Below are 115,343 nucleotides of genomic sequence, written 5' to 3' on the forward strand. Positions count from 1 at the left end.
ATGTGCAGATGCCGGTCATGGACGGCTACACCGCCACCCAGCGCATTCGTGCGCTGAAGGACTCGGCGCGCGCCGCAGTCCCGATCGTTGCCATGACGGCCAACGTGTTTGAGGAGGAGCGAAAGCAGGCGTTCGACTGCGGCATGAACGGCTTTTTGTCCAAGCCGATCGTGGTTGAGGAGCTGATCGACGCGCTGAAGGGCATTATGCACTGACCGCGCCATGCGGATATATCAAAACCCGGAGTACCGGCCGAAAACGGCTGACGGTACTTCGGGTTTTTCGGATATGCAGAGGAAAATAAATGCCGCTGCGCCGCAATCTTCGCTTTCTTTTTGGGTCGGGAAATAGTATAATTATGGCATGGGAAAAGGAATGAATACATTTTACCGAAGGAGGGGCAGAACATGAAAAAGCGATCAAGAATTGCTCTGCTGACCGCACTTCTCACCATAGTGTTCGCGGCAGGCATTAGCGTTTACAGCAACTACATCGGAATGCAGATTTATCAGGAAAGCTCGAATCATCTGCTCGAAAGCTATGCGCAAATCTCTAAGACCTTCACGCTGTTCGTGCAGCGAAACTGGACCGTGCTGAGCCAGTGGGACAGTCTGATGAAGAATGAGAAGGAGGATGCGGATGTTGACAGCATCTGGTCGGATGCGCAGAGCAACAAGCTGTCGTGGCATTACAGCGACTTCTATCTGTTCAACGAGAGCACGCAGTATCTAACAGCAGATGGGCGAAAGGGCAGCGCCGACAGCATCGACGGCGTTTTTCAGGAGATGTACAGCAAGGGCGAGCCAATCGTCTCCACCTATACGGCAACCTACGGCGTGCCCAAGATCGCGTTTGCGATGCCGATGAGCCGCAATCTGACGCTGGACGGCGTGACCTACACCGGTATCGCGGTCAGCTATGACACGGATATGGTCGATGATCTGGTTGACGGCAGCATGTACGGCGGACAGAGCGACTGCTATGTGGTGCGCTCGAACGGCGACATCGTGCTGAAGCTTGAGCCGCAGACCGAGCTGTGCGCGGGAATGACCAACCTGTACGACCTGTCCAACCACGCTGACTGGAAATATGGCAGCATGGACGATATCAAGGACTGCATTCAGCTTGGCAAGAGCGGAAGCGCGCAGTTCACCTGCGATGGGACGAGAAACTATCTGGTCGCGATGCCGACCGCGTTTCCGGACTGGTCACTCGTTGGCATCATCCAGGCGGATGAGGTGGACGGTGCACTGTATGACGTGCAGAATTCCTCGCTCATCCTGCTCGGCGCACTCTGTTTTTTCACCGTCATCATCGTGGTGCTGGCGCTGGGGATGGAGAGCCGGCTGCGCCTTAAGAACGAGGAAATGGAGCGGCTGAACCTCGAGCGCGAAAAGATGAAAAGCGACCGTTTCCTGCAAAGCATGAGCCGCATCGTCGATCGCTATGCGGTCGTCAATCTGGATACCGGACGCTACCGCTATCATGAGCTGCGGTTCGATCAGCCGATCTATCCGACCTCCGGGCAGTATTCGGAAATGGTCGAAATTATCTCTAAACGCTATGCCGCGCTGACCGATACGGAAAACGCCAAGCTCTCGCGGCTGCTTACGCCGGACTATCTGCGCAGCGTGCTCCGCAAACCGGATGACAATCTCAAAATCGAGTATTGCAGCCGGACGGAGAACGCCTATATGGTGATGACCGTCCTCCCGGTCGAGTGGCACGCGGACGGCACGGTCTCCGTGATCATGCAGGTTGTGCAGGATATCGGGCAGAAGGTCGAGCTGGAAAACATGGCAAACACGGACAGCCTGACCGGCCTGTTCAACGAGCGCTATTTCAGCCGGGTCCTGAACATCTGTGAGGCGAAAAAGCTGCCGTTTGTGCTGTATTACCTCGATCTCGACCGTTTTAAGCCGATAAACGACACCTACGGTCACGCCATGGGAGACCGGCTGCTCAAGGAGATCAGCGCGCGGCTGCTGCGCTGCATCCGCAGCCGGGACTACGCCTTCCGCATCGGCGGCGATGAGTTCGCGCTTATCGTCAGCGCCGATATGGACGAGGAGCAGCGCAGCCGCATGGCCGAGCGCATCCAGACTATGCTCTCTGCGCCCATCGTTATCGAAGGAAAACTGCTTTCTGTCGGCGTCAGATGCGGCTGCGCCTGCTATCCGGAGGACGGTGACGCTTCGCAGGTGCGCATCACGGCGGACAGTCGCATGTACGCGGAAAAGCAGCACCATCACGAAGACGACCGGACGGAGGAACAGTCATGAAACACAAAACCCTGCGGTGCACCGCAGAGACAGCCGCCCTGCTGCTGACCGTGGCAATGCTGGCGTTCCTCATTGCCGGACTGCATCAGCACGAGCCGGACAGGGAGCTTTCCACCCTTGATACCGGCTGGTATCAGCTGACGGACGGCGTGCGGCACGAGGTTGCGCTCCCGGTCACGCTTCCGGCCGCGCCGGAACAGACGCTTACCTTATATAACGACACGCTGACCGACAGCGATGCCGGAAAGCTGCTGTCCGCGCGCGGCGTGGAATACGGCATCGAGATCCGTGCAGGCGAAACGCTGCTCTATCGCTACGAGGACAACGCTTTTCCGAAAAACACGCAGATGAAGGGTCGCCTGTGGGCGGATGCGGAGCTTCCGGACAACATCGGCGGACAGACACTCAGCCTGACCTTTACGCAGCTTTCCGACCGGACCGGCAGGTTTGACGCGCCTCTGCTCGGCTCGGTGCGGAGCATCACCGGTCACCATATCCAGACCTCGCTGTTTTCCCTGGTCATGATGCTCGCCATGGTCATCCTTGCCGTGCTGGCGCTGCTGATCTTCTGCTACATGAGCAGTCGCGGCATCCACGAGCGCCGCTTCCTCGATGTGGCGGTCTTTCTGCTGCTGTGCAGCCTGTGGTGCCTGACCGATTCCGCTCTGTATCAGATTTATGGACGGGACACTGCCGCCGGAAGCGTCGTTTCCTTTTACGCCTTTATGCTGATGTCTATCCCGATGGTGCATTTTGTCCGCAACACGGTAAGCGGCAGACAGCAGCTTGTTCCCGATATATGCATTGCGCTGTTCTGCGCCAACGTGCTCGCACAGGGCGCGGCGTACCGGCTTTTCGGCATCCGGTTTATTGATATGCTGCCGCTGACGCACCTGATTCTGGCGGCAGGTGTTGCAGCGATGCTGATCGTGCTGCTCCGGTCGTACCGCGAGCAGCCCTCGCAGCAGCTTCGGCTGCATATTGCGGCGTTTGCCGCACTGGGTGTGTTCGGCGTGGCCGCGCTCGTCCTGTACGGCCTGCTGCACATCTACTGGTACGATGCGATATTCCAGTTTGGCGTGCTGCTGTTCATCATCCTGATCTTCCGTGAACTGATCGGACAGGCGACCGAGGATATGTGCTTTCACATGGAGCACCGTATCAGCCATCAGATGCAGCGCGAGGACCGTATGACCGGTCTGCCGAATCGCCGTGCATTCGAGGAATACATGGAGCGCATCCGCACCGGCGAGGTCGGATGCCGCGACGCGGTGCTGACCTATATCCGGCTGGAGGGCCTGAACGAGCGCAATGACTGCTTCGGCCTTCAGGCAGGAGATGAGGCGGTCATCGCCGCCGCGCGATGCGTTGCAGACTTTTGCCGCGCGTGCGAGGACGGAGGCGAAAGCGTATCGTGCTTCCGCACCGGCGGAAACGAGTTCGCCCTTATCCGCCCCGAGCCAAGTGCAAATTCGGGGCAGCTGCACCGGCAGTTCAGCGCGATCGTTGCGCGGTACAACCGCACCTGTGTGCCGCGCGCCCGCATCACGATGACCTACGGCTTCAGCCGCCTGTGCGACGAGGACGGAAAATCACGCAGTATCAGCGCATGGAAGGCGGAGGCGGACGCCTATTTGAAGAGAAATGAAACCAGACTGGGAGGGGACACGGAATGACAACCAATCTACATTATCTGATCGCCGGGATGGCGGTGCTGCTGGTTGTTCTGTGGCAGTATTCTCATCAGCGGCAGATGGATGACCGGAACAGCCTCATGTTCCGCCGTCTGCTGACCGTCGTCAGTCTGGACGTTTTCACCGAGCTGGTGAGTACATGCTTCATTCTGTACGCTCCGTACAGTTTCGGCATCGGCCGCATGGTCTCGAACACCGTGTTCTATCTGTTTCAAGCGATTCTGCCGCTCATGCTGCTGTACTATGTCTGTACACTGTGCTCGAGCCGCGTGATCTCCACCGGAACCGTACTGCGCATGGGCATTCCGACTATCGCTCTGATCTTTATCATTCTGACCAACCCCTTCACCGAAAAGCTGTTCTATTTCGACAGCACCGGCTACTGCTACGGTCCGTGGTATCTGCTGCTGTACATCAGCGCCCTGCTGCACATCGCGGCGGTAGCGATTTTTGTCGCGGTGCACCGGGATGCGGTCAGCCGCCGCAATCTGACGGCGCTGCTTACGGTCTTTTTGCTCGCCGCCTTCGGCATCGCCGCGCAGGCCGTCAATCCCGCGGTGCTGACGACCGGCTTCGGCCTTTCGCTCAGCATCCTCGCAATGTATCTGACCATCAACAATCCCTGCGCGTGCATGGACAGCCTGACCGGACTGAATGACAAGCAGTATCTGCTGCGCCGCATGAACGAGTTGACCGACGCGCACAAGGCCTTTCACATTATCACGGTCTACGCCTACCAGCTTGACCACATGAACAAAGTCTCCGGCGTGCAGAGCGGCGACGAATTTCTGCGCCGCGCGGCAGAGCACATGCAGGAGATCGCGGGCAGGAACGTGTTCCGCGTGACAGGCAAGCGGTTTCTACTGCTGACGTTCTCGCTGCGCGAGTACGAAGCCTGCCTGACGAGTCTGCGGCAGGTGTTCCGCACGCAGCCGGATGACGAGCAGGCCGCTCCCTCGCCGGTCATCCTGTGCGGCGTGGTGGGCGCGGAAAAGCTGGGAACGGGCGGCCTTGTGCTGGATTATGCGGAATATCTCGAATCTCTCGCAGCACGCAGCGGCGGGACTGAGGTCATCCAGAACGACCGCAAGAACAGGGACAGCTTTTACTACAACAAGCAGGTCGAGCAGTTCCTGCACCGCGCGATCGACGAGGATCTGTTCGAGGTCTATTATCAGCCGGTCTATTCGCTGCATCAGCAGCGCTTTGTCACCCTTGAGGCGCTCAGCCGCCTGCGGCATCCCACACTCGGCTGGATTTCGCCGGATATTTTTATCCGCCTTGCGGAGAAGAATCACCTTATCAGTCAGATCACCGAGCTTCAGCTGCGGCGCGTCTGCCGTTTTCTACGCGAAAACCCGGCGCTCCGCGCGAGCATTGCGAACGTCAAGATCAATCTTTCGCCGCTCGATCTCATTCACAGCGATGGCGGAAGCCACCTGATCCGCATTCTGGACGAATACGGCCTGCCGTACTCCTGCTTCCAGTTTGAGATTACCGAGACGGTTGCGACCGAGTATTCCGCGAGCCTGACCCGGGTGGCGGAGAGCTTTCAGGCGGCCGGCATCGGCCTGTGCCTGGACGATTTCGGCTCGGGTTACGCCAACCTGAACACGGTCATGCAGCTGCCGTTCTCGGTCATCAAGCTCGACCGTTCGCTGCTGTTCCACATCTGCACGGACAAAAACGCCGCGATCTTCTACCAGAGCATCGTATCCGCCTTCTGCCGTCTCGGCTACCGCATCATTGCGGAGGGCGTAGAGACGCAGGAGGAGATGGAGCTGCTGCGGAGCTGGAACGTGGATATGATTCAGGGCTATTATTTCTCTCGTCCTCTGCCGCCGGGAGACCTGCTGCGGCTGCTGACCGAGGAAGACGTCGAACAGATGTGACCGGGTGCGGCGGACCGCCTCAAAAATCCGTGAAAAAAATTTTTTAGAAGCTGGAACCTTTTTAGACGTGCTTCGTCTAATAGAGAGAAAGAGAGCAGATACTGCTCTCTTAGAAAGAAGGCTTTTTACATGAAAAAAACACTGATGGTATTTGCATGCACGGCTCTGCTGGCTGCATCGCTTTCGGCCTGCGGCAGCAAGCCCGCCGAAAATACGGATACCGGTACAGCATCGTCTGCGGCGGCCTCGTCCTCGAGCAGCGAACAGCAGCAGGAAAATACGCTCACCGGCTCGCTCGATGAGAAGAAGAACGGCATGTTCGTTGTAACGGATGCTGAGGGTGCCGCCTATGAATTTACCTACGATCCCTCCAATACGCCGAAGGGTCTGGACGATGCCGCAGAGGGCGATTCGGTCACTGTGACTTATACGGGCACGGTATCCGAGGTCGATTCGTTTGACGGTACGGTCGTTTCGGTCGAGAAAGCTGAGGCAGCACAAAATTAAAGACGCGGCTTCTTGCGCAGGCTCCGGTCGCGCTGCCGCGGCTCCTTGCGCAGACTCCGTCGCGCTGCCGCTTGGAAAGAACGCAAAAAAAATCCCCTGCCGGGGACAGATTTTCTGTCTCCCCGGCAGGGGATTTCGCTTTTCAGGACTTCTGCTCTGCCTTGTCCAGATACATCAGATAATCCGCCTTGCGGATAGCCTCTGTGATCGGATGCACGCCGCAGATGCCGCCGATGCTGACCGAAAGCTGAACATCTGCAAACTCCGACATGCGGATGCCGCGCACGGCCTGCTGAATCTGCTTTTTCTTGTCGAGGAAGACCTCCTCGGTCATACGCGGAAACAGCAGCAGGAACTCGTCACCGCCGTAACGGATCAGAATATCGGTCTTGCGGATGCAGGAGCGCACCGCGTCCGCAATGTCGCGCAGCGCCGCGTCGCCTGCGGCGTGGCCGTAGCGATCGTTGATAAGCTTGAAGCTGTTCACGTCGATCAGCGCCACGCCCTCCATGCCCTCAAGGTGGGTGCGGTAGGTTTCAAAATAACGGCGCGAATAGACGTTGGTCAGCGGGTCGAGGAACAGCTGCATATCCTCGCCGCGCGTGCGGTCAAGCAGAAAACGTGAGCCGTTTGCGTCGATCCAGCGGCCCTCGTTGAGCCGCGAGACCAGCTCGAGCACGCAGGGCGTGCCGTTGATCGTAATATACTTGGAGATGACGAAATACATCTCATTTCGTGTAAATTCGAGCTTATTGAGCGTAGTATGCTCAGCATACGCCCGTGCAGAGATGCAGTTGGCGCAGCCCACGTCGGTATCCCAGAATGCGGCGCAGCGCTCACCCGTGCGGTGCAGAACGCCGTCCGCATCGAGATCGAGCACGGCGTATTTCGTCGGGTCAACCAGACGGACGACATCAAAGAACGCGCTCAGACGCTGTATATCATTGGTGATCGACGGCTCGTCCGTTGCGCTTTTGTCTGTGCAGCGGAAGGGCGCACAGCTGTCCTGCACTTTCTGCGTGTCGGTCAGACAGCCGATTACGCCGACATAGTGACCGGGGGAGAACGGCGACCAGAGCGTACGCATCCGGATGTTGTGCCAGTGCTGCTCGTGCCCGACCGGCAGGAGCAGGCTGAGCGAAAGCTCATTGTTCTCGGGCGTTGTGGCCTTGAGGGCGGCTCTTAGCCGCGCAATATCGGCCGGCCGCAGCAGTCGGAGACTGTCCGGTTCATGCACGTTCAGTATCGTGCGCTGCTGCTGCCGCGGACGGCTTTGGTCGGCTATTATGACGATATCGGCGGGAACGTCATACTCAAACTGCACATCGCCGCAGCAGGAGACAAAGAAATCCAGCTTTTCCTTGACATAATCCAGCTCGCGCTGGGCGCGGTCGCTGAGCGGTACATCGCTCTTTTGCAGCAGCTCGGCAGACAGGCGCTTTGCGTCGCGGTGGAGCACCTGATCGGCGGCGAGCGTCGGCAGTGCGCTTCGGAGGCGCATGCTGATCTCATGAAGGCAGTCGAGCAGCATCGGGTTGAACGCGCCGCACTCTCCGTTGAGGATCATGGTGATGGCGGTGTCGTGGCTGTACGCCTTTTTGTAGCAGCGGTCACTGGTCAGCGCGTCAAATACGTCCGCCAGTGCGACCACCTGCGCCGAGATCGGGATCTGTTCACCGAGCAGACCATCCGGATAGCCGCCGCCGTCCCAGCGCTCGTGGTGCCAGCGGCAGATCTCGATAGCGACCTTGACCAGCGGCTCGTCGCGGTATTGCGTCAACTCCTCGAGCATGGATGCGCCGACGGCGGGATGGGTGCGGATGATGTTGAATTCCTCGGGCGTCAGTGCGCCCGTCTTGTTCAGAATGCTCTCGGGGATGCTGATCTTGCCGATGTCGTGCAGGGCGGACGCGGTGGTGATGAGGCGGATCTTTTCCTCGGTCAGACCGTATACATCGGTCTTTTCGGTCAGCTTGCGCAGCAGCATTTCGGTCACGGTCTGCACCTGAAGCACATGCTGTGCGCTCTCACTGTTGCGGAACTCGACAATATGACTGAGGATGCCGATCATGACATGGCTGTTTTTCTCGTTCCGATAGATTTGGTCGGAGACCATGTCCATCAGCCGCTTCTGGTTGGCGTAGAGCGTGAGCGTGTTTTTGACGCGGCGCTGCACAATGAAGGAGTCGAACGGACGGCGGATATAGTCGGTAATGCCAAGGCTGTAACAGCGTTCGATAACCGCACGGTCCTCGGCGGCGGAGATCATGATGACTGGCAGCTCCTCGATCCAGCGGAACTGATTCATGCGCTCGAGCACGCCGAAGCCGTCAATTTTCGGCATATTGATATCCAGCAGCAGCAGGTCGATGTGCATATCCTGCTGGATCATGAGGAGGGCCTGCGCGCCGTCCTCTGCCTCTGCGTAGTCATATTCCTCGCCGAGAATCGCCTTGAGCATTTCTCGGTTGAGCTCCGAGTCATCAACAATCAGAATTTTCTGTCGGTTCATAGTCGTTCGACCGCAGCCGGGTCGCTCTCCCTCCCTTTGTTTACCGGAATTTGACCGGTTGCACAATTATATTATACTACCAATGCGATGCGGAATAAAGGAAAACTTCCGTCAGCGCCAACGGCGGAAATTTCTGTTGTGCAGGAGCGCGGCAGCATGTTATAATAAAAGATAAATTATGCCGACCTGCGGCACAGACAACGAACAAGAGAGAGGACACCATCATCGGTATGAACAGACACAAACGGGTAAAATGCGCTCTGGCGCTTTTGACCATGCTGACGGCGGGGCTGTTGTCCGGCTGCGCCTCGGAGGCGGCATCCGACAGCACACTTCCGACGATTACCGTCGGCAGCGACACCTATCCGCCTTATGTTTATATGGATAATAACGGCGACATTACCGGTCTGGACGTGGATATTGCGGAGGAGGCATTCCGCCGCATGGGATACCGCGCGGAATTCACCACGATCGACTGGGAACAAAAGACCGAGCTGGTCGATAACGGAGAAATCGACTGCATATGGGGCTGCTTTTCCATGGACGGCCGCGAGAACGACTATCAGTGGGCGGGACCGTATCTGGTGAGCCGTCAGGTCATCGCCGTCGGCGCGCAGAGCGGCATCGAGCAAATGAGCGATCTTGCCGGAAAGACCATCGCGGTGCAGGCTACCGGCAAGCCGGAGGCGATCTTTCTGAGCGGAGGCGAAAACGTCCCGGCCTTCCGAAATGTCATCAGCCTCGCTGACCGCGGGGTGCAGTATGCCATGCTGGACTGCGGCTATGTGGACGCAGTAGCAGGACACGAGGAGGCTATCCGGCAGTATATGAAGGACTACGGCGCGAACTTCCGCATTCTGGATGAACCGCTGCTGACGACCGGCATCGGCGTGGCATTTTCCAGGCACGACACACGCGGTCTTGCGGCGCAGCTGACCGAGGTTGTCGCGCAGATGCGAGAGGACGGCAGCATGGAACAGCTGGTCGGAAAATATCTCGAGGTACCCGCACACAGTCTGGAGGTGGAGCAGCTTGAACAATAATTCCCGACGCATTGTCTTACGAAGGACGTTCTGGTGCCTGTGCTTCGCAGCGGGGCTTTTGTTCCTCAGCGCGGTATTCCTGCTGTCCCGGCACGCGGATATGCGGGACTGCGAGCAGCGCATGACCGAACTGATCGACTTTGTAAAGGAGCAGTCCTCCTCCTATGTGCAGTATAACGAGACTGCCGTGGCCAAGGCGCTCGTGCGCGGAACGACCGCCGTTCAGGAGCTGGAGGGCGTGACGCTTGACTGCGGCGAGGATGAGCTGCGGCAGTATGCGGAGCGGCTGGGGCTGACCGGCATTTCGGTGCTGGACACGAACGGCAGGCTGATCTGCGAGTACAGCACGGACGGCATCGGCTATACCCGCCTGCAAACCGATTTGGAAGCCGAGCGCGTGCTCGCCGTGATCGGTCATCCGCAGAGCACCTATGTTCGGCGCGTGCAGCTGACCGACGGCTCGTTTGCCGACGTTGCCGTGCGCAGCTGTTCGGACGACCGCGGCGCGGTGCTTGGCTGGCGGCACACCGGGGCGGCGTTCGCAAAGAAATCCGTGCTCTCCGTGCAGAATCTGCTCGACGGCTACGACGCCGAGACCACGGGAACCGTGCTCCTGTCGGACGGCAACCGCGTAACCGCGTCGGACGATCTGTCCCTCATCGGTACGGATACCACGGAAAATGATCTGCTCCGCCGCATCCGCTCGAGCGGCCATGCCGACCGGCTGGTCTATGCCGGACGCAGGGGACTGACCCAATATTACGGCATGTACAGCCACGGGCGCAACTTCTACTACTATATATATGTCCCGGGCAGATTGCTCTACACGAAGACGCCGGTCAATTTGGCTGTGTCGTTCCTCGCCTGTGCGGTCGTTCTGACGCTGCTTCTGTTTGTGCGCCGAGGCACGGAAAAGAGCTTTCTCCAGCAGCAGAAAACGCTCGAAAAGGAATATCAGACCTCGCTTGAGCAGAAAAACGCCGAGCTTGAACGCGCCATCCGTCAGGAAACGGCGGCAAACCGCGCCAAGCGCGAATTTCTGTTCAATATGTCGCACGACATCCGCACGCCGATGAACGCGATCATCGGCTTCACCTCGCTTGCGGCCACCCATATCGACAACCGCGAGCAGGTGCTCGACTACCTGAAAAAGACCGCGACGGCGAGCCAGCATCTGCTCTCGCTCATCAACGATGTGCTCGATATGAGCCGCATCGAGAGCGGCAAGGTTTCTCTCGAGCTGCGTCCGGTGCAGCTGCCCGAGCTTGTGCACGACCTGCGCGATATCATCCAGTCGAGCATCACAGCCAAGCGCATCTCGCTTTTCATCGACATGGTCGATGTGGAGGATGAGGATGTTGTTGCCGACCCTATGCGTCTCAACCAGATTATGCTCAACATCCTGTCCAATGCCATTAAGTTCACCCCGGTAGGCGGCATGATCACCCTGCGCATCGTTCAGAAGCAGACCGCGCCGCATGGCAGTGCGGACTATGAATTCCATATCCGTGACACCGGCATCGGCATGAGCTCGGCGTTTCAGGAGCATATCTTCGAGCAGTTTGCGCGCGAGGAGACCTCAACCGTGAGCAAAATTCAGGGAACCGGCCTCGGTATGGCGATCACGAAAAATCTGGTCGATATGATGGGCGGCAATATTTCGGTCGAGAGCGAGCCGGGGAAGGGTTCGGAATTTACAGTTTCCCTGCGCTTTCCTATCAGCGGAGAGCAGACCGTGCCGCAGCGTATCCCCCAGCTTGAGGGTCTGCGCGCGCTTGTGGCAGATGATGACACCGACACCTGTCTGAACGTCAGCAAAATGCTGCGAATGATCGGCATGCGGTCGGACTGGACGACCTCGGGACATGAGGCTGTCGTCCGTACGCAGGACGCGATCGAGCAGGGCGACGGCTTCTATGTCTTCATCATCGACTGGATGATACCCGATCTGAACGGCCTTGAGGTCGTGCGCCGCATCCGCAAGCTGATCGGCAGCAACACCCCAATCATCATCCTGACCGCCTACGACTGGACGGATATCGAGGTTGAGGCAAAAGCCGCAGGCGTGACTGCGTTCTGCGCCAAGCCACTGTTCATGTCCGAGCTGCGCCGCGTACTGGCTGAGCCGTTTCTTTCGGCAGAGCCTGCGGAGCAGACGGAGAAAAAGGCGGATTTCGCCGGAAAACGGCTGCTGGTCGTCGAGGATAACGCCCTCAACCGCGAAATCGCGGTGACGATGCTCGAGGAAGGCGGGTTCGAGGTGGACACGGCGGAAAACGGAAAGGTCGCGGTAGACAAGGTGCGCGAGAGCGCGCCCGGGTATTATGATCTGGTGCTGATGGATATTCAGATGCCGGTCATGGACGGTTATGCGGCTGCGCGTGCCATCCGCGCTCTTCCGGATGCCGAAAAGGCGGGTCTGCCCATTGTCGCCATGACGGCGAACGCCTTTGACGAGGACAGACAGAACGCAGAGAAGGCCGGTATGAACGGCCATCTTTCCAAGCCGTTCGATATGCAGCAGCTGCTCACGATGCTCCGGGAGAAGCTGTCGCCGTAACGCTTTCATTTTCATCGCGTTATTCGACAAGGAAGCTGCCGGATCAGATTGAATAGGAAACGCAGGAAGCGTCCGTTAGGGATGCCTTCCTGCGTTTTTCTTTGCACACTGCCGGTACGGCGGATTTTTTTACCTTTTTTTGCCCAGAAAAGGTTTACATTGCTTATTAATTGGCTTATGATAAAATCTGACAAAGGAGGTGGGTCTGTGCACAGAGTACGTCAATGGTGGGTGCATCTGTCCATTGTGAACAAGGCGATCGTGCTGAGCTGCGCATTCGTCATTCCCATTCTGCTGGTGGTGGGACTGTTAATGAACGATTTTTACGATTACCGCGAGAAAAGCAATGATATCCTGTCCGAATATGCACGCTGCACGGACTACATGAACGCCATGGAGCAGGAAAATGCGCTTCTGAGCGAGCTGACGTTTGCGGCGCCCGGGTCCGATACGATCGACAAATATGCGGACGCCGTGCAGGACACCGCCTGTGCGTGGGAGCGGCTGCGCAGCGCAGAGACCGACGGCAACACGCAGAGCGAGGTGCTCAAGCAGGTCATCGACCGCACGATGAAAAGCTATCGAGTCCGTCAGGAGACGTTCATCGCGCAGCTGCATGGCGGCACATTTGACGCGGTGAACTACGAAGCTCTGCGTACACAGGGCAGCTATCTGACGCAATACACCGACCAGCTGACGGCGGCCTTTCTGATGGAGGGACGCGAGGGTTATCTGGTCCTCGGTCAGCGGGGTACCGCGCAGAACATGGTATTTACCATCGTAGCCGCGATCGGCAGCGTGCTGTTTGCAGGCGCGATGCTGTACTACGCACGCAGCCTGCTGCTGCCGGTACAGCAGATGAGCCGCGGTGCACACCGCGTCGCGGATGGCGAATACGACATTGAGGACTTTAACTTTGCACGCTCGGACGAAATCGGTATGCTCGCCGACTCGTTCAACCACCTCAAGCACCAGATTGCGCGGACGATTCACGCACTGGAAAGCGAAGCACAGCTGGAAAAATCCCTGCGTCAGCAGGAGAGCGAGGCAGCACGCCTGCGGCAGCTGATCGAGCAGAGTCGCTTTGCGCAGCTGCAGAGCCAGATCAACCCGCATTTTCTGTTCAACACGCTGCAGAGCTTGGCCAACATGGCCGGAATCGAGCAGGCGACCGTCACCGGCGACATGGTGGTGCGGCTGGCGAACTTCTTCCGCTACACGCTTGACCATGACGACAGCGTGGTAACACTCGACCGCGAGCTTGCGTTGCTGCGCGACTACATTTCCCTGCAGGAGCTGCGGTTCGGTGAACGCATTTCGTTCGAGATGGACTGCGACAGCCGCTGTGCGGCCTGTGAACTGCCGAAATTCACACTGCAGCCGATTGTGGAAAACTCTATCGTACACGGCATGCGCAGCCGCAGTGCGGGCGGCCGCATCCGCATTGTCACTGAGAGCACACCGAATGGCTGCCGCATCCAGATTACGGACAACGGCGGCGGCTTCTCGCGCAGCAAAATGAAACAGAACACCGCCGAGGGACACCGGTCCATCGGCCTGCAGAATATCGCGGGACGCATTGCGCTGTCCGGCGGCAGCTTCCGCATTGTCAGCTGTCCCGGATTGGGCACGACAGCCCGCATCATACTGCCCATGAAAGGGGAAGAGCATATATGTTAAAGGTACTGATCGCGGAGGACGAACCGCTGAGTCTGCAGAATCTGAGCGGACAGATGCGCGATTTGCTTGGCGCGGATGCACTCATCGAGGGAGTTGCGAACGGACGGGAGGCGGTTGAACGCGCCCGTCAAATTCAGCCGCAGCTGGTGCTGATGGATATTGAAATGCCGGTGATGAACGGCCTTGATGCGGCAGCCATCATCCACAAAGCCATGCCGGAAACCCACATTGTATTCCTGACTGCCTTCGACCGCTTCGATTACGCCGTAGGCGCCATGCGGGCCGGCGGAACGGATTATCTGGTCAAGCCGTTTGACAGCGCACAGATTACCGCCTGCCTGCGCAAGCTGAATCTGCTGCCGGAAAGCCGTCCGGCGGTATGCGGGGACAAGCCGGGAAATACGTTCTGCACCCAGTTTTCCGTGTGGCTGGAGCATCATTACATGCAGGATGTGTCGCTTGATCAGGCGGCAGAGGCGATGGGCATGAGTTCGTTCTACTTCTCACGCTTTTTTCGCACCTCGTATAACCAGACCTTCCTTGAATACTTGACCGCCTACCGTATCGACCGTGCGGTTGAGCTGCTGCAGCAGACTGATATTCCGGTACGGGAAATCGCTGTTCGGGTCGGCTATACGGATGCAAACTACTTCACGAAGGTGTTCAAGCGGCATTTGGGCGTAACGCCTACCGAGTACCGCAATCATAACGCAAACTGAACGAGCCGCGCGGCAGAATTTACGGAATTTATACGGAAAATTTACTATATCTTCCAAAATGTTTATGCAAATGTCATAAAATAGAATGTGAAAATTTTCAGTACGCTGTGATTTTACCTGTCTACCGCAAGTATTTACGATGTTGCCGAAACTGGTCACCCTATATAATAGGAGATGGAAAGATGAATAAACGCTTTCGGTGTGTGATCGCTGGATGGCTGCTGCTCATGCTCTGTGCATGTACCGGCGGCACGGACGAGCCGCATATCCGCTATTACCGCCTTGCCAGCGGGCAGAGCGAAAACTACCTCGCCAATCAGGCGTGTCAGCGCTTCTGTGATCAGGTGCGCAGGGAAACGGACGGCGCGATACAAATTCTGCCGAGCTTTGATAACGAGCTTGGCACCGATGCATCCGCACTTGAGCAGTGCGTGTACGGCGGCATTGATTTTGTACGCACGCCAATCTCGTCTGCCGCAGCGTATGCACCGCAGCTTGCGGCGCTGCAGCTGCCGTACGAGTACACCTCGGACAAGCACCTGTTCCGGGTGCTGGACGGCGCAGTCGGTCAGCAGGTAATGGCCTCGCTCGAGGACAAGGGCCTTACCGGTTTAAGCTATTTTTATGCCGGTTACCGGTGCTTTTTCACGACAGGAAAGGCGATCACCTCACTCGATGACATGAAGGACCTGCGGCTCGGCACCGAGGATTCCTCGCAGATGAAGCAGGTCATTCCGATGTGGGGCGCCGAGGCGGTGACGCTGCCGCCGGATGAGATCGCGCTCGCGCTCCGCACTGACCGGATTGACGGCGCCGAGAGCACGCTGCCTACCTATGTGGACAGCGGCTACTATCAGCTTGCACCGTACTGGACGTACGACCGACATTCCTACAACGCGGATGTGCTGGTCGCGTCCTCGGAAACGTGGGAAACGTTCTCACAGGAGGAGCAGACCATCATTGAGCGATGCGCCGCTGAGGCGGCTTCGTGGCAGCGCGACCACTGGCAGAGCGCAGAGGTTCGAGCAATGCTGCACGCATCCCGCAGCGGCTGCTACATGGCGCTGCTCGATGAGGAGCAGGCCGAAAAGTTCCGTGCGGCGGTGCAGCCGATTTACGAACACCTTTCCGATGCGCAGAAGGAGGTCGTGCAGGCCGTACAGGCACTGGCCGACAGCGATTAGCGAGAACCCCTCCTTGTGCATAACCAGTTTGTTCGCAAACGTCCGCAAAACGGCGTTTTCGATAGAGGAAAACGAACAAGGAGGCTAAAAAGATGAAAATCAAAAGATTGATGGCAGGTCTGCTTTGCGGTGCAGTCGGTGCGGCAACCCTTGGTTTGTCCGGCTGCGGCAATGCCGCGGACAGCGGCATGATGGATGCGGCAAACGCCAATGCAGTTGCAGGCGGCAGCAGTGATCTGCCGGTCATCACCTGGAAGATGGGTTCCACCTGGGGTGACGGCAACATTCACTTCACCTGTGACGAGCGCTTCTCCGAGCTGGTCAGCCAGCTGACCGACGGACGCTTCACCATCACCAACTATCCGGAGGGCTCGCTTTGTGCGGCAAACCAGCTGTTTGATTACGTCCAGAACGGCACCATCCAGTGCGGCGGTGACTGGGGCGGCTACTGGAGCGGCAAGGATACCGCTTTTGAGCTGCTCTCCACTACAATGGATAACTTCACCGGCATGGACTACTACATCTGGATCACCCAGGGCGGCGGCCTAAAGTGCTATCAGGATATGTACGGCAAGTACAACATGACGTATTTCCCGATTATGATCAACCACGCAGAGTCCGGTATCCGTTCGACCAAGCCGATCACTTCTATCAAGGACATGCAGAGCATGAAGATCCGCCTCGGCGGCGTTATGGCCGGCCGTGCAGCGGAAAAGCTCGGCATCAACATCACCACCGTTGCGGCAAGCGAGCTGTATGAGTCGCTGCAGCGCGGCGTTATCGACGGCGGCGAGTTCTCCACGCCGTGCTCGGATGATTCGCTGAAATTGCAGGAGGTTGCCAAGTACTGGTGCTCGCCTGCATGGTATCAGTCCGGCGGCGTCAACGGCGTTATGATCAACAAGGATGCATGGAATCAGCTCCCTGAGGAGTACCAGAACGCCATCCAGATGGCGGCTGAGATCTGCACCTCCGAGCAGCTGTCCCGCTACCTGTGGATGGATTTCGATTCCACCAAGAAGATGCTCGAGGAGGACGGCTGCGTCGTCACCAAGATGAACCAGGACGACTGGAATACCATCCGTGAGACCTGCCGTCAGGTTTACGAAGAAGAAGCTGCGAAGAATGAAAACTTCAACATGGTATACAGCTCTATGCAGGATTACCGTGAACATGCCGATACCTACCGTGCAATGCTCGGTGACTACGGCTGGGGCTTCAACTACGATGAATCCGAAAAGTGACCGACAGAGTGTTCCGTGCTCTCTTTTGAGAGCACGGAGCCTCAGAAGATGAGGTGTAATATATGAAAGTGATCAAACGCATCTGCGATGTGATCGACCTCGTCAATGACTGGATCGGCAGGATTGCTTCCTTCGCCGTTCTTGGCATTCTCGCGGTCATTGTTACCGAAGTCGTGCTGCGCCGTTTGTTCCACAGTCCGCAGATCTGGACGATGGACGTCATCTGCATGACCTTCGGCTGCTACATTATCATGGTCTGCGCCTACGGCTTCCAGAAGAAGGCCTTTGTTGCGGTTGATGTGCTGTATGCACGGCTTAAACCGCTTGCGCAGAACATTCTGCACCTGATTACCTATCTGGTGTTCTTTGTTCCGTTCGTATTCGTGCTCGTGCCCGAGAGCTTCGGATTTTTCCTTCGCTCGTATACCACGGGTGAGCGCGGCTACTCAGTATGGGCGCCGCCGGCATGGCCGGTCAAGCTGGCGCTGTTTGTCGGCATGACGCTGCTCGCACTGCAGGGCATTTCCGAGATGCTCAAGTGCGTGCGCGGCATCGGTGAAGCCGTTTCCGGCACGGATGATACGAAGGGAGGCGACGCTGCATGATGGAAATGCTGACCAATCTTGTCACGCAGTCCGGCGTGGGCGCAACACAGCTCAGCGCGATCCTGCTTGGCGTATTGTTCCTTACTATGATCATCGGTCTTGCGACCGGTCAGGAGCTTGCGTTCGTCCTCGGCGGCGCCGGTGTTATTATCGGCTATCTCGCCTGGGGCGGCCCGGGTATCACCATCGCCATGACCAAGGTGTACGACCAGATGCAAAGCTATTCCATGGTCGCCATTCCGATGTTCGTGCTGATGGCAAACTTTTTGACACATTCCAAGGTCGCGGATGGGCTGTTCCTCTCTATCCGCTACCTGCTTGGTCCTCTGAAGGGCGGTCTCGGTCTGGCAGTGATCGTGGTTTCCACCGTGTTCGCTGCCACGACCGGTATCGTCGGTGCATCCGTTGTTACCATGGGCATGCTGTCCGTACCGGTGCTGCTGAAGTGCGGCTATAAGCCGTCTCTCGCGTGCGGCATGGTGTGTGCGGGCGGTTCGCTCGGCATCCTGATCCCGCCGTCCATCATGCTGGTTTCGATGGGCTCCTATGCGAATGTATCGGTCGGCAAGATCTTCTTCGCCGCTATCGTTCCGGGTCTTGTTCTGTCGCTGTTCTACATGATTTATGTGTTCGTCATCTGCCATATCCACCCGGATTACGGTCCGGCGATGACCACTGAAGAGCTGGCTGCCATGCCGCTGCGTGAGCGCATCACCGGTTCGCTCATCAACCTGATCCCGCCGGTCATCCTGATCGTCGGCGTGCTCGGTTCTATCTTTACCGGCTGGGCAACCCCGACCGAGGCGGCAGGCGTAGGCGCGCTGTTCTCGCTCATCCTCGCCATCTTCTACAAGCAGTTCAGCTGGAAGATGCTGTACGATTCGCTGATCGACACCGCAAAGACATCTGCGATGGTATTCATCATCCTGTTCGGCGCGTCTGCCTTCACCGGCATCTTCATGTCGCTCGACGGCGACCAGCTGATTGCAACCTGGATTTCGAGTGTTGGCATCGGCAAGTGGGGCGCGTTCGCAATCATGATGGCGATCGTATTCTTTATGGGCATGTTCCTCGACTGGCTGGGCATCGTTATGATCGTATTCCCGATCTTCCTGCCGATTATGGATATGTTCGGCTTCGACCGCCTGTGGATCGTCGCAGTTACGGCTGTTATGCTGCAGACCTGCTTCATGACGCCGCCGTTCGGCTTCGCACTGTTCTACATCAAGGGCATTGTGCCGCCGTCGGTCAAAATACAGGAAATCTACCGCGGCGTTATCCCGTTCATCCTGATTATCATCGCAGTGGTAATTCTGGTAACGGTATTCCCGCAGGTTGTATATTTCCTCCCGAATCTGGTAGCATCTTAATCTTTCTCCTGAGCCTTCCGGCAGCCACCTGTGCCGGAAGGCTCATCTGCAGTAAGAAATAGCAGGCTTTGGGCAAATAATGCCTATGGACTGTGCAGGATATGGTGTTATACTGGATAAGTACGCAAAAAAACGTACTATTTGTTACCTGTGTTATTTTACAGTTCAATGCGGTTCCCTCTCACCGTGAAAAGGGACATGTGTAGATGCGTTTGAACTGTGGAATAAATTTCTGTCTGCCGGATTGTTGGAGTATTTGCCGGCGGCAGCCCCCTCCGGGCTCTCTGATCTGTTGGAAATCAGAGAGCACTTGCTTATTCTTGCGTGGAAAAATTCCGTAAATCGCTTGACTTATCGAAAAATTTCGGGTATAAGATTATATTGAACAGTCAAAAATTCGATGTTATACTATTATATAATGTATGCCTGTTTGAAGCCTGAACGGTATGGTCAGGCTTGGTTTGCCGAAAAGGTCAATATTCATGCAGCTTCAGCCAATTCGCGCGACAGCGCGTGTAAAATAGCATTTGCTTTGCAAATGCAAAAAAGTCGGGGCGAGTACCTGACTTTTTGACTTCTGGAGGGAGAAAGTTTCTGTATTGGAACTTTCGGACGACTTTGGAACGGCTCACGGTCCGTTCCTGCTTGTCGGCGAAACTGTAGTTTCGCCGACAGCCTAAGCCTGAACGGTGCGTTCAGGCTTTCGGTATATCATACTGCAGCATCGTTAAAGGAGGGGATTTATCGTGCAGACGCAGATTTTTATGGTGCATAAGCGGCATCTGGGACTGCGGGCGCCGACGGTGCTTGCCGTCGGCTTTGCGCTGACGATTCTGGTGGGTGCGCTGGTGCTGATGCTGCCGGTCTCGGCGGCAGACGGACAGATAACGCCGTTTCTCGACGCGCTGTTTACAGCAGCCTCGGCGAGCTGTGTTACCGGACTCGTCACGGTCAGCACGGCAGTGCACTGGTCGGTATTCGGCAAGTGCGTCATCCTGCTGCTGATTCAGATCGGCGGACTCGGCTTTATGTCCGTCGCGGCTATTGCGTCGTTTGTCCTGCGGCGAACGATCACGCTGCACGAGCGCATGGTGATGAGCGCGGGGCTTAATCTGTCGGACGGCGGCGGCATTGTCCGTCTGACACGGCGCGTGCTGTTCGGCACGTTCATCATCGAAGGGACGGGAGCGGTTCTGCTGTCCTGCCGGTTCGTGCCGCATTACGGTTTCCCGAAGGGAATCACAATGGGCGTGTTTCACGCGGTTTCGGCATTCTGCAACGCAGGCTTTGACCTGATGGGCACACCGGACGATCCGTTTCAGTCGCTCATCGGCTGGGCGGAGGATCCGCTCGTGAACATTACGCTGATGGCGCTCATCGTGCTCGGCGGTCTCGGCTTTTTCGTGTGGAGCGACGTGTGGGACAAGCATAGTTTCTGCCGTCTGCGCCTGCACACGAAAATCGTGCTGACGGCCACGGCAGGACTGCTGCTGTTCGGCTTCGGCTGGACGCTGCTGTTCGAGTGGAGCAATCCGGCAACGCTCGGTGCGTTTGATACTCCGCACAAGCTGCTTGCGGCGGCGTTTGAGTCCGTGACCCTGCGCACGGCAGGCTTCAACACCATCGACCTCGGCGCGCTTACCGGCCCGAGTCAGGCGGTGTCGTGCCTGCTCATGTTCATCGGCGGATCGCCCGGCTCAACAGCAGGCGGCATCAAGACCGTGACGGCGGCCGTGCTCGTGCTCACGGCCATCAGCGCCTTCTGCGGGCGCACAACGGTTTCGGCGTTCGGCCGGACGATTGCGCCGCGCAGCATCATGAACGCCGTAACCCTGCTCATGGCAGGCGGCGTGCTCTGTCTGGTCGGCGCCTGTGCGATCGCCGGAATCGAGGACGCACCGTTTCACCAGTGCCTGTTTGAAGCGGTCTCCGCGTTCGGCACGGTCGGTGTGTCCATGGGTCTGACACCGACGTTGGCGGCGGCTTCGCGCGTCATTCTGATCGTGATGATGTATATGGGCCGTGTCGGTGTGCTGACGCTCGGCGTTGCCGTTTTCATGCGCCGCAGAGAGCCGCCAAGGCTCAAATACCCGGACGCAGATGTGTTTATTGGTTGAGGCAGCATTCCGCAATTACATTTTCGGCATTTTGCGTGATGATGCCTTTATGGTGAAGTAGATTAAGCAGTTATCCAAAGGAGAGACAGATATGAAATCCTTTCTGGTGATCGGCATGGGCCGATTCGGTACCGCCGTTGCGCAGGAGCTGACCGAGCTTGGTCAGGAGGTTTTTGCCATCGACGAGAACGCCGAGAGCGTGCAGCGCATCGCGGATGATGTGACGCAGGTCATGCAGGGCGACGCGCAGGACGAAGCCGTGCTGGGGGCCATCGGCGTGCGCAACTTCGACTGCTGTATTGTTGCGGTAGGTACGGATATGGAGGCGAGCATCCTCATCACAGTCATGCTCAAGGATCTGGGCGCGCAATACATCATTGCCAAAGCGAGAAGCACTGTGCATGCCAAGGTGCTCGAGCGCGTCGGTGCGGACCGTGTTGTCCTGCCGGAGAGCGAAATGGGCTGCAAGCTGGCACAGCGCCTGGCACATACCAACGTGGTGGATTTTATCGGCGTGTCGGACGAATACAGCATTCTGGAGATACACGCGCCGAAAAGCTGGGTCGGCAGATCGCTGGTGCAGCTTGACGTGCGGCAGAAGCATAAAGTGAATGTGCTCGCCGTCCGTCATGGTGAACAGGGTGCACTGGATGCAAGTCCTAAGCCGGATAGGGCCATCGAGCCGGATGATCTTCTGTTTATCATGGGCGAAAATAAATTTGTGAGCAGGGTGGTGGAACTGCATTGATTGAGATACAGAGCCGTCAGAATGCCGCGCTCAAGCATCTTGCGCGGCTGGGACGGGAACGAAAATACCGCCGGAGCACGGGGGAAATGCTGTGCGAGGGCGAAAAAATGCTGGGAGAAGCACTGCGTTCGGGCGCGAAGCTGAAAACCGTGCTTGTGAGAGACGGCTGGGACAGTCCGCTCGTCAAAGAGGCGGAAGAGCAGGGAGCATCGCTCTATTCTGCACCGGATGCGCTGTTCAAACTCGCAAGTGAGGTGGAAACGCCGCAGAACGTCATCTTTTCCTGCGAGCAGCCGCAGTGGACGGCGGACGCGCTGGACGGAGCCGGGCAGGTGCTCCTGCTGGACGGCTTACAGGACCCGGGCAACCTTGGCACGATCTTACGCACCGCCGAAGCGTTCGCGCTCGGCGCCGTTGTGTTGTGCGAGGGCTGCGCCGATCCGTTTTCACCCAAGGTCGTGCGCTCGACGATGGGCGCGGTGTTCCGTCTGCCGTGCGTGACGCTCCCGCTTGCGGAGGCTGCCGAACGGCTGCACCGGAACGGTCTGCCGCTGTACGCCACCGCGCTGCATGAGGACAGCGTGCCGCTTTCTTCGGTTTCGCTTTCCAAAGCCGCCGTTATCATCGGCAGTGAGGGAAAGGGCGTGACCGAGCAGGCGCTCTGTCTGTCCGACAGGCGCGTGATCATTCCCATGAAGGGCCGTGCCGAATCGCTCAATGCGGGCGTTGCCGCGGCCATCGTGATCTACGAAATGACAAAATGAGGAGGCGGGCACTATGCCGTCAAGACTCAGCTATGTTTGGCTTTCGCTCAAGCGCGGACTCGGCTCGCGCACAGCCGCCGAGGTACTCGATGCCTTCGGCTCTCCGGAGGCAGTGTTCGCCGCCGACCGGCAGGCACTGACAGCTGCGCCGTGTGAGCTGCGCAAGACCCATGTCGATCTGCTGTGCGACAAGGATACGTCCGAAGCAGAGCAGGTCATCCGCTCCTGCACGGAAAAGAATATCCAGATCATTACCATCGGTGACAGCGCTTACCCGGACCGCCTGCGGGCGATCCCGGATCCGCCGACCGTGCTGTATGTGCGCGGACGCTGGCCGGATTTCGACAGCGTTCCCGCCGTAGCCGTCGTCGGCACGCGCAAGGCGACGCCGTATGGCCTGAAAGTCGCCGATCAGATTGGCACAACGCTTGCCCGAGCGGGCATGATAACCGTCAGCGGCATGGCACTCGGCAATGACGGCGCGGCACACCGCGGTGCGCTGAAGGCGGGCGGTCTGACCGTTGCCGTGCTGGCGGGCGGTCCCGATGTGTGTTATCCGCCGCAGCACCGCAGCCTGATGGGCGATATCCTGCTCATGGGTGCCATCATCAGCGAATATCCGCCCGGCACCGAGCCGCACGGACGCAATTACCACCAGCGCAACCGTATCATCAGCGGTCTGTCGGTCGCGTCCGTTATCGTGGAGGCGAGCGACTGGCGTTCGGGTGCGCTCATTACCGCGCGTCATGCGCTCGATCAGGGACGCGATGTGTACGCCGTGCCCGGTCCGATCGACGCGCCGCAGTCGCAGTCGTGCAATGAGCTGATCGAAAAAGGCGAAGCCGCGCTGCTCAGCAGCCCGGTGACGCTCGTGCGCGCCTACGGCGGCATGATGCCCGAACAGGCGGTACAGCAGGCGTTCCGGCGTCAGACCGGCGAGTATCCGGAACCGGCTGCCAGAAGTGCTTGGGAGGACATTCGCAGGCGTGAGCAGCAGGCCGAACAGCGCCGCGCTGCTGCCGCAGAAAAGGCGAAGGCCGAACCCAAACAGCCGTCTGCGGCTGCAAAACCGCTGCCGGACGGCTTAAATGAGGATGAAAAGACCATCGTCACGCTCGTGCGGGACGGTGTGAGCACGCCCGAGGAGCTGATCGACCGCTGCGGTCTGGCAGCGCCGCGGGTGATGAGCCTTGTCACCATGCTGGAAATGGATGGGATTCTGCGCCGTGAAAAGGGCAGACTCATCCTCGGCACCTGGTGATAAGCAGGAGAGAGAAGAAAAGAAATACACGCATTCCGCACCGTAAGGTGCGCATTCAATAGAATTTCCGCAGGAAATTCATAAAAAGGGGGAGCATGTATCACCCTTTTTATACAAGTGCGGAGAAAAGTTTCGACGAAGGAGGAACTTTTCGCAGCCTTGGCCATATCTGAACAGAGTTCGGTATGGCCTTTCGATTGCAAGCGTGGTTGCAATCGAAGTAAGTTTTTGGAGGTTTTTATGTCTAAGTTAGTCATCGTGGAGTCCCCGGCCAAGGCAAAGACGATCGGAAAATATCTCGGTTCGGACTATGTCGTCAAGGCTTCGATGGGACATCTGCGCGATCTGCCGAAAAAGAAAATGAGCATCGATATCGAGCACGATTTCCAGCCGGAATATGTGCCGATCGAGGGTAAAGATAAAATCATCAAGGAAATCCGCAGCGAAATCCGCAAGAGCGATTTCGTCTATCTCGCAACTGACCCTGACCGCGAGGGAGAAGCGATTTCGTGGCACATCAAGGAGCTGTTCAAGCTCAAGGACAAAAATTCCCGCCGCGTGACCTTTAACGAGATCACCAAGCAGGCGGTCCGCTCGGGTATCGAGAACCCGCGCGATATTGATATCGATCTGGTAAATGCACAGCAGGCACGCCGCATTCTCGACCGAATCGTTGGCTATCAGCTGTCGCCGTTCCTGTGGCGCAAGGTCAAGCGCGGTCTGTCCGCAGGCCGTGTGCAGAGCGTTGCAACCCGTCTGGTCGTGGACCGTGAGAACGAGATCCGCGCATTCGTGCCGGAGGAATACTGGTCGATCGAGGCTCTGCTGCAGACCGCGGACGGCGGTCAGTTCACCGCGCGCTACTACGGCGACGCGAACGGCAAGGCCGAGCTGAAAAACGAAGAGCAGGCGATGCATGTTGTCAACGCCGTTACCGGCAAGCCGTTCACCGTCGGCAATATCAAGCGCGGCAAGAAAAAGCGCACCGCCGCACCTCCGTTCATCACCTCGACGCTGCAGCAGGAAGCCAGCCGCAAGCTGAATATGACGCCGCGCCGCACGATGAGCATCGCGCAGGAGCTGTACGAAGGTATTGAACTCGGTGAATACGGTCTGACCGGTCTTATCACCTATATGCGTACCGACTCGCTCCGTCTGGCGGACGAGGCCACCGCTGCCGCTGCGGGCTTCATTCGCGGCCGCTACGGCGAGGAATATTATCCGGGCAAGCCGCGTGTGTTCAAGACCAAGGGCAACGCGCAGGACGCGCACGAAGCCATTCGTCCGTCCAACGTGCAGCTGCTGCCCGAGGAGATCCGCAAGTACCTGACGCCCGATCAGTTCAAGCTGTACCGCCTGATCTGGTCGCGCTTTGTGGCCTGCCAGATGGCAGACGCCATTCTCGATACGGTTTCCGCCGATATCGTCTGCGAGGGTCAGGTGTTCCGCGCATCCGGTCATACGGTCGCGTTCCCGGGTTTTACTGCGGTTTACGAGGAAGGCACGGACGACGAGAAAAAGCAGGATTCCGCAGGAAAGCCACTGCCGCGCTTCGATCAGGGCGACAAGCTGACCGCCGAGAAAATCGAGCCGTCCCAGCACTTTACGCAGCCGCCGGCTCGCTACACCGAGGCATCGCTCATCCGTGCGATGGAGGAACGCGGCATCGGCCGGCCGTCCACCTATGCGCCGACTATCTCGACCATCATCGACCGCGATTACGTCACCAAGGAGAACAAGGCGCTCCGTCCGACGCCGCTCGGCGAAGGCGTTACCGGCCTGCTGGTTGACGAGTTCAAGTCGGTTGCCGATTACGAGTTCACCGCCAACATGGAGCACGAGCTGGACGAGGTCGAAGCGGGCAAGCTGAATTATATCCAGCTGCTGCACAACTTCTATGACGGCTTTGAAGCCGCGCTCAAGCAGGCGGAGATCGATCTGGAGGGCAAGCGCATCAAGATTCAGGACGAGGTGACCGACGTTATCTGCGAGAAATGCGGACGCAACATGGTCATCAAGTCCGGCCGGTTCGGCAAATTCCTTGCGTGCCCGGGTTTCCCGGAGTGCACCAACACCAAGCCCATCACCGAGGACACCGGCGCTGCGTGCCCGGTCTGCGGTGCAAAGGTCGTCAAGAAAAAGTCCGCACGCGGCTATGTGTACTACTCGTGCGACACCTATCCGACCTGCCAGTTTATGACGTGGGACAAGCCGCTCAAGACCAAGTGCCCGAACTGCGATTCCTCGCTGTTCCGCCACACCGACCGCGATTCCAAGGAGGTCACGGACGTTTGTCTGCGTGAGGGCTGCGGCTACAAGGAGCTGGTCAAGGAGGGTCTGTCGCCCGAGGAGACCGAAAAGCGCCGCAAGATGCGCGAAGCGCGTGCCGCCAAGGCTGCGGAACGTGCTGCCGCAAAGGAAGCCGACGAGAAGAACGGCGAGACCGAGGAAAAGGTCAAGAAGGTAACGAAAAAGGCGGCTGTCAAGAAATCCACCGCGAAGAAAAACCTGCCGTGGATGACCAAGACCACCAATAAATTCAAAAAGCTGAAGGACGAGGCTGTACAGGAGCTGACTGCCAAGCAGCAGGAGCAGTACGCCAAGGCTCTGGCAAAGTATGAAGCAGAAAAGGCGGCCGAGAAGGCGAAAAAAGCCGCTGAGAAGAAAGCAGCAGCGAAAAAGCCTGCCGCAAAGAAAAAGACCACGGCAAAGGAGAGCGCCGAATGAGTGAAATGGTAACAGTAGTCGGCGCAGGACTGGCCGGCTGTGAGGCTGCATGGCAGTTGGCACAGCGCGGCATCTCCGTGCGCCTGTGTGAGATGAAGCCGGTGCAGCACACGCCTGCGCACCACTCGGACGATTTCGCTGAGCTGGTGTGCTCCAACTCGCTGCGCTCGGACGAGCTGGCGAACGCAGCTGGTCTGCTCAAGGAGGAACTGCGCCGTCTGGACAGCCTTATCCTCTCCTGTGCGGATGCGCACCGCGTAGAGGCGGGCGGCGCACTGGCGGTTGACCGCGAAGCCTTCGCGGCAGCTGTCACCGAGAAGATCAAGAACCACCCGAATATCGAGGTGGTCTACGGTGAAGTGACCGAGATTCCGGAGGGCCGCGTTGTAGTTGCCTCCGGTCCGCTGACGTCGGATACGCTGTTTGACGCCATCCACGCCAAGGTCGGCGGTGATTTCCTGCACTTTTACGATGCAGCCGCGCCGATCGTCACGGCTGAGAGCATCGACATGGATTCTGCCTACGAGGCTTCCCGCTACGGCAAGGGCACCGCAGATTATATCAATTGCCCGTTCTCCCGCGAGGAGTACGAGGCGTTCTGGAACGCGCTGACCACCGCCGAGGAAGCGCCGGTGCACGGCTTCGAGGATTCCAAGGTATTCGAGGGCTGTATGCCCATCGAGGTTAACGCACGCCGCGGCTTTGACACGCTGCGCTTCGGCATTCTCAAGCCCATCGGCCTGCCGGATCCGAAAATCGGCAAGGATCCGTATGCGGTCCTGCAGCTGCGCCGCGACAACGCGAACGGCACGCTGTACAATCTGGTCGGCTGCCAGACCCACCTGAAATTCGGTGAGCAGAAGCGCGTGTTCTCCATGATCCCGGCGCTCCGTAACGCCGAGTTCGTGCGCTACGGTGTCATGCACCGCAACACGTTCCTGGATTCTCCGCGCCTGCTGGACGCGACTTACGCGCTCAAATCCGACCCGCGCATCCGTTTTGCGGGCCAGATGACCGGCGTAGAAGGCTATGTGGAGTCCACCGCCTCCGGCTGGGTGGCAGGCGTGGCAACCGCGATGGATGTGCTCGGCAAACCGATGCCGACACTCGACCGTCTGACCGCCACCGGTGCACTGGCGACCTATATTTCCGACCATACGGTCGCGAAATTCCAGCCGATGAACGTAAACTTCGGCATTATCGAGCCGCTCGGCTATAAAATCAAGGGCAAGCGGGAGAAGAACACCAAAATCTCCGAGCGGGCGCTCGAGCAGATCGAAAAACTGAAGGGAGAGCTTTAATATGAGGATCATCGTTGATGCGATGGGCGGCGATAACGCGCCCGAATCCGCTGTATGGGGCGGTGCGCTGGCTGCGAAGGAATACGGCGAGGAAGTGCTGCTGGTCGGCAAGCCGGAGGTCGTAGCGAATGTCCTCAAGGAGAAGGGACTTTCCGATGTCAAGGGCATTACCATCATGCCCGCAAACGATCTGGTCGATATGCACGACGATCCCGCAACGGTACTCCGCCGCAAGCCGGATTCGTCCATGGCGGTAGCGTTCAAGCTGCTCAAGGCCGGTGAGGGCGATGCGCTCGTTTCCGCGGGCAACACCGGCGCACTGCTCACCGGCGCGACGCTGTACGGCGGCCGCATCAAGGGCATCCGACGCGGTGCGCTGGCACCGGTTATGCCGTGCGCGAACGGTCAGGTTATGCTGTGCGATGCGGGTGCAAACACCGAATGCACCGCCGAAATGCTGCTGCAGTTTGCGTTCCTCGCTTCGCTGTACGCGGAGAAGATCAACGGGGTCGTCAAGCCGCGTGTCGGTCTTGTCAACAACGGCACGGAGGATACCAAGGGTGATCCGCTCCGCAAGGAGGCTTACGCGCTGCTGAAAAAGGCGGGCGACGAGGGCCGTCTGAATTTTGTCGGCAACGTAGAGGGCAGCATGGTGCCGCTCGGTGCGTGTGATGTTGCTGTCTGCGACGGATTTACCGGCAATGTGCAGCTCAAGACCATCGAGGGTGTAGCCAAGTTCATGTCGAAAGAGATCAAGGGCGTGTTCATGGCCTCTGTCGGTACCAAGCTGGGCTATCTGCTGTGCAAGAAAGGCATGGACGACTTCCGCGAGGTGTTCAATCAGGACAAGATCGGCGGCGCGCCGTTCCTCGGCATCGCAAAGCCGGTCATCAAGGCGCACGGCTCGTCCAACGAAATTGCGGTGATGAACGCGGTCCGTCAGGCCATCGCGTACACCAAATCCGGCATGATCGATGCAGTAAAGGAAAACATTCAGTACATGACGGTTTCCGAGTGATCCACAGGAAGAAGGAACAAAAATGCTGAAAATTGACTATAAATTCAAGGATGAAAGCCTGCTCCGGCTGGCGATGACGCATTCGTCCTACGCGAATGAGCACCACGGCACGCACCTGCAGTGCAACGAGCGCCTGGAGTTTCTGGGCGATTCTGTGCTGGGCTTTGTCACGGCGGGTTACCTGTTCACACACTATCCCGATCTGCCGGAGGGTGATTTGACCAAGCTGCGCGCGGCAGTCGTCTGCGAGGGCGCACTGGATGAGATCGCGCACGAGATCGGTATCCCCGAAGCCATCCGTCTGGGACACGGTGAGGAGATGGGCGGCGGACGCAAGCGTGCGTCCATTCTCGCTGACGCGACAGAGGCTCTGCTCGGCGCTATCTTTATGGACGGCGGCATCGAGCCTGCCCGTGCGTTCGTGCTGCGGTTTATCCCGCATAAGGTCGAGGTTGCGCTGGCAGGCGGCGCGTTCAAGGACTACAAGACCATGCTGCAGGAGATCGTGCAGAAGAACAAGCAGGAAACGCTGGAATACCGTCTGGCAGGGCAGTCCGGCCCGGACCACGACAAGCGGTTCACCATGGAGCTGCTGCTCAACTCCAATGTGTTCGCGCAGGGCATCGGCAAGAGCAAAAAGGAAGCCGAGCAGATGGCGGCGAAGAAGGCTTTGGAAAATATGGGATGCTGACGCTTATCGCCAAACCGCAATAGAGATAAACGGCAAAGAGGTCGAGAAATCGACCTCTTTTTTCTGCGTGACGCAGTTAGTCGTTGAAAAGATACTGCCGCAGTGGTAAAATAAAACTATCTATAATAAAGAGGTGGCATATGGTTCTCAAAAGCCTGATTTTACAGGGCTTCAAGTCGTTCCCGGATCGCACCGAGATCAAATTTCTCGGCGGTATTACGGCGATCGTCGGTCCGAACGGCTCGGGAAAATCGAATATTTCGGATGCCATCCGGTGGGTTCTGGGGGAGCAGTCCTCGCGGTCTCTGCGCGGCGCGAAGATGGAGGACGTGATCTTCGGTGGCACAGCCAGGCGCGGTCCGGTCGGCTTTGCCGAGGTTTCGCTCATTCTGGACAATTCGGCGCATGTGTTCCGCTCGGAATTTACCGAAATTATGGTCACGCGCCGGTACTACCGCTCGGGCGAGAGCGAGTATTTCCTCAACAAAAAGCACTGCCGCCTCAAGGACGTGCACGAGCTGTTTATGGATACCGGTCTGGGCCGCGACGGCTATTCCAGCATCGGACAGGGCCGCATTGACGAGATCCTGTCCTTCAAGAGCGAGGATCGGCGTGAAATCTTTGAGGAAGCCGCAGGCATCACCAAGTTCCGCTACCGTAAGGAGGAAGCCGAGCGCAGATTGTCAGCCACCGAGGAAAATCTGGTGCGTATCCGCGACCTGTACGGCGAACTGGAAAACCGGCTCGAGCCGCTCGAGCAGCAGGCTGACAAGGCGAAAAGGTTTCTGCATCTGCGGGATGAGCTGCGTGTACTTGAGGTCTCGCTGTGGCTGCTGTCGCTCGAGCAGCTGAAGAATGACACTGCCAAGTTGAATAAAGACCAGACAACCTGCGAAAAGCAGCTTGCGGATGCAAAACAGCAGCAGGGAACGCTGTATGCGCAGTCCGAGCAGCTGGCCGAGTCACTGCGCGAAATTGACAGGGAAACCGAACGTCTGCGGAATGAGCTGCGCGAAGCCGAGCAGTTTGCCGCCGAGCAGATCAGCCGTGAGGCGGTTATTCAGGCGAACATCCGCAACTGCGAGGAGAATATCGAGCGCACACGGCAGGAGAGCGCACACCGCGCTGAGCAGGTGCAGAGTATGGATGCGCAGCTTGCCGAACGGCGCGAGCGTATTTCTGCGCTGAATGAGCAGGAGAAGGCACAGTCGGCTGAACTGGATGCACTCCGAAAACAGTCTGCCGAGCAGGAGCAGCAGCGCACACAGGCCGAGCAGGCACTTCGGCAGGCCGAGCAGGCGCAGCGCGGGCAGGAGCGCACGCTGCACGCGCTCGAACTCGACCGAACAGCCGCCGAGAGCGGTCTGGCGGGTATGAGCGACCGCAAAATGACACTAGATGCCGAAATCGCGGCAGCGGCACAGCAGCTGGATACCGAAAAGCAGGTACAGGACAATCTCGAGCGGGAACTGACCGCGTGCGAGCAAACGCTTGCCGAAACGGCAAAGCAGGCGCAGACGGCCGCCGCTCAGGCGGAGACCTGGCGCCGAAAGGCCGAGCAGGCGCAGAACGACCTGCGAGCAGCGCAGTCCTCGCTGAGCGAAATGCAGAGCCGCGTAAAAATGCTGACCGACATGCAGCACGAGTACGAGGGCTTCTCTCGGTCGGTGAAAGCCGTTATGCGGCAGGTCGAAAAGGGTGCGATGAACGGCGTGCACGGTCCGGTTTCCGCGCTCATCACGACCGAAAAGCGGTTCGTGACGGCAATCGACACTGCACTCGGTGCGTCAGCGTCCTCCATCGTGGTGGACAGCACGAGCGTGGGTAAGCAGTGCATTTCGTACCTCAAGCGCACGGACGGCGGCCGCGCGACCTTCCTGCCGCTGGATACCATTCGGGCAAACAGCCTGCGGGAGACCGGCCTGGAACGGCAGAACGGCTGCTTCGGCACCGCGGATGCTCTCATCAGATTTAATGAAAAATATAAGAATATTGTGTGCAATCTGCTGGCGCGCACGGTCATTTCGGAGAATATGGACACCGCGCTGGCACTCGCCAAGGCGTACGGACACCGGTTTCGCATTGTCACCTTAGACGGACAAATCCTGCAGGCAGGCGGTGCCATGACAGGCGGCTCGGCCTCCCGCGGCACCGGCGCACTGGCGCGGGCGGAACGCCTGCACGCCGCCGAGGAGCGCGTGCGCGCACTCGAGCAGGAGCGAAAAACGCTGGCACAGACCGAGCGGGATGCAAGGCAGGAACTGGAATCGCTTGCCGGGCAGGCGCAGACCATCGAAACCGACCGCCGCCGCGCGGAGCAGGAGAGAGCCGGACTTGCTGCTTCGGTAAAACAGCATAAATTCCTGTTGGAAAGCCTGCAGAAACGGTATGACAGCCTGATTTCTGAACAGACTAACTTCACAGCGACACAGCAGAAGTATGAGCAGACACTTGCCGCCTGCACGGAGCGCCGGTCTGCCGCAGAGCAGGCGCTTGCAGCTGCCGAGCAGGTCTGCACCGAGCGCCGTACGGCAGTGAACGCCGCTGCGGAACAGCTGGCGCAGACGGCTTCGCGCATCACAGCCGCGCAGACCGCGTTTGCGGAGACGCGCACGGCGCAGGACAGCGAAGCACGCGCGCTCGCGGAGCTTGAGCGGCTCAAGGCCGACCTCGACGCGGGCGTGTCCGGTGCGGAGCAGACGATCGCAGGCTTTGCGGCGGAAATCGCACGCCTGACCGATGAACTTACCCAAGTCCGTGCAGCCAAGCACGGACGCGACACCACCGCCCGGCTGCTTAGCGAACAGCTTGCGCGGCAGACCGGCAGACGCGAACAGACCGAGGGCGAACGGGTCCGTCTGGAAAAGGCGGTACAGAGCCGCAACGAGGAAATCCTTGAACTCGAACGCGAGACCGCCCGACTGGAAAACCGCGCGACCCAGCTGAAAACCGAGGAAACACAGATTCTGGATAAAATGTGGGAAAGCTATGAATTAACACCCACACCGGCGGCAGAGATCGCCAGACCGATTGAAAACCTCGGTGAAACGCGCGGCCGCGTGCAGGAGCTGCGCGTGAAAATGCGGGCGCTCGGCAACGTCAATCTGGATGCGGTGGACGAATTTCAGCGTGTGCAGGAGCGGTACAGCTTCCTGCGGGAGCAGAAGGACGACCTCGAGACCGCGCAGACCGATCTGCGCAAGGTCATCGAGCAGCTGACCGTCAGCATGAAGGAGATTTTCGCGTCCGAGTTCGCCAAGCTGAATGTGTACTTCCGCGATACCTTCCGCGAGATCTTCGGCGGTGGACACGCCGAACTGCAGCTTGCCGATACCTCGGATATCCTGAACTGCGGTATCGACATCCGCGTGTCTCCACCGGGCAAGGCGGTGAAAACCATTACGCTGCTCTCGGGCGGTGAAAAGGCGTTTGTCGCCATTGCGCTGTACTTTGCGATCCTCAAGCTGCGGCCTACGCCGTTCTGCGTGCTCGATGAGATCGAAGCCGCGCTCGATGATGTAAACGTGCAGCGGTTTGCAAAATACATTCGCCGCCTGACAGATTCGACACAATTTATTGTAATTACCCACAGACGTGGTACAATGGAAGAAGCAGATATGCTCTACGGCGTGACCATGCAGGAGCAGGGCGTTTCCAAAATGCTGATGCTCAATCTGGCTGAGGCAGAAAAACGGCTCAAAAATACCATTAAGTAATGGAAAATTGAGAATGGGAAATGGAGAATTGCGGCAATGGATATGCGAAGCGCAAAATACCCGTACCGGCTGGATGTGGAAAGACGATTGCCGAACGGCTCTCTTACGACTGACGGCTATGCGGCACGGCATCCGGTCGAGTTTCGGCACTGGGGACATGCGCGCGGCTATGTTCTCTGGGGTGAGCGGATTGACCGTACAGACTGGGAGAACTGGCGTATCAACTACTACGGTAAATAATTACTGATTCCTGATTTGCAAGATAAACATAAGGAGATAAGCATGGGATTTTTTGATAAAATTAAGCAGGGCTTAAAGAAAACATCGGATGCAGTGAGCCATTCGCTGGACAGCGTGTTTGCGGCATTTGTCAAGGTGGATGATGATCTGCTCGAGGAACTGGAAGAAGCACTCATCCTGTCGGACGTCGGTGCATCCACGGCGGCGAAGATCGTCGCTGAGGTCGAAAAGCGCGCCAAGCTGCGTAAGACCACTACGGCGGACGAGCTGCGCGACCTGCTCCGCGAGGTGCTGACCGACAACATGCTCGACAACCAGCCGCTGAATACGGACGGCAAGCCGGCGGTCATTCTGGTAATCGGCGTCAACGGTGTCGGCAAGACGACCTCGATCGGCAAGCTGGCGGCCCGCTATGTCAATGAGGGTAAAAAGGTTATGCTGTCGGCGGCGGATACCTTCCGCGCGGCGGCGGCTGATCAGTTGGAAATCTGGGCTAAACGTGCCGGTGCGGACATCGTACGCCACGGCGAGGGCGCAGACCCGGCAGCTGTTGTGTTTGACTCCATCTCGGCGGCCAAGGCACGCGGCAGCGATATTATCATCGTGGATACGGCAGGCCGTCTGCACAACAAGGCCAACCTGATGAACGAGCTGGCGAAGATCGATCGCGTTATCTCCCGCGAGCTGCCGGACGCTTCGCGCGAAACGCTGCTCGTGCTGGACGCGACCACCGGTCAGAATGCGGTTCATCAGGCCGAGGAGTTCAACAAGGCTGCCGAGCTGACCGGCATCATCCTCACCAAGCTGGACGGCACCGCTAAGGGCGGCATCGTGATCGCCATTTCGGCAGGACTCGGCGTGCCGGTCAAGCTGGTCGGCGTTGGCGAGGGCATTGACGATCTGATCGACTTTGATCGTGCGGCATTCCTGGAGGCCATCCTGCCGCCGGTTCATGAAAACGCAGAAAACGATGAGGAACAGACCGAGGAGGATGAAAATGCAGAGACCTGACGGAAGAACCAAGGGCGCAATGCGTCCGGTGAAGATTACCACTGATTACACGATGTACGCGGAAGGCTCGGTGCTGGTCGAGATGGGCAACACCAAGGTCATCTGCACCGCGTCGGTCGAGGAAAAGGTACCGCCGTTCCTCGAGGGCAAGGGCCTCGGCTGGGTAACCGCCGAGTACGCGATGCTCCCGCGTGCGACCAGCACCCGCAAAAAACGCGATATCAAGTCGCTCAAGCTGGACGGTCGCTCGAGCGAGATTCAGCGCCTGATCGGCCGTGCGCTGCGTGCGGTCGTTGACCGCGAAGCACTCGGTGAGCGCCAGATCACGATTGACTGCGATGTTATTCAGGCGGACGGCGGCACGCGCTGCGCGTCCATCACCGGCGGATTTGTTGCACTGTGGCTTGCGTGCAAAAAGCTGCTGGCCGACGGCGTGATCGAAAAGATGCCGCTCACTGCACAGGTTGCAGCCGTTTCGGTCGGCATTTTTGAGGATGAAGCCGTGCTCGACCTCAACTACGCCGAGGACAGCCACGCCATCGTGGACTGCAACGTGGTTATGACGAGCAAGGGTGAGTTCATCGAGGTGCAGGGCACCGGCGAGGGCCGTCCGTTCACGGATACCGAGCTGCGCAAGCTGCTCGGACTCGGCAAGCGCGGCTGCCTGACGCTGTGCCGCAAGCAGGCCAAGGTGATGGGGGAAAGTCTGTAATGCAGTTTGTACTTGCTTCCCATAACAAGAAAAAGCTGGCAGAGCTGTCCGCTATCGTGAGCAGCCTCGGCATCGAAATCATTCCGCTGCCGGAGGGTGCGCCCGAACCCGAGGAAAACGGCAAAACCTTCGAGGAAAACGCCATGATCAAGGCAAAATCCGCCGCAGCATTCACCGGTCTGCCCGCTCTCGCGGACGACAGCGGCCTGTGCGTGGATGCGTTGGACGGCGCTCCCGGTATCTACTCCGCGCGCTACTGCGAGGGTACGGACGAGGACCGCAATGCCTTCCTGCTGCAAAATATGCAGGATAAGGAAAACCGCGCCTGCCGTTTCGTGTGCGCGATCGCGTGTGTGCTTGCGGACGGCGAAACGCTCACCGTGCGCGGTGAATGTGAAGGAGAACTGCTCCGCGAGAACCACGGTGCAGGCGGCTTCGGCTATGACCCGCTGTTCTATGTCGAGAAATACGGCTGTACCTTCGGCGAACTGCCCGCAGAGGTCAAGAATACAATCTCTCATCGGGCAAATGCTTTGAATAAGCTGAAAGAAGTCTTAAAGGATAAAATATAAGCGAATCCGTAGGGCAGCCCGCCCTACGAAAAAAATATAACGAAATTACAGGAGTTTACATTTATGCTTAACACAAAACAACGCGCACAGCTTCGTGCAATGGCAAACCCTCTGGCGGTCACGCTGATCATCGGCAAGGAAGGCGTAACCGACGCGGTAGAACGCGAACTGGACGCGCTGCTCGAATCCCATGAACTGGTCAAGGGCAAGGTGCTCGAGAGTGCGATGCTGACGCCGCGCACGGTATCCGAGGCGCTCTGTGAGGCCACCGGCGCGGACGCTGTACAGTGCATCGGCTCCAAGTTTGTGCTGTACCGCCAGTCCAGCGATGAGGACAAGCGCAAGATCGTTCTGGTAAAATGAGAACAGGGATTCTCGGCGGCACGTTCAATCCGCCGCATCTGGGACATCTGCACGCGGCGGAACTCGCGCACCGTGCGCTGAACTTAGATCGGGTGCTGTTCATTCCGACCAATATTCCGCCGCACAAGGCGCTGCCGGAGAACACCGCTTCCGCAGAGGACCGGTGCGAAATGGTGCGCTTGCTGACCGAGCAGACACCGTGGGCGCAGCTCGACACCATCGAGATCGACCGCGGCGGCGCAAGCTACACGGTGGACACGCTCCGCGCGCTTCATGCACGCGGTGAGACCGACCTGCACCTGATCGTCGGCACGGATATGCTGCTCTCGTTTGACAGGATCTGGCGTGCGCCGGACGAGATCGCGCGGCTGGCTTCGCTTGCTGTCTGCGCCCGCGAAAACGAGGACTGGGACGCGCTGCGTGAAAAGGCGGCGGCGCTCAAGGACTCGCTCGGTGCAACCGTAGAACTGGTGCAGGGCGACAGCCTGACCATTTCCTCAACCGAGCTGCGGCAGGGCGGTGCACTGCGATGCTATACACCGGAATCGGTCGCGGATTACATCGAAGAAAAGCATTTGTACGGCTATTAAGCCTGTAAAATACAGGTTTGACAGATAAATACAGCAGCTTGTTCAAAACCAGTATTTTTGTATGACTTAGGAACAGCCTGCGGCTCGTTCCTCCTTGTCGGCAAAGCTGCAGTTTTGCGGCAAGAAATACAGAGAAAGGCGGGAAAAGTTATGTTATGTAATGAAGAAATGCGTAAAAGTATCCTTTCCAGACTGCAGGGCTACCGCTATGAGCACTCTCTCGGCGTGGAGCGTGCGGCGATCATGCTGGCAGAAAAGTACGGCGAGGACCCGGAAAAAGCGGGTACTGCAGGCATTCTGCATGACATAACAAAATATCTTTCTCCGCAAGAACAGTTGAATTTATGCGAGAAATACGGTATAATACCCTGTACCGTCGAAAAAAGCGAGCCGAAAATGCTGCACGGAAAGACGGCGGCAGCCATCGCGCGGGCCGAATACCACATGCCCGAGGATATCTGCGATGCCATCGCCTGCCACACCACCGGCAAGAACCATATGACGCTGCTTGACAAGATCTTGTATTTGGCGGATTACATCGAAGAAACTCGTGATTTTCCCGGCGTGGACAAGGCGCGTGAGCTGGCACAGATCGATATCGACAGTGCCCTGCTCTACTGCTATGACCAGACGCTGACCGAGTTGGTCGCACGCGGAAAACTCATCCACAGTGATACCATTGCCGCTTATAATGATATGATCCGGCAGGGTGTCAGCTGGCGGGACAAGTAAAATGGAGGCAGGAATCGTTTGAAACTATTCGGAGGAAGCGGCGGCAGGAAAAACCGCAACGGAGACAGCACTCCGGCACAGGCTCCCGCACAGCAGGCAGCGCCCAAGCCGGAAGGGAACCACCAGCCGATCTCGGCGCCCAAGCCGGGCGGCAAAAAGGGAAAGGCTCCGAAGGAGAAAAAAAAGCTGACACCCAGACAGAAGGGCAAGCGCATTGCCATCGTTATGGCGGTTGTGCTGGTGCTGTTCGCGTGCGCAGCAGCTGCAGCGGTGTGGTTTATCCGTTCGCCGCAGGCGACGATCAAGGACAAGGAAAATGGCGATAAGGTCGATGTGAGCAGCCTGCTCAACTCGGGCACCCGCATTGACGATGTGTTTACGTTCGTGGTCGGCGCAGTTGATGAGGACGAAACACGAACAGACGCTTTGATGGTCGCAACCATGGATACCAAGGACAAGACCATCAACGTCATGAACATCCCGCGCGACACCATGTGCAACAACACGGCAACCGGCGCGAGCAAGAAGATCAACGCAGCTTACGGCATGGATACCGGCGGCAAGGGCGGCAACATCGAGCAGATGGGCAAGGAAATCGAGCGTCTGATGGGCTTCCGGCCGGATAAATGCGTTATCGTCAACTTTGACGGCATTGCAGCCATCGTGGATGCGATCGGCGGCGTGGATTATGACGTGCCGTTCGATATGAAGTACGATGATCCGTCGCAGAATCTGCACATCGACCTGAAAAAAGGCCAGCAGCATCTGGACGGCAAGCAGACCGTCGGCTTCCTGCGCTGGAGACACAACAACGATTACACCGTACAGTACACCAACGGCGATGAAGGCCGTGTAGAGAATCAGCAGAAGTTCCTCAAGTCGCTGGCAGGTCAGGTGCTGCAGATCAAGAATGTGACCAAGATCCGCTCGATCGCAGAGGCCGTGTTCAAGAACGTCAAGACCGACTTCAGCGCCGGCGAGCTGCTGTGGATGGGCATGCAGGCCATGCAGATCGACAACAGCAGCATTCAGTTCTTTACACTGCCCGGCTACGGCAAGATGAGCACGGCGGGCACCTCGGTGCAGTATTCGTTCTTCTTCCCGTATTACGACCAGACGCTGGAGCTGGTAAACAAGTATTTCAACCCCTACGAGGAGCCGATCTCCAAGCTGGACATTGTCGGCGGACCGGATACCACTACTTACTCGGGCGGCTATGTAAGCTCGGGCGAGGAAGATAATGTATGGGGTGACACCTCCGGCTCGTACGATTACAGCGAAGATTATTACGAAGAACCGGATTACAGCTACGATGAGCCATCCTACGACAACAGCGGCTCGGACGGCGATTATTCGGATAACAATGACTACTCGGGCGGCGACAGCGGCGGAGACTATTCCGGCGGCGACTCCGGTGAGGAGAGCGGCGGCGACTACTCCGGCGGCGATTACACCGGCGGCGGAGAGGACAGCGGTGCTTCCTCCGGCGGGGACGACGGCGGAACGTACGATCCCGAGGCATAATAAAGGCAATATACCATAATCGGCAGAAAGGCAAACCCTTTTCTGCCGCACAAAAGGAGTTTATACTTTGACTGCAAAAGAAACTGTAAAGGCGATCTGCGAAGCGCTGATCGAGAAAAAGGCTCAGGGCATTGAGGTGCTGCATGTTGAGCGCCTGACCGAGCTGACCGAGTATTTCGTCATCTGCTCTGCGTCCTCCACTACGCAGGTTAAGGCACTGGCGGACAATGTAGAGTGGCACCTGAAGTACGATCACGATGAGATGCCGCACCACACCGAGGGTTATGAATCCGCACAGTGGATGCTGCTGGACTACGGCTGCGCTGTACTGCATGTATTCATGCCGGAGGCACGCAAGTTCTACAATCTGGAGAACCTGTGGAAGGACGGCACGCCGGTAACGCTTGAAGAACTGGGCATCGAGGACAAGTAAAATACCGACATGCGGCGGCGCCGGGAACGACGTCCGCCGCGTTGTCGCGCTCAAAATCCAAAACTCACTTTAGGGGGAGAATCCGTTGAAGTACGATCATAAACAAGTAGAAAAGAAATGGCAGGACATCTGGGACGAGAAGCAGTGCTTTCATGCCGAGAATGACTCGGACAAGGAGAAGTTCTACGCGCTCGTAGAGTTCCCGTATCCGTCCGGTCAGGGTCTGCATGTAGGCCATCCGCGCTCCTACACCGCACTGGATATCGTTGCGCGCAAAAAGCGCATGCAGGGCTATAACGTGCTGTATCCGATGGGCTGGGATGCATTCGGTCTGCCGACTGAGAACTTTGCCATCAAGAACCATGTTCATCCGGCAGAGGTCACCAAGAAGAACATCGCACGCTTCAAGAGCCAGCTCAAGAGCCTCGGTCTGTCGTTCGACTGGTCGCGTGAGATCAATACCACCGACCCGAGCTACTACAAGTGGACCCAGTGGATTTTCCTGCAGCTGTTCAAGAAGGGCCTGGCCTACAAGAAGGAAATGAGCGTAAACTGGTGTACCTCCTGCAAGTGCGTTCTGGCGAACGAGGAGGTTGTCAACGGCGTTTGTGAGCGTTGCGGCAGCGAGGTCGTTCACAAGACCAAGAGCCAGTGGATGCTCGCCATCACCAAGTACGCACAGCGTCTGATCGACGATCTGGAAGATGTGGACTATATTGAACGCGTTAAGATTCAGCAGCGCAACTGGATCGGCCGTTCCACCGGTGCCGAGGTGGATTTCAAGACCACTGAGGGCGATACGCTGACCGTTTACACCACTCGTCCGGACACCCTGTTCGGCGCGACCTACATGGTAATCTCCCCGGAGCACCCGATGATCGAGCAGTGGGCAGACAAGCTGAACAACATCGAGGACATTCGCGCGTACCGCGAGGAGGCTGCCCGCAAGTCCGACTTCGAGCGTACCGAGCTGAACAAGGACAAGACCGGCGTTAAGCTGGACGGCGTTGCCGCAATCAATCCAGTAAACGGCAAGCAGATCCCGATCTTCGTTTCCGACTATGTTCTGATGGGCTACGGCACCGGTGCCATCATGGCTGTTCCGGCGCACGATGACCGCGACTGGGAGTTTGCTAAGAAGTTCGGCTGTGAGATCATCGAGGTCGTTTCCGGCGGCGAGGATGTCCAGAAAGCTGCGTTCACCGCAAAGGACGAGACCGGCATTCTGGTAAATTCCGATTTCCTGAACGGCAAGACCGTTAAGGACGCTATTCCGGCTATGATCGAGTGGCTGGGCGAGAAGGGCATCGGTCATGCCAAGGTGCAGTACAAGCTGCGTGACTGGGTATTCTCCCGTCAGCGTTACTGGGGCGAGCCGATTCCGATCGTCAAGTGCGACAAGTGCGGCTATGTGGCTCTGCCGGAGGATCAGCTGCCGCTTGAGCTGCCGAACGTAACCAGCTACGAGCCGACCGATAACGGTGAGTCTCCGCTGGCGCACATGACCGACTGGGTAAACACCACCTGTCCGTGCTGCGGCGGTCCGGCAAAGCGCGAGACCGATACCATGCCGCAGTGGGCCGGTTCCTCCTGGTACTTCCTGCGCTATATGGACCCGCACAACGACAAGGCGCTTGCCTCGCCGGAAGCACTGAAATACTGGTCTCCGGTTGACTGGTACAACGGCGGCATGGAGCACACCACGCTGCATCTGCTGTACAGCCGTTTCTGGCATAAGTTCCTGTATGACATCGGCGTAGTGCCGACCAAGGAGCCGTATGCAAAGCGCACCAGCCACGGCATGATCCTCGGCGAGAACGGCGAGAAGATGTCCAAGAGCCGCGGCAACGTCGTCAACCCGGACGAAATCGTTGACACCTACGGCGCAGATACCATGCGTCTGTACGAGATGTTCATCGGCGACTTTGAGAAGGCTGCTCCGTGGAGCCCGAAGTCCATCAAGGGCTGCCGCCGCTTCCTCGAGCGTGTATGGGCGCTGGCTGACAAGGTGCAGGACGGCGACACCTACTCCGAGCAGCACGAGGTTCTTATGAACCGTACCATCAAGAAGGTCGGTGAGGATGCAGACAACCTCAAGGCCAACACCGCTATCGCAGCGCTGATGACCATGCTCAATGAGTTCTACGACAAGGGCGTAAACAAGGCTGAGTACAAGACCTTCCTGGCACTGCTCAATCCGTTTGCACCGCATATCACCGAGGAGCTGTGGCAGCAGATGGGCGAGACCGGTCTGCTCTCTGTAGCACCGTGGCCGACCTACGACGAGGCTAAGACCGTCGAGAGCATGGTAGAACTGGCGGTACAGGTAAACGGCAAGCTGAAGTGCACTATTAAGCTGGCAGTCGATGCGGACAAGCAGACTGCGATTGACACCGCACTGGCAGAGGAAAAGGTACAGCACGCCATCGAGGGCAAGCAGATCGTAAAGCAGATCGTTGTTCCGGGCAAGATCGTAAACCTTGTCGTAAAGTAAGAAGGAATGCCGGATTTCCGCGTCAAAAAGAAAAAATCGAAAACTACGGGAAAAAGTAGTTGACATTGACGCGGAAATTCGATATAATATCCTTACGGTTTTGTGTACGAATGTATACAAACTGTGCTAAGCGATCCCCATGAGGGGAACGTGCGGAGGGAGGGAAAACTGTGTCGGAGATCCGCATCAAGGAAAATGAGTCTATTGACAGCGCACTGCGTCGCTTCAAGCGTTCGTGTGCCAAGGCGGGTACGCTTTCCGAGCTCCGCAAGCGTGAGCATTATGAAAGCCCGAGCGTAAAGCGCCGCAAGAAGTCTGAGGCTGCACGCGCAAAGAAGAAGAAGTTCCGCTAAAATAGAATTTCCAGAGAGCAGATGGTTAAACGTCTGCTCTTTTCTTTTTTTCTGCACCGCCCCAGCAGGGCGCACGAACCCGCTTACGCAGTTTGCGTACCCCGATTAGCTGGTGCAAATTAGCAAATCAGAATTTCCGGCATTACCGCCGATAACCCTGCATACACCTGTATAATGGAGGACAAAATGATGAATATAACCGTATATCTGGGTGCAAACGAGGGCCGCGAGCCTGCCCTTAAAACCGCCGTGCGCGAGCTTGGCGCATGGATTGGCGAGCACGGCCATACACTGGTCTACGGCGGCTCACGGGTCGGTTTGATGGGCGCGGTCGCGGAGAGCGCACTGGCCGCAGGCGGTAAGGTCATCGGCGTAGAGCCGCGCTTTTTTATCGAGCAGGAGCTGCAGCTGGACGGTCTGACCGAGCTGATCGTCACCGAGGATATGACCGATCGCAAAACCAAAATGATCGAGCTTGGAGACGCGTTCATCGCCTTTCCGGGCGGTACGGGCACGCTCGAGGAGATCGCCGAGGTGATGAGCAAGCTGGCACTGAACCAGCTGGATGCACCGTGCATTTTCTATAATCTCAACGGCTATTACGACTATATGAAGGCATTGCTCGACCACATGATCGAGATGGAGCAGTCCACCAAAGAACGGCAGAAGAAAATCTATTTTGCGGATACCTTGGAAGAGGTTACAGCACTTTTGAATTGAGAATGAACGTACCGGGTTTGCAGTCGCGTCATTTTCAATTTAGAAACGGTATGTTTACGGTTTCTTCAAACTTTCTACATACTTTAGACATGGGATTCCTGTATCCTGTAATCACAGCAAGGGAACAGCAAGCTGAGTGCTAAAAACCACTTGCCATCCCTTTAAAAATAGATACTTCATAGGGAATCTTTTTCTCCGACTGTGTGAGCAGTCAATCCTTCAAAAATCTGTCTGGCCCTGTGGGACGGAATACCGCGCAGGCTCCCGGACAGTCCAAAAACAAGAGGTGCAAGACACCCATTGGGCAATACCACACAATTTCCGCAAAGCACCGCGGCAGCGGCGCAAGAAGCCGCTGCTTTAATTGCGCGGTGTTGCCCCATACAACGCGCTTTCAGCAGGAACTGAGAGCGCGCATTTTTGCGTTCGGGCAAAATGGGGGGGCAAGGCAGTGATTTGTCTGGTTTTAGTATTTCTATGGATTGCGAGAACGGAACAATTGTTCTGTTCTCGTTGACATAAACAATGATATGGTGTAAAATTGCTATAAATGACTATTTCATATCTGAACAGATATAATAAAGTAAGTAAAACTTCGGAAATTGGGAGTTAAAGTATATATGAGCAAAGCAAAGCCGTCATACGGCAACGAAAGCATCTCCTCGCTGAAGGGTGCGGACCGTGTGCGCAAGCGCCCGGGCGTTATCTTCGGCTCGGACGGACTGGAGGGCTGCGAGCACGCGGTCTTTGAGATTCTGTCCAACTCGATCGACGAGGCACGAGAGGGACACGGCACCGAGATCATCACCACACGCTATGCGGACGGCTCGATCGAAGTCGCTGACCATGGCCGCGGTATCCCGATCGAATGGAACGAAAACGAGCAGCGCTACAACTGGGAGCTGGTCTTCTGCGAGCTGTACGCGGGTGGCAAGTACAAGAACGACACCGGCGAAAATTATGAGTTTTCACTCGGTCTCAACGGTCTCGGCACCTGCGCGACGCAGTATTCCTCGGAGTACATGGACGTCACCGTCATCCGTGACGGCTTCGAGTACGGCCTGCACTTTGAAAAGGGCGAAAACAAGACCGGCACCAAGGAAGGCTACACCAAGAAGGCGACGAACGCACGCAAAACCGGCACGACCATCCGCTGGAAGCCCGATTTGGAGGTATTCACGGATATCAACATCCCTGTGGATTATTATCTGGATACGCTCAAGCGGCAGGCGGTCGTCAACAGCCACATCAAGTTTGTGCTGAAAAATCAGGTGGGCAGCAGGTACGAGACCACCGAATTCCTCTATCAGAACGGCATTGTGGACTATGTGACCGAGCTGGCAGGCGAAAATCCGCTGACCTCGGTGCAGTTCCTCGAGGGCGAACGACGCGGACGCGACCGCGCCGACAAGGCCGAGTACAAGGTGAAGCTGTCGTGCGCGTTCTGCTTCTCCTCGGCGGTGTCGCAGATCGAGTACTACCACAACTCCTCGTGGCTGGAGCACGGCGGTGCACCGGACAAGGCCGTTCGCTCGGCGTTCGTGTCTGCCATCGATGCGTATCTCAAGCAGAACAACAAGTACAACAAGAGCGAGAGCAAGGTCACTTATCAGGATATTTTCGACAGCCTCGTGCTTGTCACCAACTGCTTCTCAACCCAGACCTCCTATGAGAATCAGACCAAGAAGGCCATCACCAACAAGTTCATCCAGGAGGCCATGACCGAGTTTCTCAAGGAAGGACTCGAGATCTACTTTATCGAGAACAAGGCCGAGGCGGACAAGATCGCCGAGCAGATCCTGATCAACAAGCGCAGCCGCGAACAGGCGGAAAAGGCGCGTCTGAATATCAAAAAGAAGCTGTCCGGCAATATTGACCTCGCTAACCGTGTGCAGAAGTTCGTGGACTGCCGCACCAAGGATGCGTCCCGCCGTGAGCTGTATATCGTCGAGGGCGATTCCGCACTCGGTTCGGTAAAACAGGGCCGCGACAGTGAATTTCAGGCCATCATGCCGGTGCGCGGCAAGATCCTCAACTGCCTCAAGGCGGATTACGATAAAATCTTTAAGAATGACATCATCACCGACCTCCTCAAAGTCCTCGGCTGCGGTGTCGAGGTGCGCGGCAAGGCGGCAAAGGACCTTTCTGCGTTTGACCTTGAAAATCTGCGTTGGCATCGTATTATCATCTGCACCGATGCTGACGTGGACGGCTTCCAGATTCGTACGCTTATTCTGACCATGTTGTATCGTCTGGTGCCGACGCTTATTGAACAGGGTTATGTTTATATTGCGGAGTCGCCGCTGTATGAGATCACCTACCGCGACAAAAGCTATTTTGCGTTCGATGAGAGCGAAAAAGCGGCTATCCTCAAAAAGCTGGAGGGCAAAAAGATTCTTATCCAGCGCTCCAAGGGTCTCGGTGAGAACCAGCCCGAAATGATGTGGGAGACCACCATGAACCCCGAAAACCGCCGTCTGATCCGCATTACGCCGGATGAAGCGGCTGCCACGAGCGAAATGTTCGACCTGCTGCTCGGCGACAACCTTGCCGGACGCAAGGAGTACATTGCCGAGAACGGCGCGGATTATCTCGAGCTGGCGGATATTTCGTAAGATATGCGAGGAATGCGCAATGTCTATTGAATTATTGACGGATAATCACCGTGAAAGTGTATTAAATGCTTTGGGTGAAAGTCAGCAAAGAATCTATATTGTTACACCATTTATCAAAAAGCAACCAGCACATAGGTTAGCACAGATTATTCAAAAGAATAAGGTAGACTGTGTACTGATTTCACGGTTTAATTATGAAAATTTTGCGACCGGTGTAAGTGATATTGACGCTTTGATTGAACTGCATCAAGCGGGTGCAAAAGTCTTGGCACTGAAAAATCTGCATACAAAACTCTATTTAATAGACAATCGTATAGTGATACTGGGTTCTGCCAATTTTACGAATGGCGGTTTGCAGGGCAACCATGAATTGTCTCTTATTGCGACTGATGAATCACAGTTGTTTCAAAAATGCGATGAATATTTTGCAGATATGCGCGCGGCGATAGAAGCTGACCACAAAGGCATAGTTACGGGAGAATGGCTTCATACCGTAAAAAAGAAAGTGCAGCAGCTTTGCAAGGATAAGAAAAAGAATGCTTCAACGGTAGATAAAACTGGAGATTTAGGTGTGGAGCTGTCGCATAAAGCGACTGTGGAAGAAAATGATACTGTACAGGATTTTTTGCAGTTGAAGCCGAAGAAAAAAACGCAGAATCGCTGCTGGCTAAAGTTTTCGGCAAGTTCTGCACAGAGAAAGCCGTATAAACCGAATCAAATACAGCCATATGCATTTGATTATAATAAAGCGGGGCAATGTGCAACTTATTTCTCGGAGAAGCATAAGCCGCGGAAAATACAAGAAGGCGATAAAATCTTTTTGGCATTGCATTCGTGGGATAAGAATGGAAAAGCCTGCCCGATTATTGTAGCGCAAGCGTTTTGCCATGAATTTAAGGAAGAAAACAAATTAGATGAAGATTGCCAATGGCCGTATTTTATTGAGTTGTATAATGAACAAGCCCTTCCGGAAGTAAGCAAGACCATTCAATATGGCGTACCGCTGTATGAGGTGGTGGAAGCATTAGGTACAGATATGTATGCTTCTTCGCAGGGAACGAATAAGCCGTTGGAAACGCTTCTGCACAGTCATCGGCAACAGGCATATTTGGAATTAACAGATAAAGCGAGAGAATACTTAGAATCGAAATTCAGAGAATAAGTTCCTGAGATGAACGGGAGAGCATAATGGCAAAAAAGAAAACCGACGAACCAAAAGTATATAAAGAACACCCTTCGGTCGATCAGCGCATCACGGACACGCTGCGCGAGAACTACATGCCGTACGCGATGAGCGTTATCGTGTCCCGCGCGATCCCGGAGATTGACGGCTTCAAGCCGTCCCACCGCAAGCTGCTGTACACCATGTACAAGATGGGCCTGCTGAACGGCAACCGCACCAAATCCGCGAACATCGTGGGTCAGACCATGAAGCTGAACCCGCATGGCGATGCGGCTATCTACGAGACTATGGTGCGCCTGACACGTGGCAACGAGGCGCTTCTCATGCCGTTTGTGGACAGCAAGGGCAACTTCGGTAAGGTATACTCGCGCGATATGGCATACGCCGCGCCGCGTTATACCGAGGCCAAGCTGGATGCGTTCTGTGCCGAGCTGTTCCGCGATATCGACACCGACGCGGTGGATTTTGTGGATAACTATGACGGCGAGATGAAGGAGCCGACGCTGCTGCCGACGACCTACCCGAACATCCTCGTGTCCGCGAATACCGGCATTGCGGTCGGCATGGCATCCAATTTCTGCGGCTTTAACCTCGCGGAAGTCTGCCGCACGACCATCGAGCTTATCAAAAACCCCGAGCACGATATCCTTTCCACGCTGCCTGCGCCGGATTTTACCACCGGCGGCGAGCTCATTTACGATGAAGCGGAAATGCGTGCCATCTACCGCACCGGACGCGGCTCGTTCAAGGTGCGCGCAAAATGGGCGTACAACAAGAAGGATAACCTGATCGAGATCACGGAGATTCCGTACACGACCACCATCGAGGCCATCATCGACAAGATCGCCGAGCTGGTCAAGAACGGCAAGGTGCGCGAGATTGCCGATGTGCGCGACGAGACCGACCTTTCCGGTCTGAAGATCGCCATCGACCTCAAGCGCGGCACCGACCCGGAAAAGCTGATGGCCAAGCTGATGAAGATGACCACCCTGCAGGACAGCTTCTCCTGCAACTTCAACGTGCTGATTGCAGGCATGCCGCGCGTGCTCGGCGTAGCCGAACTGCTCGATGAGTGGACAGCGTGGCGCACCGAATGCGTTCGCCGCCGCGTGTTCTTCGACCTCAACAAGAAGAAGGACAAGCTGCATCTGCTGCTCGGTCTGCGCAAAATCCTGCTCGATATCGACAAGGCGATTAAAATCATCCGCGAGACCGAAGAGGACGCAAATGTTATCCCGAACCTGATGGAAGGCTTCGGCATCGACAAAATCCAGGCCGAATTTATTGCGGATATCCGTCTGCGCAACATCAACAAGGAGTATATCCTGAAGCGCACGCAGGAGACTGAAGCACTCGAAAACGAGATTAAAAAGCTGGAGGAAATCGTCAAGTCCAAGGCGAAGATCCGCAATATCATCATCAAAGAGCTGGAGCAGATCATCAAGAAGTACCCGTCCGAGCGCCGCACGCGCATCATCACCGCGGATAACGTGCAGCAGTTCGACGAGGAGGATCACATCGAGGATTATCCGGTGCTGCTGTTCCTCACCCGCGAGGGCTACTTCAAGAAGATTACGCCGCAGTCGTGGCGCATGTCGCAGGACCATAAGCTCAAAGAGGGCGATGAGGTGTTCTGGACTGCCGAGGCGACCAACAAGAACGAAATTATCTTCTTCACCAATATGCAGCAGGCGTACAAGGCGCACCTGTACGATTTTGAGGACAGCAAGGCGTCTGTGCTCGGTGATTACCTTGCGTCTAAGCTCGAGATGGACGAGGGCGAAATGCCGGTTTACGCGGTTCTGCCGGGAGATTACAAGGGCAGTATGGTCGTTGTGTTCAAAAACGGCAAGGCAGCCCGGTTTTCTATGGAATCCTTCGAGACCAAGACCAACCGACGCCGCCTGACAGGCGCGTACTCGGATAAGGCGCCGGCTGTGGCGTTCTTCCACCCAATCGAGGAGGAGAGCGAGATCACCATGTTCTCGACTGCCAACCGTGCGCTCACGTTCCGCGCGAGCATGCTCGATGTCAAGACAACCCGTTCCACGCAGGGCGTGCAGACCATGGTGCTGCGCGGCAAGCATACCATTACGCGGGCGTGCCGCACCGAGGACGCTGCGCTCAGTGATAATGCGCGCTACCGCTGCCGCAGTATTCCGTCCATCGGCGCATTGCTTACCGATGAGGATCTGCCGGATAAGCAGCTCAAATTGCTTTAATGCGAAACGCAGAGGGTTTCCTCTGCGTTTTTTCTCTGCACCGATTCTGCGGGGGACACGAACTGCCGCAGGCGTGTTCGTCCTGACGGGGCGGCTCTTTTTCTGCACCGGCTGAGCGGGGTGCGCGAACTGCGTAAGCGTGTTCGTCCCTGACGGGCGGGGAGTTTTTCGCTGAACCTCAGCGGGGAGTGCGCCTACCCGGCGGGGGCACAAGAGGGTAGACACCTGCGGTTTCCACCCTCTTGTGAATCACCCCTTTCCCTTAGAGGGTCTGGCGCAGATTGCCGACATGTGACCGCTGCGAAACAGGGGAACGGCAGAGGATTTTTTCTACCGTAGGGGAGCACAGTGTGCTCCCATGCCGAGACATATTCGCAGCGTCAGATAAATTACTGCTACACATGTGATTTCATCTAAGCAGGCGCGACATACCTGTGTCGCGCAATTCCTTAACGTGTTATACCGGAAGGCACCTGCGAATGTAGGCGTTTGGTACAATTTATCTTCGTAGGTGCTGTCTATCATAACGCGCTTACGACTTGCGCGGCACTGCTATGCCGCGCCTGCGAAGAGTTGCCGGTCTGTGTAGCAGTACGTTATCTGACACTGCGAATCGGTTGCGAAAGATACGGAAGAAAAAATCCTCTGCCGTACCCCTTTTCGAAGCGGTCACATATAGGAAATCTGCGCCAGATTAGGAAGCAAGGGAAAGGTAGGAGTTCAAAGAGGAAGGAAAACCGCAGGTTGTCCTTCCTTTTTGCCCACCGCCGTGGGTACGGCGTCGTCCCCGCCGCGGGGCGCGGCACGTTCCCGCCGTCCGCAGACGGCGAATCCCCCGCTGAGGTTCAGCGAAAAACTCCCCGCCCGTTAGGGGCGAACCCGCTAACGCAGTTCGTGTGCCCCGCTCAGCCGGTGCAGAAAAGGTGCCGCCCCGTCAGGGCGAACCCGCTAACGCAGTTCGTGTGCCCCGGTCAGCCGGTGCAGAGAAAGGAGCCGCCCCGTCAGGGCGAACCCGCCTGCGGCAGTTCGCGCACCCCGCTCGGCCGGTGCTGAAAAACTGCCGCCCGGACAGGGTGAACCGCCTGCGCGGTTCAGGTGCCCCAATCGCCACGGTGCAGAAAAAAGAGTGCCGCACGCGGACACCTGTCCACCTGTGAAAACCAAATATTTTTACGCTTTACACTATAAAAGCGATGTGCTATAATACAGGGTATAAGAGCGAAAAAACGAATGTAGGGAGGGATAGACCATGAATCGAAAGTTGAAGGACGAGGATATGGACATTCTGTTTCGCGGTATTCTCAAGCTGCAGACGGTCGAGGATTGCTACGACTTTTTTGAAGATCTGTGCACGATCGCCGAGCTGCGTGCCATGGTGCAGCGCTTTCAGGTGGCGCGCATGCTGGATGAGGGCCGCATTTACAGTGACATCGTACAGGAGACCGGCGCGTCCACCGCGACGATCAGCCGCGTGAACAAGTGCCTTGTGTATGGCTCGGACGGCTACCGCAAGATGCTCGACCGGCTCAAGGAGGACGAAACAGCAGAGGAGAGCCATGAATAGTTACGAAACCCTGTCGGAATACTATGACCGCTTCACGGATGACGTGGGCTACGAGGAATGGGCAGACTTTTTCGAGCGCCTGTTTGAGCGGGAAGGCGTAAAGCCGTCGCTGGTGCTCGATCTGGCGTGCGGAACCGGAAGTCTGACGCGCATTCTGGCGCAGCGCGGCTATGATATGATCGGCGCGGACGCATCGCCGGAAATGCTCATGCAGGCGCTGCAGAACACGCTGGACTGCGAGCCGCGTCCTCTGCTGCTCAATCAGCGTATGGAAGAGCTGGACCTGTACGGCGCGGTAGACGCGTGCCTGTGCTGTCTGGACAGCGTAAACTACGTCACTGAGCCGGAAGCACTGCAGACTGCCTTTGAGCGCGTACACACGTTCCTCAATCCGGACGGCCTGTTCGTATTCGACATCAACACAGCCGAGAAATTCGCCCGCATTGACGGCGAAAGCTATGTCCGCGAGGATGACTGTGTATTCTGCGTATGGCAGGCGGCGGTCGAGGACGGCCTGTGCGCCTACCAGTTCGATATTTTCGAGCAGGAGGACGATGTGTGGCACCGTGCGCAGGAAACGCACGAGGAGCGCATCTACGAGCCTGCACAGCTGACCGCCATGCTGGAGCAGGCCGGTTTTACCGAGATCAAAACCTATGGCGACCAGTCCTTTGCGCCCGTACAGGGCGGCGAGGACCGCATTTACTTTACAGCACGAAAGAGAGATTAACTTATGAGCGATACGTTACTTCGCGCGATCGCCCGTGATGCGGGCATCCAGATTTGTGCAGCCAGCACGACCGAGCTGGTCGAGCGCGCACACGAAATCCACAGCACCACGCCGCTGGCTACCGCAGCCCTCGGACGAACGCTGACCGCGACTGCCATCATGGGCAGCCAGCTCAAGGCCGAGGACGGCTCTGTGACCGTGCAGATCAAGGGCAACGGTCCGCTCGGCGCGATCGTCTGCGTCGGTGATTCGGACGGCTATGTGCGCGGCTATCTGCAGGACCCGGCTGTCGATCTGCCGCTGCGTGCGGACGGCAAGCTGAATGTAGGCGGCGGTGTCGGCCGCGGCTATCTGATGGTCATTAAGGACATTGGCATGAAGGACCCGATCACGGGCACAGTTGCGCTCGTCAACGGCGAGATTGCCGAGGACCTGACCCGCTATTTCGCGGAGAGCGAGCAGATCCCGTCTGCGTGCGCACTCGGCGTGCTTGTGGATACCGACTGCTCGGTCAAGTGCGCCGGCGGCTGGCTCGTGCAGCTTATGCCGGGCGTGAAGGATTCCGACATTGACAAGCTGGAGGCCAATCTGGCAAAGCTGGAGAGCATGACTGCTATGCTCGATAAGGGCATGAGCCTCGAGGACATCATCCGCGCGGTGCTCGATGGCTTTGAGGTAGATTTTCTGCAGACCAGTGAAATCGGCTACCGCTGTGCGTGCAGCCGTGAAAAAGTAGAGCGCGCCCTGATCAGCATGGGAAAAACCGAACTTTGCAAGATGGCAGAAGAACAGGAAAATAGTGAGGTAACCTGTCAGTTTTGCGATAAAATCTATCGTTTCAGCCGCGCAGAGTTGCAGGAACTTTTAACACACGCAACGGAATAAAAAGAAAATAAAAAAACTTTGAAAAAAGTGTTGACATTTGGGCACAGGTTCTGTATAATAAACATCGTCGCTGAGAGATACAAACGAAAACGAAACAGCGACGACGGCCTGGCCCGGTAGCTCAGTTGGTTAGAGCGCTAGCCTGTCACGCTAGAGGCCGTGGGTTCAAGTCCCATCCGGGTCGCCATTCTTCAATCGGAAACGATTGAAGAAATATGCCTCTGTAGCTCAGTCGGTAGAGCAGGGGACTGAAAATCCCCGTGTCGGTGGTTCGATTCCGCCCGGAGGCACCATTTATTCAAATGAGTGTCTGGACACTCATTTGAATAAATCTTACCTTTCGGTTAAGGAATCGAAAGGCGGCTCTTGGAAACAATCCGGTGGCATATTTCAACCAGCGTGGCTTTTGCCGCAGCAAAAGCGATTCCGCCCGGAGATGTAGCGTCGGAGCGGCAAGTAACCCGTCTTCGAGTCAAAGAATCGCGTTAGCGCGAAAAACTAAATATGCGGCTGTAGCTCATCTGGTAGAGCGCCACCTTGCCAAGGTGGAGGTAGCGAGTTCGAGCCTCGTCAGCCGCTCCACATGGTACCATAGCCAAGCGGTAAGGCGTGGGACTGCAACTCCCTGATCCCCAGTTCGATTCTGGGTGGTACCTCCAAAAGACTGATGTGAAAACATCAGTCTTTTTGTTTTGCACAAAATCACACGAATTTGCACAAATTCAGGTAAAGGTTGACAAATACTGTAGACTGTGTTATATTCCACTTATGGATGCACTACGGCGTCCATGCAATAAAAGGAGGAATTTAATATGACACTCAGAAAGCGACTGATCGCGCTGAGCATGGCGGCAGCCTGCGCAGCAACAGCCTTTGCCGGTGCAGCATTCACCGACCAGAGCAGCATTAAGGTGGACAGCAAGGTCATCGACACCCTGACCGAGAAGAACGTCATCAAGGGCTTTGAGGACGGTTCGTTCAAGCCGGACACGGCAGTGACCCGTGCCCAGATGGCCAAGATGATGTTCGTACTGCGTACCGGTTCGGATGATGCGTCTTACTACGCAAAGGATATGACCGACACGTTTGCGGATACGGCCGGTACCTGGTCGAACGGCTACGTTAAGTATTGTCAGGCGTACGGCATCGTTTCCGGCAAGTCGAGCACGGTTTTTGCACCGAATGCGTCTGTAACGACTGCTGAAGCCGCGAAAATGCTGTTGGTATACAGCGGTCACGATGTACAGAAGGATGGTCTGACCGGTGCGCAGTGGAAGGAAAACACCTTGAAGCTGGCAGATGCAGAAGGTCTTTTGACTTGTGTAACTACAAAGCCGGATGATGCACTCCCGCGTCAGTATGCCGCGCAGATGATTTACAACGCAATCAGCAGGTAAACACGCAGCAAAGAAAAGTCCCTCAACCGAGGGACTTTTTTTCATCTTCATAAAATCTAAAGAAATTTCCTGCGGAAAACAACAGAAACCTGTGGTAAGATAGAAGTAACGAAAGGGGGAAGGGAAAATGGAAAAGCTGACTGTTCTGGTGGTGGACGACGACCGCGAGATCGTGGACAGTATCGCGATATTCTTACAGGCGGACGGCTATCTGGTACGCAAGGCGTACAACGGTCTGGAGGCGCTCGATATCGTCATGACCGAGAACGTACACCTTATCATTCTTGACATTATGATGCCCGAGCTGGACGGCATCAAAACCTTATTAAAGGTAAGGGAAAGCAAAAACCTGCCGATCATCCTGCTGTCGGCCAAGAGCGAGGACGCGGATAAAATCCTCGGACTGACCGCGGGTGCGGATGATTACATTACAAAGCCGTTTAACCCGTCCGAGCTGGTCGCGCGCGTGAAAAGCCAGTTGCGGCGCTATACCCAGCTGGGCGCGATGCAGATAAAGGAAACGCAGATTGCCATCCACGGACTGGTGCTCGACACCGAGAGCAAAAGCGTGACGGTGGACGGCGAAGCCGTTCGGCTCACACCGCTCGAATACAAAATACTCGAGCTGCTGTGCCGTCACCCAGGCAAGGTGTTCTCCACGGAGGAGATTTACCGGCAGGTGTGGAATGACGATATCGTCAGCGACAACGCCATCGCCGTCCATGTGCGGCACATCCGCGAAAAGATAGAGATCAACCCGAAGGAGCCGCGCTACCTCAAGGTAGTATGGGGCGTCGGCTATAAGATAGAGAGGAGCGAGTGAAAATGAACATCAAGGGAATTTTACGCAGTTCGGCAGCGAAGCTCATCGCGTTTGCGGGCATTGTGGGGTGCTTCGCAGGCGCACTGTTTCTCACCGAGAACACGATAACGGATTTTGCCGCGAACGGCCTTGACCAAATGGTCTATCGCTTTGAGGGCGATTTTGCCGACTCGTCCTATATGCATCAGCAGCTCGGCATAATGTGTGCTGAAATGGCGAATGCGTTTGAGGATGGCATGGACGCAGCGGAATTCAGCAGGCAGCATACGGATTTTGCGGGAAACTATTTCGGCAGAATGGGCGATAAAACGGTCGGCGATGACACGCTGACCGAAGCCGCGGCAAAAAATTCTGCGTTTTACATGATCACACGGCCGGGTGGCAATGTGCAGTCCAATGTGGGAATGTACTACGGCTATCCGCTTGCGGTTTACGATGAGGAAACGGACAGTTACGGCTACTACACCGAGGAGGATGCGGCAGAGGAAGGCTGGAAGTTCAATAAGTTCAATCCGTACCCGTCTAACACCCTGCTGCTGGTGCGCTTCACGGACGCACAGGCTGCACCCATCAAGGCTGAGTGGGAAATGCAGAAAACGCAGATTACCGGCGTGCTCCATCGGGCGATTGTGCTGACGGTGATCGCACTGGTGCTGTTCGTGTTCCTGCTGTTCGTCACCGGCCGCAAGCCGGAGGATGAGGACGTGCACCTTGTCACCATCGACCGTCTGCCGGTGGAAGTGAACGTGCTGTGCTTCTGGGCGGTGCTCGGCACGGCAGGCGGACTGAATCTGGCACTGATGGGTGAATTGCTGAACGGCACAAACGACATGTCGATATTGCTCGTACCGTCCATCCTGTTTTTTGTCGCGGCGTTTGCGTTCGCACTCGAACTTACGCTGTCGCTCGTGCGCGTGATCAAGAACCGCAGCTTTGTCAAGCAGTGCTGGTCGATTCGATTCATCCTCTGGTGCTGGCGAACCTTTATTAAGGTATGCAAGTGCATCCGGCAAAGTTTCGGAAAACTGCGCCGCATGCTGTTCCGTGACTACAAAACGCGCAACGTTGTGCTGCTCTTTACGGCGTATTCGGTTGTTCTCGCGTTCCTTGCGGCGGTGTTCGGCGGAGTGGGCGGCTCGTTTTTTGTCTTCGTGTTCGGCACGGTCTGGTTCCTCGCGGCAGGTTACTTTCTCATCAAACGCATCACCGGCTTTGAGCGTATCGTGGACGCGCTGCGCCGGCTGCGTGCGGGTGATCTCGGCTTCAAGCTGACCGACATGCCGGAGGGTGTGTTTGCTGAAATGGCCGAAGACATTAACTCGCTCGGTGACGGCATGCAGGCGGCACTGCAGAACGAAGTCCGCGCCGAGCGCATGAAAAGCGAACTGATTACCAACGTCAGCCACGATTTGAAAACGCCGCTGACCAGCATCCTCAACTATTCCGATCTGCTCGGCAAAATGGATTTAACGCCGGAGGAGGCGAACGACTACGCCCGCATTATCCATCAAAAGGGTCTGCGGCTCAAGAATCTGACGAGCGACCTGTTCGATATCTCCAAGGTGCAGTCGGGCGCAGAGCAGATCATCAGCGAACGGCTGGATGCGTGCACGCTCGCCCGGCAGGCGCTCGCAGAGCAGGACAAGGCCGTGCAGGAGAGCGGCTTGACCGTCAAAGCCGCCATTCCCGAGCGGGAGCTGCCCATTTGGGCGGACGGGCGCAAGCTGTCCCGCGTGCTGGAGAATCTCATCGGCAACTGCGTGAAATATGCGCTCAAGGGTACGCGCGTGTTCCTCTCTGTTGCAGAGGAGAACGGTCAGGCCATTATTGAACTCAAAAACACCGCCAACTACGAGATGGACTTTGCCGCCGATGAGATCACCGAACGGTTTGTCCGCGGTGACGCGGCGCGCTCGACCGAGGGCAGCGGTCTGGGTCTCGCCATCGCAAAAAGCTATACCGAAGCCTGCGGCGGCACATTCGATGTTTCGGTGGACGGCGATCAGTTTAAGGTGCGTATCGGCTTTCCGGTGTATGGCACGACGGCAAAGTAAATTTTTGCGGAAATGGAAATCTTATCTTGTAATTTGGATTGCAACCGCTATAATAGGAGTTGGATAAGAACCCGCGTGAGCGGCAGGGGCAGCACCACAGCTTCAATCATGCGGTATTGCCCGGGACAAGAAAGGCGGAAAGAATTATGATTACGACTGCAAGTGAACATCAGGTAGATAAGGTAGAGCAGATGGCTGGCGGCAAGGGACACGTTATCATCGAGCGTCTGCTCGGTGCGAAGGAGCTGGACGGCAAGTGCGGCCTGTATGCAAAGGTAACCATCGAGCCGAACTGCACGCTCGGCTTCCACGAGCACCGCGGCGAGACCGAGACGTACTACATCCTGAGCGGTGAAGGCTCGTATAACGACGGTGAGAAGTCCTATCCGGTCAAGGCCGGCGACGTGACCTTCTGTCCGGACGGCACCGGTCATGCGCTGGATAATACCGGCGATACCGACCTCGTGTTCATGGCACTGATTATTATGAAGTAAGCGCAGAGACGCAAAGAACCCGAAACCTTGGTTTCGGGTTCTTTTTGTGTGTAATTGAGAATGGAAAATGAACGCAGTTTCTTTCTGGTTTATGCAAGGTGTATCGTATGGGAGTACAGTGTGCGCCCGTAGCACGACCGAACGCGCCCGGTTAACGGTGTTTTGGGTGCCTTTACGGTTAGGTGTTTACAAATGAATTGACAAATGGCGGGGCGCTCCGGAGTGGTCTCTTGCATTTTGGGCGATTCACCCTCTGAGGGCACTCAACCCTACGGAGTATGTAGAACGGGTGCCGTTTTCACGAGGTTTACCAGTATATTCATCATTTATTTTCTGTTTTCAATTCTCCGTTTGCAACACGGGAAATAAAATTTCAGACAAAAACAAAGCAGGCTCGGATAAAACCGAGCCTGCTTTGCTGTGATCGGGAGGTGTGATCCGATCACAAAGAAGAAAAGAGTAAAAAAGAAAGGAAAAAAGAGAGATAGTCAATTAGTAAAGCTGCATTTTGCAGCGTTTGTGCTGTTTTTAAGCACTTTCTTTGAACAATTACAGTATAGCGTGGTTTTCGTCGAAATGCAAGAAAAAATGTTCGGCAGTTTGTATGAAAATACTATAAAATTTTTCGGCGGGAATTGTGCTTTGCGTTGAGCGTGTGAAAAACCGCCGTCTCTCAAACCGCTTTGTTTGTGAAAAATCGCGTCTGGTGGAAATCTATCCCTTGACATATTGCTCATATTGTATATAATAAGTATATACAATAAAAGAGGGAGGGACGGCATGGACATCATAGTATCCAATATGGACAGCACGCCGATCTACGAGCAGATCACACGTCAGATCAAGGCGAAAATCCTCGGCGGAGAGCTGCAGCCGGGGGAGGCGCTGCCGTCTATGCGCTTGCTGGCGAAGGAGCTGCGCATCAGCGTTATCACGACCAAGCGTGCGTATGAGGAGCTTGAGCGTGAGGGCTTGATCACCAGCCAGACCGGACGCGGCAGCTTTGTTGCACCGGTCAGCAGCGAACGTCTGCGGGAAGCGCAGCTTCGCACGGTGGAAGACCACCTGACGGACGCTGTACAGGCGGCAAGACTGGCCGGACTGTCTGCGGACGAGTTCGCAGAGCTGGCACGGACACTGTTTGAGGAGGAAGGATTATGAGAGAGAATGCACTGGAGCTGCACGGCGTCTGCAAGAAATACGGCGGCTTTGCGCTCCGCAATGTGGAATTTATCCTGCCGAGAGGCACGGTAATGGGTTTAATAGGAGAAAACGGTGCCGGAAAGACAACGACCATCAAGGCGGTGCTCGACCTCATCCGGCCGGACAGCGGCGAGATTACCGTGCTGGGAGGACACGGCTCGAATCCGTCCGTCCGTGAGAAGATCGGCGTGGTGCTCGAGGACGGCGGTTTCCCGAGCGCGATGAGCGCCGTACAGGTGAGCACGCTCCTCGGCAGAGCGTACAAAAACTGGAATGCGGAGCAGTTTGCGTCGTACATCGAAATATTCGGCATTGACCGAGAAAAGGCCATCAGGGACTACTCCAAGGGCATGAAAACCAAGCTGAATATCGCGGCAGCACTGTCGCATGACGCGGAGCTGCTGCTGCTTGATGAGCCGACGAGCGGCCTTGATCCGGTCGTGCGGGATGAAGTTCTCGACCTGCTGTATGACTTCATGCAGGACGAAAATCACGCGATCCTGCTGTCCAGTCACATCACGAGCGATTTGGATAAAATCGCGGACGAGATCACCTTCATCCACAAGGGCGAGGTGCTGCTGAGCGAGCCGCGCGACGAGCTGCTCGATACCTGCGGTATACTGCGCTGCACCGCCGATCAGCTGAACGCCCTTGACTCGTCCGCCGTGCGGGCAAAGCGCGTGGGCACGTTCGGCTGTGAAGCCTTGGTAAGACGTGACGGCGTACCGACGAACTGGTCGGTCGAGCCGGTCAACATCGAACAGATCATGCTGTTCCTGACGAGAGGGGAGGACGCAAGATGAAAGCAATGCTGTATGCGGACTGGATGAATCTGCGCCGGTCGATGAAGGCGCTGCTGGTAGTGGTAGCCGTTATGGTGCTGGCCTCGGTGACCACGGGAAACGGACTATCGTTCTTCCCGGCTATGCTGTGTATGCTGTCGCTTATGGTGCCCGCAACGCTCATGAGCAGCGATTATGCCTACGGATGGGATAAGCTGAGTTTGTCGCTTCCGGTCTCTCGGCGCGATGTGGTGAGCAGCAAATTTGCGATCAGCCTGCTGGTCAATCTGACGGTTGTGGCACTGGGCATGATATGTATTGCGGGCATGAATGCCTTCGGCGGTGATGCAATGGCGGAGGATATGATGGGCATGCTGGCCTGTGAGGCGGTCGGCCTGACGCTGATGGGTATTGAAATTGTACTCGTTTTACGGTTTGGTCCGGAGCGCGGTCGGTATTTCCTCATTGGCGTGGTGTGGGTGCCGATCATCCTGCTGACCGTCGTCAAAAAGCATCCGGCGTTCAATAAACTTGTGCAGGCTGTCGGCGGCATGGACAGCTGGTCGGTCGGACAGCTTACGGCGTTCTTCGGCGGACTGATGATCGTCGGGGCCATCGTGTATGCAGTGTGCTGGCGCATCGGTGTGGGCATTTACCGGAAAAGAGAGTTGTGAATGAATAAAATCCCTCTCGCTCCATATAAATAGGAACGGGAGGGACGGAGAATGAAGATTTTCAGCTTTACACTGCCTCTGGCGGTCGGTGGACTTGCGACCGGGCTGACGATGGGGACTATGTCGCAGTATGCGGCGCTGGTGCAGCCGCCGCTTGCACCGCCGGCGTGGATATTCCCCATTGCGTGGACGATTCTCTATGTGCTCATGGGCTGGGCGAGCCTGCGCGTGCGGCAGTCCGGTTCGCCGGAGCGAAGCAACGCGCTCGCGCTGTATTACACGCAGCTTGCAGTGAATTTCGTGTGGCCGCTGCTGTTTTTCCGCGTTGGACTGTACGGAACGGCGTTCTGGTGGCTGATTCTGCTGCTGGCACTCGTGCTCGTCACCGCAAGGGCGTTTTACCGCATTGACAAGCAGGCGGGATGGCTGCTCGTGCCATACCTGGTCTGGCTGGTGTACGCGGCTTATCTCAATGCCGGTGTCTGGTTCCTGAATAAATGAAAAAGGGAGCAAATCGTGTGATTTGCTCCCTCTACGAGGCTGTCGTGGAACTACAGTTCCGCCGACAAGCAGGAACGGACCGTAGGCCGTTCCAAAGTCGTCCGAAAGTTCCCATGCGGAAACTTTCTCCCTCTTAGGGTATAAAAATCGAGATACATGCTCCCGGTTTTTATGAATTTGCATGGCAAATTCTATTGAATATGCACTGACGTGCGAGCTGCTAAGATTATACGTTTGGAAAAAATAAAAGGGAGCAAATCGTGTGATTTGCTCCCTTTACGTTACTCATATCTCAGTTTTACGTTTTCTGCATTGCACAGATCAACGTACTCCTTCGGCGGTTCGCAGTCGGTGATGAACGCGGTCAGGTCCTTGAGGTGGCAGAACGTGACAATCGCTTCCTTGCCGATCTTGGACGAATCGACCATGCCGTAGATGTTATCCGCGCGGTGAACAACGGCACGCTTGATCTCGGCTTCGAGGAAGGTGGTGTTGGTCATGCCTGCAGTCAGCGACACGCCGGTCGCGCCCATGAACGCCTTGTTGATACGCATGGTGGACAGCGCTTCGATCGCGGACAGGCCGACAAACGAATCCGTAGTCGGGCTGTAAATGCCGCCGAGCGAGATAATATTAAGGTTATCGTACTTGGAGGCCTCGCTCAGCGCGCCGAGCGAGTGGGTGATGATCGTAATTCGCTTCTTTGCCACAAGAAACCGCAGCAGACACAGGGTGGTCGTGCCGGAGTCGATAAAAATGGTATCGCCATCCGCGACCTCCTCGGCGGCCAGACGGCCGATGAGAGACTTGTCGATCTGGTTGAGACCCGAACGGATGGGCGTCGGCACGGCACCCGAGGGAACCGTAGCGGTCACGCCGCCGTATACCTTGGTGATGTGGCCGCGCTGCTCAAGCTCGTTCAGGTCGCGGCGGATGGTATTCTTGGACACGCCAAAAACCTCGCACAGCTCGTCAATGCTGACGGTCTCGCGCGAGATGACATATTGCTCTATCGAATTGAGACGGCTGACTTTCATATTCACAGCTCCCACATAATAATATCCGCCCAGTAGTATCCGAATGTATCCACAATGTTTTCTTTAGTTTATCAAATTTGTAACCAAATGTCCACCGCTCCAAAGAATGAGAATATGGCGTGAATTTGGCGGAAAAGGTCGAAAATACATGAAAACTCTCGGTAAAGAACGATAGAAAGTGAGTAAAATCCGTAAAACCGCCTTTTGAAAATAATTTCTGGCAGTGAGCGGGGAGAGGAGCGGTAACCCGTCTGCGGGGAGAGGGATACGCAGACAAACAGCAGAAACAGGGCGGGATACCCCTTTTGAAAATATATTTTTACCGTTTTGCAAGAGGTTTACCAACAAAATAAATACATATAACCAGCAGATAACCAACAAATTACCTAATTTTACTCGAAATAAATTAGATATTTTCCATAAGGCGTTTGAATGAAATTGGAATTTTGCGAACAAATGCAGGAATTTCGGTTGAAATTTTGGCGGTTTGGTGATACACTTGTATTCGTAAAACAGTGGCATTGTGCCGCTGTACGCTGGAACCTGTTCCGCGGAGAGAAAATTATATTTTGAATTAGGCAGGTGTATGCAATGCAGAAAGCAGAAAAGATGCAGGAGCTTCGTGTATTTGCTCAGGAAATCCGTGTGGAGACCCTGAAGACCGTCGGTTCGCTTGGCTTCGGCCACGTTCCGGGTGCAATGTCCGTTATTGATGCGCTGGCAGTTCTGTACGGCGAAGTAATGAAGGTTGATCCGAAGAACCCGCATTGGGAAGATCGTGACTGGTGCGTGCTGTCCAAGGGCCACGCTGGTCCGGCTATGTACGCTACCCTCGGTCTGAAGGGTTTCTACCCGATCGAGGACGCTTATACCCTCAATCAGCCGCACACCAATTTCCCGTCCCATACCGACCGCACCAAGACCCCCGGTGTTGACCTGACGACCGGTTCTCTCGGTCAGGGCATGTCCACCGCTACCGGTGCTGCTCTGGGCAACAAGCTCGACGGCCGCGACAGCCATGTATTCGTATTCGTTGGCGACGGCGAGTGCGATGAGGGCCAGGTTTGGGAGGCTGCTCAGTTCGCAGCTCACTACAAGCTGGACAACCTCGTTTGCTTCGTAGACGACAACAAGTACCAGCTCGACGGTGCGGTTGACAAGGTTATGAGCCACGGCAAGGGCATCGGTGCTAAGTTCGCAGCATTTGGCTGGAACGTGATCGAGCTGCAGGACGGCAATGACGTAGAGCAGATCTACGACGCTGTTCAGCTCGCTTACGACACCAAGGGCGTACCGACTTGCATCGTCCTGAACACCGTTAAGGGCCTGGGCGCCACCTTTGCTGAAGGCACTGGCGCGCACTCCTCTCAGCCGACTAAGGAGCAGTGGGATGAAGCCATTGCTGCTGCTGAGAAGAAGCTCGCTGAGATCAAGGCACAGTAAGGGAGGGTATTGAACATGAGCTTTACTTTGATTGGCAAGCACGAGAAGGATTCTCGTAACAACCGTGACGGTTTTGTTACCGCTATGCTGGACCTGATGGAGAAGGACAGCAAGGTTATGCACGTTGACTGCGACCTCGAGAACTGCATCAATACCGGCAAGCTGGCTAAGGCTTTCCCGGAGCAGACCGTAAACGCAGGTATCGCAGAGGCTAACGCTATGGGCGTTGCTGCAGGTCTGGTTGCTACCGGCCGCACCGTATTCATGCACTCCTTCGGCTGCTTCGCTTCCCGCCGTGCATTTGACCAGGCATTCATGTCCGCAGCTTACGCTAAGCTGCCGGTACACGTTATCGGTTCCGACCCCGGCGTATGCGCTGCATACAACGGCGGTACCCACATGCCGTTCGAGGACTGCGCTCTGTACATGTCCGTACCGGAAGCAGTTGTCATCGACCCGGTTGACTACGCTCAGATCAACTGCCTGACCAAGAAGCTGGCAGCATCCGGCAAGTTCTCCTACATGCGCATGATCCGCAAGGGCTTCACCACCGTTTACGGCGATGGCTCTGACTTCGAGATCGGCAAGGGCGTTACCCTGAAGGAAGGCAAGGACGTAGCTATCATCGCTTCCGGCATCATGGTAGACGAGGCACTGAAGGCTCAGGAGCAGCTGGCTGCTGAGGGTATCTCTGCCAAGGTTATCGATATGTTCACCTGGAAGCCGCTCGACGAGCAGCTCATCCTCGATTCCGCTGCTGAGTGCGGCGCTATCGTAACCGCTGAGAACCATCAGGTAAAGGTTGGTCTGGGTTCTGCTGTTGCTAACGTTGTTATCAAGAACAACCCGGTTCCGATGGAGATGGTAGGCGTTGAGGATCGCTTCGGCCAGGTAGGCGCTGAGTCCTTCCTGCGCGAGGAGTACGGTCTGACCGCTGCTCACATCGTAGAGGCTGCTAAGAAGGCTATCGCTCGCAAGAACGGCTAAGTTTTCCCGCAGATACGCGAAGTAAAATTGCATCGAAAAGCGTTCCGACGTATGTCGGAACGCTTTTTTGTCGTTACATTGCACAGAAGCAAACGCAGATTTTGCATGGTCTGGAAATAGACAATATCACCCAAATCTGCTACACTGTAAGCACAACAGTAAAAGGAGGAGGTGTACCGCATGAAAAAACGGTACGCGGCAGGACTGGCACTGGCTCTTGTGGGGATTTTGAGCGGGTGCGGACAAACGGCGGCAGACAACACAATCAGCCTTACACCGGTGGAGGAAACGACCGCAGACCAGAGTGGCAGACTGATTGAGTATAATTTTTCCGGCCACAGGAGCGAAGCCGAGGGCGTATTGTTTGGCTGTTATATATGGGATGGCAGCACATGGCAGAAAGATGAGGATGCCACGTTTGGGTTGCGTTGTTCGGCGACACTGGGCAGCGGCAAGGGCACGATCAAATTCGAGCGTGACGGCGATGCGGCGAATGCGAACTATAAGATTGGAATGGATTCGCCACAGCTTGGCGGATATGCACAGGTTATGGATTCGCCCGAGAGAAACAGTCTGCCGATGGAGGGATTGACGGCAACTGTTGCTGCATGGGAGGAACCTGTCAATGACTTGGCAGTCGACACGGAAATTCCGTTGCTCGTGCGTGTGTTCCGCACGGACGGTACGATCATTCCGGTATCTATTGATGCGTTTTTGGAACCGGAAAACAGCAAAGCCGTACAGAAAAGCGTGTATGCGGAAGCGTACACTGTAATTTTCTGCTATGAAATGTAAATGCTGAAACGGAGGTGTACCACATGAAAAAACGATACGCAGCAGGACTGGCACTGGCTCTTGTGGGGATTTTGAGCGGGTGCGGGAAGGCAGAGACACAGCCGGCGGATAATACGATTTCCATCACGCCGGTGGAGCGGAAAACCGATGGACCGCAGATGGATATGGCGGTGAAGTACGATTTTGCCGGCAATCATGCGGATGTAAACGGAATGGAGTTCCGGCGTTACATCTGGGACGGCAGCGCATGGGAGAACGAGGGCGGGACGTTTACCGTTAATTTGGATAAAGTCGAAGAAAACGAGGGAACGATTCGATTTCAGCCGGAGAGTGATGTACTCAATGCGGAATATATCGTTATCATTGATGCGCAGACACCGGAATCGGGAAATTCTATACAGTTTGCGGAATCTCCTGCGCTGAGCGGTCTGCCGACGGAGTGGCTGACCTCGGCGGTGGCCATGCAGGAGGAAAAGATTGACGATCTGGCGGTCGATGTGGAGATTCCACTGCTTGTACGCACATTCCGTACAGACGGAACACAGATTCTGGTGGCGATTGACGCGTTCGCTGACCCGGAAAACAGTTCGGCGGTCAAATACAGCAGCTATGCGGAGGCATATACCGTAAAATTTGTAAAGAACGATAATCTGTAAACGCGAAATGCCCTGACCTCTCGTCAGGGCATTTTTTCTCTTTACGCCAACCGCGAATTTCACTATAATAGAGGGAGCGGAAAGGGGAGAGAACCATGTCCCAAACAGACAGCCCACTGGGCACGGCGCCGGTAGGAAAGCTGGTCTTGCAGCTGGCGATACCGGCCATGCTGGCACAGTTTGTCAATATTCTATACAGCGTGGTCGATCGCATGTATGTCGGCCACATCGCGGGCGCGGGCGATGCGGCGCTGGCCGGTGTCGGCGTGTGCGCGCCTGTGGTGACCATGATAACCGCCATCGGTGCGCTCATCGGCTTCGGCGGCGGACCGCTGATGAGCATCCGCATGGGGCGGCGCGACATGGACGGTGCCCGTCAGATCATCACGAACAGCTTTTATCTTTTGCTGGCGCTGAGCGTGCTGGCGACCGTGCCGCTGCTTATTTTCAAGAGGCAGATCCTGTTCGCGTTCGGCTGCAGCGAGGTCCTGTGGGATTACGCGCAGGCGTATTTTACGACCTACGTTTCCGGCACTGTGTTCGCATTGCTGAGCTACGGACTCAATCAAATTACAATGAGTCAGGGATTTTCCGGTACCGCAATGCGGTCGGTTATGCTCGGAGCGGCCGTAAATATCGCACTTGACCCGGTGTTCATTTTTGCGCTGCACATGGGTGTGCGCGGAGCCGCTCTTGCAACCGTGCTGTCGCAGGCGTGCTCGACGGTGTACATTCTGCGGTTTCTGTTCAGCGACAGAGCCGCTGTCCGCATTACCCGTCAGCCGGTCAATTTTGGCTGGATGCGCCGTATCGTGCAGGTCGGCTTGTCGCCCGCGCTCATCATCGCGCTCGATAACGTGCTGCTCATCTCCATCAATGTCATGCTGCGCAAATACGGCGGCGCAGACAGCGATATGCTCATCGCATGTGCTGCCATCATGCAGAGCTTCATGCTCGTCATCACCATGCCGCTCGGCGGAATGACGGCGGGCACGCAGTCCATTCTCGGCTATAACTACGGCGCGTGCGACGAAAAACGCGTCATGAAGGCGTTCCGGTGCATTGTGCTGCTGTGCCTCGTGTTCTGCGGCATCATGTTCCTGCTCGCGCAGACGGTCTCGGGCGCTTTTGTCAAAATCTTCACCAAAGACCCGGCGTATATTGACATGGCGGCGTATATGATCCGCACCTACTCGCTCGGCGTGCTCGGACTGACCATCCAGTACCCGTTTGTGGACGGCATGACCGGCATGGGCCTTGTCAAATGGGGACTGACGTTTTCCATGCTCCGCAAGGGTATTTTCCTCATCAGCGTGTTCGTCCTGCCGCCGATTTTCGGGGCAACAGCCGTTATGTTTTCTGAGCCGCTGTCCGATGTCGTGTCGGCGGTGTTCTCCGGCTGCGCGGCCATGTTCCTCTTGCCGAAGCTGGTGGCGAAACAATGCTGCAAGTAGAGTGAAGAGTGAAGAGCATGAGAAGTTTAACCTTCTTCATGTTGTTACATTACACATAAAATCTAAATCGTAGGGTGCGACGACTCGGCGCACCGTCTGTAACCCGTCTGCACAGACCTAACCGTAGGGGCGAACATTGTTCGCCCGAGAACCGTTTGATTTTACGTTGTGTGGGAGCACAATGTGCTCCCCTACGGGGGTAACATGTACTAATCGTTAGATGCGGTGCGCCGAGGTCGTACCCCAGGGCACCTTCTTTTGCCCTTTGGGCAATTCACCTTGTCGCACCCTGCGGTGTACCTTTATGATAATATGAAAAACGGAGAAACACGATGAATCATTACGTTCATTCTCCGTCTTTCATCCTCCATTCTCAATTACTTCCCGCTCTTTGTACAAACTACCCCTTTACGAACGCATTTCTACTCTGTATAATAAGGTAAGATAGAAAACTCTTTCCGTCGAACGGAACAAGAACGATAACGGAGGAACAGAACATGGACGTTAAGGAACGCGCACTGCAGGCACACGAAAAATGGGGCGGCAAGATTGAGGTCGTAGCCCGCTGTGAGGTAAACAGCAAGGACGATCTGTCGATCGCGTACACGCCGGGTGTTGCCGAGCCGTGCCTCAAGATCAAGGACGATCCGTCTCTCAGCTACACCTATACGCGCCGCCACAATCTGGTTGCGGTCATCACGGACGGCACCGCGGTGCTCGGTCTGGGCGATATTGGTCCGATTGCCGGCATGCCGGTTATGGAGGGCAAGTGTGCGCTGTTCAAGGCGTTCGCTGACGTGGACGCGTTCCCGCTCTGTGTGGCTTCCAAGGATGTGGACGAGATCGTCCGCACCATTCAGCTGATCTCCGGCTCGTTCGGCGGCATCAACCTCGAGGACATCGCGGCTCCGCGCTGCTTTGAGATCGAGCGCCGACTCAAGGAGGTCTGCGACATTCCGGTATTCCACGATGACCAGCATGGCACGGCTGTCTGCTGCGGTGCAGCTCTGCTCAACGCCTGCCGCCTGACCGGCCGCAAGGTGGATGAGATCAAGATGGTTGTCAACGGCTGCGGCGCGGCTGCTATCGCCGTTACCAAGTTCCTGATGTTCCTCGGCGTCAAGCACATCACGATGGTTGAGCGCTTCGGCATCGTCTGCGAGGGCGATGAGCGTCTGAATCCGGCACAGCAGGAGATGGCCAAGGTCACCAACCGCGAGCACATGACAGGAACGCTGGCCGATGCTGTCAAGGGTGCGGACGTATTCTTCGGCATGTCCGCGCCGCAGGTGCTCACAGCCGAGATGGTCTCCACCATGGCAAAGGACCCGATGGTATTCGCTATGGCAAATCCGGTGCCCGAAATCTGGCCGGAGGACGCAAAAAAGGGCGGCGCTGCCGTTGTCGGCACCGGCCGTTCGGACTATCCGAACCAGATCAACAACGTGCTTGCGTTCCCGGGTATTTTCCGTGGCGCACTTGATGTTCGCGCAAGCGACATCAACGAGGAGATGAAGCTGGCAGCGGCTAAGGCGATCGCGGCCTGCGTTTCCGATGAGGAGCTGAACGCGGAGTATATCATGCCGATGGCGTTTGACAAAAAGGTCATCCGTTCGGTAGCAGATGCCGTTGCACAGGCTGCCCGCGATTCCGGTGTGGCCCGTATCTGAGCGCAGCAGACGAAAAGTTACAGATAAGACAAAATCAACCGCGCGGGAACAATCTCGCGCGGTTTTTGCGCAAAAGTGCGTGCACGCACACGCACAAGTTCGCGGAATGACAAAAACAGCGGATTGCACAACTCGGCTTTGTGAAAAAATGCGTTTGACATTTACAGTGCATAAGGGTACAATAAGAATAACAAAAATGCGTTTGTTCTGCGCAGACGCAGAGAGAAGATTATGGAGGGAATAACTATGTTAGATCCGAAGAAAGTAAGACTGGGTATCTGCCCGATCGGCTGGTCCAATGATGATATGTGGGATCTCGGCGACGAGAACACCTTCCAGCAGTGCATCTCTGAGATGAAGCTCGCTGGTTTCGACGGCTGCGAAGTAGGTCACAAGTATCCGGAGGACAAGACCGTCCTCAAGCACATGCTGGACGCCCGCAACCTGACCATCGCTTCCAAGTGGTTCTCCTCTTTCCTGGTTGACAAGCCGTACGAAGAGGTAGAGGCTGAGTTCATCAAGGAGCTGGATTACCTGTCCTACGTTGGCGCTACCGCTATCAACGTATCCGAGCAGTCCGGTTCTATTCAGGGTCAGCTCGATACGCCGGTTCTGGACGACAAGAAGCGCGTTCTGACCGACGAGGAGTGGGATCGCTTCACCACCGGCCTGAACAAGCTGGGCAAGCTGTCCATGGAGAAGTACGGCATCCGCACCTGCTTCCATCATCACATGGGCACCGTATGCCAGACCGTTGAGGAGACTACCCGCCTGATGGAGAACACCGACCCGAAGTATGTATTCCTGTGCTTCGATACCGGTCACTTCACCTTCGCTGGCGAGGATCCGGTAAAGATGCTCGAGAAGTTCGCTGACCGTGTTGGTCACGTTCATCTGAAGAACATGCGTATGCCGCTGGTTGAGAAGGCTCGCGCTGAGCACTGGTCCTTCCTGGATGCAGTTCGCGCAGGCGCTTTCACCGTACCGGGCGATCCGGACGGCTGCGTAGAGTTCGACGCTGTATTCGATCTGCTTGACAAGGCTGGCTACACCGGCTGGATCATGGTAGAGGCAGAGCAGGATCCGGCTAAGGCTAATCCGTTCGAGTATGCTAAGATGGGCCGTGAGTACATCACTGCACACACCGGTCTGGGCGGCGAGGTTGTTCTGAAGAAGTAATTCTTCGCATATCGCGCAATAAAACACGAAACCGGGGGCATTTGCCCTCGGTTTTTTGCGTTCAAAAAAGGATATATGTCGTTAAGAACCGTTTGCACCGACCGGAAGCCTCCCCTGAAAGGAGAGGGGAACCGCCGAACGGCGGTGGAGGGGTTTGCCGTACCCACGGCAGAGGATTTCGCACGCTGCGGCGTGCGGGAATGTTGCCGCTGCGCGCGGCGGGCGCACAAGAGGGTAGACAACCTGCGGTTTTCCACCCTCTTGTGAATCACCCCTTTTCCCGCAAGGGCTTGGGTGCAGATGGTAGACTGCGTAAGCATGAAAAAGGGGAACGGCAGTCGGGTTACCGTTCCGTAGGGGCAGACCAATGTGTCTGCCCATTTCTTTACCTATACGCAATGTCAGATACCTTTCTGCTACACATACGGTTTAGTCTACGCAGGCGCGGCACTGTTATGCCGCGCGTAGCGGCAATCCCCGCCGCAGTCTACGGCAAAACGCTTCGCCCGGAAGCGGTGAACCGCCTGCGCGGTTCGGATGCCCCGAAAAACCGGTGCCGAAACCCCTCAGTCGCAGCAAGCTGCGCCAGCTCCCCTTTCAGGGGAGCCTGCAACCGTCCGGAGGGCGCAAACCGCTTCGCCTTTTATTCATTTGCCGCTATATAAATCGTTGCAAATTCTCCGAAAATAGGGTAGAATAGTAAACAGGAATAGAATAAGGAGTGTGGAGCATGGAAGCACAGAAATATAAGCGCGTACTGATCAAGATCAGCGGCGAAGCCCTTGCGGGCGATAAGCATTTCGGCCTGAACTTTGATGTCATCGGTCCGGTATGCGATGTGATCAAAAAATGCAACGAAGAGGGCTGCGAGATCGGCATTGTTGTCGGCGGCGGCAACTTCTGGCGCGGCGTAAAGGACGGCGGCGGCAAGATGGAGCGCACCCGCGCGGACCACATGGGCATGCTGGCAACCACCATCAATGCACTGGCTCTGCAGGATGCACTGGAGCAGCGCGGCGTGGACGTTCGCGTGCAGACCGCTATCGAGATGAACAAGATCGCTGAGCCGTACATCCGTTCTCGCGCGACCCGCCATCTGGAAAAGGGCCGTGTCGTTATCTTCGGCTGCGGCACCGGCTGCCCGTTCTTCTCGACCGACACCGCAGCGGTTCTGCGTGCGGCAGAGATCGGCGCGGATGTTATCCTGCTGGCAAAGAACGTAGACGGCGTGTACGATTCCGATCCGGCTGTCAACCCGGATGCCAAGAAGTACGACCACCTGAGCTACATGGACGTGCTCAATCAGGGTCTCGGCGTTATGGATTCCACGGCAACCTCGCTGTCCATGGATAACCATATCCCGATTCTGGTATTCGCGCTTTCCGACCCCGAAAATATTCACCGCGCTGTTAACGGCGAAAAGATCGGCACGATCGTTGAGGAGGTAAAATAATGAAGGAACAGATCAAGTCCCACGAGGCAAAAATGCAGAAAACGCTGGACGTGCTCTCCAAGGAGCTGGCAGCAGTCCGCGCAGGCCGTGCAAACCCGGCGGTTCTCGATAAGATCACCGTTGAGTATTACGGTGCACCGACCCCGCTGAATCAGGTTGCGGCAATCTCTACTCCCGACCCGCGCACGCTGGCCGTCCAGCCGTGGGACGGTTCGGTGCTCAAGGCCATCGAGAAGGCAATCCAGGTCTCCGACCTCGGCATCAACCCGCAGAACGACGGCAAGCAGATCCGTCTGAACTTCCCGCCGCTGACCGAGGAGCGCCGCAAGGAGCTTATCAAGGGCGTTTCCAAGACCGGTGAGGAGGCAAAGGTTGCGCTCCGCAACATCCGCCGCGATGCACTGGACAAGTTCAAGGCAGCGCAGAAGAAGAGCGAGATCACCGAGGACGAGCTGCACGACGGCGAGGACAAGATGCAGAAGCTGACTGACAAGTACGTCAAGGAAGTTGATGCAATGGTCGCTAAGAAGTCTAAGGAGCTTGCGGAAGTATAACTTCCGCTGCGCTTATAGGGGGCTTCACAAGCCCCCTATATACGAAGTGCGGTTCCGGGGAAACCGCACTTCGATACCCGAATGACGCGCCCCACGGGCGCTGGGTCGGGGGACAAAAAGACCCGGCAAAACTGGGCCTTTTTGTGCGGCACAGAGTGCCGCGATTGGATGCCGCCGCAGAGCGGCGGTCGCCTGCGGGCGAGCCAATGGCTCGGATTTCTGAATGAAATCCTGCCATGTGGGTACGATTTGCAAGCAAATCGGGATTTTATGCGCTGCAAGCAGCGTGTGCAAGAGTTTATTGGGGGCGGCGGATTCGTCGCCCTTTTGCATGAAATTGGCAGGAAAACCTGCCGCAAGAGGGACAAACAGGGAGGAAGCAGGTTGGGTCTGTTCACACGAAAAAAGAAGGATAACGCGCCTGAAAACCGTCCGGTGCCGCGTCATATTGCGGTAATCATGGACGGCAACGGCCGCTGGGCCAAGAAACGCGGTCTGCCGCGTAAGGCCGGTCACAAGGTCGGCGCGGAGACGTTCCGCACCATTGCCACCTACTGCAAGGACATTGGCGTGCAGTATTTCACGGTCTATGCATTCTCTACCGAAAACTGGAAGCGTCCGCAGGATGAAGTCGATGCGCTGATGAACCTGTTCCGCTCCTATCTGAAGGAAGCGGCGGAAACCATGTTCGAGCGCGGCGTAGCCGTGCGCGTGCTGGGCGACCTGACCGTTTTGCCGGAGGATATCCGCGCGCAGATCGCGGAGGTGGACGAGATTGCCGATCGGCTTGGTCCGGACGCGGCAACGGCTTCGCTGTGCATCAACTACGGCGGCCGTGACGAGATCAAAAACGCCGTCCGCGCCATCGCGGAGCAGGTGAAGAACGGCGAGCTGGCACCTGAGGATATCACCGAGGATACCATCACCGCCAACCTGTATACCGCGCACATGCCCGATCCCGACCTCATCATCCGTCCTTCGGGCGAGATCCGCACGTCCAACTTCCTGCTGTGGCAGTCCGCCTACTCGGAGTACTACTTCACCGATGTGCTGTGGCCGGACTTCAAAACCACCGATCTGGATGCGGCAATCGACAATTTTAACAACAGAAACCGTCGTTTCGGCGGCGTATAATATCCAATTAGGGTGATAAACGTATGAAAGCAAGAGTATTGTTTGGCGTGTTCGGCTTTGCCTTTGTGCTGCTGGCGCTGTATGTGTTCCCGCCGATCGTGCTGGAGCTTGTCGTGGCGGCGCTGTGCGTGTTCGCCACCTATGAGGTGCTCGGCTCGACAAAACTGGTGCGCAACCACTTGGAACTGCTGCTCGCAATGGCCGTCTCGCTGGGACTGGCTGTCGGTCATTTCAGCATCCTGCCGCTGCGGCTCGAGAGCGTGATGCAGGGACTGGTGTTGGTGCTCCTGTTCGGCTCGTTCGCCATTGAACTGAAATATCATGACGTCATGAAGGCTTCGCAGGTCTCGTGGGCATTTTTCGGCGGACTTGTCGTGCCGTACCTGCTGCTCAGCCTGCTGCGTATTTTCCAGATGCACTACCACCACGGTTCGTTCATCGTGCTGCTGCCGCTGCTTGCTGCCTGGGGCGCGGACACCTGCGCTCTGTTCTCGGGCATGCTGTTCGGCAAGCATAAGCTGGCGCCGGTCGTCAGCCCGAAAAAGACGGTAGAGGGCGCCGTCGGCGGCGTGGTCGGCGGTGCCGTCCTCGTGCTGATCGCGGCTGTGATTATGAACCGGACGCTTGACCTTGAAATGCCGCTCTGGTCGGCGGTCGTGCTCGGTGCAGTCGGCGCGGTGCTCGGAGAGATCGGCGACCTGTCGTTCTCGGTCATCAAGCGCCAGACCGGCATTAAGGATTATGGACATATTTTTCCGGGCCACGGAGGAGTGCTTGACCGCTTCGACAGTGTGCTGTTCGTGGCGCCGTTCGCGGAATTGCTCTTTAGAGTCATTTGGTAATTGAAAATTGAGAATGGAGAATGGGGAATTGTGGTATCGCGCTTTGCACGGCACCATAATTTTCAATTTTCCATTTTCAATTTTCCATTTTCAATTATCCATTATCCCAAATCGTTTAACAGGAGAAAAATAATGAAGAAGATTGCGATTTTAGGTTCAACGGGTTCGATCGGCACGCAAACGGTCGATATTCTGCCTTCGATCGACGCCGAAGTCGTCGCATTGACGACCAACCGGCGCATAAACTTATTGGAGGAGCAGGCGCGTGCCCTGCATCCGAAAATGGTCTGCGCGATGGACGAAAACGCAGCCAAGGAGCTGAAAATCAAGCTGGCGGACACGGATATTGAGGTTCTGACCGGTATGGACGGTCTGATCGCCTGTGCCGCCGAGAGCGGCGCGGACATCGTGGTGACGGCGGTTGTCGGCATGGTCGGCCTGCTGCCGACGATGGCGGCCATCAAGGCGGGCAAGGATATCGCGCTGGCGAACAAGGAGACGCTCGTGTGCGCGGGTGGTCTGGTGATGAGCGCTGCAAAGCAGTACGGCGTGCGCATCCTGCCGGTGGATTCCGAGCATTCGGCGATCTTCCAGTGCGTGCAGGCGGCAAACGGCAACCCGATTGATAAAATCCTGCTGACCGCGTCCGGCGGTCCGTTCTTCGGCAAAAAAATCGAGGAAATGCGCGGCATGACGCGCGAGCAGGCACTTGCACACCCGAACTGGAGCATGGGGGCAAAGATCACGATCGACTCTGCGACCATGATGAACAAGGGTCTGGAGCTGATCGAAGCCATGTGGCTGTATGATCTGCCGCCGGAGGACATCGAAATTGTCGTTCACCGCGAGAGCATCGTGCACTCGGCGGTGGAGTTTGCGGACGGAGCGGTAATCGCGCAGCTTGGCCTGCCGGATATGCGCCTGCCGATTCAGCTGGCGCTGACGTGGCCGCAGCGTGTGCCGTGCAAGGTACCGCGCATGTCGCTCGCGGAGGTCGCAAAGCTGACGTTCTATGCACCCGACTACGAGGCGTTTCCGGCGCTGAACCTCGCCAAGCACGCCGCCTCCCTCAAGGGCGACCGCGGCGCTGTGCTCAACGGTGCAAATGAGGCCGCAGTCGGTCTGTTTTTGAACGGTAAGATCGGTTTTACCGACATCGCAGAGCGCGTTGCATACGCACTCGATACCATTCCGTACAAGAAGGACATCACGCTGGACGACGTTCTGGCGGCGGACAAAGCCGCGCGCGAGATCGTGCTCGGCTGACCGAAAGGAGCTACGCTTTGCTGCAAATCATTCTGGCAATCCTCGCCTTCGGCGTGCTGGTCATCGTGCATGAGTTCGGACATTTCATCACCGCAAAACGCGGCGGCGTGCAGGTCAACGAATTCTGGATCGGCATGGGCCCGACCCTCCTCAAGCACGAGTATAAAGGCACGCTGTACTGCCTCAAGCTGCTGCCGTTCGGCGGCGCGTGCGTCATGGAGGGCGAGGACGGTGAAAGTGAAAACGAGCACGCCTTCGGCAAGGCGAAGCTGCCGCGCCGCATGCTCATCGTGTGTGCGGGCGCGCTGATGAATTTCCTCGTGGGATTCCTCATCGTGCTGGCGGTCATGCGTCCGAACGGACCGAACGGCGGCTATATCGTCTCCACCATCAGCGAGGTCAATCCGGCGAGCACCGCCGCCGCAGACGGCGGTCTGGAGGCAGGCGACGAAATTCTGAAAATCGACGGCTACCACATCCTCGTGCGGACGGATTTCGATACCGCGCTTGCGCGCACCGGTTCGACCACGCATGAAATTACTGTGCGCCGCAACGGTGAAACGGTGACGCTGCCGTCCGTCAAGCTCGAAGCGACAGTCACGGACGCGAACGGAAACAAGCGCATCGGCATCACCTTTGCGGAGCTGCCCGACAGCTTTGGCATGCACCTCAATATGAGCGTGCGCACCGCCGTCAACTACGCGCGGCTCGTCTGGTCGAGTGTGGGCATGCTCGTCAGCGGGCAGGTCGGCGTGGATCAGCTTTCCGGTCCGGTCGGCGTGGCCGAGGTCATGGCGGATACCGCCAAGTACAGCATGATCTCGTTCTTCCAGCTTGTGGCATTTATCTCGATCAACCTCGGCGTGATGAACCTGCTGCCGCTGCCTGCACTGGACGGCGGTCGGCTCGTGTTCCTCATCATCGAGGGCATTCGCCGCAAGCCCGTGCCGCCCAAGTATGAGGGCTATGTGCACGCGGCAGGACTCATGCTTCTGCTTATGCTGATGGTGTATGTGACCGGGCAGGACGTACTGCGCATTTTTATGCGCAGTAATTGAGAATTGAGAATGGAAAATGGAAAATGAATGTGCGGCGCATAGCGCCGTTATTCAATCATCGCGCAAAGTGCGATACCACAATTCTTCATTCTCCATTTTCCATTTGTGAGAGGTTAGAGCTATGAAAATAACAAAGCAAATCAAGATAAGGGACGTATTGGTTGGCGGCGGCGCGCCCATCGCGGTGCAGTCCATGACCAACACGGACACGCGCGACGCGAAGGCTACTCTGGCGCAGATTCGCGCACTGGCGGACGCGGGCTGCGACATTGTTCGCTGTGCCGTACCGGATATGCAGGCGGCGGAGGCGCTGCGCGAAATCTGCGCGAACTCGCCGCTGCCGGTGGTGGCGGACATCCACTTTGACTACCGTCTCGCGCTGGCGGCGATCGAGTCCGGCGTGGACAAGATTCGCTTGAATCCGGGCAACATCGGCGGCGCGGACCGCGTACAGGCAGTCGTGAAGGCGGCAAAGGAACGCCATCTGCCAATCCGCATCGGCGTAAACTCCGGCTCGGTGGAGAAGCACATTCTCGAGAAATTCGGCGGGCCGACACCCGAGGCCATGGTGGAAAGTGCGCTGTACCATGTCGGTCTGCTGAACGACTGCGATTTTGACGATATCTGCATTTCCATCAAGTCGTCCTCGGTGCCGAACACCATGCAGGCGTACCTGCTGGCGAGTGAAAAGACCGACTATCCGCTGCACCTCGGCGTTACCGAGGCGGGTACCGAGTACATGGGCACGATCAAGTCGGCTGCCGGCATCGGCGGCCTGCTGGCGCTCGGCGTGGGTGATACCATCCGCGTGAGCCTGACCGACGATCCGGTCAAGGAGGTCTACGCGGCAAAGGCGATTCTCAAGGCTGTCGGCAGAGCGGAAGAGGGCATCAACGTGGTTTCCTGCCCGACCTGCGGCCGCACGCGCATCAACCTTATCGACATTGCCAAAGAGGTCGAGCAGCGCTGCCAGAGCATTCACGGCAAGAAGCTGAAGGTAGCCGTTATGGGCTGCGTGGTAAACGGTCCCGGCGAGGCGCGTGAAGCCGATCTCGGCATTGCGGGCGGCGACGGCGTCGGCCTGATCTTCCGCCGCGGCGAGATCATCAAAAAGGTGCCGCAGGAGCAGCTTGTGGATGCACTGATGGACGAAATCGCACATTATGAAGGAGAATAATCGTGGCTGGAAAGCTGATTGATATTTTTCAAAACTGCAAATGTGTAAATGAGGAGAAGCACCTTGCCGCAGGCGAGGTGCGTTCTCTGGCATTTGGGGATAATAACACGGTGATGGTGGTCGAGCTTGGACTGCACGAGGTTGTCAGCCGCAAGGTGATCGCCAGGGCGGAAAAGCAGATCGCGGACACCTACGGTCTTGACCGCGTGATGATCGAGCCGCGCTACAACATGCCGGGTGAGCTGTCGAATGCGTACATCAAGTCGCTGTATGACGACATGGCGTACCGCATGCCGTCAGCCAAGGGTCTGCTCGACCACACCAAGTGGGAATTTGCGGACGGTGCGCTCCAGATACCGATGGACGAGGTGAGCGAAAAGCATTTCGCAAACGCACTGCGGCATCTGGAGGCGCGTATTCAGCGGGAGTTGGGCCGCAGCTGTCCGGTGCACGCGGTCCGCGCGGACGCACAGGATTTTGCACCCGCACCTGAGCAGGAGGAGAGCCGCGAGGAAATTCTGCACAAGGCTGTGGAGCAGGCGGCGGCAGCTGCGGCGGAAACGCCCAAGCCGAAAAAGCCGCGTCCAGCGCCGCAGCAGCACACCGGCTATCAGCGCCCGCGCGCCGAGAAGGTGCGCGAGGATGACCTCATCTTCGGCAAGCTGATTCAGGACCCCATTATTTCGGTCAACGAGGCGATTGCCGCCTATGACATGGTCACCATTCAGGGCGAGGTGTTCTTCACCGACAGCAAGGACATCCACAGCAAGAAAACCGGCAAGGATTACGTCAAGATTGCGTTTGATATGACCGACCGCACCAATTCCGTGCGCGTTTCCAAGTTCCTTGCGGCGGACAAGGCGGGCGATACGGCATCTAAAATCAAGAAGGGACTCTACTGCACCGTGCAGGGCAAGATGGTGTACGACACCTTTGCCAAGGAGATGGTGCTCGAGCCGACCGGCATCGTCAAGGCGAAGAAGCCCGAGCGCAAGGACACCTACGAGGGCATGAAGCGCGTCGAGCTGCACCTGCACACCAACATGAGCGCGATGGACGGCATGAGCAGCACCGCGTCTCTACTGTGCCGCGCCGCCAAGTGGGGACACCGCGCGATGGCGATTACCGACCACGGTGTGGCGCAGGCGTTCCCCGAAGCGCTGCACGCGCAGGAGGGCAAGCAGAAGGACACCATCGGTGACATGAAGATTATTTATGGCATCGAGGCGTACTACATCAATGACGAGAACAGCATTTCGGTCGTGCGCGGCAGGAGCGCCGAGCCGCTCGACGGCACATTCATCGTGTTCGACCTTGAGACCACCGGACTCAATCCGGCGAGCGAGGAAATTACCGAGATTGCCGCTGTGCGCGTTGTGGAGGGCGAGATTCGCGATTCCTTCCAGACCTATGTCAACCCGCACAAGCCGATTCCGCCGGAAATCACCGAGCTGACCGGCATTTCGGACGAGACGGTAGCAGACGCGCCCGACCTCGACAAAGCCGTGCCGGAATTCCTCGCATGGGCAGGCGAGGGACAGTACCCGCTCGTGGCGCACAACGCAGGCTTCGATATGGGCTTCCTACGGACGGCCTGCCAGAGACTGGGCATCGAGCGGGAGTTTACAAGCATTGATACCCTCGAGATGAGCCGCCTGATGCTGCCGCACATGCACAAGTTCAAGCTGAACATTCTGGCGAAGGAGCTGCAGGTCGGCCCGTTTGAGCACCACCGCGCGAGCGAGGATGCCGCCGTGCTCGGCCGCATTTACGTCAAGCTGCTGAAAAGGCTCAGGGAGGAGATGCACGCGGTTACGACTGCGGATATCAATCCGGTGCTGGCGGCGACGACCGACCGCAAGAACAAGCTGAAAAACCTGCCGCGCTATCACTTTATCATTCTGGTGAAGAACCAGGCGGGACTGCGCAACCTGTATCAGCTGATTTCCAAGAGCTTTCTGGAATATTACAACAAGCGCCCCATTATGCCGCGCAGCGAACTCATCCGTCACCGTGAGGGACTGATTTTCGGCTCGGCGTGTGAGGCGGGCGAGGTGTTCCGCGCGCTGACCAAGGGCGAGCCGTGGGAGGAGATCAAGCGGCTGGCGTCGTTTTACGACTATCTGGAGATTCAGCCGATCGGCAATAACAACTTCATGATCGCAAAGGGTATGGCGAAGGACGAGGAGCAGCTGCGCGACTGGAACCGCGATATTCTCCGCCTGGCGGATGAATTGGGAAAACCGTGCTGCGCCACCGGTGACGTACACTTCCTCGAACCCGAGGATGAGGCGTTCCGCCGTATTCTGATGGCGGGTCAGGGCTTCTCCGATGCGGACAATCAGGCGCCGCTGTACTTTAAGAGCACGGATGAAATGCTGAAGGAGTTCTCCTATCTCGGGGAGGACCGGGCGTATGAGGTGGTCGTGAAGAACACCAACATGATCGCCGACATGTGTGACGTGATTCGTCCGGTGCCGAGGGAAAACTACCCGCCGCACATCGACGGCTGTGAGGACGACCTGCGCAACATGTGCTACGAAAAGGCCAAGCGTATCTACGGCGATCCGCTGCCCGAGCCGGTGCAGGCACGGCTTGACCGTGAGCTTGGCTCCATCATCGGCAACGGCTATGCGGTTATGTACATTATCGCGCAGAAGCTGGTTACCAAGTCGCTCGCGGACGGCTATCTGGTCGGCTCGCGTGGTTCGGTCGGCTCGTCGCTCGCGGCGTTCATGTCGGATATCACCGAGGTAAATTCGCTCGCCCCGCACTATCTGTGCCCGGACGACAAATATCTCGAGTGGCACGAGGATTACTCCTGCGGTGTCGATCTGCCCGATAAGATCTGCCCGAAATGCGGTAAGCCGCTCACCAAACAGGGCTTTAACATTCCGTTCGAGACCTTCCTCGGCTTTGAGGGCGACAAGGTGCCGGATATCGACCTGAACTTTGCGGGCGAGTATCAGTCGCGCATCCACTGGTACACCGGCGAGATCTTCGGTCATGACCATGTGTTCCGAGCGGGCACCATCGGCACGGTTGCCGAGAAAACCGCGTTCGGTTATGTCAAAAAGTACATGGAGGAGCGCGGTGTTGAGTGCTCCCGTGCGGAGGAAAACCGCCTTGCGGCGGGCTGCACGGGCGTGCGCCGCACCTCGGGTCAGCACCCGGGCGGCGTTGTCGTTGTGCCCAAGGAGATTGAGATTTACGACGTCTGTCCGATTCAGCATCCGGCAGATGACCCGGATTCCGATATCATCACCACCCATTTCGAGTATCACTCCATTGACGCGAACCTGCTCAAGCTGGACGAGCTGGGACACGATGACCCGACCATTATCAAGCATCTGGAGAACCTCACCGGCGTGAACGCGCAGGAGATTCCGCTCGACGACCCGGAGACCATGAGCCTGTTCCATTCGTGCAAGGCGCTTAAGTACAAGGGCGAAAACCCGGATACCGATCCGATCCTCGGTGACCTCGGCTGTGTGGCCGTGCCCGAGTTCGGCACCAAGTTCGTGCGCGGCATGGTAAAGGAGACGCACCCATCCACGTTCGCGGAGCTGGTTTCGATTTCCGGCCTGTCGCACGGCACGGACGTTTGGCTCGGCAATGCCGCAGAGCTGGTCCGCAAGGGCATTCCGCTGTCCGGCTGTATCTGCTGCCGAGACGATATTATGAACTACCTGATCCTGCAGGGCGTCAAGCCCAAGCTGTCGTTCAAGACGATGGAGTCCGTCCGAAAGGGCAAGGGACTGACCGAGGAAATGGAAGCCGCCATGAACGAGCAGCATGTGCCCGAGTGGTACATCGACTCGTGCAAGAAGATCAAGTATATGTTCCCGAAGGCGCACGCCGTTGCCTACGTTATGATGGCGTTCCGTATCGCGTGGTTCAAGGTGCATCGTCCGCTTGCGTTCTATTCGGCGTACTTTTCCATCCGTGCCAAGGGCTTTGATGCGTCCTGCATGATCAAGGGCGACAAGGTCTGTCTGGACAAGATGACCGAACTGCGCGGCAAGGAGCGCGATAAGACGATTTCAGCGGCGGAAAAGGACATGATGACGACCCTTGAGGTCTGCCACGAGTTTTACCGGCGCGGATTTACGTTCGAGCCGATGGACGTTTATAAATCGGACGCAACGCGCTTTCTCGTGACGGAAACCGGTTTGATTCCGCCGTTTACATCCATGCCGGGCATCGGTGAGCAGGCGGCGCTCAGCATCGTGGAGGAGAGAAAGAATGGTAAGTTCCTCTCGGCGGAAGAGCTGATCGTCCGGTGCCCGAAGGCGTCCAAGGCGGTCGTCGAGCTGCTCGAGCAGATCGGCGCGCTTGGCTCCATGCCGAAAACAACGCAGATGACCCTCTTTTAGAAAGGTGTGACGATTATGGCAAAGTACGAAAAGCATCTGACGGGAAATTTTGACGAGCTGCTGGAGCTTGTAACGGACGGCGTGCTGAACGGCAGCATGTCTGCGTCCTACGAGAACGGCTCGGATTGGACAAACGGCACGGTCCGCTGCGCGGTGCGTGTGTTCGAGCGTTACAGCTACATGGGCGGCAACCGCGTCAGCATGAATGTCACTCTGGTCGGCAACGACCGCGATCTGTTTCTCTCCGCCATCACTTCGGGCGGCAGTCAGGCCGTGTTCTTCAAGCTCAATACCCTCGGCGAGGAGAGCTTTCTGGAAAAGCTGGTGCCGATCGTGGAGAACTATGCAAGACGGTAAACATTCGTGCTGGTTCTGCTGGGGAGACAGCGCGCACGCCCTTCTGCGGGAAGCGCAGATATGCTATCCCTCTGTGTTCCCAAAAGCCGAGGTTTTCGGCCCGCAGGACGATCTCAGCGAAGGCACACTGCAAAACTGGAACGATCCGGCGGCGCGTGAGCAGATGCTTCGGGTACGCTATGCGGATTTTGATGCGGACACGTCCGATGCCTTCGTGCGCGAGAACGAGCGGGCGGCGACTGCGCTCGATACCGCGGATGAAATCGTGCTATGGACGGCGCAGGACTGCCCCGCAGAGCGGTGCATGATGCTGTCCCTTATCAACCACTTGCAGGGAAGGGACGTTCCGATCTGGCTGGTCGAGGTGAGCGAGATGCCGCTCATCGAACTGCGCGAGCCAGAGGGCACGATCGGCGGCGCGACTGCCATCGCCGTCATGATGGATGATAAGATACCGTGGTATTGGCGGCTGTTCCGCCATCCGCTGACGTGGTGGTATCTGCGAAAACGCAAAAAGCTGGCGCGTCAGGAGACCCGCGCGGGCGGCACGGTGCGCTACGGCCTTGTCGGCGAGATGGAGTATCGTGCCGCGCCGTATTTCTGGGAAAAGCGGCGGCGGCTCACCGATGAGGAACGCCAGCGCGCCGCCGAACAGTGGGCGCAGCTTGTGCGTGAGGACGCGATGCTCCGCGCGGTCGTGAATGGGGAGGTGCGCTCGGTCGGTGAGGATTTCTACGACGAGATCATCCTTTCCTGCGTCAGCAAGACAGAAAAAACAGCGGCCATCGCCATCGGCAGCGCAATGGCAAAGATCGATGCTGAAATGTGCAGCCGCGTCGGTGACCTGCTGATCTACCGCCGTCTGCGCGCGCTGGCAGATGCAGGACGGGTCGCGCTCGTGCGCACCGAGCCGCAGGAGGCTGGCGGCGCACCGTATTGGGGCGTCAGCGTCAAGCGCACCTGCTGAGCGGATGCGAAATAAGGACTTGACAGACCTTGGTTTGATATGGTATCATTTCATCATGATAAAGCGATAAAGGAGCAGCGGAGCCATGAACCGTTTTCGTATTTCCACCCCGGAGGGTACCCGAGATCTGTTATTTTCCTCGTGCCGTGCGCTGCGGCAGACGGAAAATGCTGTGCGCGACGCGCTGGAGGAGCGCGGCTACAGCGAGATCATCACCCCGGCGGTTGAGTATTTTGATGTATTTGCGCAGGCAAACCCCGAGCTGGATCAGGATCAGATGCTGAAGATCATCGACAAGTCCGGCCGCATTTGCGTGGCGCGTCCGGATAACACCACGCCGATCGCGCGTATCGCGGCCACCCGACTGGATGACGCAGCGCTGCCGGTCCGGCTGTATTACAGCCAGAAGGTGTTTCGCTCGGTGTCCGGCGACCACGGCCACAAGGGCGAGTTCCTGCAGGTCGGCGCGGAATTTATCGGCGCGGACGGTCTGGAGGCCGACAAGGACATTCTCACGGCTGCGTTTGCCGCACTCAGCAAGACCGGTGCGGACAACTTCCGCGTAGAGCTTGGTCACGCTGAGATCTACAAGGCGCTGATGGATGAGCTTGGCGCGGATGCACAGTCCGCCGAGGGCATCCGCCGCCTGATCGAGAACAAGTCGTTTGCCGCGCTCGGTGACGCACTTGAGCCGTTTAAGGGCAAGCCCGCCGCAAAGGCGCTCAGCGCTATGCCGAATCTGTTCGGCGGCATCGAGGTGCTCGACGAGGTCGAGTCGCTCACCGGCAACGTGCGCGTGCTCGGCGCGACCGCTTATCTGCGCCGGCTGTATCAGGCACTGGATGAGGCAGGCTACGGCGACCGCATCATGATCGACCTCGGCCTTGTCCACGAGATGGATTACTACACCGGCATCATGTTCCGCGGCTACATCGGCGGTGCGGGCGCGGCGATTCTCGCAGGCGGCCGTTACAACGCGCTGTGCGCCAAGTTCGGCAAGGATATGCCCGCGGGCGGCTTCGGCATTGACGTGGAGAGCGTCGCGGACAGCCTTGCAGGACAGAGCCGTCCTGAGGTCGCAACCCGCCGGGATACCGTGCGTATCGCACTGACCAAGGGCCGTCTGGAGAAGAAAACGCTCGCGCTGCTCAAGGCCGCAGGCTACGATATCTCCGAGCTGGAGGCCGGAACGCGCAAGCTCATCTTCACCCTGCCGGACAGCGGCGTGGAGATCGTGCTTTCCAAGGCCGCGGACGTAATCACCTACGTTGAGCACGGCGTGTGCGACATGGGCGTGGTCGGCAAGGATACCATCATGGAAAAGGGCGGCAGTTTCTATGAAATGGTAGACCTCGGCTTCGGCAAATGCCGCTTCGCCCTCGCCACCAAGAAGGGCAAGGACGTGTACGGCGGCTATAAGACCCCGGTGATCGCTACCAAGTATCCGGCGGTCACCAAGGCCTTTTTCAATAAGAAGAATATGGACGTTGAGACTATCAAGATCGAAGGATCGGTCGAGCTGGCGCCGCTGCTCGAGCTGGCGGACGGCATTGTGGATATCGTGGAGACCGGCACGACGCTCAAGGAGAACGGCCTCGAGGTCGTTGAGAATGTAGCGCCCATCTCGGCAAGAGTTATCGTCAATCTCGCCAGCGCGAAGATGAAGAAGGCAGCGATTCAGAAGGTTATTGCAGAACTGGAAAGTGGCCTGGAGAGGTAAGCCAATACCTATATAACATAAATCATATCCATAGGGCGGGGTGCCCTGCGGAATATTGATACCAATGCCGGTGGACGAAAACGGTTGACACAAAAGGGGAATACCACAATGTTTATGAAAACAGTCCTCGCGGACGGACAGGCAGAGCAGCAGGTCATCCGCGAAATGAAAGCCCGTGCGGCTGGTGCGCGCGGCGATATTGAGCAGATTGTCCGCGGTGTGATGGCGGACGTACAGCAGCGCGGCTGGGATGCGGTCGTGGAGTACGCCGAGCGGTTTGACGGCAAGGCGCCGTACATTGTCGAGCCGAAGGTGCTGGACGATGCGTACAACGCCTGCGACCCGAAGCTGATCGCGGCGCTGGAAAAGGCGGCGACGAACATCCGCGACTACCACGAGCAGATGCTCGTCAAAACGTGGGAGTGGAACCGCTCGGGGGGCGAAACGCTCGGTCAGACCGTGCGCGGGCTTTCGCGCGTCGGCATTTATGTGCCGGGCGGCACGGCAGCGTACCCGTCGAGCGTGCTGATGAACGCCATTCCGGCCAAGGTTGCCGGTGTCGGTGAGCTGATCATGGTAACGCCGCCGACCGAAAACATGTCCAACGAAGTGCTTGCGGCGGCGAAAATCGCCGGTGTAGATACCGTTATCGCCATCGGCGGCACGCAGGCGATTGCTGCGCTGACCTACGGCGCGGGCTTTATCCCACAGGTGGACAAGATCGTCGGCCCGGGCAACGCCTTTGTTGCGGCAGCCAAGAAGCTGGCGTTCGGCACGGTCGATATCGACATGATCGCCGGTCCGTCCGAGGTGCTGGTCATTGCCGATCACACCGCCAACCCGACTTACGTTGCCGCCGACCTGCTCAGTCAGGCCGAGCACGACAAGCTGGCTTCCGCCGTCCTGCTGACCGATTCCATGGCGCAGGCGCAGGCGATTTCCTGCGAGATGGAGCGGCAGGCAAAGCTCCTCCCGCGGTGGGACATCATCAAGGAGAGCGTTGCGAATTACGGCTGCGCCATCGTGTTTGACGACCTGAAGGACGCCTGCAGGATGGCTGATGTGGTCGCTCCCGAGCATCTGGAGGTCGTGACCGCCGCTCCGCGTGAGCTGCTGCCGTACCTGCACAACGCAGGCGCGATCTTCCTCGGTCAGTATGCGCCGGAGCCGCTCGGTGACTACATGGCAGGCCCGTGTCATGTTCTGCCGACATCGGGCACGGCAAGATTCTTCTCGCCGCTGTCTACCGACACGTTTTTGAAGAAAACCAGCGTTATCGAGTACACGCGGGACGCGCTCGAAAGCTATGCACAGGATATTATCGCGCTCGCGCAGAGCGAGCATCTGGACGCGCACGCAAACTCCATCGCGGTGCGCTTTGCGGAGGAAAACAACGATGAGAACCGCTGAAATTAAACGAAAGACCAAGGAAACCGACATTTCGCTCAAGCTGACGCTCGAGGGCGGCGACCGCAAAATCGACACCGGCATCGGCTTTTTTGACCATATGCTCAACAGCTTTGCCGTGCATTCCGGCTTCGGTCTCACGCTCACCTGCAAGGGCGATCTGGAGGTGGACGGTCACCATTCGGTCGAGGACTGCGGCATCGCGCTCGGTCAGGCACTGGCAGAATGCGTCGGTGATAAGGCCGGAATCGCGCGCTTCGGTCAGGCGTTCGTGCCGATGGATGAGGCGCTCGGCTTCTGCGCGCTGGATATCTCCGGCCGCCCGTACCTCGTGTTCGACGCACCCATGCCGCAGCCGATGTGCGGTCAGTACGACACCTGCCTGACGGTCGAGTTCATGCGTGCGCTGGCGGTACACGCCGGACTGACGCTGCACCTCAAGTGCGAGTACGGCGAGAACGCGCACCATATTACAGAGGCGCTGTTCAAGGCGCTTGCACGCGCGCTCAAGCAGGCTGTTGCGGTTACCGGCGGTGGCGTTTTGAGTGCGAAGGGTGTTCTCTAAATTTCATAAACATGGTGCCAACCGTTACGGCAGGATGAGGTCATCCCGCCCTGCGGAACAGATTCCGAGAGGTACAACATGAGTTATATTGCAATCGTAGATTATGGCGCAGGCAATCTGATGAGCGTACACAACACGCTCGATTACCTGGGTTATGAAAATAAAATCGCGGCTTCGGCGGACGTGATCGAGAACGCGGCGGGCGTTATCCTGCCCGGTGTCGGCGCGTTTCCGGATGCGATGGCGGCTTTGGAGCACTCCGGTTTGACGGAGGCGGTGCTGAAGGCTGCAAAGGAAAAGCCGTTCCTCGGCATCTGCCTTGGTATGCAGATGCTGTTCGAGGAATCGGACGAGGTGCGTCCGTGCAGGGGTCTGGGTCTGCTGCCGGGACGCATTGAGCGCATTGAGACGAGTCTCAAGCTGCCGCAGATCGGCTGGAATGCGCTGGACATTCTGCGTCCGAACGCCATGACCGAGGGTCTGGAAAACGGCAGCTATGTGTATTTCGTGCACAGCTTCATGGCGCATCCGGCGGACGAAAACGACCTTGCCGCCGTGACGGATTACGGCACGCGCGTGCCTGCTATGGTGGCACGAGGGAACCTGTTCGGCTGCCAGTTTCACCCGGAAAAGAGCGGTGAAGTGGGACTTGTGATGCTTCGCAACTTTGCAAAACTGACGGAGGTGGGAAAATGAGAGTTATCCCCGCGATTGATTTGAAAGACGGTCAGTGCGTGCGCCTGCAGAAAGGCGACTACGGCACTGCACATAAAGTAGCAGAAAACCCGGTCGAGACCGCACAGCGGTTCCTCGATGCCGGTGCAGACCTTGTACACATGGTTGACCTTGACGCCGCTAAGGACGGCTCGCACGCGAACTACGGCGTGGTGGAGCAGGTCATCCGCGAGACCGGCGCGACCGTGGAGCTTGGCGGCGGCATCCGCTCCATGCAGGATGTGGAGACCGTGCTTGCACTGGGCGTTTCGCGCGTTATCATCGGCTCGGCGGCTGTCCGCGACCCGGAATTCGTAGCCGAGGCTGTAAAAAAGTACGGCGACAAGATCGTTGTCGGCATCGATGCCAAGAGCGAGACCGTCCGCACGGACGGCTGGCTGGGCGACAGCGGTGAGAACTACATCGCGTTTGCCGAGCGCATGGAGTCCATCGGTGTACGCCACATCATCTTCACCGATATTGACAAGGACGGCATGCTCGCCGGCCCGAACTTTGACCAGCTGGCGGCGCTGCGCGCCTCGGTCTCCTGCGAGATTATCGCGTCCGGCGGCGTGTCCACCCTTGAGGATATCGCAGGCCTGAAAAAGCTCGGCATTGACGGTGCTATCGCAGGCAAGGCGGTGTATACCGGCACCCTCGATTTGGCAAAGGCCATCGAACAGGCCAAGTAACCGCCCTACGGTTACGATTGAACCTTCGATTTGAACGGAGTGAAAAACTTGTTAGCAAAACGCATCATCCCCTGTCTGGACGTAAAGGACGGGCGCGTGGTAAAGGGCGTGAACTTTGTCGGGCTGCGCGACGCAGGCGACCCGGTCGAGCTGGCGAAGTTCTACTCGCAGGAGGGCGCGGACGAGATCGTGTTCCTCGATATCACCGCCACGAGCGACAACCGCGATACCATTGCCGACGTTGTGCGCCGCACCTGCCGTGAGGTATTCGTGCCGGTCACGGTCGGCGGCGGCATCCGCACCGTGGACGATTTCCGCGAGATTTTACGCGCCGGTGCAGATAAAATTTCCATCAACTCCTCGGCGGTCAAGAATCCCGATCTGGTGAACGCCGCTGCGGAGAAGTACGGCAGCCAGTGCGTTGTGGTTGCGATCGACGCGCGTGCGAACGCCGAAATGCCGTCCGGCTTTGAGGTCTACGTTGCAGGCGGCCGCACCCCGACCGGCAAGGACGCGGTTGCGTGGGCGAAAGAGGTTTACGAGCGCGGCGCAGGCGAGATCCTGCTGACCTCGATGGACAAGGACGGCACCAAGTCCGGCTTTGACCTGCCGCTGACCAAGGCGGTTGTGGAGGTGGTCGGCATTCCGGTCATCGCGTCCGGCGGCTGCGGCTCGCTCGAGCATTTCTCCGAGGTGTTCGAGAAAACCGGTTGTGATGCTGCACTGGCGGCCAGCTTGTTCCATTATCGGGAACTGACAGTCGGAGAGGTTAAAGAGCACCTGAAAGAGAAGAAGATTCCGGTTAGAAAATAAAGCACAGGCTATACCGTAGGGTGCGCCGACTCGGCGCACCCTACGGTAAACATGAATCATTATCCTAATAGGGAAGTGAATATTTTGGATTTAAGCAAATTTTTCAAAAAGGCTCCTCTGGTGCCGATTATCTGCCAGGATGAGCGCAGCGGCGAAGTCCTGATGCTCGGCTACGCGAACGAGGAGGCCCTGCAGCTGACGATGGACACCGGCACGGCATGGTTTTTCTCGCGCTCGCGCCAGAAGCTGTGGAACAAGGGCGAGACCTCGGGCAATTTTATCTTTGTCAGCAGGATTCTGTCCGACTGCGACGATGACACGCTCATCTATGTCGGCACGCCCAAGGGTCCGGTCTGCCACACCGGACACCGCACCTGCTTTTTCACCACGCTGTGGGAGAAGCCGGAAGAAAAGTAAAAGGAGAGCAGTATTATGAATTCGTTTGAGCAAATGGAAGCCGTTATCGCGCAGCGCCGCGCCGAGCCGCAGGAAGGCTCATACACCTGCTACCTGTTCGAGAAGGGCATTGACAAGATTCTCAAGAAGGTCGGCGAGGAGTGCGCCGAGACCATCATTGCAGCCAAGAACGGCGACAAGACCGAGCTGGTCGGTGAGATCAACGACGTATTCTACCACATGATGGTAATGATGAACGAGTGCGGCGTGACCATGGAGGATGTCTGCAAGGAAATGGACATCCGCGCCCAGAAGATCGGCAACCTGAAGAAATTCCACGTTTCCGACCACAATACCTGATAGCTGACAGCATAAGACAGCCCTGTGCATATTTTGCACAGGGTTTGTTGTATTGTTGGCGAGAATATGATATGATGATACAAATACTTGAACAGAGGTGAAACTCATGCGCAGAAAAGACAGAGAAATCACCGGTCGAGAGAACATCGAGCCGATCCTGCAGGCCTGCAAGGTCTGCCGCGTCGCCATGACCGGCACGGACGGCTGGCCGTACGTCATTCCGATGAACTTTGGCTACACCTGGGATGAGGACGGACTGACGCTCTACTTTCACGGCGGCGTGAAGGGCAAGAAGATTGATTCGCTGAGGGCCGACCCGCGTATCTGCTTTGAGCTGGACTGCGAGGAGGGTCTGACCGGCGAGGGCGACTTGGCCTGCCGGTACAGCTATGCATTCTCGTCCATCGTGGGGTACGGCAAGGTCGAGTTCGCGGAGGACAATGAGGAGAAACGGCAGGGCTTTGACGTTATCATGCAGCACCAGACCGGCAAGGGCGGCTGGACGTACACGGACGCGGCTCTGTCCGTCACCGAGGTGATGCGCGTGCGCGCGGAGTCGTTTGAGGCCTCGCGCAAGGCGCCGAAGAGATGAGCATGAAGCACATCGGTACCAAAATTCTGGCAGGCGTGCTGGTGGTGCTGCTGGCGGGAGCGGGCGTGCTGATCTGGCGCAATCTGCCGGAGGATGCACCGCGCCTGCAGGAGCCGGAGGAGACCGTTCGGCAGGAGCCGGAGGTGCAGCCGGACACCACAGCGACCCTGTGCGTGGCGGGCGATATTGTGGCGCACATGCCGCTTGTCGCGGATGCGTGGAACGGCGAAGCGTATGATTTTACGCACCTATTTGCGGACGCAAGACCGTATTACGAGGCTGCGGATTACACAACGGCCTGTCTGGAGACCACGTTCAACGGTCCGCCGTATTCGGGCTATCCGCAGTTCTGCGCACCGGATGCGCTGGCCTACGGCCTGAAAACGGTCGGGTTTAACCTGCTCTCCACGGCGAGCAACCACAGCATGGATACTTGGTACAGCGGTCTTGTTCGCACACTGGATGTGCTGGACGCCGCCGGTCTGGAGCACGTCGGCACTTACCGCACACAGCAGGAGCGCGATGCGGTGAAGATCATCGACGTGGGCGGCATCAAACTGGCCATGCTGGCGTACACGTTCAGCACAAACGGTCTGCCGGTGGACAGCGAGCACCCGTACTGCGTCAGCGTCTACACGAGCGACTACATGACCGACTGCAGTGCGGTGGATTACGACCTCATCCAGTCGGATCTGGATAAGGCGGGGCAGTCCGGTGCGGATGCGATCGCCGTGTATGTACACTGGGGAAACGAGTACCACACCGAGCCGTCCGAGCAGCAGGAGCAGCTGGCAGACTACCTGTTTGCGCACGGTGCGACACTGGTGCTCGGCGGGCACGCGCATGTGCCGCAGCCGATGGAGCTGCGGACGCTGCCGGACGGACGCACCGGCTATCTGTGCTACTGTCTCGGCAACCTGATCTCTAATCAGTTTGACCCGTACACCAACCTGACGGCGGCTGTCACGCTGACACTCACCAAAAGCGGCGAGACCGGACAGGTGACGGTTTCCGGCGCGGAGTACGCGCCGATGTTCATGCTGCACGCAAGCGACTCCAACGAGGGACGCTACCGCCTGCTGGATATTCGGAAATCCATGCAGGATTTTGAGCAGGGGGATACGTCGGTTGTAAACCGGTCGGTATATGACCGAATGAAGCAGGGACGTTCCGATCTGCACCGTATCTTCGGCACGGATGAGGTGCTTTCGCTTGCAGCCTAAGAAAACCAGCAGGTTTCCCTGCTGGTTTGAGGCTGTCGAAAAACTCCGTTTTTCGAGCAGCCTCTCGATTGAAACCACGCTTTCAATCGAATCTTGACGAAAAGCCGCGCCCTACGGGCACAATTTTTCGTCCCTTGTATAATTCCCGAGGTACACGCCCCCGGGAATTATGAATTTGCTGTGCAAATTCTATTTTATGCGTGCTGCCGCACGAAAAATAAAAACGATAGATTGACTTTATCGACAGACTGAAACCAGCAGGTTTCCCTGCTGGTTTTTTAACACTTTGGTAACATTTGATTTTCGACACGGTGTTGACTTGCGGACACAACGCTGATAAAATAAGTACCATCCACAGAAAACCGTCCTGCTGAGCACCAAGGAGGAAAATGCTCATGCCCGAAGCCAAAAACAACCGCAGAGTACGCTTTACACGGTCTGCGCTGCGTGAAGCCCTGATTGACCTGATTCTGGAGAAGCCGCTGGTCTCTATCACGGTCAAGGATATCTGCGCGAGAGCGGACATCAACCGCTCGACCTTCTACCTGCATTTCAAGGACGTGACCGACATCCTTCGCACGACCGAGGACGAGATCATCGAGCACATGCACGAGCATGCGCCGATGCACGAACGGGAGTGCCGCGATCTGCAGGAGATCAAGGGATTCTTTATCGACTTTCTGGAGCAGATCCGGAACAATCCGCGCATAATGAAGGTGATTCAGGTGCTGTGCAGCGAGCAGGGAGACCCGTATTTTGTACGCAAGCTGCAGACCATGACGTATGAAGCCTTCCTCGACGGCTGGGATATGCACATGATGCTGGAAATGAGCGAGCAGCGGAAGCTGCTTGTGTTTTCGTATATCATTTCGGGCATGGTATCCATGCTGTCCACCTGGGCGACCAGAGCGCAGGACACGCCGACCGAGCAGGTCGTATCGCTTTTGATGGGGTTGATGTGGCACGGACTGGACTGTTTCGCAGCATCCGACCCAAAAAGTGCTTTTCCGACCGAATAAGCCACTTGACATTTCTATGGGAAGATGGTATATTATAACTGCTTCGTAAATAAGCAATGTTTTCCGTCGATAGCATTGCAGATCGGCCCTTTTCGGTGTATTCCGGGAAGGGTCGATCACTTTTTATATAAAAACTTTGAGGGGGAGAAGGAATTGCACAAACAGGGAGCTTTGCGCGAATTCGGGCACTATGCCGCGATGAACATCCTGGGGATGATCGGCATTTCGTGCTACATTCTCGCGGATACATTTTTTGTCGCACAGGGCACGGGCTCGCTCGGATTGGCGGCGCTCAACATCGCCATACCGGCGTACAACCTGATGAACGGCATCGGCCTGATGCTCGGCGTGGGCGCGGCAACGCAGTACATGATCGCGCGGGCGCAGAACGATCAGAGACAGGCGGACAGCGTATTCACGCACGCGGCGGCACTCGGGCTGCTGCTCGGCGTGCTGTTCCTGCTCGGCGGACTGTGCTTTGCGCAGCCGATCGCGCTGCTGCTCGGCGCGGACGCGCAGACACTCGGCATGACGACAACCTACCTGCGCATGCTGTGGTGCTTCGGGCCGTTCTTTGTGATGAACAACGTGCTGCTGGCGTTTACGCGCAATGACGGTGCGCCGACCGTTGCCATGTGCGGCATGATCGCGGGCAGCCTGTTCAACATCGTGTTCGATTACATTTTCATTTTCCCGTGCGGACTGGGCATGTTCGGTGCGGCGCTTGCGACCGGCTTTTCGCCGTTTGTCAGCATTCTGGTGCTGCTGACGCACCTGCGGAGGCCGTCCCGCGGATTCCATCTTGTCAAAACGCCGCTGCGTGTCAGCCGTGTGCCGAGCCTGTGCGCGCCCGGTCTGTCCTCGCTCATCGGTGAAATCGCCTCCGGCGTGGTGCTGCTGCTGTTCAATCTGGTGCTGCTGCGCCTCAGCGGCAATACCGGCGTGGCGGCTTACGGCGTGGTGGCCAATCTTGCTCTGGTGGGAATCGCTGTCTTTACCGGACTGTGCACCGGCATACAGCCGCTGGTCAGCCGCAGCTCGGGTCTCGGTGACAGGGAACAGATGCGGCGGCTGTTCCGTTGGGGCATCTGCACCGCGCTCGGGATTGCAGCCGTGCTGTGCGTGTCGGTTTTCCTCGGCGCGGAGCCGCTGACGGCGGTGTTCAACAGTGAGCATGACCCGCAGCTTGCCGCCTACGCGGAGAGCGGCCTGCGGATCTACTTCACAGGTTTCCTGTTCGCGGGCGTGAACATGGTCACGGCAGCATTTTTCAGCGCGTCGGATAAGACCGTGCAGGGCTTTGCCATTTCGCTGCTGCGCGGCGTGATTGCTGTGCCGCCGATCCTGTTCCCGCTCGCGTGGGTGCTCGGCGTCGATGGCGTCTGGCTGACGTTCCCGATGGTGGAGCTGGTCACGGCGGTCGCCGCACTTGTCTGGGCGCGGAAGTACATTATTGAGAATTAGTAATTGTGCGAGGCAGGAGTTTTCCTCGAAGGTGCAGATTACTGTAGGGGCGGACCAATGTGTCCGCCCTTTTTTAACAATAATCAATCTGTAAAACTGTATAATGTGCCATAAAACAGCGAAAAAGACGTGCATTGCACGTCTTTCGCTTAACAGGATTTCATCTGTATGGTATAATACTGGTGTTGCCCTACTTATTCCCGGCAACGGGAAGGAGGTGCGCCAAGTGAACTTCACCGTATCGTTAATCTGCTCCATTATGGCAAATGTAATTGCACACTACATTTGCAAGTGGCTGGATGAGCAGAAGTAAGGCAACATCAGCCCCGGCTTAAGCCACCGAAAAACGGAATAGAAAACCCCCGGAGACTGGTACTCTCCGGGGGTTTTCGCCAAGTGAACTAATTCATATCGTTGCTTATAGTATAGCACCGATTGTGAAATAATGCAAGCGTTTATCCTGTTAAACTTACAGCTCTTCCACAAGCGCCTTAAACAGCTTGCCGCGTTCCATGAAATTCTTGAAGCGGTCGAACGACGCGCTGGCCGGACTCATGATAACAACATCGCCGCTTTCTGCGTGGGCAGCGGCCTCCTGCACGGCTGTTTCGAGGTTTTCCACCTCGATAATCGGGGGATGCTCGCCCTCGATATTCTCCACGCACTCACGAATCTTGGGTGCGGTAGCGCCGGTGAGCAGCAGCAGCTTTACATGGTCGCAGATAGGCTTGCCGAGCACGTCATACGGGATATGCTTGTCGTAGCCGCCTGCGATCAGGATGACCTTCTGCTGGAAGGAATTCAGTCCTGCGATGGTTCTCGTCGGACTGGAGGCGATAGAGTCGTTATAATACTTCACGCCGTCCTTCTCGCGCACGAACTCGATGCGATGCTCAACGCCGCCGAACGTGGTCGCCACGGCGCGGATATCGTCGTCAGAGGCGTAGCCCTGCACGACGGCTGCCGCCATCATCATGTTGTACACGTTGTGCGCGCCCGGAATGCGGATATCGGATGCGGGCATCAGCTCACGGCGCACGCCGCCGTCTGCGATGTAGATAACGTCGTCCTTGAGGAACACGCCGTTGGCCAGCTCCTGCGTTTTGCTGGTGCAGAACAGGTTGCCGGATGCCTTGAGCGAACGCGTCACCTCATCGTCGAGATTGAGGATCAGCTTATCGTTCTCACCCTGATTGCGATAAATGGCAGTCTTGGCCTGCACATACTCGTCAAAATCCTTGTGGTAGTCCAGATGATTGGGCGTCAGATTGGTGATCGCCGCAATGTGCGGAGAGTGTTTCATGCCCATCAGCTGGAACGAGGACAGCTCGACAACGGCAAGGTCGTTTTCGGTCATCGTGTCCACGCGGGGGAGCAGGGGCGTGCCGATATTGCCGCCGAGATGCACGGTATAGCCCGCGTGCTTCAAAATCTCGCTGACGAGCGTGGTGGTCGTGGTCTTGCCGTCCGAGCCGGTGATGCCGATGATCGGACACGGGCAGACCGCGAAGAAAAGCTCCATCTCGCTGGTGATCTCCGAGCCGTTTGCGCGCGCCTTCTCAAGAAAACGCGGGTGAACGCCCGGGGTACGGAAGATAACGTCCTCATCGAGCGCATCAAGGTAATGCGGGCCGAGAACGAAGTCTACGCCGAGGGTAGCGAGGGTAGCATAGCCGTCGCCAAGCTCGGTGGGTTCTTTTTTGTCATGCACGGTAACGCGCACGCCTGCAGCGCGCAGCATACGGATGAGCGGCATATTGCTCACGCCCGCGCCGATTACGCCGACCCGCTTATCCGACAGGCCGCCGAGGTATTGTTCTAATGCTGTCATAAATGCGTAACACCGCCTTTGTACGAGGAACAGTATACATGATTTTTCACGATTTTGCAAGTCCGGTTTGACGGCAGGCGATTTTTACGGTATAATGCTATTTATGACTGGTGCAGACGGTCGCGTGCCTTCGGGCATGAGGAAAGTCCGGGCTGCACAGGGCAAGGATAACGGATAACGTCCGCCGAGGGTGACCTTAGGAATAGTGCAACAGAGATATACCGCTGTTTTATGTCCGCATAAGGCAGTAAGGGTGGAAAGGCGAGGTAAGAGCTCACCACGTCCCATGGCAACATGGGAGGTCTGTAAACTCTATCCGCAGCAACGCCGACTGGGACCATGATTGGCCCGATCGTCCCGACTGGCGGCTTGAGATGCACGGCAACGTGCATTCGAGATAGATGACCGTCCACGACAGAACCCGGCTTACGCACCAGTCATGCCATAGCACCGCAGATTTTTCTGCGGTGCTTTTCTTTTACCTTCTGCAGATTCTGCAGAAATGGAGAATGGAAAATTAACGCTATCGTGTAACCTTCTTCATGTATTTCCATAAAAACTGCCGTTGCATTTTGTCGCTTTTTCCATATTCTGCGCCGAAAAAATTTGTTATACTTGAGGCAGGATAGGGAGGTGCATTTTATGAAAGGACTGGGAAAACGAATCCTCGTGATGGCGGCTGTGACGGCGGTCTGTGTGTGGGCGGCGGGCAAATCGAGTTACGCGGTAAAACCGTACCGACTGGATGAGGACACGCTTGCACAGCAGGTGCAGATGCTCAAGGAGAACAATCTGACGATGTTTTCCGGTGTAACGATATACGATGGTATCGTGATCGGTGACACAGCGTATTATGTAATGACGCAGGAGGGCATCGAGCAGGAACGCTTTCTGGGCGAAATGACTGCGAAACGCAGCTGGCTCGGTACATGGAAATTTTACAGTATGGGCAGCGGCAATTCCGGCATTAACTACGATATCATCGGCTGCGGCGGACACGATTTTCTGCTGCTGAGCGGCAAGGACCCGGAACAGCAGGTCGCAAAGGTGACGCTCAACTGGTATGGACAGACCTATGAGATGACGAATGAGAGTGCAAAGCCATATTTTCTGCTCTGCACCGAGCTGACCGGATACATGCCGGATGAGTTGCTCCCGTCGGAGGATATGTTCCGTTTTTACGACAAAAACGGCAAGGAGATTCCGCGCTGGTACGATTCATACAGCGGCTCGATGGATGGTTCAAGTATTGCGGTCGCACAGGGCAGCATTTACAAGGCGGAATAGACAAGGAGCACCTGCGGTCGGCAGGTGCTTTCTTTTGATACCGAGATTGAATGGTTTGCGGGCGAACACTGTTCGCCCCTGCGGTAAAGCCGGCGATTACTCGACGCAGCGCAGACGGAACTCGCGCAAGGATAGCGACAATTCCTAACTGCTAATTCCGAATTACTGATGATCCGAACTTGCTTACAGCTATATAAATGTGTTATAATAAAATTTAATTGGACAAACACAAGGGGAGGAACCACTGTTATGATGATCGAATGTCCGCACTGTCATATGGAAACCGAACACAAGGTGATCGACCATATCAATATCGACCGAAATCCCGAGCTGCGGGCAAAGGTACAGGATCTGTCTGTCTTTCGTGTAAAATGTCCAAACTGCGGCGAGACACTGCTCGCCGTACACCCGTGCCTGTACCATGACATGGCAAACCAGTTTATGGTATGGCTGTGGACCGAGGACGGTCAGGTTCCCAAGGCGGAGTTCGATCCGCTGGCAGGCTACACCCTGCGCGTGACCGACAGCCTCAACACCTTCCGTGAGAAGATCAACATCCTCGAGCGCGGTCTGGACGACCGTACCATCGAGATCATGAAGCTGCTGCTGTTCGCACAGCTGAACCGCGACCTCGATGTTGTCGAGTTGCTCTTCCACGAGCTGGATGAGCGCACGGGCGATTTCCGCTTCGTGGCCGTGCTTTCCGACGGCGCGGAGCAGTATGCCGCCATGCCGGGCGCGGCGTATCAGCGCCTGCACGCGGATGTGGAAACCTATCTGTATACGCCGGGCGGCGAGTTCTCGCGCATTGATATGATGTGGGCGCATCAGGCACTCGAGCTGCTGCATGAAATGGGCTGACGGTTTACCTTCTCCGCAGGGCATAAAAAAGGATGTGCCGTTTTGACACATCCTTAGATTTTTTCATTCTCAGCCGATAAGCAGCTGCACCAGCGTACCGCCGATCACGGCGGTGGCAAACGTTGCCGCGATGACCGGCAGGGCACGATGACGGCCTTCCTTCTCCTCGAGCAGAACGATGTAGCCGAAGCCGGCACCGGTGGAAAGACCGGCAACCAGAGCGCCGAAGCTGATCGTGCCGCCGACAAACAGCTCGCTGAGCAGCACGCTCATCGCACAGCTCGGGATCAGACCGAGCACCGCGCACAGCAGAGGCTGGAAGATGCTGTTGGTCAGCATGAGGGAAGCGACACGCTCCTCACCGATGCCGTGCACGACCATGTTGAGCGCGAACAGCACGACAAACAGGAAGATGGTGGTCTTGATGGTGTGGGACAGGATGTTCGCCACCGGCGAGGTCTCACAGCCGCAGTCGCCCATCTCGATCTCGAGCGGGCCGTCGGTTCCGGCTTTGTGCTTACGGAACACGGTGCAGCGCAGAATATAGCCGCCGATGACCGCGATCGCAAACTTGACCACGAGCAGCAGCACCACCTGCTGTACGCTTGCGCCGCCTGCCAGCATGATGGGCACCGCCTCATCCGAGGTGGCAAGGAACACGGCAACCAGCGTTGCCGGTGCAAGAAAGCCTGCCGAGAACAGCGCGGACGCTGCCGCGGAAAATCCGCACTGGGGGATGGAGCCGGCGAGCGCGCCGACCACCGGACCGAACTGCGCCGCACGCGAGAGCAGCTCCGGCGTATTGGTCAGCCGGTTTTCAATGTAGTACAGCAGTGCGTACACGACCAGCAGCAGCGGTACGGTCTTGAGTACATCGAAAAATGCTTCCGGCAGAACGTGATGGATAATTTCTAACAAATAGGTCACCTCATAGTTGATCTGTGGGTTGATAACATTCGTGTTGTCTCAGGGACAATTATAATAAGTATAGCATAGAACCCAGTCCGCAGGCAAGCGGGATTTGCCGGACTGCATACCAAAGATAGCAAAAGGAATCGAATATTTACCATGAAATTTAACGAACTCAAGTTGGAGAAAAACATCCTCAAGGCACTGAAGGAGGCCGGCTATTCCGAGCCGACGCCCATTCAGCAGCAGGCGATCCCGCCGGTGCTCGAGGGCCGCGACCTGATGGGCTGCGCCCAGACCGGCACGGGCAAGACCTGTGCGTTCTCGGTGCCGATCATCCAGCGTCTGGCAAAGAGCGAGGGCGGAAAGGGAACCATCCGTGCGCTCATCCTCACGCCGACGCGCGAGCTTGCTCTGCAGATTTACGAAAACGTGTGCCAGTACGCGCGCTACATGCCGTGCAGTGCGGCGGTCATCTTCGGCGGCGTATCGCAGGTGCCGCAGGTCGAGGCAATCGAACGCGGTGTGGACATTCTCATTGCTACGCCGGGCCGTCTGTGGGATCTGATGGGCCAGAAGATCGTAAAGCTGGACAAGGTAGAGTTTTTCGTGCTCGACGAGGCCGACCGTATGCTGGACATGGGCTTCTTCCCGGATGTCAAGCGCATCGTGAAATTCCTGCCGAAAAAGCGCCAGACCCTGCTGTTCTCGGCTACCATTCCGGCGGAGATCGCTGATCTGGCAGAGAAAATGCTGCATGAGCCGGAGCATATCTCGGTAACGCCGAGCGCAAAACCGGCGGACAAGATCGAGCAGCAGCTTTATTTTGTAGAAAAGCAGGAAAAGCGGGAACTTCTGCCGGATATCATCCGTCAAAGCAATGTACACCAGGTTCTGGTGTTCACCCGCACCAAGCACGGCGCAGACAGGGTCGCGCGCGACCTCAACCGTGCGGGCATCAAGACCAAGTCCATCCACGGCGACAAGTCGCAGAATCAGCGCCAGCGTGCGCTCGCGGACTTTAAGGAGTGCAAGATTGCGGTTCTGGTTGCGACCGACATTGCCGCGCGCGGCATCGACATCAACGACCTGCCGCTCGTTATCAACTTTGACCTGCCGAACATTCCGGAAACCTATGTGCACCGTATCGGCCGCACCGGCCGTGCCGGTCAGGAGGGCACCGCGATTTCCTTCTGCGACCGCTCCGAGCGTCCGTACCTCAAGGATATCGAAAAGCTGATCGGCAAGCGCATTCCGGTTGCCGGTGAGATTCCGCACGAGGAAAAGGAGGAGGAGAAGCGCGAGTCCGGTCAGCGCAAGACCGCGAACAAGCGCAGCCGCTGCAAGCCGGTCTCCGAGAACGCCACCGCCGAGGAGGTCGCCGCAGACGCTGCCCGCGAGAAGGAAGCCAAAAAGAAGGCGCGTCAGGCGAGAGCGAATGCCAAGCGTCCGTCCCGCCGCGAGAAGGCTGCCGAGAAGCAGACCGAGCAGCAGGCGAAGGCAGCCGCGCCGCGCTCCCGCAAGGGCAGAAACGACCGAAACGATAGAAATGATTCGAGCCGCAGAGGCCGCCGGAACGACCCGTACGCCCGCTTCGAGAAGAACGAGCCGCGCGTAGACGCCCACACGCCGAGCCGCGCGTATGCGCTCAGCGATGAGGCTGCCGCACGCATCCGCAGAAAGGTCGAGGTCGCACTGGCCGCTCGTGCCGCAAAGGCGGATGGCAAGGCCGCTCCGCAGCAGGAGAAGAAGGGCAGGGGACACGGCAGCAGGTCTGCGCAGAAGCCCGCACCGCAGCAGAACAAGACGGCACAGAGCAAGACGACGAACCATCGTCATAGACGCCGTCGTACCCCGAACAGCAACCGCAAGGGTTAAGAAGTTGCTGTCATAACCATTGCACACCGCCTGAACGGCTTTTTTGCCAGCATACTGCGTTGTTTTCCCTTGCAATCCGTCAGGATTCCTGCGGAAAAACGCCTTGTCTGCTGACAAAAAATCTCGTTCATCCGGCGCACTCTGGCTATGAAAGCAACTTCAGCGATAGAGACAAACCTGAACCGTATCCCGCGGTTCCCGGATTGAGAGAGAAGGAGCAACACGAATGAACGGCGCAAAACACCGCTTCGCACTGGGACTGACCTGCTTTTTTCTGATCGGCATCACGGTTGTGTATCCGTTTCTGCTGTACACACCGAACGCGTTCGTCACTCGCTGGCGTGAGTGGTACATCGAAACCGCAATGGGCACCATGACGCACCAGTGGCTGGCCACCTGGTTTATCCCGGAGGATATCATCAACGAGGTGATGACCAAGCGCTACCTGATGAACCAGAAGCAGGAGGGCATCGTCAGCAACTGGGACGGCGCATGGGAGGAGAAGGACACCGCCGAAACACCGAAGGACAAATTCTATGCCATGTTCAGTGAGCTGAACGAGAGCGAATTTGAGAGCTTTCTGGCGGATAATCCGGAGTATCTGGAAAACGGCTATGACCAGATCAACATCGATCTGATCGGTGAGCCGAGCCAGACGCATTACAACACCGGCCTCAAGACCAGGCAGGGCGACACGGTGTTGGCGGTCAACGCCGAGCACGGCATTCTGATCGTCGAGCAGACCGGCGAGGACACGCTCGGCATGGAGTACGCGGGCAAGATCGCGCTCTGCAAAAAGCCTGAGAATATCTTTGTCGGCACGAGCGAGGGCCTTGGCGATTACGGCTCGTTCGTATCCGATATGGTGAGAGATTATGACGCCATTCTGGGCATCAACGCCTCCGGCTTTGCCGATTTTGACGGCAACGGCACGGGCGGCACCGTGTACGGCTTCCTGAAAAGCCAGGGAGAGAAGTATCAGGACGCAGTAGGCGACGGCTGGAAGATCATCGGCTTTGACAACGAGGATCATCTGCAGGTCGGTGCGTTCAACGATACCTCCAGTCTGCGCGACGCGGTGGAGTTTCACCCGGCGCTCATCATCAACGGCGAGAATCTGGTCGCAGGCACCGGCCTGAACGAGCAGCAGCCGCGCACGGCCATCGGTCAGGCGAAGGACGGCACGGTTATCATGATGGTCATTGACGGCCGTCAGATGCACTCGTTCGGCATTTCGATCGAGCGCTGCGGCGAGATCATGGAGCAGTATGGCGCGTATCAGGCGTCCATGCTGGACGGCGGCTCGTCCTCCGTTATGGTCTATCGCGGCCGCGAGATTACCAGTCCGACTACGCTTTCCCAGAATGAGGAAGGCCGTTATCTGCCGGATGCATTCCTGGTGAAATAAAAATTATCACGATTTCGGAAAAAACACTTGTATTTTCCGCCATTGCATGATAAAATAAATAAGCGCCTGTGAGACAGGCGCGATACGGAGAAGTATCGAAGTGGTCATAACGAGCTCGACTCGAAATCGAGTTGGCGGTAACACGCCACGTGGGTTCGAATCCCACCTTCTCCGCCAAAATACAGACCATCCATTTGGATGGTCTGTATTTTTTTGCGGCAGAGAAGGTGGAATTTGAAAGGCGGCTCTTGGCAATGTGCCGGTGGCACTCTGCAACCGCCGTGGCTTTTCCGCAGAAAAGGAATCCCACCTTCTCCGCCGGAAGGCTGGGTGGGATTTGAAAGGCGGCTCTTGGCAATGTGCCGGTGGCACTCTGCAACCGCCGTGGCTTTTCCGCAGAAAAGGAATCCCACCTTCTCCGCCGGAAGGCTGGGTGGGATTTGAAAGGCGGCTCTTGGCAATGTGCCGGTGGCACTCTGCAACCGCCGTGGGTGCCCGTAGGCCGACAACCTCTAAAATATTTAATGGTTGCTTTCCGCAGAAAAGGAATCCTACCTTCTCCGCCGGCAGGGCAGGTGAGATTCGAACTCACCTGAAAAATTTTCCTCAATCAACAAAATTTTTTCTCCGCACAGCAAATTTTCTATCATGTAAATCACCGCAAAAGCCGCGAAAAAGTTCGATATTTCACCGATTTTACCGACAATTCACGGTGTTTGAAAATTTCTCAAATTTTTTCGCAAATTTTGTTGACAAAGGGGGATACCCCTGCTATAATATATCTTGTCGCTGAGAGACAAGCGGTTCACCGCGAGAGATCAATGCGAGTGTGCTGGAACTGGTAGACAGGCACGTTTGAGGGGCGTGTGTCGATCGACGTACGGGTTCAAGTCCCGTCACTCGCACCACCTTCTTTCAACAACAAAATATGCGGATGTGGCGGAATGGCAGACGCGCTAGCTTCAGGTGCTAGTGTTCGCAAGGACGTGGGGGTTCAAGTCCCCCCATCCGCACCAAGTGAAAGAGCTGAAATATTTTGATTTCAGCTCTTTTTCTATACATTTTAGAATATTTAGTTTTATGATGTAATTTGTGAAAAACTGCTGTCTAATACCGGTGTCTAATACTTTGCACGACCTGTGATTTCACACTAAATTCTTTGCGCTAACATTAGCATTGTATTAGACAAGTTTCAGCACCTTTCCCATAGCCGCCGCCGTTTCCTTTTTCGCTTCCTCATCGGTGTGTACGTAGATATTCAGCGTGGTCGTTACATCGGAGTGACCGAGGAATTCCTGAATCTGTTTAATATTCACTCCCTGCGCCAGAAGCAGGCTTCCTGCGGTATGGCGCAAATCGTGGAACCGAATTTCCGGCAGGCCGTACTTTCCGGAAAACCCGCCGGAGCAGGGAAGCGGTGGTCTGATACCTTGTCTAACAGATTGTCTGCCACAGTATCCAATTCCACAGAATGCACCAAAACGAAGCCGACAGAACACGGATTTTCTGTATTGACACCTGCTCAAACCGTGGTACAATTATAACAGAAAAAGCAGAGTAGAGCACAATGCGTTAAGTGCCGCTGAAACGGGGAGTTGTTCGGCGGACGAAAGGGAGCCTTTTCCTTGCGGTATTGTGGTCGCATCCCGCTGCTGCAACTGTTTAGGCACTTTCCTAAATCGCTGTGGCAACAGATGAATTTGATTAGGAGGTGTCTTTTTCTATGTCTAAAACTCCGAATATCTTTGTCCGCTCGCTGCGTGAGCTGAGGTCCACCCGCTGTCTGGCGGTCACGGCGCTGCTCATTGCGATCAACGTCACGCTGGATCTGCTCGGTCTGTCGATCAAGCTGCCGCCCAACCTGCGTATCGGCTTCGGCTTCCTGTGCAATGCGTCGATCGGCATGCTGTTCGGCCCGGTCGTCGGCATGATGGCCGGCGTGTGCACCGACGTGCTCGGCTACTTTGCGGGCAACCTGTCCATGGGCGCGTATTTCCCGGGCTATACGCTGACAGCCGTTGTTGGCGGTCTGATCTGGGGTCTGTGGCTGTATCCGCGCAAGATCACAGTATGGCGTGCCATCGGCGCAAAGACCTGCATCAACCTGTTCTGCAATATCTGCCTGAACACCCTGTGGCTGACCGTCACCGGCGGCAAGGCGATGAGCGTGCTGCTCGTTACGCGCGTGCCGAAAAACCTTATTCTGCTGCCGATCGAGATCGTGCTGGTCTACTTCGGCATGAAGCTGGTCAACCGTATCTATGGCGCGCTGCCGAATGGAAAGACCGCTGCGGAAAACTCTTGAGTAAGGGCGGAGAGGAACCTGTCTCCACCTGATAACAGTCCCCCGGCTCTGTCGCTTGACAAAGCCGGGGGATATGCTATAATAAAGTCAAAGGGACACTGTTACAGCAGTCAGGCCCTTGTACTTTCATCAGTTAAATTTTGATGACCGTTTCGGGTACCAGCCGGACGGTCATCGCGCTTTTATACAGAAAATGTACAGTACAATGACCGCACATACAAAAAGCTGAAATGCTTTCTTCTGCACTTGCGCCACCTCCTTCCTGCCGCGGACTGCGGGAAAGGAAAAGAGGGTCTGACCGCCTTATGTAACAGTATCCGCAATGATTATAGCATATAACACCGAATAAAGTCAATCAGCCGCCTTTTCGGGCGGTTTTTGTTTTATTTGAAAACATTGGCAGCATGCTTTCAGCTTTTTGTGAATAATTCTGTTTTTCCCTATGCAAACGGCTGATTTTTTGTTATACTATATATGATTGGAGAAGAACGGTACAGTCCGTTCGCTGAAAGGGAGTGACCTCTTTATGAAACTTACAAAAGAGAGTATTAAACATAACGTGGCATGGAAGGGTTATCGTCTGCCGCAGTACGACATTGACGCCGTGCGCGAAAACACCCACAAGGCACCGACTTGGCTGCATTTCGGCGCCGGAAACCTGTTCCGTGCTTTCCCGGCTGTACTGGCGCAGCGCCTGCTGACCGCCGGTCTGTCCGACACCGGCATTATCTGCTGCGACGGCTACGATGAGGAGCTGATCGACCGCTGCTACCGCGCCTGCGATCATCTGTCGCTGGTTGTCACCCTGTATTCCAACGGCACGATCAACAAGGAAGTGGTTGCGTCCGTTACCGAAAGCCTCAAGCTGAGCGAGGACATGCTGCGCCTGAAGGACATTTTCCTAGCGCCGAGCCTGCAGATGATCAGCTTTACGCTGACCGAGAAGGGCTATATCATCCAGGACGACACCCGCGAGTTCCTGCCGGACTACAAGCACGACCGCGAGAACGGTCCGGAAGGCTGCCAGTCCTTCTTCGGCAAGCTGACCGCGCTGTGCCTCGAGCGCTGCCGCGCCGGTCTGTCTCCGCTGGCGCTCGTTTCGCTGGATAACTGCTCGGATAACGGCACCCGTCTGGAGCGTGCTGTCCGTCACATGGCACGCGCATGGCAGCGTGGCGGCTTCATCACCGAGGATGAGTATTACTTCCTGCTCAAGAAGAATACCTTCCCGCTGTCCATGATTGATAAGATTACCCCGCATCCGGATAACCGCATCGCAGACAAGCTGGCGGCTGACGGTCTGGAGAACGCAAAGCCGTTCGTAACCGAAAAGGGCACGCACGCGGCTGTTTACGTCAACTCCGAAAGCCCGCACTATCTGCTCATCGAGAACGCATTCCCGAACGGTCATCCGGCTCTCGAGCAGTGCGGCGTTATCATCACCCGCCGCGACATCGTTGAGAAGTCTGCGATGATGAAGGTAAGCACCTGCATGAACCCGATGGATACCGCCCTCGGCGTATTCGGCTGCATGCTCGGCTACACCCGCATCAGCGACGAGATGAAGGACACCGAGCTGGTCAACCTCATCACGCGCCTGAGCGAGCAGGAGGCAATGCCGATGGTAGCCGACCCGGGCGTTATCGACCCGGAGGCATTCCTGCACGAGGTTCTCGGCGAACGTTATCCGAACCCGTTCCTGCAGGATTCCCCGCAGCGTACCGCAACCGATACCTCGCGTAAGATTGCGCCGCGCTTCGGTACTACGCTGTACGCTTACTATAACTCCATGCTGCCCGCACACCGTGCTACCAAGCTGATTTACATTCCGCTGGTACTGGCCGGCTGGCTGCGCTATCTGGAAGGCGTGGACGATAACGGCAGCGAGTTTACCCTCAGCCCCGACCCGAATATCGAGCATGTCCGCGCGCTGATGGGCAACCCGAAGCTGGGCGACGACGTAAGCGAGGCTCAGCTGTACCCGTTGCTGGCAAACCGCTACTACTTCGGTGTCAACCTGTTTGAGATCGGCGTAGGCGAGACCGTTGTCCGCATGTTTGGCGAGATGAACCGCGGCCCGCACGCTGTCCGCGAGACGCTGCAGAAGTACTGCGGCGAGGAGCAGGAGCAGGAGTGGATTTTCTCTTAATTACCGGAAAACCGTAAGACAAAAGGCGAACCGTAAGGTTCGCCTTTTTGTATGCAGATAAAACAAAAACCGCCGCAAAAGGCGGTTGATTGACAAGGTATTGCAATATATGCTATACTCAGAATGTCAACAACGATGTGAAACAGGTTGTTCCTCCCAACATAAGGGAGGTGATGACATGGTCACTTATTCCGATCTGTTCCAGTTCGGTCTTCTGATCGTTGCTATCATCAGTCTATGTCTGAAACATAGAAGATAACCGCCCCTAAAAAGGAGCGGCGTTTCCTCAATTAACCAAGTTTTTTAGGAACGACCGCTCTTGCCAGAGAGCCATCGTTGTTGATACAATTATAACGCAGTGCCCCGGTTTTGTCAAGCGACAGAGCCGGGGCACTGTTATTCAGTTATCCGTTAACAAGGGTTACAATACCTTTCCAAAGAGCGTAAAGCAAGTCCTCGAATGACGCCTGCGGGTTATGAATGGCAATCCATACAAAGCCCGCCGTTAAAAGGACAGTCACTACGATTATCACCCAGAAACAATACCATCTCTGTTTAGGTGTCATATGATTTCCCTCCTCAGTCATAACGGCATTTTTCCCCTCGGGGAGTTTACGGCTTATATCTATATATTAACAGATATTCACGGTTTGCAAAGGGATTTTGCACAGAAGCCGGTGCATTATTTTTGTCCGGCGGCAACCCGTAATCCCGGTGCATACCTCAGCCATTTCCCGCTTTTGAGCCGCAGGAAGAAGCAGATCGACCGGCACAGCCAGTCACCGATCATGGCAATCCAGATGCCGATCGCGCCCATGCCGAAGTGCACCGCGAGAATATATCCCGCGACAAGCCGCAGTCCCAGCATGGAGATAATCGAGCACACCATCGGATATCTTACGTCATTCGCTGCACGCAGGATATTCGGCATGGCAAACGAGGTCGGCCACAGGAAGATCGCGCAGCCGTTGTGAATCATAATCAGCGTCATGCCGAGCGCAAGCGCCTCTGCGGACACGCTGTAAATCTTGAGAATGAGCGGCGTGCACGCAATCGTGACAAGGCAGGTGCTGGCGGTAACGGCGTAGGTGATCATCATCAGCTTTTTCGCCATGCGGCGCGTCTGCGGCTCATCGCCCGAGCCGATGCACTGCCCGATAACGGTTATCATCGCCAGACTCATCGCCTGACCCGGAATGACGGCTACAGCGTCCAGATTGTTCGCCAGCGCATTCGCGGTAATCTGCGTCGTGCCGAACAGCGAGATCATGCTCACGACGAGCACGCGGCCAAGCTGAAACAGGCTGTTTTCCAGTCCGTTCGGCACACCAATCTGCAGAATGCGGCGGATAAGCTCCTTATCCGGTCGAAACCGCTGTCCGCGCCGCAGGGAGACCGTGTGCTCGGGGTTCAGCAGCAGAATCGTGATAGCGGCAGCCGCCGTGCCGCGCGACAGCACGGACGAAAGCGCTGCGCCTCCGACGCCCCACTTGAACACGAAAATGAACAGCGAGTTGCCGATGAGGTTGACGATGTTGATCAGTCCCGCAATCAGCATGGAGATACGCGAGTTGCCTTGTGCGCGGAACAGCGCCGCACCGGCGTTGTAAATCGCGAGAACAGGGTAGGAGAACACGCTGACCGTCAGGTAGGTGAGCGCGCTCTGCATCACGTCGTCCTCGATCGTGCCGAACAGCAGCCGCAGCAGCGGTGCGCGGAACAGCATGACGAGCGCCGAGATGATCAGCGCAATGACCGTGACGACTAAGTACAGCTGCTTGGAGGCGTCGCATGCACGGTCGTTTTTTCTCGCGCCGAGCAGCTGTGCGACCACGACCGCACCGCCGGTCGCCAGTGCGGAAAAGATGTTGATGATGAGCACGTTGAGCATATCGACCAGCGATACGCCGGAAACCGCCGCTTCACCGACCGAGGAGACCATCATCGTGTCGGCCAGACCGACCGTGATGGCGAGCACCTGCTCGATAACGAGCGGAAAAATCAGCTTTTTGAGTGCAGCATTGGGAAATAACTCTTTACTCGTAAAAAATACACCTCGAATCAGAGAATAACGCGGTACGCCTCGATCAGCCGTTCGAGCGACCAAGCGGCGTTCGCCGGACTGGTGGAGGGCAGCTGCGTGATGGGTACGCCGGTTTTCGGCTCGATCAGCCTGCGGTACAGCTGCGCCGACTTGCCGCCGGTGGCAAAAATGCGCGTAATTTTGCTCTCGCGGAGCAGGCGGCCTATGTCGTTCGGCTCGGCGTTGCGGATAGACGTGTCGGACGCGCCCGCAATATCGCATTTGGCGATGGTATCCCACAGTGCCACATGATGCCGTAGGCACATCGCACGCTTGTCCTCGATGGAGACCGGCACCTCCTCGCCAAGCACAGCCGCCAGCACGCGCCAGAACCGGTTCTGCGGGTGGCCGTAAAAGAATCCGACCTCGCGGGATTTCGGGCTTGGAATCGAGCCGAGCAGCAGCACGCGCGACTCGCTGTCGTACAGCGGCGGAATGGTGTGAATGATGGTTTGCAGTTGCATGGATCAGTCCTCCAGTACGGAAACAAAGCTGCGGAACGCGCTTGGCAGCGCGTAAGCGTCGCGCAGCTCGGCGGGTGTGACAAAGGTGAGAGCGGGTGCAGGTGCGTCCAGTTCGACATACACGCCGTTCATGTGCCACTCCACATGGGTGAAAATATGCTTGTCAGGCCGCAGAGAGAGCAGCTTTCGCACGCTCCAGCCCATTTCGGTGAGCACCGCGCGCAGCTCGTCCGGCGAGAGATGACCATCGAGCGACGGCAGCTCCCACAGACCGGCGAGCAGACCCTTTTTGGGTCTCTGCCGCAGACCGACCAGTTCGCCGCAGCGCACAAGGAGCACGGTGCGGTTTTCCACTCTCCGCGCCTTTTTCGCCGCACGGAGCGGCAGCACAGCCGCGTTCCCGCGGTGAAAGCCCTCGCAGAGATGCTGAATCGGGCAGTCGTCACAGCGCGGTGCGCCGTTCGGCAGACAGACCGTTGCACCGAGTTCCATCAGCGACTGGTTGAGGTCGCCGGGGCGGTCGGACGGCATGAGTGCGGCGAACCGCTCGCGCGTCTGCTTTTTGAATTTGGCGTCCGTGATCGGCGTGAAATCGTTATCCAGCCGCGCCGCCACACGCAGAACATTGCCGTCCACCGCCGGAACAGGCAGCCCGAACGCGATAGACGCCACCGCGCCTGCCGTATATTCACCGACACCGGGCAGAGAGAGCAGTTTATCGTAGTCGGCGGGCAGTTCGCCGCCGTATTGCTCGCACAGCAGGACCGCTGCACGGTGCAGGTTGCGCACGCGGCTGTAGTAGCCGAGCCCCTCCCAGAGCTTGGTGTAAACGGCCTCGTCCGCCGCCGCGAGAGCGGGAATATTGGGCAGCGCGTTCATCCAACGGGAAAAATAGCCGCGCACGGCCTCCACGCGCGTCTGCTGCAGCATGATCTCGCTCACCCAGACGCGGTAGGGAGTAGGCTCAGACCGCCACGGCAGGTCGCGGTGACCGGCGTCATACCAGTCCAGCAGCGGCTGCACGATGGCCTTGCTTACCCCGCTCAATATTTCATGTCATCCAGCGTAGCGCCGGTGTAGAACATGGTGAAGGTCGCGTCGGCAATGTGCTTGCCCTCGTCGTCGTGCACCTCGACCATGTAGACCGACACCTTGCGGCCGCGCTTGCGCTCGTACGCCACAGCGGTCAGCTTTTTGCCGCAGCGGCCCGGACGGTAGTAGTGGATGGTGCTGTCGAGCGTGACAGCCACCGTGCCCTGAGACGCTGCCGCAGAGCCTGCCGCAATGTCGCACAGCGTGAAGATCGTGCCGCCGTGCGCCATGCCGAGCGGATTGAGCAGCTCGGGGGTCAGGTCAAGCTCTACGGTTGCGCCGCCGTCCTTGTCGAGCGTCACAACGTGCATGTGCATCAGTTTGTTTAAGCCGCCGGCTTCCTGCCGCAGCTTGAGGATTTCTTCGATGGTCAAGGTTAGGACTCCTTTATCATTATATAATCTTTTGATAAACGATGGTTTTTCGCCTTTGAGGCGAACGGTTCTTGCCTACGCGGCAGGCGCACAAGAGGGTAGACACCAAGGTTTCTACCCTCTTGAGAATCACCCATTTCCTTAGAGGGCACGGCGCAGATTGCCGACATGTGACCGCTGCGAAGCAGGGGAACGGCAGAGGATTTTTTCTTCCGCAGAGACGCACTGCGTGCGCTCATGTATCCGCATATTCGCAGTGTCGGATACCTTTCTGCTACACAGACCAGCTACTCTACGCAGGCGCGACATACCCGTGTCGCGCAATTCGTGAGCGCGTTATGATAGACAGGGCCTACGCAGGATAACTTGCACCAAACGCTTAATTCGCAGGTGCCGTGCGGTATAACGTGTTAAAGAGTTGCGCAACACGGGTATGTTGCGCCTGCGTTGACTAAACCGCCTGTGTAGCAGTACGCTGTCTGACACTGCGAATCGGTTGCGAAAGATACGGAAGAAAAAATCCTCTGCTGTACCCCTTTTCGTAGCGGTCACATATAGGAAATCTGCGCCAGACTAAGAAATAAAGGGAAACGGGAGTTAAGAGGGGAGAAACCGTAGGTGTCTACCCTCTTGCCCTGCCGCGGGGCGCGGCACGTTCCCGTCGTCCGCAGACGGCGAATCCCCCCGCTGAGGTTCAGCGAAAAACTCCCGCCCGTCAGGGGCGAACCCGCTAACGCAGTTCGAGTACCCCGTTCAGCCGGTGCAGAAAAAACTCCCGCCCGTCAGGGGCGAACACGCTAACGCAGTTCGCGTGCCCCGGTCAGCCGGTGCTGAAAAAACTCCCGCCCGTCAGGGGCGAACCGCCTGCGCAGTTCGCGTGCCCCGGTCAGCCAGTGCTGAAAAAATTCCCGCCCGTCAGGGGCGAACCGCCTGCGCAGTTCGCGTGCCCCGGTCAGCCGGTGCTGAAAAAACTCCCGCCCGTCAGGGACGAACCCGCTTACGCAGTTCGGGTGCACCGCTCAATCGGTGCAGGATAGCAGGTGAAATCTGCGATACTACTCTATTTTATTATAAAATGCACCCGCTCCTGCGTCAAGCGCAACCGTCCGGCGAAGCCTGACGAATTTTTCTAACAACCGTCGGATTACACAATCCCCAATATGTAGTTACCAATCGGAAACAGGACAACAAAATGCAGGGAAAAGTGCCGGAAACCCAAAGCGAGCCTGTCGAAATGCGTCGAATATGACTGTTTTCTGTACTTTACAAACGGTAATACAGCGAGTATAATATGAATATATATTTTATAGTTGTGCCTTCTGCGGCACAACGCAGACGGAGAATGTTGGAATGAGTGATTTTTCGCGCACGCTTGCGCTTCTGCGACGGGAAAAGAAAATAAGTCAAAGAGCGGCAGCGGGCGACCTCGGCGTTTCGCAGGCGCTTCTCAGCCACTATGAGAACGGACTACGTGAACCCGGTCTGTCTTTTGTCGTGCGTGCGGCGGATTATTACGGCGTGTCCTGTGACTACCTGCTCGGCCGTTCGATGGCGCGTGACGGCTCTGCTGTGCCTGCCGAGCGCATGGAGGGCACGGACACCGAGACGGAGCACAGCCGGATCGTGCAGGCGACAGCCCTGCTGCTGCAGGTTGCCGAATCACTCGAGAGCAAGCAGCTTTCGCACGAGATCGAGTCGTATTTCGCGGTTGCAATCTACAAGGTGTACCGCTATCTCTACATGGCCGACCCGGCCGGGGTGGATGCGGTGTTCCGCGCGCCGCAGGATCGCTTCGAGTACCTGTGCGATGCCCGCATGAAGGAGCATGAGCTGAAAATCCGTCTGGCGGCCAACGGCGAGGAAGGCTGCGGTCTGACGCAGGAGAATATCCGGCGGATGCCGCTCGCCCCGAGCGAGATTGCACGGCGTTATCCGGATTTGTCGAGCGCACTGCTGACTGTTCTGCAGCAGGTGTCGGATTCGATCGACCGGAAAAATAAAATGCAATAATTTCGGACAAACCTATTGACAAATACACCGGCGTGAGGTATACTAAACAAGTCGCTGAGACAAGACGACTTGATGAAATGCTGGTGTAGCTCAGTTGGTAGAGCAGCTGATTTGTAATCAGCAGGTCGGGGGTTCAAGTCCGTCCACCAGCTCCAATCAAGCTGGTAACTGAATATGGAAGGTTTCCCGAGTGGCCAAAGGGAACAGACTGTAAATCTGTCGTCTATGACTTCGGTGGTTCGAATCCACCACCTTCCACCAAAGCGAAAAGACATTCCAAAAGGAATGTCTTTTTTGCTTTGGTGAAAGGCAGGTGGCGGATTCGAAAGGTGGCTCTTAGAAACAGCCCGGTGGGCTGTTTCAACCACCGTGGCTTCCGTCGCAACGGAAGCGAATCCACCACCGGACGGGTCGGCACGCGTGTAGCAGTGCGGTTAGGGGACTGCACCAGACGCTCAAGTTAGGCACGCGCCTTAAACGGAGCGCCGGCTCTTAGAAACGTGCCGGTGGCACGTTTCAACCGGCGTGGCTTTGCCGCAGCAAAGCGAATCCACCACCGGACGGGTCGGCACGCGTGTGGCAGTGCGGTTAGGGGACTGCACCAGACGCTCAAGTTAGGCACACACCCTAAACGAAGCGCCGGCTCTTAGAAACGTGCCGGTGGCACGTTTCAACCGGCGTGGCTTCCGTCGCAACGGAAGCGAATCCACCACCGGACGGGTCGGCACGCGTGTGGCAGTGCGGTTAGGGGACTGCACCAGACGCTCAAGTTAGGCACGCGCCATATACGAAGGAATGCAAAACAGGCACGCGCCTAATTCGAAGGAAAGAGCGCTCGTTCGATAGCGAAATCAACCTGCACAGGCTATTTGCAACGATATATTGCCGTTTGCAACGTTATCGCGTAGGGGCGCACAGTGTGCGCCCGAGCAGCGCAAAATCATACGGGGCGTGGGCGAACAATGTTCGCCCCTACGGGATAGATTGTACAGACCGAAAAATATTTTCCTGAGTTGACCATTCGTGGTCAATTTTTTCCTCAATTCAGCATATAGGTGAGGGCAGAACCATTGCCGGTCAGGGTGAATGCAGCAGCGCATCGGCGGGAGTGAGAACCAATCGGCGGCGACCTGAGCCGATGAAGCTGCTCCATCGAACAGAGCAAAACCAGCCTTGTTGGGTATCAACAGGGCTTATTCCCATGCCCATCGTTTTTTCTCGCCCGGAAAACGCGATTTCTCGTCCGGAAAACGGCATTTCTCGTCCGGAAAATCCACAGAGCAGAGAAGAGCAGAGGACAGAACAGAAGAGCAGAGAAGAGAAGAGAAGAGCATAGCAGAGAACAGCAGAGCAGAAACAAAATTGAGAATGGAGAATGATTCTGACTGACCTGACCCTGACTGACGAAAAGAGATTTTCTAAATTGCTTTCTACAAATAAAAAGGACCTCCGGTAAAACCGGAAGTCCTTGATCTATCGTTTTGGTAACGAGATTACTTAGCCATGGAAGCAACTTCTGCTGCGAAGTCGTCAACCTTCTTCTCGATGCCCTCGCCCTTCTCGAAACGAACGCACTTTACGAGCTTGATCTCGCCGCCCAGCTCCTTGGCAACAGCCTTGATGTGAGCCTCAACGGAAACCTTGTTCTCCTTAACGAAAGCCTGCTGCAGGAGGCAGTTCTCCTCGTAGTACTTGCCGATACGGCCGTCTACCATCTTGTGGATGATCTGCTCCGGCTTCGGCTTAGCAGCGGTCTTGTTCTCCTCGAGAGCCTGGATCAGGAGGATCTCCTTCTCCTTAGCCAGAGTAGCTTCGTCAACGTCGGACTTGTCCAGGAAGGACGGGTTCATAGCAGCAGCCTGCATGCCGATGTCCTTGCCCAGCTCCTTAACAGCAGCGTTGTCCTTCAGGCCCTCGGAAACTTCCAGACCAACCAGAACGCCGATTACGCCGCCCATGTGGTTGTAAGCAACGTTAACGGTGGAGTCGTCGAAACGCTCGAAACGACGGATCTGCAGGTTCTCGCCGATGGTCAGAACCTTCTCCTGCAGAGCGTCCTGAACGGTGCCTTCGCCCATCTTGCAAGCCTTGAGAGCCTCAACGTCAGCCGGAGCGTCCTTGATAACAACGTTAGCAACGTCGGAAACGAACTGCTGGAAGTCAGCGTTCTTAGCAACGAAGTCGGTCTCGGAGTTTACCTCGATGATTGCGCCTACGCCGCACTCATCACATACGGTAGCCTTGACCAGACCCTCAGCAGCGATGCGGTCTGCCTTCTTGGCAGCCTTAGCCAGGCCCTTCTCACGGAGCAGCTCGATAGCCTTGTCGAAGTCGCCGTCGGCCTCGGTCAGTGCCTTCTTGCAGTCCATCATGCCTACGCTGGTCATTTCGCGGAGCTTCTTTACGTCAGCAGCGGTAAAAGCCATTTTATTATTCCTCCAATTTATGATTTTACGATGAAAAAAACGTAGGGCACAACGAACACCGGCGCGCCGGGTCGTCGCGCCCTACGAACAACTCACTGAATGTTATATTGAGTTATGAATTACTCAGCCTTTGCGTCAGCCTTAGCCTCAACCTCGAGCTGCTCGCCCTGCTTGCCTTCCAGAACAGCGTTAGCCATGGTCTGGGAGATCAGCTTGATAGCGCGGATAGCGTCGTCGTTGCCCGGGATAACGTAGTCGATCTCGTCCGGATCGCAGTTGGTATCAACGATTGCAACGATCGGAATGCCCAGCTTGCGTGCTTCTGCGATCGCGTTCTTCTCCTTGCGGGAGTCAACTACGAACAGAGCGCCCGGAAGCTCCTTCATTTCC

96 protein-coding genes, 9 tRNA genes, 1 other RNA gene and 1 riboswitch (2 of these 107 cut by a window edge) are annotated in these 115,343 nt (G+C 56.8%); of the genes, 95 read left to right on the forward strand and 11 right to left on the reverse strand.

The window, feature by feature from the left end; all coding sequences use genetic code 11:
* From DWZ82_RS09185 to DWZ82_RS09205, 5 genes are all read left to right on the forward strand, one after another.
* Window positions 1-215, forward strand: partial view of a hybrid sensor histidine kinase/response regulator gene (locus DWZ82_RS09185; RefSeq protein WP_118480343.1) — the final stretch only. It extends 2,749 nt beyond the left edge of the window; 215 of the gene's 2,964 nt are visible here — the last part of the coding sequence; its start codon lies beyond the left edge, outside the window; it ends in the stop codon at window positions 213-215.
* Window positions 216-407: 192 nt separating this feature from the next.
* Complete coding sequence (locus DWZ82_RS09190; RefSeq protein ID WP_118480345.1) at window positions 408-2,282, forward strand: sensor domain-containing diguanylate cyclase; 1,875 nt, start codon at window positions 408-410, stop codon at window positions 2,280-2,282.
* Window positions 2,279-3,958, forward strand: coding sequence for a sensor domain-containing diguanylate cyclase (locus tag DWZ82_RS09195; RefSeq protein WP_118480347.1), 1,680 nt, complete (start codon window positions 2,279-2,281; stop codon window positions 3,956-3,958). The genes DWZ82_RS09190 and DWZ82_RS09195 overlap by 4 nt, the downstream gene beginning before the upstream one ends.
* Window positions 3,955-5,868 carry an EAL domain-containing protein gene (locus DWZ82_RS09200; RefSeq protein ID WP_118480349.1) on the forward strand — a complete coding sequence of 638 codons (1,914 nt, stop codon included), beginning with the start codon at window positions 3,955-3,957 and terminating at the stop codon, window positions 5,866-5,868. The genes DWZ82_RS09195 and DWZ82_RS09200 overlap by 4 nt, the downstream gene beginning before the upstream one ends.
* Window positions 5,869-5,997: 129 nt before the next feature.
* Window positions 5,998-6,375, forward strand: coding sequence for a hypothetical protein (locus DWZ82_RS09205; protein WP_118480351.1), 378 nt, complete (start codon window positions 5,998-6,000; stop codon window positions 6,373-6,375).
* Window positions 6,376-6,517: 142 nt separating this feature from the next.
* On the opposite strand, the gene DWZ82_RS15855 is transcribed toward DWZ82_RS09205, so the two are convergent.
* Window positions 6,518-8,887, reverse strand: coding sequence for an HD domain-containing phosphohydrolase (locus tag DWZ82_RS15855; RefSeq protein ID WP_118480353.1), 2,370 nt, complete (start codon window positions 8,885-8,887; stop codon window positions 6,518-6,520).
* A gap of 230 nt (window positions 8,888-9,117) precedes the next feature.
* Between DWZ82_RS15855 and DWZ82_RS09215 the strand changes: the two genes are divergently transcribed.
* The 47 genes from DWZ82_RS09215 to DWZ82_RS09445 all read left to right on the forward strand — a co-directional run bounded on the left by DWZ82_RS09215 (window position 9,118) and on the right by DWZ82_RS09445 (window position 60,506).
* Complete coding sequence (locus DWZ82_RS09215; RefSeq protein WP_117489432.1) at window positions 9,118-9,930, forward strand: substrate-binding periplasmic protein; 813 nt, start codon at window positions 9,118-9,120, stop codon at window positions 9,928-9,930.
* Window positions 9,920-12,490, forward strand: coding sequence for a hybrid sensor histidine kinase/response regulator (locus DWZ82_RS09220; RefSeq protein WP_243022921.1), 2,571 nt, complete (start codon window positions 9,920-9,922; stop codon window positions 12,488-12,490). Before DWZ82_RS09215 ends, DWZ82_RS09220 begins: the two co-directional genes overlap by 11 nt.
* Before the next feature lie 207 nt (window positions 12,491-12,697).
* Window positions 12,698-14,170 carry a sensor histidine kinase gene (locus DWZ82_RS09225; RefSeq protein WP_158575163.1) on the forward strand — a complete coding sequence of 491 codons (1,473 nt, stop codon included), beginning with the start codon at window positions 12,698-12,700 and terminating at the stop codon, window positions 14,168-14,170.
* Window positions 14,164-14,889 (forward strand): response regulator transcription factor, encoded by a 726-nt coding sequence (locus DWZ82_RS09230; protein ID WP_118480357.1) that lies wholly within the window; start codon window positions 14,164-14,166, stop codon window positions 14,887-14,889. Before DWZ82_RS09225 ends, DWZ82_RS09230 begins: the two co-directional genes overlap by 7 nt.
* Before the next feature lie 182 nt (window positions 14,890-15,071).
* Window positions 15,072-16,073, forward strand: coding sequence for a TRAP transporter substrate-binding protein DctP (gene dctP, locus DWZ82_RS09235; RefSeq protein ID WP_118480359.1), 1,002 nt, complete (start codon window positions 15,072-15,074; stop codon window positions 16,071-16,073).
* A gap of 92 nt (window positions 16,074-16,165) precedes the next feature.
* A complete protein-coding gene (locus tag DWZ82_RS09240; protein WP_110436436.1) occupies window positions 16,166-17,317 on the forward strand; it encodes a TRAP transporter substrate-binding protein in 1,152 nt (383 codons plus the stop codon).
* A gap of 62 nt (window positions 17,318-17,379) precedes the next feature.
* Window positions 17,380-17,922, forward strand: a complete 543-nt coding sequence (locus tag DWZ82_RS09245) for a TRAP transporter small permease subunit (protein ID WP_110436437.1) — start codon at window positions 17,380-17,382, stop codon at window positions 17,920-17,922.
* Window positions 17,919-19,292, forward strand: coding sequence for a TRAP transporter large permease (locus tag DWZ82_RS09250; protein WP_199667446.1), 1,374 nt, complete (start codon window positions 17,919-17,921; stop codon window positions 19,290-19,292). Before DWZ82_RS09245 ends, DWZ82_RS09250 begins: the two co-directional genes overlap by 4 nt.
* A gap of 746 nt (window positions 19,293-20,038) precedes the next feature.
* Window positions 20,039-21,409: a TrkH family potassium uptake protein gene (locus DWZ82_RS09255; protein WP_227600321.1), complete on the forward strand. Its 1,371-nt coding sequence runs from the start codon at window positions 20,039-20,041 to the stop codon at window positions 21,407-21,409.
* Window positions 21,410-21,500: 91 nt separating this feature from the next.
* Window positions 21,501-22,157: a potassium channel family protein gene (locus DWZ82_RS09260; RefSeq protein ID WP_118480361.1), complete on the forward strand. Its 657-nt coding sequence runs from the start codon at window positions 21,501-21,503 to the stop codon at window positions 22,155-22,157.
* Complete coding sequence (locus tag DWZ82_RS09265; protein ID WP_118480363.1) at window positions 22,154-22,921, forward strand: TrmH family RNA methyltransferase; 768 nt, start codon at window positions 22,154-22,156, stop codon at window positions 22,919-22,921. The genes DWZ82_RS09260 and DWZ82_RS09265 overlap by 4 nt, the downstream gene beginning before the upstream one ends.
* Window positions 22,922-22,934: 13 nt before the next feature.
* Window positions 22,935-24,182: a DNA-processing protein DprA gene (gene dprA / locus DWZ82_RS09270; RefSeq protein ID WP_118480365.1), complete on the forward strand. Its 1,248-nt coding sequence runs from the start codon at window positions 22,935-22,937 to the stop codon at window positions 24,180-24,182.
* A 240-nt stretch (window positions 24,183-24,422) separates the two neighbouring features.
* Window positions 24,423-26,909 carry a type I DNA topoisomerase gene (topA, locus tag DWZ82_RS09275; protein ID WP_118480367.1) on the forward strand — a complete coding sequence of 829 codons (2,487 nt, stop codon included), beginning with the start codon at window positions 24,423-24,425 and terminating at the stop codon, window positions 26,907-26,909.
* Window positions 26,906-28,210: a methylenetetrahydrofolate--tRNA-(uracil(54)-C(5))-methyltransferase (FADH(2)-oxidizing) TrmFO gene (gene trmFO, locus DWZ82_RS09280; RefSeq protein WP_118480369.1), complete on the forward strand. Its 1,305-nt coding sequence runs from the start codon at window positions 26,906-26,908 to the stop codon at window positions 28,208-28,210. The genes topA and trmFO overlap by 4 nt, the downstream gene beginning before the upstream one ends.
* Window position 28,211: 1 nt before the next feature.
* The gene (gene plsX, locus DWZ82_RS09285) at window positions 28,212-29,228 is read left to right on the forward strand and encodes a phosphate acyltransferase PlsX (protein ID WP_117489291.1); all 1,017 of its coding nucleotides are present in this window, start codon (window positions 28,212-28,214) and stop codon (window positions 29,226-29,228) included.
* Between the two features lie 22 nt (window positions 29,229-29,250).
* On the forward strand, window positions 29,251-29,919 hold the full coding sequence (gene rnc, locus DWZ82_RS09290; RefSeq protein ID WP_117750987.1) for a ribonuclease III: 669 nt from the start codon (window positions 29,251-29,253) through the stop codon (window positions 29,917-29,919).
* Between the two features lie 140 nt (window positions 29,920-30,059).
* Window positions 30,060-33,635 (forward strand): chromosome segregation protein SMC, encoded by a 3,576-nt coding sequence (gene smc / locus DWZ82_RS09295; protein WP_118480371.1) that lies wholly within the window; start codon window positions 30,060-30,062, stop codon window positions 33,633-33,635.
* A 36-nt stretch (window positions 33,636-33,671) separates the two neighbouring features.
* The gene (locus tag DWZ82_RS09300) at window positions 33,672-33,875 is read left to right on the forward strand and encodes a hypothetical protein (protein ID WP_118480373.1); all 204 of its coding nucleotides are present in this window, start codon (window positions 33,672-33,674) and stop codon (window positions 33,873-33,875) included.
* Window positions 33,876-33,917: 42 nt separating this feature from the next.
* Window positions 33,918-34,886, forward strand: a complete 969-nt coding sequence (gene ftsY / locus DWZ82_RS09305; protein WP_118480375.1) for a signal recognition particle-docking protein FtsY — start codon at window positions 33,918-33,920, stop codon at window positions 34,884-34,886.
* The gene (gene rph, locus DWZ82_RS09310; RefSeq protein ID WP_118480377.1) at window positions 34,873-35,598 is read left to right on the forward strand and encodes a ribonuclease PH; all 726 of its coding nucleotides are present in this window, start codon (window positions 34,873-34,875) and stop codon (window positions 35,596-35,598) included. Before ftsY ends, rph begins: the two co-directional genes overlap by 14 nt.
* On the forward strand, window positions 35,598-36,170 hold the full coding sequence (gene rdgB / locus DWZ82_RS09315) for an RdgB/HAM1 family non-canonical purine NTP pyrophosphatase (protein ID WP_118480379.1): 573 nt from the start codon (window positions 35,598-35,600) through the stop codon (window positions 36,168-36,170). The genes rph and rdgB overlap by 1 nt, the downstream gene beginning before the upstream one ends.
* A 63-nt stretch (window positions 36,171-36,233) precedes the next feature.
* A complete protein-coding gene (locus tag DWZ82_RS09320; protein ID WP_110436450.1) occupies window positions 36,234-36,533 on the forward strand; it encodes a YhbY family RNA-binding protein in 300 nt (99 codons plus the stop codon).
* Entirely contained in the window at window positions 36,530-37,123 is a 594-nt protein-coding gene (gene nadD, locus DWZ82_RS09325; protein WP_118480381.1) for a nicotinate (nicotinamide) nucleotide adenylyltransferase, read from the forward strand. Before DWZ82_RS09320 ends, nadD begins: the two co-directional genes overlap by 4 nt.
* 150 nt (window positions 37,124-37,273) lie before the next feature.
* Complete coding sequence (yqeK, locus tag DWZ82_RS09330) at window positions 37,274-37,855, forward strand: bis(5'-nucleosyl)-tetraphosphatase (symmetrical) YqeK (protein ID WP_118360399.1); 582 nt, start codon at window positions 37,274-37,276, stop codon at window positions 37,853-37,855.
* Between the two features lie 18 nt (window positions 37,856-37,873).
* On the forward strand, window positions 37,874-39,379 hold the full coding sequence (locus DWZ82_RS09335; RefSeq protein WP_118480383.1) for an LCP family protein: 1,506 nt from the start codon (window positions 37,874-37,876) through the stop codon (window positions 39,377-39,379).
* Between the two features lie 67 nt (window positions 39,380-39,446).
* Window positions 39,447-39,812: a ribosome silencing factor gene (rsfS, locus tag DWZ82_RS09340; RefSeq protein WP_110436454.1), complete on the forward strand. Its 366-nt coding sequence runs from the start codon at window positions 39,447-39,449 to the stop codon at window positions 39,810-39,812.
* Window positions 39,813-39,897: 85 nt separating this feature from the next.
* Window positions 39,898-42,306 carry a leucine--tRNA ligase gene (gene leuS, locus DWZ82_RS09345; RefSeq protein ID WP_118480385.1) on the forward strand — a complete coding sequence of 803 codons (2,409 nt, stop codon included), beginning with the start codon at window positions 39,898-39,900 and terminating at the stop codon, window positions 42,304-42,306.
* A 170-nt stretch (window positions 42,307-42,476) separates the two neighbouring features.
* On the forward strand, window positions 42,477-42,659 hold the full coding sequence (gene rpsU / locus DWZ82_RS09350) for a 30S ribosomal protein S21 (RefSeq protein ID WP_031472056.1): 183 nt from the start codon (window positions 42,477-42,479) through the stop codon (window positions 42,657-42,659).
* A gap of 189 nt (window positions 42,660-42,848) precedes the next feature.
* Window positions 42,849-43,379 carry a TIGR00730 family Rossman fold protein gene (locus tag DWZ82_RS09355; RefSeq protein ID WP_118480387.1) on the forward strand — a complete coding sequence of 177 codons (531 nt, stop codon included), beginning with the start codon at window positions 42,849-42,851 and terminating at the stop codon, window positions 43,377-43,379.
* Between the two features lie 620 nt (window positions 43,380-43,999).
* The gene (locus tag DWZ82_RS09360; protein WP_118480389.1) at window positions 44,000-45,994 is read left to right on the forward strand and encodes a DNA gyrase/topoisomerase IV subunit B; all 1,995 of its coding nucleotides are present in this window, start codon (window positions 44,000-44,002) and stop codon (window positions 45,992-45,994) included.
* A 19-nt stretch (window positions 45,995-46,013) separates the two neighbouring features.
* The gene (locus tag DWZ82_RS09365; RefSeq protein WP_158557316.1) at window positions 46,014-47,156 is read left to right on the forward strand and encodes a phospholipase D family protein; all 1,143 of its coding nucleotides are present in this window, start codon (window positions 46,014-46,016) and stop codon (window positions 47,154-47,156) included.
* 26 nt (window positions 47,157-47,182) lie between these two features.
* Window positions 47,183-49,399: a DNA gyrase/topoisomerase IV subunit A gene (locus DWZ82_RS09370; RefSeq protein WP_117751637.1), complete on the forward strand. Its 2,217-nt coding sequence runs from the start codon at window positions 47,183-47,185 to the stop codon at window positions 49,397-49,399.
* Between the two features lie 1,249 nt (window positions 49,400-50,648).
* Complete coding sequence (locus tag DWZ82_RS09375) at window positions 50,649-50,963, forward strand: YerC/YecD family TrpR-related protein (protein ID WP_110436460.1); 315 nt, start codon at window positions 50,649-50,651, stop codon at window positions 50,961-50,963.
* The gene (locus DWZ82_RS09380) at window positions 50,956-51,693 is read left to right on the forward strand and encodes a class I SAM-dependent DNA methyltransferase (RefSeq protein WP_118480394.1); all 738 of its coding nucleotides are present in this window, start codon (window positions 50,956-50,958) and stop codon (window positions 51,691-51,693) included. The genes DWZ82_RS09375 and DWZ82_RS09380 overlap by 8 nt, the downstream gene beginning before the upstream one ends.
* A 3-nt stretch (window positions 51,694-51,696) precedes the next feature.
* Window positions 51,697-52,578, forward strand: coding sequence for an Hsp33 family molecular chaperone HslO (gene hslO, locus DWZ82_RS09385; protein ID WP_118480396.1), 882 nt, complete (start codon window positions 51,697-51,699; stop codon window positions 52,576-52,578).
* Between the two features lie 110 nt (window positions 52,579-52,688).
* Window positions 52,689-52,765: transfer RNA gene (locus tag DWZ82_RS09390), tRNA-Asp, on the forward strand.
* A 30-nt stretch (window positions 52,766-52,795) separates the two neighbouring features.
* Window positions 52,796-52,871 (forward strand) — tRNA-Phe (locus DWZ82_RS09395).
* Between the two features lie 213 nt (window positions 52,872-53,084).
* A tRNA-Gly gene (locus DWZ82_RS09400) sits at window positions 53,085-53,160 on the forward strand.
* A gap of 3 nt (window positions 53,161-53,163) precedes the next feature.
* Window positions 53,164-53,237 (forward strand) — tRNA-Cys (locus DWZ82_RS09405).
* A 153-nt stretch (window positions 53,238-53,390) separates the two neighbouring features.
* Window positions 53,391-53,975: an S-layer homology domain-containing protein gene (locus tag DWZ82_RS09410; RefSeq protein ID WP_118480398.1), complete on the forward strand. Its 585-nt coding sequence runs from the start codon at window positions 53,391-53,393 to the stop codon at window positions 53,973-53,975.
* Between the two features lie 127 nt (window positions 53,976-54,102).
* A complete protein-coding gene (locus DWZ82_RS09415) occupies window positions 54,103-54,798 on the forward strand; it encodes a response regulator transcription factor (RefSeq protein WP_118480400.1) in 696 nt (231 codons plus the stop codon).
* 2 nt (window positions 54,799-54,800) lie between these two features.
* On the forward strand, window positions 54,801-56,852 hold the full coding sequence (locus DWZ82_RS09420) for a sensor histidine kinase (protein ID WP_118480402.1): 2,052 nt from the start codon (window positions 54,801-54,803) through the stop codon (window positions 56,850-56,852).
* Window positions 56,853-56,998: 146 nt separating this feature from the next.
* On the forward strand, window positions 56,999-57,346 hold the full coding sequence (locus DWZ82_RS09425) for a cupin domain-containing protein (RefSeq protein ID WP_118480404.1): 348 nt from the start codon (window positions 56,999-57,001) through the stop codon (window positions 57,344-57,346).
* A gap of 780 nt (window positions 57,347-58,126) precedes the next feature.
* Entirely contained in the window at window positions 58,127-58,507 is a 381-nt protein-coding gene (locus DWZ82_RS09430; protein ID WP_110436467.1) for a GntR family transcriptional regulator, read from the forward strand.
* Window positions 58,504-59,352 carry an ABC transporter ATP-binding protein gene (locus tag DWZ82_RS09435; protein ID WP_118480406.1) on the forward strand — a complete coding sequence of 283 codons (849 nt, stop codon included), beginning with the start codon at window positions 58,504-58,506 and terminating at the stop codon, window positions 59,350-59,352. The genes DWZ82_RS09430 and DWZ82_RS09435 overlap by 4 nt, the downstream gene beginning before the upstream one ends.
* The gene (locus tag DWZ82_RS09440; protein ID WP_118480408.1) at window positions 59,349-60,005 is read left to right on the forward strand and encodes an ABC-2 transporter permease; all 657 of its coding nucleotides are present in this window, start codon (window positions 59,349-59,351) and stop codon (window positions 60,003-60,005) included. Before DWZ82_RS09435 ends, DWZ82_RS09440 begins: the two co-directional genes overlap by 4 nt.
* Window positions 60,006-60,056: 51 nt before the next feature.
* Complete coding sequence (locus DWZ82_RS09445; protein WP_118480410.1) at window positions 60,057-60,506, forward strand: TspO/MBR family protein; 450 nt, start codon at window positions 60,057-60,059, stop codon at window positions 60,504-60,506.
* A gap of 281 nt (window positions 60,507-60,787) precedes the next feature.
* Here DWZ82_RS09445 and DWZ82_RS09450 read toward each other — a convergent pair whose 3' ends face one another.
* Window positions 60,788-61,543, reverse strand: coding sequence for a DeoR/GlpR family DNA-binding transcription regulator (locus DWZ82_RS09450; protein ID WP_117491063.1), 756 nt, complete (start codon window positions 61,541-61,543; stop codon window positions 60,788-60,790).
* A gap of 591 nt (window positions 61,544-62,134) precedes the next feature.
* On the opposite strand from DWZ82_RS09450, the gene DWZ82_RS09455 reads away from it, so the two are divergent.
* The 29 genes from DWZ82_RS09455 (at window position 62,135) to DWZ82_RS09595 (ending at window position 93,876) form a co-directional block, all read left to right on the forward strand.
* Window positions 62,135-62,986, forward strand: coding sequence for a transketolase (locus tag DWZ82_RS09455; RefSeq protein WP_117491065.1), 852 nt, complete (start codon window positions 62,135-62,137; stop codon window positions 62,984-62,986).
* Window positions 62,987-63,001: 15 nt separating this feature from the next.
* Window positions 63,002-63,973 carry a transketolase family protein gene (locus DWZ82_RS09460; RefSeq protein ID WP_118480412.1) on the forward strand — a complete coding sequence of 324 codons (972 nt, stop codon included), beginning with the start codon at window positions 63,002-63,004 and terminating at the stop codon, window positions 63,971-63,973.
* 180 nt (window positions 63,974-64,153) lie between these two features.
* Window positions 64,154-64,768: a hypothetical protein gene (locus DWZ82_RS09465; protein ID WP_118480414.1), complete on the forward strand. Its 615-nt coding sequence runs from the start codon at window positions 64,154-64,156 to the stop codon at window positions 64,766-64,768.
* A 23-nt stretch (window positions 64,769-64,791) separates the two neighbouring features.
* On the forward strand, window positions 64,792-65,424 hold the full coding sequence (locus DWZ82_RS09470; RefSeq protein ID WP_118480416.1) for a hypothetical protein: 633 nt from the start codon (window positions 64,792-64,794) through the stop codon (window positions 65,422-65,424).
* 95 nt (window positions 65,425-65,519) lie between these two features.
* Window positions 65,520-66,878 (forward strand): MATE family efflux transporter, encoded by a 1,359-nt coding sequence (locus DWZ82_RS09475; RefSeq protein WP_118480418.1) that lies wholly within the window; start codon window positions 65,520-65,522, stop codon window positions 66,876-66,878.
* Between the two features lie 497 nt (window positions 66,879-67,375).
* On the forward strand, window positions 67,376-68,548 hold the full coding sequence (locus DWZ82_RS09480; RefSeq protein WP_116704966.1) for an NAD(P)-dependent malic enzyme: 1,173 nt from the start codon (window positions 67,376-67,378) through the stop codon (window positions 68,546-68,548).
* A gap of 246 nt (window positions 68,549-68,794) precedes the next feature.
* Window positions 68,795-69,727, forward strand: a complete 933-nt coding sequence (iolE, locus tag DWZ82_RS09485; protein ID WP_110436478.1) for a myo-inosose-2 dehydratase — start codon at window positions 68,795-68,797, stop codon at window positions 69,725-69,727.
* Window positions 69,728-70,457: 730 nt separating this feature from the next.
* A complete protein-coding gene (pyrH, locus tag DWZ82_RS09490) occupies window positions 70,458-71,180 on the forward strand; it encodes a UMP kinase (RefSeq protein WP_110436479.1) in 723 nt (240 codons plus the stop codon).
* Window positions 71,180-71,734, forward strand: coding sequence for a ribosome recycling factor (frr, locus tag DWZ82_RS09495; RefSeq protein WP_117555167.1), 555 nt, complete (start codon window positions 71,180-71,182; stop codon window positions 71,732-71,734). The genes pyrH and frr overlap by 1 nt, the downstream gene beginning before the upstream one ends.
* Window positions 71,735-72,193: 459 nt before the next feature.
* The gene (gene uppS, locus DWZ82_RS09500) at window positions 72,194-72,868 is read left to right on the forward strand and encodes a polyprenyl diphosphate synthase (RefSeq protein WP_242988199.1); all 675 of its coding nucleotides are present in this window, start codon (window positions 72,194-72,196) and stop codon (window positions 72,866-72,868) included.
* 23 nt (window positions 72,869-72,891) lie between these two features.
* Window positions 72,892-73,710: a phosphatidate cytidylyltransferase gene (locus tag DWZ82_RS09505; RefSeq protein WP_117491075.1), complete on the forward strand. Its 819-nt coding sequence runs from the start codon at window positions 72,892-72,894 to the stop codon at window positions 73,708-73,710.
* Between the two features lie 129 nt (window positions 73,711-73,839).
* Complete coding sequence (locus DWZ82_RS09510; RefSeq protein WP_418986412.1) at window positions 73,840-74,976, forward strand: 1-deoxy-D-xylulose-5-phosphate reductoisomerase; 1,137 nt, start codon at window positions 73,840-73,842, stop codon at window positions 74,974-74,976.
* Between the two features lie 17 nt (window positions 74,977-74,993).
* A complete protein-coding gene (rseP, locus tag DWZ82_RS09515; RefSeq protein ID WP_158575165.1) occupies window positions 74,994-76,034 on the forward strand; it encodes an RIP metalloprotease RseP in 1,041 nt (346 codons plus the stop codon).
* A 121-nt stretch (window positions 76,035-76,155) separates the two neighbouring features.
* Window positions 76,156-77,211: a flavodoxin-dependent (E)-4-hydroxy-3-methylbut-2-enyl-diphosphate synthase gene (gene ispG, locus DWZ82_RS09520; RefSeq protein WP_118480426.1), complete on the forward strand. Its 1,056-nt coding sequence runs from the start codon at window positions 76,156-76,158 to the stop codon at window positions 77,209-77,211.
* 2 nt (window positions 77,212-77,213) lie between these two features.
* The gene (locus DWZ82_RS09525; protein ID WP_243022922.1) at window positions 77,214-81,587 is read left to right on the forward strand and encodes a PolC-type DNA polymerase III; all 4,374 of its coding nucleotides are present in this window, start codon (window positions 77,214-77,216) and stop codon (window positions 81,585-81,587) included.
* Window positions 81,588-81,602: 15 nt separating this feature from the next.
* Complete coding sequence (locus DWZ82_RS09530) at window positions 81,603-81,944, forward strand: DUF6054 family protein (protein ID WP_118285354.1); 342 nt, start codon at window positions 81,603-81,605, stop codon at window positions 81,942-81,944.
* Complete coding sequence (locus DWZ82_RS09535) at window positions 81,931-82,911, forward strand: DUF3658 domain-containing protein (RefSeq protein WP_118480428.1); 981 nt, start codon at window positions 81,931-81,933, stop codon at window positions 82,909-82,911. Before DWZ82_RS09530 ends, DWZ82_RS09535 begins: the two co-directional genes overlap by 14 nt.
* Window positions 82,912-82,996: 85 nt before the next feature.
* Entirely contained in the window at window positions 82,997-84,631 is a 1,635-nt protein-coding gene (gene hisZ / locus DWZ82_RS16055) for an ATP phosphoribosyltransferase regulatory subunit (RefSeq protein ID WP_118480430.1), read from the forward strand.
* Window positions 84,632-84,739: 108 nt separating this feature from the next.
* Entirely contained in the window at window positions 84,740-86,041 is a 1,302-nt protein-coding gene (gene hisD, locus DWZ82_RS09545; RefSeq protein WP_118480432.1) for a histidinol dehydrogenase, read from the forward strand.
* Window positions 86,028-86,603, forward strand: coding sequence for an imidazoleglycerol-phosphate dehydratase HisB (hisB, locus tag DWZ82_RS09550; protein WP_118480434.1), 576 nt, complete (start codon window positions 86,028-86,030; stop codon window positions 86,601-86,603). Before hisD ends, hisB begins: the two co-directional genes overlap by 14 nt.
* Before the next feature lie 78 nt (window positions 86,604-86,681).
* Window positions 86,682-87,299 carry an imidazole glycerol phosphate synthase subunit HisH gene (gene hisH / locus DWZ82_RS09555; protein ID WP_118480436.1) on the forward strand — a complete coding sequence of 206 codons (618 nt, stop codon included), beginning with the start codon at window positions 86,682-86,684 and terminating at the stop codon, window positions 87,297-87,299.
* Window positions 87,296-88,009, forward strand: a complete 714-nt coding sequence (hisA, locus tag DWZ82_RS09560; protein ID WP_117491097.1) for a 1-(5-phosphoribosyl)-5-[(5-phosphoribosylamino)methylideneamino]imidazole-4-carboxamide isomerase — start codon at window positions 87,296-87,298, stop codon at window positions 88,007-88,009. The genes hisH and hisA overlap by 4 nt, the downstream gene beginning before the upstream one ends.
* A 48-nt stretch (window positions 88,010-88,057) precedes the next feature.
* Entirely contained in the window at window positions 88,058-88,822 is a 765-nt protein-coding gene (hisF, locus tag DWZ82_RS09565) for an imidazole glycerol phosphate synthase subunit HisF (RefSeq protein WP_118480438.1), read from the forward strand.
* Between the two features lie 84 nt (window positions 88,823-88,906).
* Complete coding sequence (gene hisI / locus DWZ82_RS09570) at window positions 88,907-89,239, forward strand: phosphoribosyl-AMP cyclohydrolase (protein WP_116704955.1); 333 nt, start codon at window positions 88,907-88,909, stop codon at window positions 89,237-89,239.
* Between the two features lie 15 nt (window positions 89,240-89,254).
* Window positions 89,255-89,578: a phosphoribosyl-ATP diphosphatase gene (gene hisE, locus DWZ82_RS09575; protein ID WP_118285349.1), complete on the forward strand. Its 324-nt coding sequence runs from the start codon at window positions 89,255-89,257 to the stop codon at window positions 89,576-89,578.
* Window positions 89,579-89,684: 106 nt separating this feature from the next.
* The gene (locus DWZ82_RS09580) at window positions 89,685-90,170 is read left to right on the forward strand and encodes a pyridoxamine 5'-phosphate oxidase family protein (protein WP_118480440.1); all 486 of its coding nucleotides are present in this window, start codon (window positions 89,685-89,687) and stop codon (window positions 90,168-90,170) included.
* A 2-nt stretch (window positions 90,171-90,172) separates the two neighbouring features.
* Window positions 90,173-91,393 (forward strand): CapA family protein, encoded by a 1,221-nt coding sequence (locus tag DWZ82_RS09585; RefSeq protein ID WP_158575167.1) that lies wholly within the window; start codon window positions 90,173-90,175, stop codon window positions 91,391-91,393.
* A gap of 395 nt (window positions 91,394-91,788) precedes the next feature.
* A complete protein-coding gene (locus DWZ82_RS09590) occupies window positions 91,789-92,412 on the forward strand; it encodes a TetR/AcrR family transcriptional regulator (protein WP_158575169.1) in 624 nt (207 codons plus the stop codon).
* A gap of 153 nt (window positions 92,413-92,565) precedes the next feature.
* Window positions 92,566-93,876, forward strand: coding sequence for an MATE family efflux transporter (locus DWZ82_RS09595; protein ID WP_243022923.1), 1,311 nt, complete (start codon window positions 92,566-92,568; stop codon window positions 93,874-93,876).
* A 469-nt stretch (window positions 93,877-94,345) separates the two neighbouring features.
* Here DWZ82_RS09595 and murD read toward each other — a convergent pair whose 3' ends face one another.
* Window positions 94,346-95,707: a UDP-N-acetylmuramoyl-L-alanine--D-glutamate ligase gene (gene murD / locus DWZ82_RS09600; protein ID WP_118480446.1), complete on the reverse strand. Its 1,362-nt coding sequence runs from the start codon at window positions 95,705-95,707 to the stop codon at window positions 94,346-94,348.
* Between the two features lie 104 nt (window positions 95,708-95,811).
* Here murD and rnpB point away from each other — a divergent pair.
* From rnpB to DWZ82_RS09615, 3 genes are all read left to right on the forward strand, one after another.
* Window positions 95,812-96,151, forward strand: an RNA gene (gene rnpB, locus DWZ82_RS09605) — RNase P RNA component class A.
* 198 nt (window positions 96,152-96,349) lie between these two features.
* Window positions 96,350-96,994 (forward strand): hypothetical protein, encoded by a 645-nt coding sequence (locus tag DWZ82_RS09610; RefSeq protein WP_118480448.1) that lies wholly within the window; start codon window positions 96,350-96,352, stop codon window positions 96,992-96,994.
* Between the two features lie 249 nt (window positions 96,995-97,243).
* The gene (locus tag DWZ82_RS09615; protein ID WP_158575171.1) at window positions 97,244-97,855 is read left to right on the forward strand and encodes a CpXC domain-containing protein; all 612 of its coding nucleotides are present in this window, start codon (window positions 97,244-97,246) and stop codon (window positions 97,853-97,855) included.
* Between the two features lie 69 nt (window positions 97,856-97,924).
* On the opposite strand, the gene DWZ82_RS09620 is transcribed toward DWZ82_RS09615, so the two are convergent.
* Entirely contained in the window at window positions 97,925-98,773 is an 849-nt protein-coding gene (locus DWZ82_RS09620; protein ID WP_147356922.1) for a putative manganese transporter, read from the reverse strand.
* A gap of 150 nt (window positions 98,774-98,923) precedes the next feature.
* On the opposite strand from DWZ82_RS09620, the gene DWZ82_RS09625 reads away from it, so the two are divergent.
* From DWZ82_RS09625 to DWZ82_RS09645, 5 genes are all read left to right on the forward strand, one after another.
* A complete protein-coding gene (locus DWZ82_RS09625) occupies window positions 98,924-100,642 on the forward strand; it encodes a DEAD/DEAH box helicase (RefSeq protein WP_118480454.1) in 1,719 nt (572 codons plus the stop codon).
* 226 nt (window positions 100,643-100,868) lie between these two features.
* Window positions 100,869-102,050 carry a phosphodiester glycosidase family protein gene (locus tag DWZ82_RS09630; RefSeq protein WP_118480456.1) on the forward strand — a complete coding sequence of 394 codons (1,182 nt, stop codon included), beginning with the start codon at window positions 100,869-100,871 and terminating at the stop codon, window positions 102,048-102,050.
* An 86-nt stretch (window positions 102,051-102,136) separates the two neighbouring features.
* Window positions 102,137-102,227: transfer RNA gene (locus DWZ82_RS09635), tRNA-Ser, on the forward strand.
* Window positions 102,228-102,873: 646 nt separating this feature from the next.
* A tRNA-Leu gene (locus tag DWZ82_RS09640) sits at window positions 102,874-102,958 on the forward strand.
* A 22-nt stretch (window positions 102,959-102,980) separates the two neighbouring features.
* Window positions 102,981-103,066, forward strand: a tRNA-Leu gene (locus tag DWZ82_RS09645).
* Window positions 103,067-103,231: 165 nt separating this feature from the next.
* Here the strand turns inward: DWZ82_RS09645 and DWZ82_RS15860 are convergent.
* Window positions 103,232-103,549 carry a site-specific integrase gene (locus DWZ82_RS15860; protein WP_270476840.1) on the reverse strand — a complete coding sequence of 106 codons (318 nt, stop codon included), beginning with the start codon at window positions 103,547-103,549 and terminating at the stop codon, window positions 103,232-103,234.
* Between the two features lie 52 nt (window positions 103,550-103,601).
* Window positions 103,602-103,704, forward strand: a riboswitch (THF riboswitch).
* Window positions 103,705-103,773: 69 nt separating this feature from the next.
* Here DWZ82_RS15860 and DWZ82_RS09655 point away from each other — a divergent pair.
* From DWZ82_RS09655 to DWZ82_RS16060, 3 genes are all read left to right on the forward strand, one after another.
* Window positions 103,774-104,355, forward strand: a complete 582-nt coding sequence (locus tag DWZ82_RS09655; RefSeq protein WP_118285340.1) for a folate family ECF transporter S component — start codon at window positions 103,774-103,776, stop codon at window positions 104,353-104,355.
* Window positions 104,356-104,881: 526 nt separating this feature from the next.
* On the forward strand, window positions 104,882-106,504 hold the full coding sequence (locus DWZ82_RS09660; protein ID WP_118360451.1) for a mannitol dehydrogenase family protein: 1,623 nt from the start codon (window positions 104,882-104,884) through the stop codon (window positions 106,502-106,504).
* 178 nt (window positions 106,505-106,682) lie between these two features.
* Window positions 106,683-106,763 (forward strand): putative holin-like toxin, encoded by an 81-nt coding sequence (locus DWZ82_RS16060; RefSeq protein WP_407926634.1) that lies wholly within the window; start codon window positions 106,683-106,685, stop codon window positions 106,761-106,763.
* A 423-nt stretch (window positions 106,764-107,186) separates the two neighbouring features.
* Here the strand turns inward: DWZ82_RS16060 and DWZ82_RS09665 are convergent, their stop codons facing one another.
* Genes DWZ82_RS09665 through DWZ82_RS09680 form a run of 4 tightly spaced genes read right to left on the reverse strand, consistent with a single transcriptional unit; the run spans window position 107,187 to window position 110,517 of the window.
* Window positions 107,187-108,611, reverse strand: coding sequence for an MATE family efflux transporter (locus DWZ82_RS09665; protein ID WP_442861228.1), 1,425 nt, complete (start codon window positions 108,609-108,611; stop codon window positions 107,187-107,189).
* Entirely contained in the window at window positions 108,566-109,051 is a 486-nt protein-coding gene (locus DWZ82_RS09670) for a DNA-deoxyinosine glycosylase (protein ID WP_118360453.1), read from the reverse strand. The genes DWZ82_RS09665 and DWZ82_RS09670 overlap by 46 nt, the downstream gene beginning before the upstream one ends.
* Window positions 109,052-109,054: 3 nt before the next feature.
* On the reverse strand, window positions 109,055-110,098 hold the full coding sequence (locus DWZ82_RS09675; protein WP_199667448.1) for an A/G-specific adenine glycosylase: 1,044 nt from the start codon (window positions 110,096-110,098) through the stop codon (window positions 109,055-109,057).
* Window positions 110,095-110,517, reverse strand: a complete 423-nt coding sequence (locus DWZ82_RS09680; RefSeq protein WP_110436509.1) for a PaaI family thioesterase — start codon at window positions 110,515-110,517, stop codon at window positions 110,095-110,097. Before DWZ82_RS09680 ends, DWZ82_RS09675 begins: the two co-directional genes overlap by 4 nt.
* Before the next feature lie 1,350 nt (window positions 110,518-111,867).
* On the opposite strand from DWZ82_RS09680, the gene DWZ82_RS09685 reads away from it, so the two are divergent.
* From DWZ82_RS09685 to DWZ82_RS09695, 3 genes are all read left to right on the forward strand, one after another.
* The gene (locus DWZ82_RS09685) at window positions 111,868-112,527 is read left to right on the forward strand and encodes a helix-turn-helix domain-containing protein (protein WP_118480460.1); all 660 of its coding nucleotides are present in this window, start codon (window positions 111,868-111,870) and stop codon (window positions 112,525-112,527) included.
* Window positions 112,528-112,606: 79 nt separating this feature from the next.
* Window positions 112,607-112,682: transfer RNA gene (locus DWZ82_RS09690), tRNA-Thr, on the forward strand.
* 21 nt (window positions 112,683-112,703) lie between these two features.
* Window positions 112,704-112,788 (forward strand) — tRNA-Tyr (locus tag DWZ82_RS09695).
* 1,232 nt (window positions 112,789-114,020) lie between these two features.
* Here the strand turns inward: DWZ82_RS09695 and tsf are convergent.
* On the reverse strand, window positions 114,021-114,953 hold the full coding sequence (tsf, locus tag DWZ82_RS09700; RefSeq protein ID WP_118480462.1) for a translation elongation factor Ts: 933 nt from the start codon (window positions 114,951-114,953) through the stop codon (window positions 114,021-114,023).
* A gap of 119 nt (window positions 114,954-115,072) precedes the next feature.
* On the reverse strand, window positions 115,073-115,343 hold the 3' portion of the coding sequence (gene rpsB / locus DWZ82_RS09705; protein WP_110436512.1) for a 30S ribosomal protein S2. It continues 455 nt past the right edge of the window; only the last 271 of its 726 coding nucleotides appear in the window; the start codon falls outside the window, past its right edge — the gene reads right to left on this strand; it ends in the stop codon at window positions 115,073-115,075.

Source organism: Butyricicoccus sp. AF35-5AC (genome assembly GCF_003477715.1).
Lineage (GTDB): Bacteria > Bacillota > Clostridia > Oscillospirales > Butyricicoccaceae > Agathobaculum > Agathobaculum butyriciproducens.

Excerpts from the sequence above, each read along its gene's own strand:
- DWZ82_RS09190 (WP_118480345.1), top strand. The coding sequence starts at position 408 with ATGAAAAAGCGATCAAGAATTGCTCTGCTGACCGCACTTCTCACCATA.
- DWZ82_RS09195 (WP_118480347.1), top strand. The coding sequence starts at position 2,279 with ATGAAACACAAAACCCTGCGGTGCACCGCAGAGACAGCCGCCCTGCTG.
- DWZ82_RS09200 (WP_118480349.1), top strand. The coding sequence starts at position 3,955 with ATGACAACCAATCTACATTATCTGATCGCCGGGATGGCGGTGCTGCTG.
- DWZ82_RS09205 (WP_118480351.1), top strand. The coding sequence starts at position 5,998 with ATGAAAAAAACACTGATGGTATTTGCATGCACGGCTCTGCTGGCTGCA.
- DWZ82_RS15855 (WP_118480353.1), bottom strand. The coding sequence starts at position 8,887 with ATGAACCGACAGAAAATTCTGATTGTTGATGACTCGGAGCTCAACCGA.
- DWZ82_RS09215 (WP_117489432.1), top strand. The coding sequence starts at position 9,118 with ATGAACAGACACAAACGGGTAAAATGCGCTCTGGCGCTTTTGACCATG.
- DWZ82_RS09230 (WP_118480357.1), top strand. The coding sequence starts at position 14,164 with ATGTTAAAGGTACTGATCGCGGAGGACGAACCGCTGAGTCTGCAGAAT.
- dctP (WP_118480359.1), top strand. The coding sequence starts at position 15,072 with ATGAATAAACGCTTTCGGTGTGTGATCGCTGGATGGCTGCTGCTCATG.
- DWZ82_RS09240 (WP_110436436.1), top strand. The coding sequence starts at position 16,166 with ATGAAAATCAAAAGATTGATGGCAGGTCTGCTTTGCGGTGCAGTCGGT.
- DWZ82_RS09245 (WP_110436437.1), top strand. The coding sequence starts at position 17,380 with ATGAAAGTGATCAAACGCATCTGCGATGTGATCGACCTCGTCAATGAC.
- DWZ82_RS09250 (WP_199667446.1), top strand. The coding sequence starts at position 17,919 with ATGATGGAAATGCTGACCAATCTTGTCACGCAGTCCGGCGTGGGCGCA.
- DWZ82_RS09260 (WP_118480361.1), top strand. The coding sequence starts at position 21,501 with ATGAAATCCTTTCTGGTGATCGGCATGGGCCGATTCGGTACCGCCGTT.
- dprA (WP_118480365.1), top strand. The coding sequence starts at position 22,935 with ATGCCGTCAAGACTCAGCTATGTTTGGCTTTCGCTCAAGCGCGGACTC.
- topA (WP_118480367.1), top strand. The coding sequence starts at position 24,423 with ATGTCTAAGTTAGTCATCGTGGAGTCCCCGGCCAAGGCAAAGACGATC.
- trmFO (WP_118480369.1), top strand. The coding sequence starts at position 26,906 with ATGAGTGAAATGGTAACAGTAGTCGGCGCAGGACTGGCCGGCTGTGAG.
- plsX (WP_117489291.1), top strand. The coding sequence starts at position 28,212 with ATGAGGATCATCGTTGATGCGATGGGCGGCGATAACGCGCCCGAATCC.
- rnc (WP_117750987.1), top strand. The coding sequence starts at position 29,251 with ATGCTGAAAATTGACTATAAATTCAAGGATGAAAGCCTGCTCCGGCTG.
- smc (WP_118480371.1), top strand. The coding sequence starts at position 30,060 with ATGGTTCTCAAAAGCCTGATTTTACAGGGCTTCAAGTCGTTCCCGGAT.
- DWZ82_RS09300 (WP_118480373.1), top strand. The coding sequence starts at position 33,672 with ATGGATATGCGAAGCGCAAAATACCCGTACCGGCTGGATGTGGAAAGA.
- ftsY (WP_118480375.1), top strand. The coding sequence starts at position 33,918 with ATGGGATTTTTTGATAAAATTAAGCAGGGCTTAAAGAAAACATCGGAT.
- rph (WP_118480377.1), top strand. The coding sequence starts at position 34,873 with ATGCAGAGACCTGACGGAAGAACCAAGGGCGCAATGCGTCCGGTGAAG.
- rdgB (WP_118480379.1), top strand. The coding sequence starts at position 35,598 with ATGCAGTTTGTACTTGCTTCCCATAACAAGAAAAAGCTGGCAGAGCTG.
- DWZ82_RS09320 (WP_110436450.1), top strand. The coding sequence starts at position 36,234 with ATGCTTAACACAAAACAACGCGCACAGCTTCGTGCAATGGCAAACCCT.
- nadD (WP_118480381.1), top strand. The coding sequence starts at position 36,530 with ATGAGAACAGGGATTCTCGGCGGCACGTTCAATCCGCCGCATCTGGGA.
- yqeK (WP_118360399.1), top strand. The coding sequence starts at position 37,274 with ATGTTATGTAATGAAGAAATGCGTAAAAGTATCCTTTCCAGACTGCAG.
- DWZ82_RS09355 (WP_118480387.1), top strand. The coding sequence starts at position 42,849 with ATGAATATAACCGTATATCTGGGTGCAAACGAGGGCCGCGAGCCTGCC.
- DWZ82_RS09360 (WP_118480389.1), top strand. The coding sequence starts at position 44,000 with ATGAGCAAAGCAAAGCCGTCATACGGCAACGAAAGCATCTCCTCGCTG.
- DWZ82_RS09365 (WP_158557316.1), top strand. The coding sequence starts at position 46,014 with ATGTCTATTGAATTATTGACGGATAATCACCGTGAAAGTGTATTAAAT.
- DWZ82_RS09370 (WP_117751637.1), top strand. The coding sequence starts at position 47,183 with ATGGCAAAAAAGAAAACCGACGAACCAAAAGTATATAAAGAACACCCT.
- DWZ82_RS09375 (WP_110436460.1), top strand. The coding sequence starts at position 50,649 with ATGAATCGAAAGTTGAAGGACGAGGATATGGACATTCTGTTTCGCGGT.
- DWZ82_RS09380 (WP_118480394.1), top strand. The coding sequence starts at position 50,956 with ATGAATAGTTACGAAACCCTGTCGGAATACTATGACCGCTTCACGGAT.
- hslO (WP_118480396.1), top strand. The coding sequence starts at position 51,697 with ATGAGCGATACGTTACTTCGCGCGATCGCCCGTGATGCGGGCATCCAG.
- DWZ82_RS09410 (WP_118480398.1), top strand. The coding sequence starts at position 53,391 with ATGACACTCAGAAAGCGACTGATCGCGCTGAGCATGGCGGCAGCCTGC.
- DWZ82_RS09415 (WP_118480400.1), top strand. The coding sequence starts at position 54,103 with ATGGAAAAGCTGACTGTTCTGGTGGTGGACGACGACCGCGAGATCGTG.
- DWZ82_RS09420 (WP_118480402.1), top strand. The coding sequence starts at position 54,801 with ATGAACATCAAGGGAATTTTACGCAGTTCGGCAGCGAAGCTCATCGCG.
- DWZ82_RS09425 (WP_118480404.1), top strand. The coding sequence starts at position 56,999 with ATGATTACGACTGCAAGTGAACATCAGGTAGATAAGGTAGAGCAGATG.
- DWZ82_RS09430 (WP_110436467.1), top strand. The coding sequence starts at position 58,127 with ATGGACATCATAGTATCCAATATGGACAGCACGCCGATCTACGAGCAG.
- DWZ82_RS09435 (WP_118480406.1), top strand. The coding sequence starts at position 58,504 with ATGAGAGAGAATGCACTGGAGCTGCACGGCGTCTGCAAGAAATACGGC.
- DWZ82_RS09440 (WP_118480408.1), top strand. The coding sequence starts at position 59,349 with ATGAAAGCAATGCTGTATGCGGACTGGATGAATCTGCGCCGGTCGATG.
- DWZ82_RS09445 (WP_118480410.1), top strand. The coding sequence starts at position 60,057 with ATGAAGATTTTCAGCTTTACACTGCCTCTGGCGGTCGGTGGACTTGCG.
- DWZ82_RS09450 (WP_117491063.1), bottom strand. The coding sequence starts at position 61,543 with ATGAAAGTCAGCCGTCTCAATTCGATAGAGCAATATGTCATCTCGCGC.
- DWZ82_RS09455 (WP_117491065.1), top strand. The coding sequence starts at position 62,135 with ATGCAGAAAGCAGAAAAGATGCAGGAGCTTCGTGTATTTGCTCAGGAA.
- DWZ82_RS09460 (WP_118480412.1), top strand. The coding sequence starts at position 63,002 with ATGAGCTTTACTTTGATTGGCAAGCACGAGAAGGATTCTCGTAACAAC.
- DWZ82_RS09465 (WP_118480414.1), top strand. The coding sequence starts at position 64,154 with ATGAAAAAACGGTACGCGGCAGGACTGGCACTGGCTCTTGTGGGGATT.
- DWZ82_RS09470 (WP_118480416.1), top strand. The coding sequence starts at position 64,792 with ATGAAAAAACGATACGCAGCAGGACTGGCACTGGCTCTTGTGGGGATT.
- DWZ82_RS09475 (WP_118480418.1), top strand. The coding sequence starts at position 65,520 with ATGTCCCAAACAGACAGCCCACTGGGCACGGCGCCGGTAGGAAAGCTG.
- DWZ82_RS09480 (WP_116704966.1), top strand. The coding sequence starts at position 67,376 with ATGGACGTTAAGGAACGCGCACTGCAGGCACACGAAAAATGGGGCGGC.
- iolE (WP_110436478.1), top strand. The coding sequence starts at position 68,795 with ATGTTAGATCCGAAGAAAGTAAGACTGGGTATCTGCCCGATCGGCTGG.
- pyrH (WP_110436479.1), top strand. The coding sequence starts at position 70,458 with ATGGAAGCACAGAAATATAAGCGCGTACTGATCAAGATCAGCGGCGAA.
- frr (WP_117555167.1), top strand. The coding sequence starts at position 71,180 with ATGAAGGAACAGATCAAGTCCCACGAGGCAAAAATGCAGAAAACGCTG.
- uppS (WP_242988199.1), top strand. The coding sequence starts at position 72,194 with ATGGACGGCAACGGCCGCTGGGCCAAGAAACGCGGTCTGCCGCGTAAG.
- DWZ82_RS09505 (WP_117491075.1), top strand. The coding sequence starts at position 72,892 with ATGAAAGCAAGAGTATTGTTTGGCGTGTTCGGCTTTGCCTTTGTGCTG.
- ispG (WP_118480426.1), top strand. The coding sequence starts at position 76,156 with ATGAAAATAACAAAGCAAATCAAGATAAGGGACGTATTGGTTGGCGGC.
- DWZ82_RS09530 (WP_118285354.1), top strand. The coding sequence starts at position 81,603 with ATGGCAAAGTACGAAAAGCATCTGACGGGAAATTTTGACGAGCTGCTG.
- DWZ82_RS09535 (WP_118480428.1), top strand. The coding sequence starts at position 81,931 with ATGCAAGACGGTAAACATTCGTGCTGGTTCTGCTGGGGAGACAGCGCG.
- hisZ (WP_118480430.1), top strand. The coding sequence starts at position 82,997 with ATGAACCGTTTTCGTATTTCCACCCCGGAGGGTACCCGAGATCTGTTA.
- hisD (WP_118480432.1), top strand. The coding sequence starts at position 84,740 with ATGTTTATGAAAACAGTCCTCGCGGACGGACAGGCAGAGCAGCAGGTC.
- hisB (WP_118480434.1), top strand. The coding sequence starts at position 86,028 with ATGAGAACCGCTGAAATTAAACGAAAGACCAAGGAAACCGACATTTCG.
- hisH (WP_118480436.1), top strand. The coding sequence starts at position 86,682 with ATGAGTTATATTGCAATCGTAGATTATGGCGCAGGCAATCTGATGAGC.
- hisA (WP_117491097.1), top strand. The coding sequence starts at position 87,296 with ATGAGAGTTATCCCCGCGATTGATTTGAAAGACGGTCAGTGCGTGCGC.
- hisE (WP_118285349.1), top strand. The coding sequence starts at position 89,255 with ATGAATTCGTTTGAGCAAATGGAAGCCGTTATCGCGCAGCGCCGCGCC.
- DWZ82_RS09580 (WP_118480440.1), top strand. The coding sequence starts at position 89,685 with ATGCGCAGAAAAGACAGAGAAATCACCGGTCGAGAGAACATCGAGCCG.
- DWZ82_RS09585 (WP_158575167.1), top strand. The coding sequence starts at position 90,173 with ATGAAGCACATCGGTACCAAAATTCTGGCAGGCGTGCTGGTGGTGCTG.
- DWZ82_RS09590 (WP_158575169.1), top strand. The coding sequence starts at position 91,789 with ATGCCCGAAGCCAAAAACAACCGCAGAGTACGCTTTACACGGTCTGCG.
- murD (WP_118480446.1), bottom strand. The coding sequence starts at position 95,707 with ATGACAGCATTAGAACAATACCTCGGCGGCCTGTCGGATAAGCGGGTC.
- DWZ82_RS09610 (WP_118480448.1), top strand. The coding sequence starts at position 96,350 with ATGAAAGGACTGGGAAAACGAATCCTCGTGATGGCGGCTGTGACGGCG.
- DWZ82_RS09615 (WP_158575171.1), top strand. The coding sequence starts at position 97,244 with ATGATGATCGAATGTCCGCACTGTCATATGGAAACCGAACACAAGGTG.
- DWZ82_RS09625 (WP_118480454.1), top strand. The coding sequence starts at position 98,924 with ATGAAATTTAACGAACTCAAGTTGGAGAAAAACATCCTCAAGGCACTG.
- DWZ82_RS09630 (WP_118480456.1), top strand. The coding sequence starts at position 100,869 with ATGAACGGCGCAAAACACCGCTTCGCACTGGGACTGACCTGCTTTTTT.
- DWZ82_RS09655 (WP_118285340.1), top strand. The coding sequence starts at position 103,774 with ATGTCTAAAACTCCGAATATCTTTGTCCGCTCGCTGCGTGAGCTGAGG.
- DWZ82_RS09660 (WP_118360451.1), top strand. The coding sequence starts at position 104,882 with ATGAAACTTACAAAAGAGAGTATTAAACATAACGTGGCATGGAAGGGT.
- DWZ82_RS16060 (WP_407926634.1), top strand. The coding sequence starts at position 106,683 with ATGGTCACTTATTCCGATCTGTTCCAGTTCGGTCTTCTGATCGTTGCT.
- DWZ82_RS09670 (WP_118360453.1), bottom strand. The coding sequence starts at position 109,051 with ATGCAACTGCAAACCATCATTCACACCATTCCGCCGCTGTACGACAGC.
- DWZ82_RS09685 (WP_118480460.1), top strand. The coding sequence starts at position 111,868 with ATGAGTGATTTTTCGCGCACGCTTGCGCTTCTGCGACGGGAAAAGAAA.
- tsf (WP_118480462.1), bottom strand. The coding sequence starts at position 114,953 with ATGGCTTTTACCGCTGCTGACGTAAAGAAGCTCCGCGAAATGACCAGC.